This is a genomic window from Rhodanobacter sp. ANJX3 (genome assembly GCF_014200755.1).
Taxonomy (GTDB): Bacteria; Pseudomonadota; Gammaproteobacteria; order Xanthomonadales; family Rhodanobacteraceae; genus Rhodanobacter.
In genome coordinates this window covers 1-115,343 of sequence record NZ_JACHCM010000004.1, presented here as the reverse complement: position 1 = coordinate 115,343, position 115,343 = coordinate 1, and the positions used below count along the sequence as shown (strand labels likewise).

The 115,343-nt window shown below is 62.5% G+C and carries 96 protein-coding genes, 2 tRNA genes and 3 rRNA genes (1 of these 101 running past the window's edge); 62 read left to right on the top strand and 39 right to left on the bottom strand.

Translation table 11 applies throughout. The annotated features are described in order from the left end of the window. A protein-coding gene (gene polA, locus HDE76_RS12295; protein ID WP_184507957.1) for a DNA polymerase I crosses the window boundary here: on the bottom strand, positions 1-775 show its 5' end (the start). It extends 2,000 nt beyond the left edge of the window; the window shows 775 of its 2,775 coding nt (coding positions 1-775); it begins with the start codon at positions 773-775; its stop codon lies beyond the left edge, outside the window. Between the two features lie 90 nt (positions 776-865). Between polA and HDE76_RS12290 the strand changes: the two genes are divergently transcribed. Continuing rightward, positions 866-1,360: a DUF2782 domain-containing protein gene (locus HDE76_RS12290; protein WP_179480653.1), complete on the top strand. Its 495-nt coding sequence runs from the start codon at positions 866-868 to the stop codon at positions 1,358-1,360. A 50-nt stretch (positions 1,361-1,410) separates the two neighbouring features. Here HDE76_RS12290 and HDE76_RS12285 read toward each other — a convergent pair whose 3' ends face one another. After that, complete coding sequence (locus HDE76_RS12285) at positions 1,411-2,121, bottom strand: glutathione S-transferase (protein WP_184507954.1); 711 nt, start codon at positions 2,119-2,121, stop codon at positions 1,411-1,413. Positions 2,122-2,183: 62 nt separating this feature from the next. After that, complete coding sequence (locus HDE76_RS12280; protein WP_184507951.1) at positions 2,184-3,110, bottom strand: LysR family transcriptional regulator; 927 nt, start codon at positions 3,108-3,110, stop codon at positions 2,184-2,186. Positions 3,111-3,204: 94 nt separating this feature from the next. On the opposite strand from HDE76_RS12280, the gene HDE76_RS12275 reads away from it, so the two are divergent. Further along, positions 3,205-4,218, top strand: coding sequence for a bile acid:sodium symporter family protein (locus HDE76_RS12275; protein WP_179480659.1), 1,014 nt, complete (start codon positions 3,205-3,207; stop codon positions 4,216-4,218). 32 nt (positions 4,219-4,250) lie between these two features. On the opposite strand, the gene purH is transcribed toward HDE76_RS12275, so the two are convergent. From purH to HDE76_RS12230, 9 genes are all read right to left on the bottom strand, one after another. Then, positions 4,251-5,861 carry a bifunctional phosphoribosylaminoimidazolecarboxamide formyltransferase/IMP cyclohydrolase gene (purH, locus tag HDE76_RS12270; RefSeq protein ID WP_184507948.1) on the bottom strand — a complete coding sequence of 537 codons (1,611 nt, stop codon included), beginning with the start codon at positions 5,859-5,861 and terminating at the stop codon, positions 4,251-4,253. 199 nt (positions 5,862-6,060) lie between these two features. Further along, positions 6,061-6,411, bottom strand: coding sequence for a helix-turn-helix domain-containing protein (locus HDE76_RS12265; RefSeq protein ID WP_179480663.1), 351 nt, complete (start codon positions 6,409-6,411; stop codon positions 6,061-6,063). A 140-nt stretch (positions 6,412-6,551) separates the two neighbouring features. Further along, positions 6,552-7,415 carry a zinc-ribbon and DUF3426 domain-containing protein gene (locus tag HDE76_RS12260; protein ID WP_179480664.1) on the bottom strand — a complete coding sequence of 288 codons (864 nt, stop codon included), beginning with the start codon at positions 7,413-7,415 and terminating at the stop codon, positions 6,552-6,554. Between the two features lie 137 nt (positions 7,416-7,552). After that, positions 7,553-8,503, bottom strand: a complete 951-nt coding sequence (prmA, locus tag HDE76_RS12255; protein ID WP_179480666.1) for a 50S ribosomal protein L11 methyltransferase — start codon at positions 8,501-8,503, stop codon at positions 7,553-7,555. Between the two features lie 72 nt (positions 8,504-8,575). Beyond that, positions 8,576-9,949 (bottom strand): acetyl-CoA carboxylase biotin carboxylase subunit, encoded by a 1,374-nt coding sequence (gene accC, locus HDE76_RS12250; RefSeq protein WP_179480668.1) that lies wholly within the window; start codon positions 9,947-9,949, stop codon positions 8,576-8,578. 98 nt (positions 9,950-10,047) lie between these two features. Beyond that, positions 10,048-10,509 (bottom strand): acetyl-CoA carboxylase biotin carboxyl carrier protein, encoded by a 462-nt coding sequence (gene accB, locus HDE76_RS12245; protein WP_184507945.1) that lies wholly within the window; start codon positions 10,507-10,509, stop codon positions 10,048-10,050. A 99-nt stretch (positions 10,510-10,608) separates the two neighbouring features. Next, a complete protein-coding gene (aroQ, locus tag HDE76_RS12240; RefSeq protein ID WP_184507942.1) occupies positions 10,609-11,079 on the bottom strand; it encodes a type II 3-dehydroquinate dehydratase in 471 nt (156 codons plus the stop codon). Between the two features lie 142 nt (positions 11,080-11,221). Continuing rightward, positions 11,222-11,761, bottom strand: coding sequence for a TlpA disulfide reductase family protein (locus tag HDE76_RS12235; RefSeq protein WP_179480674.1), 540 nt, complete (start codon positions 11,759-11,761; stop codon positions 11,222-11,224). Positions 11,762-11,764: 3 nt separating this feature from the next. Continuing rightward, entirely contained in the window at positions 11,765-13,972 is a 2,208-nt protein-coding gene (locus HDE76_RS12230) for a protein-disulfide reductase DsbD (RefSeq protein WP_184507939.1), read from the bottom strand. Between the two features lie 425 nt (positions 13,973-14,397). On the opposite strand from HDE76_RS12230, the gene HDE76_RS12225 reads away from it, so the two are divergent. Both HDE76_RS12225 and groL read left to right on the top strand, forming a co-directional pair. Next, complete coding sequence (locus HDE76_RS12225; protein WP_179480678.1) at positions 14,398-14,691, top strand: co-chaperone GroES; 294 nt, start codon at positions 14,398-14,400, stop codon at positions 14,689-14,691. Between the two features lie 131 nt (positions 14,692-14,822). After that, complete coding sequence (gene groL, locus HDE76_RS12220) at positions 14,823-16,472, top strand: chaperonin GroEL (protein WP_184507936.1); 1,650 nt, start codon at positions 14,823-14,825, stop codon at positions 16,470-16,472. A gap of 205 nt (positions 16,473-16,677) precedes the next feature. Here the strand turns inward: groL and HDE76_RS12215 are convergent, their stop codons facing one another. Then, positions 16,678-18,459: an LTA synthase family protein gene (locus HDE76_RS12215; RefSeq protein ID WP_343205702.1), complete on the bottom strand. Its 1,782-nt coding sequence runs from the start codon at positions 18,457-18,459 to the stop codon at positions 16,678-16,680. A 322-nt stretch (positions 18,460-18,781) separates the two neighbouring features. On the opposite strand from HDE76_RS12215, the gene glnE reads away from it, so the two are divergent. Next, the gene (glnE, locus tag HDE76_RS12210; RefSeq protein ID WP_179480684.1) at positions 18,782-21,625 is read left to right on the top strand and encodes a bifunctional [glutamate--ammonia ligase]-adenylyl-L-tyrosine phosphorylase/[glutamate--ammonia-ligase] adenylyltransferase; all 2,844 of its coding nucleotides are present in this window, start codon (positions 18,782-18,784) and stop codon (positions 21,623-21,625) included. A gap of 51 nt (positions 21,626-21,676) precedes the next feature. On the opposite strand, the gene HDE76_RS12205 is transcribed toward glnE, so the two are convergent. Continuing rightward, positions 21,677-22,654 (bottom strand): mitochondrial fission ELM1 family protein, encoded by a 978-nt coding sequence (locus HDE76_RS12205; RefSeq protein ID WP_179480686.1) that lies wholly within the window; start codon positions 22,652-22,654, stop codon positions 21,677-21,679. Between the two features lie 133 nt (positions 22,655-22,787). On the opposite strand from HDE76_RS12205, the gene HDE76_RS12200 reads away from it, so the two are divergent. The 6 genes from HDE76_RS12200 (at position 22,788) to HDE76_RS12175 (ending at position 27,707) form a co-directional block, all read left to right on the top strand. Beyond that, positions 22,788-23,381 (top strand): malonic semialdehyde reductase, encoded by a 594-nt coding sequence (locus tag HDE76_RS12200; protein ID WP_179480688.1) that lies wholly within the window; start codon positions 22,788-22,790, stop codon positions 23,379-23,381. A gap of 68 nt (positions 23,382-23,449) precedes the next feature. Beyond that, positions 23,450-24,046 carry a YceI family protein gene (locus tag HDE76_RS12195; protein ID WP_184507930.1) on the top strand — a complete coding sequence of 199 codons (597 nt, stop codon included), beginning with the start codon at positions 23,450-23,452 and terminating at the stop codon, positions 24,044-24,046. Between the two features lie 139 nt (positions 24,047-24,185). Next, a complete protein-coding gene (locus HDE76_RS12190) occupies positions 24,186-24,392 on the top strand; it encodes a zinc-finger domain-containing protein (RefSeq protein WP_179480692.1) in 207 nt (68 codons plus the stop codon). A 90-nt stretch (positions 24,393-24,482) separates the two neighbouring features. Continuing rightward, positions 24,483-25,598, top strand: coding sequence for a glycosyltransferase (locus HDE76_RS12185; RefSeq protein ID WP_255457822.1), 1,116 nt, complete (start codon positions 24,483-24,485; stop codon positions 25,596-25,598). 62 nt (positions 25,599-25,660) lie between these two features. Further along, positions 25,661-26,953 carry an O-antigen ligase family protein gene (locus HDE76_RS12180; RefSeq protein WP_179480696.1) on the top strand — a complete coding sequence of 431 codons (1,293 nt, stop codon included), beginning with the start codon at positions 25,661-25,663 and terminating at the stop codon, positions 26,951-26,953. Beyond that, positions 26,943-27,707, top strand: a complete 765-nt coding sequence (locus HDE76_RS12175) for a glycosyltransferase family 2 protein (RefSeq protein ID WP_179480698.1) — start codon at positions 26,943-26,945, stop codon at positions 27,705-27,707. Before HDE76_RS12180 ends, HDE76_RS12175 begins: the two co-directional genes overlap by 11 nt. A gap of 114 nt (positions 27,708-27,821) precedes the next feature. On the opposite strand, the gene HDE76_RS12170 is transcribed toward HDE76_RS12175, so the two are convergent. The 3 genes from HDE76_RS12170 to lpxL form a co-directional block, all read right to left on the bottom strand. Continuing rightward, entirely contained in the window at positions 27,822-28,946 is a 1,125-nt protein-coding gene (locus tag HDE76_RS12170; RefSeq protein WP_184507927.1) for a glycosyltransferase family 4 protein, read from the bottom strand. Further along, the gene (locus tag HDE76_RS12165) at positions 28,943-29,689 is read right to left on the bottom strand and encodes a polysaccharide deacetylase family protein (protein WP_255457823.1); all 747 of its coding nucleotides are present in this window, start codon (positions 29,687-29,689) and stop codon (positions 28,943-28,945) included. The genes HDE76_RS12170 and HDE76_RS12165 overlap by 4 nt, the downstream gene beginning before the upstream one ends. A gap of 111 nt (positions 29,690-29,800) precedes the next feature. Next, the gene (lpxL, locus tag HDE76_RS12160) at positions 29,801-30,718 is read right to left on the bottom strand and encodes an LpxL/LpxP family Kdo(2)-lipid IV(A) lauroyl/palmitoleoyl acyltransferase (RefSeq protein WP_255457824.1); all 918 of its coding nucleotides are present in this window, start codon (positions 30,716-30,718) and stop codon (positions 29,801-29,803) included. 106 nt (positions 30,719-30,824) lie between these two features. On the opposite strand from lpxL, the gene waaA reads away from it, so the two are divergent. Further along, positions 30,825-32,090, top strand: a complete 1,266-nt coding sequence (gene waaA, locus HDE76_RS12155; RefSeq protein ID WP_255457833.1) for a lipid IV(A) 3-deoxy-D-manno-octulosonic acid transferase — start codon at positions 30,825-30,827, stop codon at positions 32,088-32,090. 76 nt (positions 32,091-32,166) lie between these two features. Here the strand turns inward: waaA and HDE76_RS12150 are convergent, their stop codons facing one another. Together HDE76_RS12150 and HDE76_RS12145 are read right to left on the bottom strand one after the other, a co-directional pair. Next, on the bottom strand, positions 32,167-33,597 hold the full coding sequence (locus HDE76_RS12150; protein ID WP_184507925.1) for a TolC family outer membrane protein: 1,431 nt from the start codon (positions 33,595-33,597) through the stop codon (positions 32,167-32,169). 35 nt (positions 33,598-33,632) lie between these two features. Beyond that, positions 33,633-34,292, bottom strand: a complete 660-nt coding sequence (locus HDE76_RS12145; protein ID WP_179480708.1) for a protein-L-isoaspartate O-methyltransferase — start codon at positions 34,290-34,292, stop codon at positions 33,633-33,635. A 273-nt stretch (positions 34,293-34,565) separates the two neighbouring features. On the opposite strand from HDE76_RS12145, the gene HDE76_RS12140 reads away from it, so the two are divergent. After that, complete coding sequence (locus HDE76_RS12140) at positions 34,566-35,216, top strand: TetR/AcrR family transcriptional regulator (protein ID WP_255457825.1); 651 nt, start codon at positions 34,566-34,568, stop codon at positions 35,214-35,216. A gap of 507 nt (positions 35,217-35,723) precedes the next feature. Beyond that, positions 35,724-36,320 carry a DUF892 family protein gene (locus HDE76_RS12135; protein ID WP_179480710.1) on the top strand — a complete coding sequence of 199 codons (597 nt, stop codon included), beginning with the start codon at positions 35,724-35,726 and terminating at the stop codon, positions 36,318-36,320. A 101-nt stretch (positions 36,321-36,421) separates the two neighbouring features. On the opposite strand, the gene HDE76_RS12130 is transcribed toward HDE76_RS12135, so the two are convergent. The 6 genes from HDE76_RS12130 to HDE76_RS12105 all read right to left on the bottom strand — a co-directional run bounded on the left by HDE76_RS12130 (position 36,422) and on the right by HDE76_RS12105 (position 45,081). Beyond that, positions 36,422-37,438: a zinc-binding alcohol dehydrogenase family protein gene (locus HDE76_RS12130; protein ID WP_179480712.1), complete on the bottom strand. Its 1,017-nt coding sequence runs from the start codon at positions 37,436-37,438 to the stop codon at positions 36,422-36,424. 134 nt (positions 37,439-37,572) lie between these two features. Beyond that, positions 37,573-38,109, bottom strand: a complete 537-nt coding sequence (gene ppa / locus HDE76_RS12125; protein ID WP_179480714.1) for an inorganic diphosphatase — start codon at positions 38,107-38,109, stop codon at positions 37,573-37,575. 90 nt (positions 38,110-38,199) lie between these two features. Beyond that, positions 38,200-39,054 carry a 2OG-Fe(II) oxygenase gene (locus HDE76_RS12120; protein WP_184507922.1) on the bottom strand — a complete coding sequence of 285 codons (855 nt, stop codon included), beginning with the start codon at positions 39,052-39,054 and terminating at the stop codon, positions 38,200-38,202. A 138-nt stretch (positions 39,055-39,192) separates the two neighbouring features. Continuing rightward, positions 39,193-41,283 (bottom strand): prolyl oligopeptidase family serine peptidase, encoded by a 2,091-nt coding sequence (locus tag HDE76_RS12115; protein ID WP_255481595.1) that lies wholly within the window; start codon positions 41,281-41,283, stop codon positions 39,193-39,195. 225 nt (positions 41,284-41,508) lie between these two features. After that, positions 41,509-43,566, bottom strand: coding sequence for a sodium-translocating pyrophosphatase (locus HDE76_RS12110; RefSeq protein WP_184507916.1), 2,058 nt, complete (start codon positions 43,564-43,566; stop codon positions 41,509-41,511). 237 nt (positions 43,567-43,803) lie between these two features. Then, the gene (locus HDE76_RS12105; protein WP_179480722.1) at positions 43,804-45,081 is read right to left on the bottom strand and encodes a 6-phosphofructokinase; all 1,278 of its coding nucleotides are present in this window, start codon (positions 45,079-45,081) and stop codon (positions 43,804-43,806) included. A 216-nt stretch (positions 45,082-45,297) separates the two neighbouring features. Between HDE76_RS12105 and HDE76_RS12100 the strand changes: the two genes are divergently transcribed. The 6 genes from HDE76_RS12100 to HDE76_RS12075 all read left to right on the top strand — a co-directional run bounded on the left by HDE76_RS12100 (position 45,298) and on the right by HDE76_RS12075 (position 50,799). Next, positions 45,298-45,882: an adenylate kinase gene (locus HDE76_RS12100; protein ID WP_179480724.1), complete on the top strand. Its 585-nt coding sequence runs from the start codon at positions 45,298-45,300 to the stop codon at positions 45,880-45,882. Between the two features lie 114 nt (positions 45,883-45,996). After that, positions 45,997-47,370, top strand: coding sequence for a UDP-N-acetylmuramate:L-alanyl-gamma-D-glutamyl-meso-diaminopimelate ligase (gene mpl, locus HDE76_RS12095; protein WP_179480726.1), 1,374 nt, complete (start codon positions 45,997-45,999; stop codon positions 47,368-47,370). A gap of 110 nt (positions 47,371-47,480) precedes the next feature. Continuing rightward, positions 47,481-48,083 (top strand): LON peptidase substrate-binding domain-containing protein, encoded by a 603-nt coding sequence (locus HDE76_RS12090; RefSeq protein ID WP_179480728.1) that lies wholly within the window; start codon positions 47,481-47,483, stop codon positions 48,081-48,083. Between the two features lie 62 nt (positions 48,084-48,145). Further along, complete coding sequence (locus HDE76_RS12085; protein WP_179480730.1) at positions 48,146-48,964, top strand: NAD(P)-dependent oxidoreductase; 819 nt, start codon at positions 48,146-48,148, stop codon at positions 48,962-48,964. 78 nt (positions 48,965-49,042) lie between these two features. Continuing rightward, positions 49,043-50,356 carry an acetylornithine transaminase gene (locus tag HDE76_RS12080; protein ID WP_184507913.1) on the top strand — a complete coding sequence of 438 codons (1,314 nt, stop codon included), beginning with the start codon at positions 49,043-49,045 and terminating at the stop codon, positions 50,354-50,356. Positions 50,357-50,379: 23 nt separating this feature from the next. Next, positions 50,380-50,799, top strand: coding sequence for a lactoylglutathione lyase (locus HDE76_RS12075; RefSeq protein ID WP_179480734.1), 420 nt, complete (start codon positions 50,380-50,382; stop codon positions 50,797-50,799). 56 nt (positions 50,800-50,855) lie between these two features. Here the strand turns inward: HDE76_RS12075 and hemL are convergent, their stop codons facing one another. Next, positions 50,856-52,139: a glutamate-1-semialdehyde 2,1-aminomutase gene (gene hemL, locus HDE76_RS12070; RefSeq protein WP_184507910.1), complete on the bottom strand. Its 1,284-nt coding sequence runs from the start codon at positions 52,137-52,139 to the stop codon at positions 50,856-50,858. Beyond that, positions 52,136-52,786 carry a thiamine phosphate synthase gene (gene thiE / locus HDE76_RS12065; RefSeq protein WP_255481578.1) on the bottom strand — a complete coding sequence of 217 codons (651 nt, stop codon included), beginning with the start codon at positions 52,784-52,786 and terminating at the stop codon, positions 52,136-52,138. The genes hemL and thiE overlap by 4 nt, the downstream gene beginning before the upstream one ends. Before the next feature lie 91 nt (positions 52,787-52,877). Between thiE and HDE76_RS12060 the strand changes: the two genes are divergently transcribed. The 11 genes from HDE76_RS12060 (at position 52,878) to glpK (ending at position 64,819) form a co-directional block, all read left to right on the top strand. Next, positions 52,878-53,108: a rubredoxin gene (locus HDE76_RS12060; RefSeq protein WP_304624655.1), complete on the top strand. Its 231-nt coding sequence runs from the start codon at positions 52,878-52,880 to the stop codon at positions 53,106-53,108. Positions 53,109-53,216: 108 nt separating this feature from the next. Further along, positions 53,217-53,405: a hypothetical protein gene (locus HDE76_RS12055; protein ID WP_179480740.1), complete on the top strand. Its 189-nt coding sequence runs from the start codon at positions 53,217-53,219 to the stop codon at positions 53,403-53,405. Between the two features lie 490 nt (positions 53,406-53,895). Further along, positions 53,896-55,440: ribosomal RNA gene (locus HDE76_RS12050) — 16S ribosomal RNA — on the top strand. A 111-nt stretch (positions 55,441-55,551) separates the two neighbouring features. Next, positions 55,552-55,628, top strand: a tRNA-Ile gene (locus tag HDE76_RS12045). A 17-nt stretch (positions 55,629-55,645) separates the two neighbouring features. After that, a tRNA-Ala gene (locus tag HDE76_RS12040) sits at positions 55,646-55,721 on the top strand. A 209-nt stretch (positions 55,722-55,930) separates the two neighbouring features. After that, positions 55,931-58,812, top strand: a 23S ribosomal RNA gene (locus HDE76_RS12035). Between the two features lie 252 nt (positions 58,813-59,064). Continuing rightward, positions 59,065-59,178, top strand: a 5S ribosomal RNA gene (rrf, locus tag HDE76_RS12030). Together the 16S, 23S and 5S rRNA genes with 2 tRNA genes alongside form the textbook arrangement of a ribosomal RNA operon. Before the next feature lie 594 nt (positions 59,179-59,772). Next, complete coding sequence (locus HDE76_RS12025) at positions 59,773-60,540, top strand: DeoR family transcriptional regulator (RefSeq protein WP_184507908.1); 768 nt, start codon at positions 59,773-59,775, stop codon at positions 60,538-60,540. 254 nt (positions 60,541-60,794) lie between these two features. Beyond that, positions 60,795-62,291: a glycerol-3-phosphate dehydrogenase gene (glpD, locus tag HDE76_RS12020; protein ID WP_184507905.1), complete on the top strand. Its 1,497-nt coding sequence runs from the start codon at positions 60,795-60,797 to the stop codon at positions 62,289-62,291. Between the two features lie 96 nt (positions 62,292-62,387). Continuing rightward, positions 62,388-63,224 (top strand): MIP/aquaporin family protein, encoded by an 837-nt coding sequence (locus HDE76_RS12015; RefSeq protein WP_179483067.1) that lies wholly within the window; start codon positions 62,388-62,390, stop codon positions 63,222-63,224. A 92-nt stretch (positions 63,225-63,316) separates the two neighbouring features. Next, positions 63,317-64,819: a glycerol kinase GlpK gene (glpK, locus tag HDE76_RS12010; RefSeq protein ID WP_179483065.1), complete on the top strand. Its 1,503-nt coding sequence runs from the start codon at positions 63,317-63,319 to the stop codon at positions 64,817-64,819. A 104-nt stretch (positions 64,820-64,923) separates the two neighbouring features. Here the strand turns inward: glpK and HDE76_RS12005 are convergent, their stop codons facing one another. Beyond that, entirely contained in the window at positions 64,924-65,859 is a 936-nt protein-coding gene (locus HDE76_RS12005; RefSeq protein WP_179483064.1) for a carbohydrate kinase family protein, read from the bottom strand. Positions 65,860-66,142: 283 nt separating this feature from the next. Here HDE76_RS12005 and HDE76_RS12000 point away from each other — a divergent pair, with 283 nt between their 5' ends. The 12 genes from HDE76_RS12000 (at position 66,143) to HDE76_RS11945 (ending at position 79,726) form a co-directional block, all read left to right on the top strand. Further along, on the top strand, positions 66,143-67,189 hold the full coding sequence (locus HDE76_RS12000) for a rod shape-determining protein (RefSeq protein ID WP_179483062.1): 1,047 nt from the start codon (positions 66,143-66,145) through the stop codon (positions 67,187-67,189). Positions 67,190-67,211: 22 nt separating this feature from the next. After that, on the top strand, positions 67,212-68,216 hold the full coding sequence (mreC, locus tag HDE76_RS11995; RefSeq protein ID WP_179483060.1) for a rod shape-determining protein MreC: 1,005 nt from the start codon (positions 67,212-67,214) through the stop codon (positions 68,214-68,216). After that, complete coding sequence (mreD, locus tag HDE76_RS11990; RefSeq protein ID WP_179483058.1) at positions 68,213-68,701, top strand: rod shape-determining protein MreD; 489 nt, start codon at positions 68,213-68,215, stop codon at positions 68,699-68,701. The genes mreC and mreD overlap by 4 nt, the downstream gene beginning before the upstream one ends. Before the next feature lie 39 nt (positions 68,702-68,740). Beyond that, a complete protein-coding gene (mrdA, locus tag HDE76_RS11985; protein ID WP_179483057.1) occupies positions 68,741-70,729 on the top strand; it encodes a penicillin-binding protein 2 in 1,989 nt (662 codons plus the stop codon). Next, on the top strand, positions 70,726-71,841 hold the full coding sequence (gene rodA, locus HDE76_RS11980) for a rod shape-determining protein RodA (RefSeq protein ID WP_179483055.1): 1,116 nt from the start codon (positions 70,726-70,728) through the stop codon (positions 71,839-71,841). The genes mrdA and rodA overlap by 4 nt, the downstream gene beginning before the upstream one ends. A gap of 94 nt (positions 71,842-71,935) precedes the next feature. Continuing rightward, the gene (gene mltB / locus HDE76_RS11975) at positions 71,936-72,955 is read left to right on the top strand and encodes a lytic murein transglycosylase B (protein WP_184507902.1); all 1,020 of its coding nucleotides are present in this window, start codon (positions 71,936-71,938) and stop codon (positions 72,953-72,955) included. Continuing rightward, positions 72,952-73,947 (top strand): septal ring lytic transglycosylase RlpA family protein, encoded by a 996-nt coding sequence (locus tag HDE76_RS11970; RefSeq protein WP_179483051.1) that lies wholly within the window; start codon positions 72,952-72,954, stop codon positions 73,945-73,947. Before mltB ends, HDE76_RS11970 begins: the two co-directional genes overlap by 4 nt. An 85-nt stretch (positions 73,948-74,032) precedes the next feature. Further along, a complete protein-coding gene (locus HDE76_RS11965) occupies positions 74,033-75,274 on the top strand; it encodes a D-alanyl-D-alanine carboxypeptidase family protein (RefSeq protein WP_184507899.1) in 1,242 nt (413 codons plus the stop codon). Next, positions 75,274-75,564, top strand: coding sequence for a DUF493 family protein (locus tag HDE76_RS11960; protein WP_184507895.1), 291 nt, complete (start codon positions 75,274-75,276; stop codon positions 75,562-75,564). Before HDE76_RS11965 ends, HDE76_RS11960 begins: the two co-directional genes overlap by 1 nt. A gap of 188 nt (positions 75,565-75,752) precedes the next feature. After that, the gene (gene lipB / locus HDE76_RS11955; RefSeq protein WP_184507892.1) at positions 75,753-76,421 is read left to right on the top strand and encodes a lipoyl(octanoyl) transferase LipB; all 669 of its coding nucleotides are present in this window, start codon (positions 75,753-75,755) and stop codon (positions 76,419-76,421) included. Positions 76,422-76,430: 9 nt separating this feature from the next. Next, a complete protein-coding gene (gene lipA, locus HDE76_RS11950; RefSeq protein WP_184507887.1) occupies positions 76,431-77,435 on the top strand; it encodes a lipoyl synthase in 1,005 nt (334 codons plus the stop codon). A gap of 8 nt (positions 77,436-77,443) precedes the next feature. Further along, a complete protein-coding gene (locus HDE76_RS11945; protein ID WP_184507884.1) occupies positions 77,444-79,726 on the top strand; it encodes a carboxy terminal-processing peptidase in 2,283 nt (760 codons plus the stop codon). A 97-nt stretch (positions 79,727-79,823) separates the two neighbouring features. On the opposite strand, the gene HDE76_RS11940 is transcribed toward HDE76_RS11945, so the two are convergent. The 7 genes from HDE76_RS11940 to HDE76_RS11910 all read right to left on the bottom strand — a co-directional run bounded on the left by HDE76_RS11940 (position 79,824) and on the right by HDE76_RS11910 (position 92,311). Continuing rightward, positions 79,824-81,563, bottom strand: a complete 1,740-nt coding sequence (locus HDE76_RS11940; protein ID WP_184507881.1) for a M1 family metallopeptidase — start codon at positions 81,561-81,563, stop codon at positions 79,824-79,826. Between the two features lie 115 nt (positions 81,564-81,678). Next, the gene (locus tag HDE76_RS11935; protein WP_184507878.1) at positions 81,679-83,541 is read right to left on the bottom strand and encodes a sulfotransferase family protein; all 1,863 of its coding nucleotides are present in this window, start codon (positions 83,539-83,541) and stop codon (positions 81,679-81,681) included. Positions 83,542-83,664: 123 nt separating this feature from the next. Then, on the bottom strand, positions 83,665-86,559 hold the full coding sequence (locus HDE76_RS11930) for a TonB-dependent receptor (protein ID WP_184507875.1): 2,895 nt from the start codon (positions 86,557-86,559) through the stop codon (positions 83,665-83,667). A 486-nt stretch (positions 86,560-87,045) separates the two neighbouring features. Beyond that, positions 87,046-88,425 (bottom strand): leucyl aminopeptidase family protein, encoded by a 1,380-nt coding sequence (locus HDE76_RS11925; RefSeq protein WP_184507872.1) that lies wholly within the window; start codon positions 88,423-88,425, stop codon positions 87,046-87,048. Between the two features lie 86 nt (positions 88,426-88,511). Continuing rightward, a complete protein-coding gene (locus tag HDE76_RS11920; RefSeq protein WP_184507870.1) occupies positions 88,512-89,213 on the bottom strand; it encodes an HAD family hydrolase in 702 nt (233 codons plus the stop codon). Between the two features lie 39 nt (positions 89,214-89,252). Continuing rightward, positions 89,253-90,674, bottom strand: coding sequence for a substrate-binding domain-containing protein (locus HDE76_RS11915; RefSeq protein ID WP_184507867.1), 1,422 nt, complete (start codon positions 90,672-90,674; stop codon positions 89,253-89,255). 236 nt (positions 90,675-90,910) lie between these two features. Beyond that, the gene (locus tag HDE76_RS11910) at positions 90,911-92,311 is read right to left on the bottom strand and encodes a Do family serine endopeptidase (protein WP_184507864.1); all 1,401 of its coding nucleotides are present in this window, start codon (positions 92,309-92,311) and stop codon (positions 90,911-90,913) included. 443 nt (positions 92,312-92,754) lie between these two features. Here HDE76_RS11910 and HDE76_RS11905 point away from each other — a divergent pair, with 443 nt between their 5' ends. The 9 genes from HDE76_RS11905 (at position 92,755) to HDE76_RS20775 (ending at position 105,218) form a co-directional block, all read left to right on the top strand. After that, the gene (locus HDE76_RS11905; protein ID WP_184507861.1) at positions 92,755-96,039 is read left to right on the top strand and encodes an LAGLIDADG family homing endonuclease; all 3,285 of its coding nucleotides are present in this window, start codon (positions 92,755-92,757) and stop codon (positions 96,037-96,039) included. Positions 96,040-96,098: 59 nt separating this feature from the next. Next, positions 96,099-96,875, top strand: coding sequence for a hypothetical protein (locus tag HDE76_RS11900; protein WP_184507858.1), 777 nt, complete (start codon positions 96,099-96,101; stop codon positions 96,873-96,875). 167 nt (positions 96,876-97,042) lie between these two features. After that, a complete protein-coding gene (locus tag HDE76_RS11895; protein ID WP_184507855.1) occupies positions 97,043-97,801 on the top strand; it encodes an NrdJb in 759 nt (252 codons plus the stop codon). Positions 97,802-98,069: 268 nt separating this feature from the next. After that, positions 98,070-102,185 carry a HigA family addiction module antitoxin gene (locus HDE76_RS11890; RefSeq protein WP_184507852.1) on the top strand — a complete coding sequence of 1,372 codons (4,116 nt, stop codon included), beginning with the start codon at positions 98,070-98,072 and terminating at the stop codon, positions 102,183-102,185. 514 nt (positions 102,186-102,699) lie between these two features. After that, positions 102,700-103,518: a hypothetical protein gene (locus tag HDE76_RS11885; RefSeq protein WP_184507849.1), complete on the top strand. Its 819-nt coding sequence runs from the start codon at positions 102,700-102,702 to the stop codon at positions 103,516-103,518. 71 nt (positions 103,519-103,589) lie between these two features. Continuing rightward, positions 103,590-103,997, top strand: a complete 408-nt coding sequence (locus tag HDE76_RS11880; protein WP_184507847.1) for a GFA family protein — start codon at positions 103,590-103,592, stop codon at positions 103,995-103,997. A gap of 52 nt (positions 103,998-104,049) precedes the next feature. After that, the gene (locus tag HDE76_RS11875) at positions 104,050-104,223 is read left to right on the top strand and encodes a hypothetical protein (protein WP_184507844.1); all 174 of its coding nucleotides are present in this window, start codon (positions 104,050-104,052) and stop codon (positions 104,221-104,223) included. Then, a complete protein-coding gene (locus tag HDE76_RS11870; RefSeq protein WP_184507841.1) occupies positions 104,199-104,504 on the top strand; it encodes a hypothetical protein in 306 nt (101 codons plus the stop codon). Before HDE76_RS11875 ends, HDE76_RS11870 begins: the two co-directional genes overlap by 25 nt. Positions 104,505-104,690: 186 nt before the next feature. Beyond that, positions 104,691-105,218, top strand: a complete 528-nt coding sequence (locus tag HDE76_RS20775) for an AAA family ATPase (RefSeq protein ID WP_184507838.1) — start codon at positions 104,691-104,693, stop codon at positions 105,216-105,218. Between the two features lie 36 nt (positions 105,219-105,254). Here HDE76_RS20775 and HDE76_RS11860 read toward each other — a convergent pair whose 3' ends face one another. The 4 genes from HDE76_RS11860 to HDE76_RS11845 form a co-directional block, all read right to left on the bottom strand. After that, positions 105,255-105,545 carry a ferredoxin family protein gene (locus HDE76_RS11860; protein WP_179482997.1) on the bottom strand — a complete coding sequence of 97 codons (291 nt, stop codon included), beginning with the start codon at positions 105,543-105,545 and terminating at the stop codon, positions 105,255-105,257. Between the two features lie 191 nt (positions 105,546-105,736). Further along, complete coding sequence (locus HDE76_RS11855) at positions 105,737-106,060, bottom strand: NIPSNAP family protein (protein WP_184507835.1); 324 nt, start codon at positions 106,058-106,060, stop codon at positions 105,737-105,739. 222 nt (positions 106,061-106,282) lie between these two features. After that, positions 106,283-106,705 carry an ester cyclase gene (locus HDE76_RS11850; RefSeq protein WP_179483033.1) on the bottom strand — a complete coding sequence of 141 codons (423 nt, stop codon included), beginning with the start codon at positions 106,703-106,705 and terminating at the stop codon, positions 106,283-106,285. 53 nt (positions 106,706-106,758) lie between these two features. Then, positions 106,759-107,142, bottom strand: coding sequence for a DUF4267 domain-containing protein (locus HDE76_RS11845; protein ID WP_184507832.1), 384 nt, complete (start codon positions 107,140-107,142; stop codon positions 106,759-106,761). Positions 107,143-107,241: 99 nt separating this feature from the next. On the opposite strand from HDE76_RS11845, the gene HDE76_RS11840 reads away from it, so the two are divergent. The 10 genes from HDE76_RS11840 to HDE76_RS11795 all read left to right on the top strand — a co-directional run. Then, positions 107,242-107,811, top strand: coding sequence for a TetR/AcrR family transcriptional regulator (locus HDE76_RS11840; RefSeq protein ID WP_179482991.1), 570 nt, complete (start codon positions 107,242-107,244; stop codon positions 107,809-107,811). 174 nt (positions 107,812-107,985) lie between these two features. After that, complete coding sequence (locus HDE76_RS11835; protein WP_343205701.1) at positions 107,986-108,417, top strand: BLUF domain-containing protein; 432 nt, start codon at positions 107,986-107,988, stop codon at positions 108,415-108,417. A 536-nt stretch (positions 108,418-108,953) separates the two neighbouring features. After that, on the top strand, positions 108,954-109,415 hold the full coding sequence (locus HDE76_RS11830) for a DUF4265 domain-containing protein (protein WP_184507829.1): 462 nt from the start codon (positions 108,954-108,956) through the stop codon (positions 109,413-109,415). Then, positions 109,405-109,761 (top strand): hypothetical protein, encoded by a 357-nt coding sequence (locus HDE76_RS11825; RefSeq protein ID WP_343205700.1) that lies wholly within the window; start codon positions 109,405-109,407, stop codon positions 109,759-109,761. Before HDE76_RS11830 ends, HDE76_RS11825 begins: the two co-directional genes overlap by 11 nt. Before the next feature lie 59 nt (positions 109,762-109,820). Beyond that, positions 109,821-110,288, top strand: a complete 468-nt coding sequence (locus tag HDE76_RS11820; RefSeq protein WP_184507826.1) for a hypothetical protein — start codon at positions 109,821-109,823, stop codon at positions 110,286-110,288. Positions 110,289-110,572: 284 nt separating this feature from the next. Then, complete coding sequence (locus HDE76_RS11815; protein WP_179482981.1) at positions 110,573-110,800, top strand: hypothetical protein; 228 nt, start codon at positions 110,573-110,575, stop codon at positions 110,798-110,800. Between the two features lie 407 nt (positions 110,801-111,207). Next, positions 111,208-111,486, top strand: a complete 279-nt coding sequence (locus HDE76_RS11810) for a hypothetical protein (protein ID WP_184507823.1) — start codon at positions 111,208-111,210, stop codon at positions 111,484-111,486. 616 nt (positions 111,487-112,102) lie between these two features. Beyond that, entirely contained in the window at positions 112,103-112,540 is a 438-nt protein-coding gene (locus HDE76_RS11805) for a YciI family protein (protein WP_184507819.1), read from the top strand. Between the two features lie 43 nt (positions 112,541-112,583). Next, positions 112,584-113,867 carry an RNA polymerase sigma factor gene (locus HDE76_RS11800; RefSeq protein WP_184507816.1) on the top strand — a complete coding sequence of 428 codons (1,284 nt, stop codon included), beginning with the start codon at positions 112,584-112,586 and terminating at the stop codon, positions 113,865-113,867. A gap of 758 nt (positions 113,868-114,625) precedes the next feature. Beyond that, positions 114,626-115,343: hypothetical protein (locus tag HDE76_RS11795; RefSeq protein WP_184507813.1), on the top strand; the 718-nt coding region annotated here is incomplete at its 3' end.

The following is a 115,343-nucleotide window of genomic DNA, read 5'->3' as shown; positions in this document are numbered from 1 at the left end:
TGTCGGCCTCGCGCTGCGCCAGATCGGTCGGGCCAACGTCCAGCGGCACATCCAGCTTGATCGTCACCAGCTCGCGCGACAGCGGCAGCTGCGGCAGCGCGGCGCGCAGGCTCTCGCCTATCTTGCCGCCGATCTTGTCGGCGTTGACGATCACGCCGTCCAGCGTGTGGTATTCGGCAAGCCACTTCGCCGCGGTTTTCGGACCGCACTTCGGCACGCCCGGCACGTTGTCGACGGTGTCGCCGGTCAGCGCCAGAAAGTCGATGATCTGCTCCGGCCGCACGCCGAATTTTTCCTTCACGCCGTCGATATCGGTGACGGTGTTGCTCATCGTGTTGACCAGGGTGACGTGGGAGCTGACCAGCTGCGCGAGATCCTTGTCACCGGTGGAAATCAGCACCTCGATGCCCAGCGCCTGTGCCTGCGTCGCCAGCGTTCCGATCACATCGTCCGCTTCCACACCCGGCTCGCGCAGAATCGGAAATCCGAGCGCACCCACGATCGCCAGCATCGGCTCGATCTGCGCGCGCAAGTCATCCGGCATCGGCGGGCGATGGGCCTTGTACTGGTCGTAGAGTTCGTCGCGGAAGGTGGGTCCGGCGGCATCGCTGACGAAAGCCAGATAGTCCGGCTTTGCCTTCAGCGTGGCGCGCAGCATGTTGACCACGCCGAACAGCGCGCCGGTTGGCTCGCCGTGGTCGTTGGTCAGCGGCGGCAGCGCATGGAACGCGCGGTAGAGGTAGGACGAACCGTCGATGAGAATGAGTTTGGCCATGCCCCATTCTCGCATGCGGGCATCGCGGCGCTTCACAGTCGATCGGCAAAGGCGCTGCTATTCTCTGACACCCGACCTGAGGTTGCCCCCATGAAATCAGCCGCCGTGCTAGCTGCCGCAAGTTTTTTCTTTGTCTCAGGTCTCGCTGCCAGCAGCGTTTACGCGCAGTCTTCCGCGCCGGCGACCAACGCGCCGCCGCCGCCCGGTATGAACGATCCCGGCGTCAAGCAGCTTCCGCCGCCGCCCAAGGTGCCCGACGCCACGGTGCAGAAATCGGCCGGTGGCCAGAATCTTCCCGCCATGCAGGACACTGGCGCGGCTGGCGACGGCAAGCATATGACCCTTCCCGACGTCAGCACGCATCAGGAAGGCGACAACCAGGTCGAGGAGTACCGCCGCAGCGGCATGCTGTACATGGTGGTGGTGACGCCGAAGAACGGCATTCCGCAGAGTTACACCGTCGACCCGGACGGCACGCGGCACATGCAGCCCGGCCAGGCGCCGGTGCATCCGGCGATGTACAAGGTGCTGGAGTGGGGCAAGAGCAAACCGGCCGAGGCGAGCTCGTCGTCCGACGGCGGCTGATGCGATTCGTTCAAGCCGCAATGACGTTGCGCTGAACTTTGAGGCGCCGCTCAGCGGGCGTCGTCGAGTTCGGGATAATGGCGAAAGATGCCGTTCTCGTTGAACGCGAGGCGCCGCGGCGATGCCAGATAGGCCGCGATGCGCGGCCGCTCCGACACCCGTTCGTTGAGGGCTCTGAGCCTGGGGAGCTTGCGCTGCATTTTTTTCATCGCGCGCGGAAAGGCGTAGTCGAGCCCGCTCATGATCTGGAACAACGAGAGATCGACATACGAATGCGCGGTCAGCGCGTGTCGCCCGTTGCCACGTTCCAGCACGTTCTCGAAGTAGCCGAGAAACTTCGGCAGGCGGTTCTGTCGGAAATCCTCGGCGCGACGCTTGGCTTCATCGCGTTGATCGTCGTAGCAGAGGCTGCTGGCGATCGGATGGTGCGTGTCGTGCACTTCGGTCACCAGATCGGCGATGGTCAGCTGCAGCTGACTCGCATAGTGCTGGGCGCTGGCTGAGGCGGGTACCAGCTTCAACTTAGGACCCAGATGCGAAAGGATGTTCGCCACCTGCGCGATGACCGCGCGGCCATCCTTCAGAAACGGCGGCGCAAAGGGCAGGGCGCCGGACTGCTTTCCCTGCAGAAACGGCATGATCGCCTCATCGCCCTTTTCGCGCGCCACGTCGACGTAGTCGGCGCCCGCGTCTTCCAGCGCCAGGCGCACGAATTCGCCGCGTCCCTGGATGCCGGTCCAGTAATAAAGCTGATAGCGCATGACGATCTCCGTTGAACAGGGTCGAAGCTAGGCGAGAACGGCTCAACGGTGCGTGAGGACTGTCACGCCGACTTGGCATCCTTCAGCGAAGCGCGAGGCGCCTGCGGCAGTTGAGCGGCCATCGCGCGAATCTGCGCCCACACCAGTTCGGCCACGGGCGACAGCGAGCGGTGGCGACGACGAATCAGCGTGATAGCGCGACTGGCGGTCGGCGTCAGCGGCCGCGTCACCAGCTGGTCGGATGCGGGTAGCGACAGCCGCGGGGTGACGCTGACGCCAAGCCCGGATTCGACCATGCGAAACGCCGTATGCGTGTGCCCGGTCTGCTGCACCACGTTGGCCTGCACGCCGTGGGCTGCCAGCTGCTGGTCGATCAGTCGCCGGCTGCCGGACGTATGATCGAGCAGCACCAGGGCTTCGCCGCGCAGCTTTTTCCACGGCACGGCGGTAAGCCTGGCCAGCGGATGCGTGCGATGGCAGACCAGCACGAAGGGATCGCGCAGGATGGTTTCGCAGTCGAAGGTCTCCTTTTCGCCGGGCTCGATGGCGAGGCCGAAATCCACCTCGCCGCCGCGCACGCTGTCCAGCACCATCACTTGTGCCTGATCGTGCAACTGCACGGTGAGCTCGGGATACGCCTGCGCGCAGGCGGCAATGCATTGCGGCATCAAACCGGCCGACAGCGTCGGCACGGCGGCGACGCGCACCTTGCCGTGGCGACGCTCGCTTTCGGAGTGGACATGAGCCAGCACGCCCTCCAGTTCTTCCAGCACCCGCTCCAGCGCCACCTGCAGGTAGCGGCCCGCTTCGGTCGGCACCACTTCGCGTGTGTTGCGATCGAACAGCCGCACGTCCAGCTCGTTTTCCAGATCGGTGATCTGCCGGCTGATCGCAGGCTGGGTCAGGTGCAGGCTCTCGGCCGCGCGCCGGAAGTGCCGCAGCTTGGCGACGGCAAGAAAGGCGCGCAGCTGGCGCAGGCTGATATTCATGCGTAAAGAGTATCAAAAGATCAAATAATACGATTTGATTTATCAATGGCGGCGCGCTGCAATAGCGGCCTGAACTTCTCAGGTCACCCGTGCCATGGCAATCACCCGTTTTCTTCCCGACCGTTTTACCTGCGCGCTGGTGCTCACGGTGCTGATCGCGAGCCTGCTGCCGTGCCAGGGCGAAACCGCCAGCGTCTTCAACCTGCTGACCGACGCGGCGATTGCCCTGCTGTTCTTTCTGCACGGCGCCAAGCTTTCGCGCGAGGCGGTGGTGGCAGGGATGACGCACTGGCGGCTGCACCTGATCGTGCTGGGCAGCACCTTCGTGATGTTTCCGCTGCTCGGGCTGCTGTTGAAGCCGCTGTTGTCGTGGCTGGTGACACCTGACCTCTATCTGGGCGTGTTGTTTCTCTGCACCCTGCCGTCGACGGTGCAGTCGTCGATCGCGTTCACCTCGATCGCGCGCGGCAATATTCCTGCGGCGATCTGCGCCGCATCGGCGTCCAGCCTGTTGGGTATTTTCATCACGCCCTTGCTGGTCGGACTGATGATGGAGTCGCACGGGCAGGGCGGCATGTCGTGGGATGCGATCGGCAAGATCGTGCTGCAGCTGCTGGTGCCCTTCGTCGCCGGCCAGATCGCACAGCGCTGGATCGGTCGGTGGGTCGAGCGCCACCGCGGTCTGCTCAGCTACGTGGACCAGGGTTCGATCCTGCTGGTGGTATACACGGCTTTCAGTGCCGCGGTTTTACAAGGGCTTTGGAAGCAGATGCCGCTGTCTGTGCTGGGTGGCCTGCTGGTGGTGAACGCGGTTCTGCTGGCGTTGGCGCTGACGGTGACGCGCTACGGTTCCCGCGCGCTGGGCTTTGGCACCGGGGACGAGATCACCATCGTGTTCTGCGGCTCGAAGAAGAGCCTGGCCAGCGGCGTGCCGATGGCCAAGGTGCTGTTCGCCGGGCATCCGCTCGGTGCGATCGTGCTGCCGATCATGCTGTTTCATCAGATCCAGCTGATGACGTGCGCCGTGCTGGCGCGAAAATATGCGCAGCGCAAAGCCGGCTCGGCGGCTTCATCGGATGCCGTGCCGAAGGGTGCCGCCGTCGATTGAGTTTGCGCCGGCGCGATGGTCGCCAGCGATGCTCAGTGGCGGAAGTGCCGCATCCCGGTGAACACCATCGCCATGTCGTGCTCGTCGGCAGCGGCGATCACCTCGCTGTCGCGCATCGAACCGCCAGGCTGGATCACCGCGCGGATGCCCGCTTCGGCCGCCGCGTCGATACCGTCGCGGAACGGGAAGAACGCGTCGGAGGCCATCACCGAACCGCGCACTTCGAGCTTCTCGTCGGCCGCCTTGAGGCCGGCAATGCGCGCGCTGTAGATACGGCTCATCTGACCGGCGCCGATGCCGATGGTCTGACGATCGCGCGCGTAAACGATGGCGTTGCTCTTGACGAACTTGGCCACCTTCCACGCGAAGATCAGGTCGTGAATCTCTGCCTCGGTCGGCGCGCGGCGGGTGACGATTTTCAGATCGTCCGCGTCGATCATGCCCAGATCGGCGGTCTGGATCAGCAGGCCCGAGCCGACGCGCTTGGAATGATTGCCCGGATGCGCGTCGATCAATGCGCCGCCCTCGGGCAGCGGAATCACCAGCACGCGCACGTTGGCCTTTTTGCCGAACACTTTCAGCGCGTCTTTCGCATAGCCCGGTGCCAGCACCACCTCGACAAACTGGCGATCGACGATGGCGCGCGCGGTGTCGGCATCCACCTCGCGATTGAACGCGATGATGCCGCCGAAGGCCGAGGTCGGATCGGTCTGGTAAGCGAGATCGTACGCGCGGCCGATGCCATCCAGACTCACCGCGACGCCGCACGGATTGGCGTGCTTGACGATGACGCAGGCCGGCTTGGTAAAGCTGCGCACGCATTCCCATGCCGCGTCGGCGTCGGCGATATTGTTGAACGACAGCTCCTTGCCCTGCACCTGCTGGAAGGTGGCGAGCGTGCCCGGCGCCGGATACAGATCGCGGTAGAACGCCGCCTGCTGGTGCGGGTTCTCACCGTAGCGCAGATCCATCAGCTTCACGAATCGGCTGTTGATCTGGCCCGGGAAAGCGTCGTGTCCCGCGATCGACTGCTGCGCGTCGTCGAGCTGCAGCGCCGACAGATAGTCGCTGATCGCGCCGTCGTAGTTGGCGACGTTGTTGAACGCGGCCACCGCCAGCTTGAATCGCGTCGCGCGCGCGAGGCCGCCGTGCGCTTCGATTTCGGCCAGCGCCTCGGCATACTGATCGGGCGAGGTGAGCACGCCGACGTCGTTCCAGTTTTTCGCGGCGGAGCGCAGCATCGCCGGGCCGCCGATGTCGATGTTTTCGATCGCCTGCTCCAGCGTGCAGTCGGGCTTTGCCACCGTGCTCTCGAACGGATACAGGTTCAGCACCAGCAGATCGATCGGCGCGATGCCCAGTTCGGCCATCACCGCGTCATCGGTGCCGCGGCGACCGAGCAAGCCGCCGTGGACCTTCGGATGCAGGGTCTTGACGCGACCGTCCATGATTTCCGGGAAGCCGGTCACGTCGCTCACGTCGCTCACCGCGACACCGGCTTCGCGCAGCGCTTTGGCGCTGCCGCCGGTCGAGAGCAGCTCAACGCCGGCGGCGACGAGCCGCTGGCCCAGCTCGATCAGGCCGGTCTTGTCCGACACGCTGAGCAGAGCGCGGCGAACGGGAGTGAGAGCTGGAGCTGACATGGCGATTCCCGAGATATGCAGCCGCTTATTATAAGCGAGCGGGGAACGGGGAATGGGGAACGATTAGAAGGGGGGATTTTTGTGCTGGCTGTGCGAGTTCGTCACTTGTAAAGAACTCAAACGCCGCCCTCAAAACGAAAAAGTCCTATTCAAGCAACGCAGACTTGTGTCGTGCGACGCTCTGTCCGTTCCCCGTTTCTTACAGCAACCCGTGTGCGGCCAGCTTCTTGCGCAACGTGGCACGATTGATGCCCAGCGCGCTGGCCGCGCGGCTCTGGTTGCCGTCGTGGAAGGCCAGCACTTCGCGCAGCAGGGGCGTTTCGACTTCGCGCAGGACCATGGCGTGCAGACCTTCGGCGCATTCGGTGTCGCCGATATCGGCCAGATAGCGGCGCACGGTACGGGTCACGCATTCGCTCAGCGCGCTGACGTTATGCGCGTGGCTGTTGCCCTGATGCACGGCGCCGTGCTCGCTATCGCTCTGCGAACCGTTACCCAGTGACGAGGTCTGTTTCGCGGCCTCGATGGCAGGCAGTCTGACGGCATTCACGGATGGAGTCCCTCACGGTACAACGGCTGCATTGGCCGCTGCATTGATTATTGGTTGGTGTCGTTCGCGGCGTGTGTCGAGCATGCTGCTCTTTTGCGCGAGGGACCGAGTCTACCCGTGCCGGCGGAGAAAATTAAGTGCTATTCGAAACCAAATTCGAAAGCGACCGCCTTGTCGCCCGGATCTTCCACCTCGAGCAGCAGCGCGGCACTGGCTCCGGGCGCCAGGCCATGCCGGAGTATCGTGGTGTCGTCCAGATATTCACGCGGCTGCAGTCGGCGCATCGCAATGCGCTGGCCTTGCGCGTCCGACAGTGTGACGGTGAGTACGGGAAAGGGCTGCGCAAAAATCGCATCGTTACGGACGCTGGCGCTGATCATCAGTGCGCCCGATACGCTCGGATGCGCCTGCACGTTGCTGGCCAGCAGACGCAGCTGTTGCGGCGCGGCGACCAGTGGAAGTTCGCAGCCGAGCTGGCTGCACGCTTCGCGCAACCAGCCGCCCACGACAGGATCACGAATCAGCAATTCGCGCTTGGCCCATGCCAGCTGTGCGCCGAGACCCAGCAACAGCAGCAGGCCGGCGACAACCCAAGGCCAGTGTCGCTCGCCTCTAGCGCGCTGCTTGTTTGCGCGACGTTGCGAGCGCCGGGATTCCTTGCCGACTTTCTGGCGAACGAAGCGGGGCGCGAACACCAGCTGGGAAAAGTCTTCCTCCGAAGTCGCCGGTTCGAGCGCAGCATCCTGGTCCGTCACCACGGCATCGATGACCGCGGGCGGCAACGGCTGCGGGCGATAAACCACCAGGTCGATGCGCGGCGGCTGATAGGCCTGGTCGTTGATCGGCAGTTCGCGAAACGGTTCGGGCGGCAGCTGTTCGGTGAGTGTGGCAATGCTGTCGAAGCTGGTGTCGCAATGTCCGCACACCACGTGCCCGTGCGCCTGCGCCAGCGTGTGCGCATCGAGCGAAAACACGGACAGGCATTCAGGGCATTGGGTATACATGCAGGCCGCTTTGAACTCAGTAGCGCGAGTTTAGCAGGCCGGTCCGTGGCAGCCTGTTAGCGTCGTCCATCAAGGCTGCGAAGTGCTGCATTGGAAGCGAATGGAACGCTGCGGTGCGATCGTTCCCCGCACTGCATTCAAGCGCGTCGACGGCCGCTGATGCGCACCCAGTCCTCGCGCGTGTCGAACGTGAGCTCGTCGAACCATTCGGCGTAGCGCTCCAACAACTCGTCCTGCTGGCCGGCGAGGATGCCGGAAATGGCGAACGGCGCGCCCGGTTTCGCGAGCGCAGCAAAGGTCGGCGCCAGCGCGGCCAGCGGGCCAGCGAGAATATTTGCGATGAACACATCGGCCGGCGATGCACATGGATGTGCGAGTGCCGCGGGCGCAGGATGCGCAGGAGCGGCGGCGGCGACAGCGTCTTCCGGAAGGAACACGTCGAGATGATCGGCCACGCCGTTGCGCTGTGCGTTGTCGGCCGAGGCGATAAGCGCCTGCGGATCGTTGTCGATACCTACCGCGCTGGCCGCGCCGAGCTTCAGCGCGGCGATGGCGAGAATGCCCGAACCGCAGCCGTAGTCGATCACGCTCTTGCCAGCGAGCGAGAGACTATCGAGCCATTCGAGACACAGCGCAGTGGTCGGATGCGTGCCGCTGCCGAAGGCGAGACCGGGATCGAGCCGCACGACGACAATATCGTTATCTGCCGGCGGTTCGATATTCCACGGATAAATCCACAGCCGCCGGCCGAAGACCATCGGCTTGAACTGATCCATCCAGGCGCGCTCCCAGTCCTGGTCGGCGACGTCGCGAAACAGGACTTGCGCCGGCTCCAGCCACGACAGCAGCTCGCCCAGCGTTTCGATCAGTCCACGACGATCGGTGCCCGCATCGAACAACGCGTTGAGCGTGATCATCGGCCACAGCGGCAGCTCGCCTACACCGGGTTCGAAGATCGCCTGCTCGTCCGGCGTTTCCGCATCCGCGTCCTGCAGCGTGATCGACAACGCGCCGAGTTCATCCAGCGCTTCTTCCGCGCTGGGCTGTTGTTCGGTGCGTACGACGAGGGAGAGTTCTAGCCAGGGCATGCGGTGTCCGTGGAGGTTGGCGATGGAGTGCGACTGTCGCTTCTTGGGAGGCGACAGTCGCGTGCTGGCAGATCAGTGCTCGGCCGGCTGCTGACCCTTCTGCTCGGCCATGCGCTTTTCCAGGTAATGAATGTTCTGGCCGCCGTGCTGAAAGCCCGCGTCGGCCATGATGCGCTGCTGCAGCGGGATATTGCACTTGACGCCTTCGATCACGGTTTCGGCCAGCGCCAGGCGCATGCGCGCGATCGCGGTTTCGCGGTCGGGGCCGTGCACGATCAGCTTGCCGATCATCGAATCGTAGTTCGGCGGAATCCGGTAGCCGTCGTATAGATGCGTGTCGACGCGCACGCCGGGGCCGCCGGGTGCCTCGAAGCGCTTCACCGTGCCGGGCGACGGCATGAAGGTGTCCGGATCTTCGGCGTTGATGCGGCACTCGATCGCGTGGCCGTGGATCACCACGTCTTCCTGCTTGATCGAGAGCTTTTCACCGCCGGCAATCAGCAGCTGCTCGCGCACCAGATCGATGCCGGTGATCAGCTCGGTCACCGGATGCTCGACCTGGATGCGGGTATTCATTTCGATGAAGTAGAAGTTGCCGTTCTCGAACAGGAACTCGAACGTGCCGGCGCCGCGATAGCCGATGCGCAGGCAGGCGTCGACGCAGACCTTGCCGATCGCCGCGCGCTGCTCCGGCGTGATGCCCGGCGCGGGCGCTTCCTCGACCACTTTCTGGTGGCGGCGCTGCATCGAGCAGTCGCGCTCGCCCAGATGGATCGCGTTGCCCTGGCCGTCGGCCATGACCTGCACCTCGACATGGCGTGGGTTTTCCAGAAATTTTTCCATGTAGACCTGTTCGTTGCCGAACGCGGCCTTGGCTTCGGCCTTGGTCATGGTCACTGCGTTACCCAGGTGCGCCTCGGTGCGGACCACTCGCATGCCTCGACCGCCGCCGCCGCCGGAAGCCTTGATGATGACCGGGTAGCCGATTTCTTTGGCGATGCGCAGGTTTTCGTCCACGTCGTCGCCCAGCGGGCCGCCGGAGCCGGGCACGCAGGGCACGCCGGCGGCTTTCATCGCGCGAATCGCTTCGACCTTGTCGCCCATCAGCCGAATCACGCCGGCCGGCGGGCCGATGAAGACGAAGCCGGATTGCTCGACCTGTTCGGCAAAATCCGCGCGCTCGGATAGAAAGCCGTAGCCGGGGTGGATCGCGCCGGCGTCGGTGATCTCGGCCGCCGCGATGATGCGTGGAATATTGAGATAACTGTCGACGGAGGGACCGGGGCCGATGCAGACCGATTCGTCGGCGAGGCCGACGTGCTTCAGGTTGCGGTCGACGGTGGAGTGCACGGCCACGGTCTTGATGCCGAGGCTGTGGCACGCGCGCAGGATGCGCAGCGCGATTTCTCCGCGGTTGGCGATGACGACTTTTTCAAGCTTGGGCATGGTTTGAAGCCTGTGCGGTAACTTCCGAGCGGCGCGCATCAAGCGCGCGGCTGCCAGGTGGCGGTGCTTGGCGCGGCGCCCACGAGGGCGCCCGTCGCTCAGGCGATCACGAACATCGGTTCGTCAAATTCCACCGGCTGACCGTTTTCGATCAGGATGGCCTTGACGGTGCCGGCCACGTCGGCCTCGATCTGGTTGAACATCTTCATCGCCTCGATGATGCCGAGCGTCTCGCCCGCGGCGACCTGCTGGCCGACCTTGACGAAAGCCGGCGTACCCGGCGTAGCCGAGGCGTAGAACGTACCGACCATCGGCGCCTTGACGATGTGTCCGGCCGGCAGCGCATCCGCTGCTGGCGTTTCGGCGGCAGCCGCCACCGGTACTGCGGCGGGCGCGGCGGCAACCGGCGCGGCGGCGGGTGCTGCCGGTGCCGGAGCGGGCGCGGTGTTTTTCGGCACGCGCGATAGACGAACGACTTCTTCGCCTTCCTTGATTTCAAGCTCGGCGAGATTGGACTCTTCGAGCAGATCGATCAGCTTTTTGATTTTGCGCAAATCCATCGGATCAGCCTTTTGTCGGTCGCGCCATCGAATGGGCGCGTGGGATGGGAAAACTGGCTTAGGGCCTGGGGTCGTACGGTCAATTGAATAGTCGAGGCGTTACTTCGGCGCGTCGGGCGCGCTGGCGGCCGACGCGTGCAACCGGTGGATCGCCGCTTCCAGCGCGAGCCGGTAGCTGTCGCCGCCGAAGCCGCAGATCACGCCCACCGCGATGTCCGACAGGTACGACTGATGCCGAAACGACTCGCGCGCGTGAACGTTGGACAGATGCACTTCGATAAACGGTATCGCCACCGCCATCAGCGCGTCGCGCAGGGCGATGCTGGTGTGGGTGAAGGCGGCGGGATTGAACAGGATCAGCGCCGTGCGATCGTCGCGACCCTGCTGGATGCGGCCGATCAGCTCGTGCTCGGCGTTGGACTGAAACCAGGCCAGCTCATGGCCCGCTTCCTGCGCCTGTTCGGCCAGCTGCTGATTGATATCGGCCAGCGTCTGACGGCCGTAGATCTCCGGCTCGCGCGCGCCCAGCAAGTTGAGGTTGGGTCCGTGCAGGACAAGGATCTTCGCCACGTTGCGCCCAGGGTCGCGCCCGGATATCCGGAGTCTGCGCAGTCTGCCCGCAGACGGGTCTATTGTCCAGTTCGCTGACGATCGGCGATGTTTGGCGGAGAAGCGAAAGTTTCCCGTGCGCCGGCGTATGCCGGTCGGGGTTTCAGGGCTGGCCGTCCGATTTCAGCCAGGCGGCCATCTCGGCGTCGGACAGCGCGCCGGTATGTGTGGCCAACACGCGGCCATCCGGTCCCAACAGCACGCTATAGGGCAGCACGGCGGTGGTATCGCCAAATTGCCGCGTGGTGCTTGGCTCGTTGAGGTCGCCGAGCAGGATCGGATAGTGCGGCGGATGCGCGGCAAGAAACGCGCGCGCCATGGCTGGGTCGTCCATCGCAATGCCGATCACGATGGCGCCTGGAACGGCGGGTGTGCTGCCGCTGAACTTGGCATGCGCGCGATCGAGCGCGGGCATTTCGTCCAGACACGGGCCGCACCAGCTGGCCCAGAAATTCAGCAGCAAGCGGTGACCGCGGTAGTCGCTCAGCGTGTGGGTCTTGCCGTTGAGATCCGGCAGGCTGTCGACCGGCGCGGGCTGGCCGATGATCGACGCCTCCGGCTGGCGCTGGCGATGCTCGATGTAGCCGCCGAAGCCCGCAGCCAGCACGGCCATGCCGAGGATGAACCAGTTCGTTCGCGTCATTTTTTACTGCGCCGCCGCGGTCAGCGCCTGCTCGACCATCGAGGGCGTGAGCACGGTCGACAGCTGGTTGCCCGGTCCGCCGTGTTTCGGGAACACCACATACAGCGGCACGCCGGGCGAGTGGTACTGCTGCAGAAAAGCGCTGATGGTCGGGTTGACGTCGGTCCAGTCGCCTTTCATATAAACCGCACCGGTGCGCTTGAGCAGCGCGCGAAACGCGTCGCTATCCAGCACGGTGTGCTCGTTGGCCTTGCAGGTGACGCACCAGTCGGCGGTCATGTCGACGAATACCGGCGTATCGGAGGCGCGCAGCGAAGCGAGTTTTTCCGGCGTGTAGGCGACCACGCCTTCCTGCGTCGTCGCCGCGGTTGCCGGCGGCACCACATGCGCCAGCAGATACAGCGGCACCAGCGTGGCAATGGCGAGCAGGGCGACAAAGACCTTGCTCAGCGCGCGTCCGTGGCGGCTGCGCTCGAACCACCACAGTGCCATCGCCAGCAGCACCATCGCCACCAGCACCAGGCCGACGGCGTCGGCACCGCGCTGGTGCGCCAGCACCCAGACCAGCCATACGGCGGTGAGGTACATCGGGAAGGCCAGCACCTCTTTCAGCGTTTCCATCCAGCGGCCGGGTCGCGGCAGCAGGCCAGCCAGCGCCGGCACGAAGCCGATCAGCAGAAACGGTAGCGCCAGGCCGATACCCAGCATCAGGAACACCAGCAGTGCGGACAGCATCGGCGCGGCGAACGCATAGGCCAGCGCGCTGCCCATGAACGGCGCGGTGCACGGGCTGGCCACCACCACGGCGAGCACGCCGGTGAAGAAGTCGCCCGCCGGCCCCGAACGCGAGGCCAGCGATGCGCCGGTATTGCCCAGCGAGGCGCCGAACTGCACCACGCCCGACATCGACAGGCCAACGGCCAGCATCACGCAGGCCAGCACACCGACCAGCAGCGGCTGCTGCAGCTGCGAGCCCCAGCCCAGCGCGTGACCGGCCGAACGCAGGGCGAGAATGCTCAGGCCCACCGCAGCAAAACTGCACAGCACGCCGGCGCTGTAATACAACGCATGGCGACGCGCGCTGGTTGCGCTCTCGCCGCTTTCGAGAATGCTCACTGCCTTGATGGACAGCACGGGCAGCACGCAAGGCATCAGGTTCAACACCAGCCCGCCGCCCAGCGCCAGCAACAGCGCGCTCAGCAGGCTGACCTGCACGGCCGTGCCAGCGATGCCGGCAGGCGGCATTTCCGGCGCTACCGCTGCAGCGCTTGGCGAAGCGTCGGCGCTGGCCAGATCGATCGTCAGCGTGCGGTGCATCACCGGATAGCACAGGCCGCCGTCCTGGCAGCCCTGAAAGCTGGCGTCCAGCGTAAGCGACTGTCGCCCGGCGAGGTCGCCGTCGACAGCCACGGGCAACTCGAGCTGATCGAAATACACGGTGACGCTGCCGTACTTTGCATCCTGGTGCATCACGCCGGCGGGCCACGTCGGCTTCAGGGTCAAGCCCGGCGCATCGTGCGGCTGCAGCGTGGTCTGGTCCTTATAAAGGTAGTAGCCCTTGGGCATGGTCCAGCGCAGCAGCAGATGGCCCGGCGAGCTGGCCAGCGCCTCCAGCCGGAACGCCTGCTCCGGCGGCAGAGGTCCGTTGCCGGTCGCGGATGATTTGCCGCCCAAGGCGTGCAGGGCATCGCCGAGTGAGCTGTTGCTTGAGGTCGCTGCTGAGTCGATGGACTTGCCCGCCCCAGCCGGCAGCGGCAGGTCGAGCTGTTCGGTATGCGGCGGGTAGCAGATCTTCGGATCGACCTCGTGGCAGCCCTGGTACTGCACGCTCAGCGCCAGCCGCGTGGTGCCCGCGGCCAAGGTGTACGGCACGGTGGCGTCGATGCTGTGGTGATAGATCTCGACGTCGCCCAAGTATTCGTCGTGATGCTTTTCGCCGTCGGGGAACTGCGGTTCACCCAGCGTGACGCCTGGGCCGGCCTTGAACTTCATGCGGCCACGGTAGAGGTAATAGTCCTGGGCCAGCGTCCAGTGCAGCTTCAGCACGCCCGGCATGGACGCGTCGCTGCTGAGCTTGTAGGCCTCGGTGACCGGCAGCAGGTCGGCCGTGCTTTGCGAAAACACCGGCGCGGCAGCGATGAGCAGGCCCAGACAGAGCAGCGTGTTTATCAGCGCACGAACAGACGTTCGGCCGGCAAGCAACGGTCTCATGACAACTCCAGCAATCGGGGCCTGCGGGGACAGGCGACTCGGCATTATGGCGTATTAGGCGCGCATGCAAGGCTGGCGTTTCCCATCCGCCGACTTGCGCTCCGGGTTCTATGCCGACCAACGACCGTGTGCAACTTTCAGCTAGTAGCACCTTCGGTTGAATCAGGCATTTCGCCAGCGCTTGGCTCGGTTTGGCGGGGGTGGGGCGGAGACTCGCGTTCAGATTCTTAATGTGATCGTTCGATGACGGCACCTTGAAAGTGGCGTCAAGGCGCCCAATCTGCTGTCCAGTCACCGGTTCAAGACGCTTGCACAGGATTTCTGCATCATTAAAATTAGCACTCATCGGTATCGAGTGCTAACAAGTCGCCGATCCGGGTCTTTGAAACCTCGTTCCATTTCACTAGCCAAGTTGGAGTCCACCCATGAGCACACTGCGTCCGTTGCATGATCGCGTCATCGTCAAGCGTCTCGAAGAAGAGCGCGTCTCGGCCGGCGGCATCGTCATCCCCGACAGCGCCACCGAAAAGCCGACCCGCGGCAAGGTCACCGCTGCCGGCACCGGCCTGATCCAGAAAGACGGCAGCGTGCGCCCGATGTCGGTAAAGGTGGGCGACACCGTCCTGTTCGGCAAGTACGCCGGTCAGGAAATCAAGATCGACGGCGAAGATCTGGTCTTCCTGAAGGAAGACGACATCGTGGCTGTGATTGAAGGTTGATTGATGGGGGCCTTTTGACGGGAGAGCGCGAAATCAAAACCCGCGCACCCCAGTCGCCTTTGGCCCCTTTCTGTTGGGCTTTCGCAAGCGACAAACCTTTCCTAATTTAATTTTTTTGAGGCAAAAAAATCATGGCAGCTAAAGAAGTACGTTTCGGCGAAGACGCCCGCGCCCGCATGCTCAAGGGCGTCAATACCCTGGCCAACGCGGTCAAGGTCACCCTCGGTCCCAAGGGCCGCAATGTCGTGCTCGAAAAGAGCTTCGGCGCCCCCACGATCACCAAGGACGGCGTGTCTGTCGCCAAAGAGATCGAGTTGGCTGACAAGTACGAGAACCTCGGCGCGCAGATCGTCAAGGAAGCCGCTTCCAAGACGTCCGACGTCGCCGGTGACGGCACCACCACCGCGACCGTGCTGGCACAGGCGTTCATCCAGGAAGGCCTGAAGGCGGTTGCCGCCGGCATCAACCCGATGGACCTGAAGCGCGGCATCGACAAGGCCGTCATCGCTGCGGTCGGCGAGCTGAAGAAGCTGTCCAACCCGACCGCCGACGACAAGGCGATCGCCCAGGTCGGCACCATCTCGGCCAACTCCGACACCAACATCGGCGACATCATCGCCACCGCGATGAAGAAAGTCGGCAAGGAAGGCGTGATCACTGTCGAAGAAGGTTCGGGTCTCGAGAACGAGCTCGACGTGGTCGAAGGCATGCAGTTCGATCGCGGCTACCTGTCGCCGTACTTCATCAACAACCAGGCGTCGCAGCAGGTTGAGCTGGACGACCCGTACATCCTGATTCACGACAAGAAAGTGTCGAACGTGCGCGAGCTGCTGCCCGTGCTGGAAGCCGTCGCCAAGGCCGGCAAGCCGCTGCTGATCGTGGCCGAGGAAGTCGAAGGCGAGGCCCTGGCCACGCTGGTCGTCAACACCATCCGCGGCATCGTCAAGGTTGCCGCCGTCAAGGCGCCGGGCTTCGGCGATCGTCGCAAGGCGATCCTGGAAGACATCGCGGTGCTGACCAACGGTCAGGTCGTGTCCGAGGAAGTGGGCCTGTCACTGGAAAAGACCACGATCGGCGATCTGGGCCGCGCCAAGCGCATCGTCATCACCAAGGAAAACACCACGATCATCGACGGTGCCGGCGAAGCGGAGAAGATCCAGTCGCGCATCAGCCAGATCAAGGCGCAGATCGAAGAGACCTCGTCCGACTATGACCGCGAGAAGCTGCAGGAGCGCGTGGCCAAGCTGGCCGGCGGTGTTGCCGTAATCAAGGTCGGTGCCGGCACCGAGATCGAAATGAAAGAGAAGAAGGCCCGCGTCGAAGACGCCCTGCACGCCACGCGCGCAGCCGTCGAAGAAGGCGTGGTCCCCGGCGGTGGCGTAGCCCTGATCCGCGCACTGAAGGCTGTCGAAGGCCTGAAGGGCGACAACACCGATCAGGACCTGGGCATTGCGATCACCCGCCGCGCGCTCGAAGCGCCGCTGCGTGCGATCGTGTCGAACGCCGGCGAAGAGCCGTCCGTGATCCTCAACAAGGTCAAGGAAGGCACCGGCAACTTTGGCTACAACGCCGCCACCGGCGAGTTCGGCGACATGGTCGAAATGGGCATCCTGGATCCGACCAAGGTCACCCGCTCGGCTCTGCAGCATGCGGCATCGGTCGCCGGTCTGGCGATCACCACCGAGGCTATCGTTGCCGAAGTACCGAAGAAAGACGACGGCCACAGCCACGGCGGCGGCGCGCCGGGTGGCATGGGCGGCATGGGCGGTATGGACTTCTAAGTCCTGTGCTCTTGCCATCGGAGACGATGGCAAGAGCACACCCCAAGCGGCCATTTATGGCCGCACTGCTCAGCAAAACATCTGCAACAAAAAACCCCGCTTCGGCGGGGTTTTTTGTTAGTGCCGCATGGGCGGCAGCAGGACCTTGGTTGGCTAGTAGATAAGCGGAAATGTCGGTCGAAAAACCTTTTTGCGAAGCTAGAAGCTAATAGAACAAAGCGGCGGGTGCCGACGGTGGCGACGGTCCGGCAGCATCGTCGCGCACGATGCCGCTGGCCTGCGGCGTATCGATTTTCGGGAGCAGGTTGTCGAGCTTGCCGCTCATGCGCAGCTGGTCGACGCTGGACATCGCCTGATCGATGCGCTGTTCGTCGCCGGCTTCGGACGGCGGTGGCGCGCCGGGTGCCTTGGTCAGCGACGCCAGCTGTGGACCGACCAGAGTGGTCAAAGCGAAGTACGGATCGTTATGGATACCGGCCTGCTCCAGCAGCTTGCCCGGTAGCAGCCAGGCGGCAGTGTCGGTGCGGGTCGGTTGGCCATGAAGATTGTGCGGATCGACCATCAGCCATGTACCTGCCTGGCTCAGCATGTCTTGGCCGTCGACAAAGCCGGTGGTGCGGTAGCTGTCGGTCAAGCCGGGCAGATGATCGCCGTAGAACAGTACCAGGCTCGGGCGATTGCGTTTGGCCAGCCACGCGACCAGCCGGCCCAGCTCGGCGTCGGCGTGGCGCATGTGGTAGATGTAATTCTGCAGCTCGCGCTTGTCGATATCGACCAGGCCGTTCGGTACGGGAATAGCGTCGCGTTCATCGGCGTGAGCGGGCTCCACGTCGTAAGGGCCGTGTGCCTCGATGCTGATGGCAAAAATGAACTGCGGCGGCCCGCTGTCCTTCATCTGCGTCATGATCTCGTCGGTCATCGCGCTGTCGGCCATGTACTTGCCGTCGTTCGCCGCGTTGGCGGGAAACGAGGACTGCGACACGAACCGATTGAAACCCAGCGCCTTGAACGCGGTGCTGCGGTTCCAGAAGGTCGGATCGTTGCCGTGCAGCGCGATTGTGTCGTAACCGTGGCCGTTGAGCGTGCGCACCAGACTCGGCACCGATTTCTTATTCATCTGCAGATACGGGAACTGCAGGTTGTCGAAGTAGCGCAGCGACAGGCCGGTTAGCACTTCGAATTCGGTGCGGATCGTACCGCCACCGAACGTCGGCACATGCAGCGGGCCGCTCATGCCATGCTCGGCCAGCCGCTTCAGGTTCGGCGTGAACTGGCTGTTCTCGTAGCCGCGCATGATGGTGGGGTCGAAAAACGATTCGCTCTGGATCACCACGATGTCGGGCATATCGTGCCCGGCTGCCGGCGCCTGCATGTACTGCTTCATCGCTGCCGCCGACTGATCGATCAGCTGACTTGCCGCGACGTGATCGGGCTTCTGTTTGTTGTGGCCGTTCTGCAGTTGAAACATGACCAGTGAGCTGATCATTCCCGAGTGGCCGCTTGTGGACGCGGCCGACCAGGGTTCCATCCAGAGCACGTGGCCGTTATAGATTCGGCCCCATGTCGACGTGCCTATAAGCAGGCTGACCAGCAAAGCCGTCAGCACGCCGCCGGCCAGCAGCCGTTTGCCACCGGTGCGACGGGCGAACAGCGGCGGCTCGAAGCGCCAGATCGCCACCGCTAGCGCGATGGCAACCAGCACGCCCAGATACGGCCATGGGCTGTGCGGCAAATAGCCGAACAGCAGGTGCGCGCCACCGCGGCGCAGCTGACCGACCATGCGGAAGTCGTCGGGCAGGAGCGGCGTGCCGAGGTTGGCCACCTTCAGCGTATTCACGGCGTAGAAGACGCCCTGCACCAGAAAGGCCAGCCCGAACGCCAGCAAAAGCCGGCGGGTCAGCACCAGTAACACGCCAGCCAGCAGCAGCCCGGCCAGAGCGTTGGCCAGGGCAAAGCGCGGTTGCTGCAGCCATTGCGATGGCGCCACTCCCGGTCCACCGTCCAGCAGGCTGGTCAAAAGGACAAAGAGGAGAGCTGCAAAAAGCACGCAGGCGGCGCGCGTGGCAAGCGATCGAGCGGGGCGGACTGGCTGGGAGGCATTCAACGGCATGACAGTCCTGCGCTTGCTGACATGGTTTAGACACGGAAATGTAATCGAGCGCAGATGAACCCAGTGTGGGTGGCGACGTGCCGATGCTGAACGGCATTTGAGCGTGAGCGTGCCTCCTGCGGGGCCGGTTTACCGATAACCGGCATGCCTGGCCCGGTCGTTGACCCGTCGACCCTGTCGCGTGCGGCACAATGCCGGGATGTCAGCTCAAGAATCTCCCGCGCTGCGCGCATTGATCGACGATCGTTACGGCGATCTGCTTGCCCGTTGCCGCAGTGCCGGCCTCCACGTTCAGCATGACGACGAGGACACCGCGCGTATCCGCCATACCCTTCTGGCCAGCGACTTCGCCTTCGACGTGTGGTCGCGCCAGCCGGAACTGCTGTCGCCGTCCGGGCTGGCGCGCTTGTATGACACAAGCGCGGCGAATGCCCGCGTCGACGATTTGAAGCTGCCGGATGACGAGGCAGGCAGTCTCAAAGTGCTGCGCCGCTTTCGTCACGCCGAGGCGCTGCGCCTGGTGTTTCGCGATGTCAATCAGCTCGATGCATTGCCCGAGACGCTGTCGGCGACCAGCGTGCTCTACGAAGTTCTGCTCGGCGTGGCGCTGGCCTGGTCCGAACGGGCGCTAGCCGCGCGCTACGGGCAAGCCCGCGATCATGACGGCGAGCGGCAGCGCATGGTCGTGGTCGGCTTCGGCAAGCTCGGCGGCAGCGAGCTGAATTTTTCCTCCGACATCGATCTGGTGCTGGCCTATCCGCAGGGCGGCCAGAGCGATGGCTCGCGGCCGCTCGACAACAGCGAATACTTCGTGCGGCTCGGGCGCCAGCTGGTGCGCCTGTTGAATGAGCCGACGATGGATGGCATCTGTGCGCGGGTCGATCTGCGTCTGCGCCCGTTCGGCAACGCCGGCCGGCTGGCGCTGTCGTTCGGCGCGATGGAGCAGTACTACCAGAGCGAAGGCCGCGACTGGGAACGCTATGCCTGGATCAAGGCCCGCCCGGTCGCCGGCGATCGCGCGGCCGGCGAACAGCTGGAGGAGCTGCTGCGGCCATTCGTTTATCGCAAATACCTCGACTACACCGCGTTCGCGGGCCTGCGTGAGATGAAGGCGTTAATCGATGCCGAGGTCGTGCGCAAGGATCTGGCCGACAACCTCAAGCTCGGCCCGGGCGGTATCCGCGAGATCGAATTCATTGTGCAGTTAACCCAGCTCATTCGCGGCGGTCGCGAACCCAGCCTGCGCGTGCGCGGCCTGCTTCCTGCGCTGGCCGAGTGCGAAGCGCGCGGGCATATTCATGCGGTGCGGGCGAGCCTGCTGCGCGATGCCTACGTGCTGCTGCGCCGCGTGGAGAATCGCGTGCAGATGCTGCGCGATGCGCAGACGCACGACATTCCCGAAGACGACCTGAGCCGCGAACGCATCGCCCTGAGCCTGGGCTATGCCGACTGGCATGCGCTCGACGCGGCGCTGGCCGAGCATCGCGCCAACACCAGCGAGGAGTTCGCCGCCGTACTGATGCCACAAGGTGGCCGCGCGGCCACGGTGCCGGTGCAGGACATGCTGCTGTGGCAAAAGGCCTGCGACGAATCCCTCGATGCGGCCGCGCTGGAGGCTTCCGGTTTCAGCGGCGGCGTCGAGCTGGCCGATGCGCTGTTGAAACTGCCGCAGGCTGCCGCCGTGCGCGCGATGTCGGTGCGCTCGCGCGAACAGCTCGATCATCTGATGCCGCAGCTGCTCGACGCGGCGCGACTCAGTGCGGCACCGGTACCGTGTCTGTTGCGCCTGTGCCGGCTGATGCAGGCGGTGGCGCGGCGCTCTTCGTATCTGGCGCTGCTGGAAGAGCAGCCCGGCGCGCGCAAGCGCCTGGTGCAGCTGTTCGCCGACAGCGCATTTCTGGCCGAGCGCGTCATCGCGCAGCCGCTGCTGCTGGATGACGTGCTCGATCCGCGCATCGATCAACTGCCGTTCAAGCGCGCCGACATCGTCGCCGAAATCACCCGCGTGCTGGCCACGCTGGACGAGCGCGAGGCCGAGGCCGAGCTCGAGCGGATCAACGAATTCAAGGCCTCGACCGCCTTCCGGCTCGGGCTGGCCTTCAATGACGGTCGCGTCGATGCGGTGGCCACCGCGCGACGGCTGGCCACGTTGGCCGAGTCGGTCGTGATCGCGGTGACCGCACTGTCCGAGCGCGAGCTGATCGTCAAGCACGGTCGGTTGCCGGGCGTGGGCTCGGGCTTTGCCGTGCTTGGCTACGGCAGCATGGGCGGCAAGGAGCTGGGCTTCGCGTCGGATCTCGATCTCGTCTTTGTTTACGACAGCCGTCGTGCGAGCGCGTTGAGCGACGGCGATCGGCCACTCGAAGGCGTGCGCTGGTATCAGCGCCTCGCGCAGCGCGTGCTGAACTGGCTTACTGTGCTGACCCGCGCCGGTCGACTCTACGAAGTCGATGCGCGTCTGCGGCCGGATGGTTCCAAGGGTCTGCTGGTGAGCAGTCTGGACACGTTTGTCGCGTATCAAAAAAGCCGCGCCTGGACCTGGGAGCATCAGGCGCTGCTGCGGGCGCGGCCGGTGGCCGGCGATGCGGCGCTCAACGACGATCTGGCGCAGGTGCGTCGCGACATTCTGTCCGTGCCACGCGATCACGCGACGGTGTTTGCCGAAGTCAGCAGCATGCGTCGGCGTTGGCGCACCGAGCGCGATCGCTCCGATGCGCGCCAGCTCGATTTGAAGCAGGGGCACGGCGCCTTGCTCGATATCGAATTCCTGCTGCAGGGGCTCGTGCTGGCGAACGCATCGCACCACCCAGAGCTGCTGGAAGTCACGGCCAACGCGGCGATGATCGAAGCTTGCCGAAGGGCACGGCTGATCGACGCCAACCAGGCGGCGATACTGACCGTCGCGCATGCCGATCTGCTGCAGCGCTCGCTCACCTGCACGATGGATCTGCGCTCGCGCCTTGCACCGCGCGATGCGGAGCTCAAGCAGGTCTGTGCCGGCGTATGGGACGTCGCCGAGGGGCTGGGTTTTCAGTTCGGCTGAAACGCGTTGGGTGTAGTCAGTCGCTCCGGTCTAGAAACTTGGCGCGCGAGGTCAGGACAGCGCCTGCCGTGCCCGTATGCGGCGACACAGTTCGTCGGCCAGGGCCTCGGTTTCCCGCAGTGGCGGTGCCGAGCTGGCGGCGTCGGAATCGATATCGAGCAGCAGGCCGGCGTCGCGCAGGGCGGCATGAAACCGTTCGATTTTTGCCGGCAGTGGCGCCATGGCAAACGTATGCACCGGGCAGCCTACCGCGCAGGCCTCGCTGAGCATGTTCACCGAGTCGGGCGTCACTACCAGGCGATCGGCCCAGCCGAGCACGCCAGGGTAGGGATTGGGGCCATCGTCGTGCCCGGCCCAGATCAGGCCCGGCACGTCTCGAAACGCCTGGCGGAAGACGTCGATCAGCGCGGTGGGCGTGCGACGTGAGGCCAGCACCAGCAAGCTGCCGCGTTCGCGCCGATGCCGATCGAGCAGGTGGCCGGCCAGACGTTGCGCGTAATCGGCGTCGAACATCATGCCCTGGCGCGGACCGCCGAGCAGGACGCCGACGCGCGGCTGCGGCAGGTCGGCCAGTGCGGGACAGGATTCGCGCCCGTCCGCCAGCCAGCCGTCGTCGACGGTGTTGAGCGAGCCCATCGGCGTCAGCACGTTGGCACCATGCAGCTCGTCGTGCAGCGGCGCGATCACCGTGTCCCAGTGCGCCGGATCGATTCGCGGATCGAGAATCTGCACCGTGTAGCAACGACCGGAAGAAAGCCGACGCAGTTGCCGCGTAAAAAGCGCGGCGGCTCGGCCACAGCCGATCGCCACGTCCGGCCACGGCGGCGCAAACAGACGCTGCTGATCCGCACTCAGTGCCAGAGCGCCGCCGATGGAAAGGCGCGGTGCCAGCCACGACCACGGCGGGCGCGGTTCGAGTATCAGATGGCGCACCGGCAGGCCCAGCCGTTCGGCCACAGCCCATGCCTGGCGCTGGTTGCCGGCGGCATTGTCGGTAATGGCCCAGCACTCACCGCGCAGTTTCAGCATGGTCGGCGGCGCGGCATTGTTTCCCCTGCGAGCACAGTACGTTCCTCAAGCCCATGATCTGTTGGTAACGCCACACCTATACACTGAACGCCTACCGCGCCGTGACGGTGCACTGTGACGATAGAGGATACCGATGAGCCAGACACTTTCCGAGGCCGCCCTCGACCAGCTCTTTCGCGAGGCCCGCACGTTCAATGCGTGGCAGCTCAAAGAGGTCAGCGACGAGCAGCTGCACCAGCTGTATGACCTGACCAAGTTTGCGCCGACCAGCGCCAACGCGTCGCCGATGCGCGTGGTATTCGTGAAGTCGAAAGAGGCCAAGGCCAAGCTGGCACCGTTTCTGTCCGAAGCCAATCGCGCCAAGACGGCGGAAGCCCCGGTCACCGCGATCATCGGCAGCGACCAGGCCTTTTACGAAAAGCTGCCGAAGCTTTTCCCGCATGCCGATGCCCGCAGCTGGTTTGTCGGCAATCAGGCGATGATCGAGGCTACCGCGTTCCGCAATTCCAGCCTGCAGGGTGCGTATCTGTTGCTGGCAGCACGTTCGCTGGGCCTGGATTGTGGGCCGATGTCCGGCTACGACCAGGCGGGCGTCGACGCGGCCTTTTTTGCCGGCACGTCGATCAAGTCCAACTTCTTGATCAACATCGGTTACGGCGACGCCAGCCGCAATATGTTCCCGCGCAGCCCACGGCTCACGTTCGACGAGGCCTGCACGATCGCCTGATGGCGCAGTGCCACTACACCGTTCTGAAATCGTCCTTTCAAGCTCTCACCTTTCCCAGGAGATACCTCATGCGCACTCTTCGTTTTCTCGCCATCGCCGGTTTGCTCGGCGCCGCCGTCTCTTCGGTCCAGGCCGCGCCGGTCACCTACCAGCTCGACCCGGGCCATACGATGGTGCTGTTCACCTGGAATCATTTCGGCTTTTCCAACCCTACCGCCAACCTGCCGCTGGGCAGCGGCACCCTGGTGTACGACGAGAAGCAGCCGTCCAAATCCAGCGTGGAAGTGACGCTGCCGCTGACCAATCTGGATACCCATGTCAGCGCGCTTGATGAGCATCTGAAAAAGCCGGATTTCTTCGACGCCGCCAAATATCCGGACGTGACCTTCAAGAGCACCAAGGTGCAGCCGCTCGGTGGCGACAAGTTCAAGGTGACCGGCGACTTGACCGTGCACGGTGTGACCAAGTCGGTCGTGCTGGATGCCAAGCTCAACAAGGTCGGCGAGCATCCGATGAAGAAGGTGCAGGCGATCGGCTTCGACGCCACCGGTACGCTGAAGCGCTCGGATTTCGGCGTGGCGGCTTATGTGCCCAACGTCAGCGACGAGATCAAGATCCACATCACTACCGAAGGCGCGGTCGCCAAGGCCGACGCGGCCAAGTAAGCCACGCGGTAACGCCAACACGATTGACCCCAGCCCGCGCCGGCAACGGCGCGGGTTTTCCATATCTGGCTATGGCCTATCCGACGTGAGCGCTCAGCCTGCTACCATTCTCCTCTTGTCAGATCGTCCGGAGTTCCTCATGTCGCGCCCCGTTTCTGCCGTGTCGCTGGTGCCGGCCAATGCCGAAAATCGTTACGAAGTGACGCGCGCCGACCTACCGCTGTCCTGCCCGATGCCCGGCATGGAGGTGTGGAATTCGCATCCGAAGGTCTATCTGCCCATCGAGGGCGACGGCGGCGAGTCCGTTTGCGCCTATTGCGGTGCCAAATACGTGCTGCGCGACTGATCGCAGGCGTTACTTCACTGCAGTCAGCGGCACTGTTTTTGCTTTACCCATCGGATGAAAGTCATTAGCCCAGAGCTCGCGCCTAGCGCCATGGCGCCAGCCAGACGGCTTACCGTCGTCCAGCTCATCCCGCGTCTGCATGCCGGCGGTGCGGAGCGTTCGACGCTGGAGATTTCCCGTGCACTGGTGCTGGCGGGCCATCGCTCGGTGGTGATCTCTGCGGGCGGCCGGATGGTCGAGCAGCTGCAGGCCGAGGGCGGCGAACACATCACGCTGGACCTGGCGCGCAAGTCGCTGCGGACGCTGGGACGGCTTGGCCAGCTTCGTCGTCTGCTGCAGCAGATACGACCCGACATCGTGCATGCGCGCTCGCGGCTGCCGGCGTGGCTGGGCTGGTGGGCCATCAAGGGGCTAACCCCGCGGCCACATTTCGTCACCACCGTGCACGGGCTCAATTCGCCCGGTCGCTACAGTGCGATTCTGCTGCGCGGCGAAAAAGTGATTGCGGTGTCGCAGACCCTGCGGGACTACGTGCTGAGCCACTACCGTTGGCTCGAGTCGAGCCGCGTGCGGGTGATTCCGCGCGGCATCGATGCCGCTGCGTTCCCCTACGGCCACCGCCCGGACGACGGGTGGACGAAGGCGTTTTTCACCGAGTACCCGGCGCTGGCTGGTGCGCCGCTGCTGACGCTTCCGGCCCGCGGCACCCGCCTCAAGGGACACCACGATGCGATCGAACTGCTGGCCGATCTCAAGCGTCGCGGTGTCGAAGCGCGCCTGCTGCTGCTGGGCGTCGTGGAGCCGGGTCGTGAGGAGTATCTGGCCGAGCTGCAGGAGCTGATCCGTGTGCGCGGCGTCACCTCGCAAGTAGTGCTGACGCCGTCGCGCAGCGACGTGCGCGATATCTATGCGATATCCACGCTGGTGCTGCAGTTGTCCAACAAGCCTGAATCGTTTGGGCGCACCGTGATCGAGGCGCTGTCGCTGTGTCGGCCGGTGCTCGGTTACGCCCACGGTGGCGTCGGCGAGCTGTTGGCCGAACTGTATCCTGCCGGTCGCGTGCCGCCGGGCGATCGCGAAAAGCTGGTGGATCGTGCGGCCGAACTGCTGCGCGTTGCCCCGCCGATCGCTCCGCTGCAAAGTTATCGACTGGTCGACATGCAGCAGGCCACGCTGGCGTTGTATGCGGAGGTCGCCGGCAGCTGAGTTCGGTCTCCCGAACACCCGCTCGCCTACAATGCGCCATTGTCTTCATCACGGCGGGTTGCATGATTCCCATTCGCTCCACGCTCAAGGCCGCGCTGCGCTCGCCGCTGCTGCCGTTCTGGCTGGTGGTGGCGCTGTTGCCGGTGGGGCGCAGTTCTGAGCTGGGTACGGTACTTTGCCTGCTTGGGGTGATCATGCTCTTTGCCAGGTATCCGCATGCGCTGCGGGAAAATACCGGCGCGCGTCTGCTGCTGTGGCTGCTGGCAGCGTATATCGGCGCGGCGCTGATATCCGCCTTCGGCTCCGTGGTTCCCGGCAAGAGCTGGGGCACGGTGGCGGCAATCCTGCGATACGTTCCTCTGGGCTTGTACGCCTGCTTCGCGATTCGTCGCACCGAAAAGCTGCAGATGCTGTTCGACGGCGTGGCGCTGGTGGTCGCGTTCTGGGCCGCCGATGCCTGGATTCAGGCATTCACCGGTTGGAGTCTGGGCGGCCATGCCGAGGCCGAACGTCTATCCGGCATTTTTGGCGCCGCCAATCTCAAGCTGGGGCCGACGTTGGCCGTGTTGTCGCCTTTCGCGCTCTGGGCCGCGTCCCGACGATGGGGTTTGCCTGGGCTGCTGCTGTCTTTCGGTTTTTTGCTCGGGCCCGTGCTGCTGGCCGGATCGCGCGCGGCGTGGATTTGCTATGCCCTGGTCGCGGTGGCTTTCGTCTGGCGTGAGGCTAGAACGCCGACCCGATTTATCGGGTTCTGCGCGGTCGTTGCCGGCGCGCTTGTGCTGGCAGGAGGTGTCGCGTGGAAAACCTCCGAGCGTTTCCACAGCCGCATGGACCGCACCTTGATTGCGCTGCGTGGAGACCCCCAATCGGTGGATACGGCGCTGAGCGGACGGCTGGATATCTGGCATGCCAGCGCCGAGATGATCGCGGCGCATCCCATCAACGGCGTCGGCGTGCGCGGTTTTCGTTATGCCTATCCGCACTTCGCGCCGGCGACGGACCATTTTGTGATGGACGAGTCGTGCGGCGAAGGCGAAGGCGCCTGTCATCCGCACCAGCTGGTGTTGGAGATACTTTGTGAAACCGGGGCGGTGGGGTTGCTGCTGTGGCTTGCGGGCGCCTGCCTGGCATTTTGCGCCTGGCGAAATGTGGGTCCAGCGGCGCGCGCGCGGGCTTTTCCTGCGACAGTGGCGATCGGCGTGATGCTGTTTCCTCTAAACACACATTTGGCCTTCTATTCGGCGTGGTGGGGCTTGCTGTTTGGCTGGCTGCTTGGACTATGGTGCGCATCGATATCTGTTGAAGTAGCCTCTGATGGAAGCGATGCGGACGGGGCGGTCGGCCATGTCGCGTGAACCGCTGTCGGTGGTCGTGATCACTTTCAACAACGCCGATACGTTGGACGAGTGCCTTCGCCAAGTCGACTGGGCCGACGAAATCGTGGTGCTCGACTCCGGCTCCACCGATGCCACGGCACGCATTGCCGAAGCGCATGGTGCACGCATGGCCGTACATCCCTTCGACGATTACGGCCCGCAGAAGCAGCGCGCTTACGACATGGCCAGTCACGACTGGATACTCAACCTGGATGCCGATGAGATCCTCTCGCCTGGAACCCGAGAGATCATTGAAGAGGCTTTAGTTGCTCCTCGTCATGCGGGCTTTCGCCTGCCGCGCCGCGAGCGCATGTTCTGGACTGTGCAGCACCGCTTGAGCTGGCGCAACGGACACCTGCGGCTTTTCGATCGACGCCGCGGCGGCATGAACGATGTCGAGGTCCATTCTGCCGTCGAGGTACGCGGACCGGTAAAGACCCTGCATCGCGCCGACTTCGTCAACAACGGCGACAGCGACATTGCCACCCGAATAGAAAAGATCAACCGTTACACCACCGGCATGGTCGCGTACAAGCTGCGCAAGCGTCAGCGTTTCACGGGGCTGCGCATGGTGTTCTATCCGCCGGTCTTTTTTCTGCGCCAGTACATCGGCAAGCGTTATTTTCTGAATGGCTGGGCGGGGTTTATCGCCAGCGTTACCGGCGCCTTCTATGCGTTCTTGAAGTACGCCAAGCTGCACGAGGCTAAGCGGCGTGGAAATATCCGGCCCTAGACGTACCGCACCGGACTCGCCGTTTCTACGATGCGATCGAAATGTCTCCCGTTGCGCCAGCGGTCGCCGCTGATTCGGCTGTGCACGGGAGTCAGGTTAAGGGCCGGGATCGGCTCATAGTGAAGCCGTCTGCCCCGCAGAGGCGTCCACGGCTGCAATCCGGCGACTTGTCAGCGTTTTTTCAAACGCTGCAGCGATGACTGACGTGCTGAAGTTTGTGGCAACAAAGGCTTGCGCGGCTTGGCCCATCGTCTCGCGCCGATGGGCGTTGCTCAGCGTGAGGATCGCGTCACGCCAAGCGGGGACGTTTCCCGGTTCAAGGAGCAGCCCCGTCGCGTTTGCCTGTAGGGTTTCCGGTACACCGCCAACGTTGCTTCCCAGTACGGGTATGCCGCAAGCCTGCGCTTCGACTGCCACTCGGCCAAAGGTTTCCGGCCGCTTGGAGGGAAAGGCCAGCATCGAGATGGCGTTGTAGAAGGGGTGTACGTCTTCCATCCAACCGGTGAAATGGTGCCGGTGCGCCGTTTCAGGATGTGCCGCGACGCGCTCGCGCAGGACCGCGGCATCGGGACCGTCGCCGACCCAGAGGCAGTGCAGCCGCGGTTCGTCGCGCATCGCCGCGCCGGCGGCTTCGAGCAGGGTGAAGATGCCTTTGCCGTCGCTCATGCGGCCGAAATAGCCCACGACGATGGCGTCTTCGGGTATGCCGATCTGGCGACGAATGCGCCGGTGCTGTTCGGCGTCGGGCCGGTAGATACCCAGATTGACCGGGTTGTACAGAATCTGCACCAGCTCGGCGGGAACGCCGCTATCGAGGTACGCCTGCCGGGCATAGTGGGACACGGCGAAAAAGCGGTCGGCCAGCCGCGGCAGGAAATAACCGGAAAGGCGACTCATCGCGGGCGTACGGTGACGGAACAGTGCCACCTTCGCGCCGAGCAGTCGACCGCAAAGAACGAGAGGCCAGTATTCCTTGCCGAAATTGCCGACCAGCCAGTCGGGCTTTTGTTCTTTCGCTGCGGCAAAGACCGCGCGATAGCCGCGCACATCGAAGATATTGCGAAACCGCGCATGGTGCAGGCGTACGTTCGATCCGGCCAAGCCGTGCGAAATCAGGCCGTCCGGATAGACCACCGCGCTGACGTCGTGCCCCGCTTCCGCCATGGCCTGCGCCAGCGCCACGAAATGGGTCGCGGCGCCGGTGTGTTCAGGGTTGGTGCCGACAAATAGAAACTTCATCGACGCCGATCCTCGTAGCCGGAAAAGACTTTCATGGCGAACTGCGGCAGCAGATGGTGGCGCGCGATCTGCATGCGCGGCAGGCGCCACAAGTCGTCGCCAGCGACAGCGCGGCCGCGGTGTGTAGTCGTGGCCGTGCGGAAGCCGGCCTCGCGGGTGACCTCGACCACACGCTCGTTTTCATCGCCATACGGGTAGCAGAACTGGGTTACCTCGCTGCCGATGCGATCCTCCAGCTCTTCCTTGCAACCGCGAATTTCGCCGTGCAGCTGCGGCTCGGTGCATTGGGTGAGGCGGGGATGGGTGCGCGTATGCGCGCCGATTTCCATGCCGCCGTCGCGCCATGCACGAAGCTGCTCGGTGGTCATCAGCTGTTTGCGAATACCCAGGCGCTGGTCGTCCCAGCTGTTGTAGCGACCGATCTGTCCGCTGACGACATAGCAGGTCGCGCTGAACCCCCATTTTTGCAGCACCGGCATGGCGGACTGCAGGTTGTCGGCGTAGCCATCATCCAAGGTGATGACCGCGACCCGCCCGCTTTTCTCGCCGCGCAGATAGGGCTCGGCCGCCGTGACGGACAGCCCGATATAGCCAAGCCGGTGCAGCAGCCACATCTGGCGGCCGAATGCGCCGGGGCTCACGTACAGGCTGCGGTAGACCGCAAGGTCGCGCGGCGCCGGCGCGATGTTGTGATACATCAGGATCGGAATCGCCGCTAGATGGGTGTTGGCGGGTGAAGTCATGGACGCAAAGTCTTCCTTGAGCTGCCCGGAATGCGCCGCCGGTCTGGCAGCGCAGCTAATTCAGGCGATGCGCGATTCTCGGGCGGGTTCCTGTCGCGAATCTGTCGCGCCTCAGTACAGCGTTGGCTGCCCTTCAGGTCGACTTTTGAAGCGCTTGTGCACCCACAGATATTGTTCGGGCGACTCGCGCACCATCTGCTCGATGCAGCCGTTCACCCTGGCCGTGTCGATCAGTGCGTCGGTACTGGGGAAGTTTTCCAGCGGCGCGCCCAGGCGAAGTGCGTAGCCTGTTCCATCGGGCAGGCGGCGATGGAAAAACGGAATCACCGCGGCGCCGGACAGCCGCGCCAGATGATGCGTCGCCGTGATGGTGGCGGCCGGCACGCCGAAAAACGGCACGAAGACACTGTCCTTGCTGCGCATGTCCTGATCGGGCGCGTACCAGAGCGTGCCGCCGCTGCGCAGATACTTCACCGTGCCGCGCAGGTCGTCCTTGTCGAACATGGTGGTGGCGTAATCCAGCCGGGCACGCAGTACGGCCCACTCGAACACGGCCGAGTCCATCTTGCGGTACATGCCGGAAATGCGAATGCGCTGCGAAACCAGCCGCGCGCAAAGTTCGAGATGCGAAAAGTGGCCGCCCACCAGCAGCACGCCCTGACCGCGGGCGCGCGCCTGCTCCAGATGCTCCAGACCCTCGATGACGATGGGGATGCTGGCGATCTTCTTTTCGCTGCCCATCCAGCCCAGCGCAAATTCCACCAGCATCAGGCCGATGTCGCGCAGATTGTCGTCGACCAGCCGTCGCCGAGCCGCGGCATCGAGCTCGGGAAAACACAGCGCGATATTGGTTTCGGCGATATGCCGGCGTGCCGACGGCACTCTCATGACCAATCCGCCGAGGCGACGGCCGAGCCAGAGCAACGCGGCGTACGGAAGTCGAGCGATCAGCCAGATCACGGCAACGCCAACCCACGCCGGCCAATGACGTGGTGCGAGCAGCGATCGGATAAAACGGGGGCGTGGCATGCCTGGCATCCGCACCATTGTAACGGGCGCTTTCGGCGGCGGCTCGCACAAATCGCTGTGGCTATACTTGAACGTTGATTTATCGGCTGATCGGCGGATTCTCTTGCTGCGTTTTCTGTACACCATTGCGATGTATCTGGTCACACCATTGCTGGTGTTGCGACTGCTGGCCCGCGGCGTGCGTTCGCGGCCCTATCACCGACGCTGGCCGGAGCGATTCGGCATTTTCGAAGCCCCCGGCTTCAACGGCAGCCTGTGGATTCATGCCGTTTCGGTCGGTGAGGTCAATGCGGCCGAGCCGCTGATCAAGGCGCTGCAACGCGATTATCCGAACGCGCCGCTGGTGATCACCACGGTAACGCCCACGGGCACGGCGCGGGTCCATCAGCTGTTCGGCGACAGCGTGTTCCACGTCTACCTGCCCTACGACCTGCCGTTCTCGGTGAACCGCTTCATGCAGCGCGTGCGGCCGCAACTCGCGCTCATCGTGGAAACCGAAATCTGGCCGAATCTCTATTTTGCCTGCCGCGATCGCGGCATTCCGCTGATGATCGTCAATGCGCGCCTGTCGGAGCGTTCGCTGCGCGGCTACAAACCGCTGCGCAGTCTGGTGCGATCCTCGCTGCGCTGTGTCCGGCAAATCGCCGCGCAGTCGCGCACCGACGCGGCGCGCTATCGATTGCTGGGTGCCGATCCCCGACAGCTCGTGGTCACCGGCAATATAAAGTTCGACATGCCGATCCCCTGCGGTGCCGTCACCGATGGCGCTGCGATGCGCGAGCACTGGGGCGCGCGGCGGCCGGTATGGATGGCGGCCAGCACGCACGAGGGCGAGGAACTGGCTGTGCTGCAGGCGCATCTTCAGGTGCTCAAGCGCTTGCCCGATGCGCTGCTGCTGCTGGCGCCACGTCATCCGGAACGATTCCGCATGGTCGAGCAATCCGTACGCAGCCTGGGTTTCACCACCGCCAGCTACAGCGTCGATGGTCTGCCGCTGCCGATGCATCAGGTCTTCGTGATCGATGCGATGGGTCGGCTGATGCCGTTTTTTGCCGCATCGGAAGTCGCTTTTGTCGGAGGCAGCCTGGTGCCGATCGGCGGACATAACGTGTTGGAACCGGCAGCGCTGTCGATACCGGTGCTGGTGGGACCGCACACGTTCAATTTCGAGGAAATCACCGTCAGTCTGATGCAGCAGGGCGGCGCCGAGCGCGTCGCCAATAGCGAGGCGCTGGGTCCAGACGTGCTGGCGCTGCTGCTGGACCCGGCCAGGCGCGAGCGTATGGGGCAGGCCGCGCAGACGGTTTTTGATCGCGAGCGTGGCGCCGTGCATCGCATCATGCGGATGATCGACAGCCTGCTGCAGGAATAGTCAGGCGTATAAAAAAACGGGCCTTATGGCCCGTTTTTACTTTCCATGCTCAAAGTTTTGAGTGCGGCCGACGCGTTTACTGCAGCAGCACGTTGGCTGCCTGGATATCCTTGTACTCGATCCGTCCGGTCGAGTAGCGCAGGTTGAGCTTGTCCAGCACCAGCTGGTGACGCGCCTGCGAGTACGTGTTCTGGGCCGACGTCAGGGTCTGGATCGCGTTGAGCACGTCGATGATGGTCTGCGTGCCGACATTGAACCCGGCGCGCGTGGCGTCGAGCGCCTTCTGTCCGGATTCCACCGCGGCCTTGCCCGATCGCACCTCCTCGATATCCGCCAGCACCGAACGGTAGTAGTTCAGCGTGGTGCGAACGACCAGACGGCGCTCGGACTCCAGCGAGTCCTTGGCCGCATCGCGCTGGTAGATCGACTGACGCACGCGCGACTGCGTTGCACCGCCGGAAAAGATCGGCACCGACAGCGTCACGCCGATCGTGTTGCCGAAGCGGCCGTTGCCGGTATATGCCGAAGCGCTGCCGTTTTGCAGCCACTCGGTGCTCTTCGCACGGCTGACGGTGGCATTGAGGGTAGGCAGGTGGCCGGCGCGTGCCGCGCTAATATCGTGTTCGTAAGCGGTGACGGTGTACTGCTGGGAAAGAATGCTGGGGTTGTACTTGATCGCATCCTGCACCCACGCGTTCGGATCGGCCGGCACGGGCGGATCGAGCGGCAGATCGTCGCGCAGCTTCTTCAGATCGCCGACCGGCTGCCCGGTGATCTGCGTCAGCGCTTCACGCGCGTCGTTGAGGGTGTTCTGCGCGGTAATGGTCTGGGCCTTGGCCGCCTCGTACGCCGCTTTCGCCTGGTACGCTCCGGTGATCGCGGCGGTGCCGGCCTTGAACTGCGCGTCGGCCTGGTCGTACTGCTTCTTGTAGGCGTCTTCGTTCGCCTTGGCGAAGGTCAGCGCATCCTCGTCGGTGAGAATGGTGAAATACGCCGTGGCAACGCGCACATACAAGTCCTGCTCGGCGGACTGGTAGGTCTGCTCGCTGGCATCGGCGGTGGCATGGGCGGCCCGCAGATCGGCAATCTTGCTGAAATCGAAGATCACCTGATCGATCTGGCCGGACAGGTTGCGCGTGCGCACGTGGCCGGTATCGGAGTTGCCGCCCGTCGTGCTGTTGGACAGCGGGCCGGTACAGGCGTACGTGCCGGTTCCGGCGGCGATGCCGTCGCACAGATAACTGTTGCTGCCGGTGCCCGTGAGGCTGCTGGAGGACGAGCTGCCGCCGCTGGTCTGGGTCAGTCCGTAACTGGCGGAAATCTGCGGCAGCAGCAGCGCACGTGCCTGCGGCACGCCTTCGCGCGTGGAAAGATTGGTCGCGTCGGCCTGCTGCAGCACGGGGTCGTTGGCGCGCGCCTGCCGGTAGGCATCGAGGAGGTCTTCGCTATGGCCGGGCAGCGAAATGGCGGCGAGAGCCAACGCCAGAGAGAGCAGCTTCAAACGCATGGGGTGCCTCGTGGGGGAATCGGTCGGGGGCGAACTTAAAAGACGAAACGCTTCAGCGGTTCGGCGTGAGTGAGATAGGGGAGATCGGTTTCAAAAAGCGTCTCTTCCCGATAGCGTCCGGCGCCTTCGTGGGTCAGCAAGGTGGCATGCTGCACGGGCGACTGGCCACGAACGACCAGCGCGCGCGCATCCGTCTTCAGCCAGCTCAGCCAGCGCGCCGGTATGCTCGACACCGCACCGGTAACCACCAGCGCATCGAATAATTCATCCGGCTGCCAGCCCTCGACGGCTTCGCCAGTGACGAGGGCGACGTTGTGGATGCCGGCCTTTTGCAGATTCTTGGTGGCGTCCATCGTGAAGTCGGCATGGATGTCCACGCTGGTGACGTGGGCCGAGAGGCTGGCCAGGCAGGCGGTAAGAAAGCCCGAGCCGGTGCCGATTTCAAGCACGCGATCGGTCGGCTTGAGATCCAGCGCCTGCAGCACGCGGCCCTCGACCACCGGCTTCATCATGACTTCGCCGTGACCAAGCGGCAGACAAAGGTCGGCAAAGGCGAGCTGACGGTGTGCAGCGGCGACGAAGTCTTCGCGACGAATTTTGCCGATGACGTCCAGTACTCGGCCATCGAGCACTTCCCAAGGGCGCACCTGGTTTTCCACCATGTTCGAGCGCGCTTGATCGAAGTTCATTGCCATTGTTTCGTGTCCCGTGTCGATCAAATAAGGTGGAAAAGAATAATTGCAGCAGCGGGAGCCCGACAACGTAGTGGACGAGGCACGATGACAGACTGCCGGTTGTCGTGCGGCCTTCGAAGTGCCGGAAGTCACCGCAACCGGCTGACTGCCGTCACCTGGCGATCCGCCGATGTCTGCATGCGCCGCGTCTGAACGCTTTGAAACAAGTGTTTGGAAAATAATTGAACCGCTGCGTATAATAAAGCTCGAATCATCATTTGTGAAGGTGCGGGCATGAGTATCAGCGCGCAAATCAGACCTCAGGGGCCAGGCCGCCCGAAGGATATGGAAAAGCGTGCGGCGATTCTCGCGGCAGCCAAGGCATTGTTCGTGCGCAATGCATTCGCCGGAACCAGCATGGATGCGATCGCAGCCGACGCCGGTGTATCCAAACTCACCGTGTACAGCCATTTTGGTGACAAGGACAATCTTTTTCGTGAAGTCATTCGATCACGGGTGCAAGACTGGCTGCCGGAAGAAATCTACGCCTACGATCCGAAGGTCGATATCGGCGAGATCCTGAAAAGGATCTCCAACGCGCATATGCTGATCGACTGTCAGACCGACAGCATCGGTACGTTTCGCGCGATTCTCAGCGATTGCCGTCAAGGCAACCCCCGCTACGGCAAGCTGCTTTGGGAGGAAGGGCCCGCCCGAAACCATCGTTTGATGGAGCGGCTGTTTCAAGATGCGGTCGATGATGGCGTGCTGGATATTCCATGCGTCAAGACGGCGGCCATCCAGTTCATGTCGTTGATCAAGGGCGATCTGCTGCTCCGTCGCCTTTGCGCTTGCGACGAATGCCCGGATACGGCGGCGGCAGAAATCGAAACCATCGCAAAGGCCGGCGTGGCCACCTTCTTGCGTGCCTATCGGGTTCGCTGAATCTGCAAGAACTTGGCACGAGCGCCAGGAAATTCGACGTTATTGGAGCAGCACACGAACAAAGCGTCTATTTGCATGTTCGCTTATTGGCCGAGATGGGCGCCAATTACGTCGTGCGGCGTGCGCGGCGATGTATCCGCAGAAGTTCCAAGTTCCAGGGATTTTCGTGTCCCGCTAACGGCGATACTGCATCATGTGTCACGCAGCGGATGCCATATCTGGCCGAATGCCCTTGTCTGCTGTCGACGTTGGCGGAAGTCTAAGGTCGAAGGCGGCCAATGAAACTCAGCGGTCAGTCCGCAGCCGTACCGACTGCTGCTCGAGCAAACCCTTCGGATTTCTGCCGCGCTACGCCATCGCGCAGCCGCCCTTGCGGCAACGAGAATCGTTCAAGATGGTCTTCACTCGGCCTTACCAAGGACATTTCTAGGCTAGTGGCAATCTAAGGCGGTGCCGGTAAATCACGTTGCGCGGGCCGGCGCCTATTACCCATCTAAGGAGCAAGCCATGGCCAAGGCCAAGCCGTTCGTTACCGACATCGAAAACATCCGCAAGCGCGCGCGCCAAGATATCGAAAAGGGCGCCATGACGGCCGGATACAGCGCCGATCGCGCCACTGTTGTGAAGCTCTTGAACCACGCGCTGGCCACCGAAATCGTGTGCGTGCTTCGTTACAAATATCACTATTACATGGCGTCCGGCATCAATTCGCAGAGCGTAAAGTCCGAGTTTCTGGAGCATGCCAACGAAGAGCAGGGCCACGCGGACCTCATTGCCGAACGCATCACCCAGCTCGATGGCAAGCCCAACCTCTCGCCCGAAGGTCTGTTGACCCGTAGTCACGCCGATTACGTCGAAGGAACCGACTTGGTCGATATGATCAAGGAAAATCTGGTGGCCGAGCGCATCGCCATCGACAGCTACCGCGAGATCATCGACTACATCGGCACCGATGACCCGACCACACGCCGTATGCTGGAAGGCATTCTGGCGATGGAAGAGGAGCACGCCGAAGACATGAATACCCTGCTGGAACAGCTGGGCAAAAAAGGCGAACCGGCCAAGCCTGCGCCCGAAAAGAAGACTTCTAGCAAGCATCACTGATCGCCGCTGCGCTCACGCGCCCAGACGGCGGATGCAGCAACGAACGAGGGACCGCATGCGGTCCCTCGTTCGTTTCCAGGTTAGTGCCTGCCGCGGTTAGCTTACCAACCGGCAAGCACCAGCTTGCCGATCGTCTTGCCGGATTCCAGCCGTCGATGCGCCTCGCGCAGCGTGGCCGCCGAAATAGGAGAGAGCGTTTCGGTACGCGTGCCGTGCAGTTCGCCAGCGTCGATCAGCGCCGCCACGCGATCGAGAATTTTGCCCTGCTCGTTCTGGTCGGCCGTCTTGTAGCGCGAGCGGGTGAACATCAGCTCCCAGTGGATGCCGATGCACTTGGACTTATAGGGATCGCCGATATGCAGCGCGCCGCTGGGTTCCACGATCAGGCCGACATGGCCCTGCGGCGCAAGAATCTCGCCGATGATCTCCCAATAATGATCGGTGTCGGCGAAATTCAACGCCGCGTCCACGTCCGCAAAGCCCAGCGCCTGCAGTTGGGCGGGCAGCGGCTGACGATGATCGATCACATGATGTGCGCCCATGGATCGACACCAGTCGGATGTCTCCGGTCGTGACGCGGTCGCGATAACGACAAAGCCCGCACGCCTAGCCAGCTGGATCGCCAAGGACCCCACGCCGCCGGCCCCCGCGATGATCAGCAGCGATCTGCCCTTGCCGCCGTGCTCGCTGTCGAAAGGCATGCGCTGGAACAGCAGCTCCCAGGCGGTGAGCGAGGTCAGCGGCAGCGCCGCGGCATCCGCCGCCTCCATCGACCTTGGCGCATGTCCGACAATGCGCGCATCCACCAGCTGATACTGCGCATTGCTGCCGGGCCGGGTGATGTCGCCGGCGTAGTAGACGCGATCGCCGACGCTGAAGCCGCTGACCGATTCGCCCATGCTTTCGATCACGCCCGCGGCGTCGTAGCCCAGCACCTTGGGCTGAGTCTCGATCTGTGCTTTGGGCGAGCGCACCTTGGTGTCGACCGGGTTCACCGAAACGGCTTCCACGCGCACCAGCAGATCGTGGCCGCTGGCGGTCGGCTGAGGTAAGTCGACATCGACAAGCGATTCGGGATCGTCGATCGGCAGATAACGTGTAAGGGCGACGGCTTTCATGCGGGCTCCATGAGCGGAAGAGTCCGAAGCATAGCGACCGCAGGGTGAGCATGCGGTCAGATAAAGTGCAAAAAAAGCGGCGCTTCTTGCGAAGCGCCGGCCTGGCGATCAGCAAAGTCGCGCTGCTGCAGCGATCAGTGCTTTTCCTGCTGGTAGCGCTGAATGCCGGCCAGAATTTCGGCCTTGGCCTCGTCGGCGCTGACCCAGCCTTCCACCTTCACCCACTTGCCTTTTTCCAGATCCTTGTAGTGCTCGAAGAAGTGGCCGATGCGCTCCAGCCAATGCCCCGACACGCCGCTCATATCCTTGATATGGGCGTAGCCTGGAAAGACCTTGGCCGTGGGAATCACCACCAGCTTCTCATCGCTACCGGCCTCGTCGGTCATCTTCAGCATGCCGACCGGATGGCAGCGGATCACCGCGCCGGGGATCAGCGGCAGCGGCAGAATGACCAGGGCATCCAGCGGATCGCCGTCGCCGCCCAGCGTGCCCGGCACGTAGCCGTAGTTGCACGGATAGCGCATCGGGGTGGACAGAATGCGGTCGACGAAAATCGCGCCGCTTTCCTTCTCCACTTCGTACTTGACCGGCTCGGCATCCTTGGGGATTTCGATGATGACGTTGATGTCGTTCGGCACGTCGCGGCCGGCGGAGACGAGATGCAGTCCCATGAATTGTCCTTGATGTTTTGAAAAAGTCGACCACTGAGGATACGCGAAACGCTGCTGCAGCGCAGCGGCGCGGGTAACGGGTGGCGACGGTTAGCCTCGTTTATAGGGCCTTTCACGCAGCCATTTGGTGGCGATCCATTTTTCGCCCTTGGTCACCGGCAGGCCGGCATGCAGCGAACTTTGATCGCCGCTGTCGTAGGCAAAGTAGACCGCCGAGCCCCGCCGTGCCGTCACGGTCAGCCCGATTTCCGGAAACGCCGTGCCGCCACCGCCCTCGGGCGTGTTCAGGTACATCACGATGCTGGCGATGCGCTGCCCACCGACCGCCGTAATGGTGCTGAAGCCCGGCTGCTGCGGATCGAACCAGTCGAAGTGCGGCTCGTATTCCTGCCCCGGCAGGTAATGCAGAATCTGCAGGCCTTCACCGTGGCTGACCGGCATGTCCAGCAAGGTGGCCAGACGCTGCTCGATGGTGCTGACCAGCGGCAGTTCGTTGAGGGCGAAAAACATGCCCTCGCTGGTGCGCCGGTTGTCGACCTGGTTTTTGCCGTCGGTATCGACGGTCATGGCGCGCTTCAGGCGCGGCCGCGCCAGCTCGATCAGCTCGGCGCATTCGTCGTCCGAAAGAATGCCGTCGAGAACCCGCAGCGCCGGCTCGTTCACGCTCATCGAAATGTCGACGCGATGGCCGTCGACGGTGACGCTGGGCGCTTCGGGGTGGCGCGTTCGCTTGGCCTGCAGCGCGCTGGCGGCCGGCGTCACGGTGGTCGCGTTGAGCGCTGCCAGTGGAATCTTCAGAACGTCGGCCAGAATGCTGCGGCTCTGGCGCGGGTCGTAACCACTCTGCTTCATCAGCTGCAGTACGTCCGGCACGCTGTGGCCGTCGCGCGTGGTGGACAGAATCCATTCGCGCAGTTCGGGGCGGATCGACGGGCGTGAGTTCATGGCGGCGTGGCTGGGTCGATGACGTTGAGAGCTTACTTTAGCCGCGCCAGCAGGTGAAAGCTGTGAGGGCGGCCCGATGCTGAAAAGCAACGAGCCGGCAAGTGCCGGCTCGTTGAAGTTCCCATCGGGCCGAGTGCTTTATTTCAGCTGATCCCACAGGAAGTCGTACGCCAGCGCATGCATCAGCGCCGCCTGCTTGTTGTCCGCGCCCGCGCCGTGGCCACCTTCGAGATTCTCGTAGAACCAAACTTCGGGGTGACCCATGGCCTGCATCTTCGCCGCCATCTTGCGGGCCTGCACCGGGCCGACGCGGTCGTCGCTGGTGGTGGTGTAGAACAGTACCGGCGGGTAATGGCCGTCCTTCTTCACGTTCTGGTAGGGCGAAAAGGTCTGGATGAAGCTCCAGTCGGCGGTATCGGGGTTGCCGTATTCGGCCATCCATGACGCGCCGGCTGACAGGTGCGTGTAGCGCTTCATGTCGAGCAGCGGCACCTCGCAGGCGATCGCGCCGAACAGCTGCGGATAAATCGTCAGCATGTTGCCCATCAGCAGGCCGCCGTTGCTGCCGCCCTCGGCGCCCAGGTGCTTGGCCGAGGTGACGCCGCGTTTGACCAGATCCTCGGCGACCGCCGCAAAATCTTCGTACGCACGCGGGCGATTGGCCTTCAGCGCCGCCTGATGCCACTGCGGACCGTACTCGCCGCCGCCGCGGATATTGGCCAGCACATACACGCCGCCGCGATCTAGCCACGCGCGGCCGATGCTGCCGCTGTAGTGCGGCGACAGCGACACTTCGAAGCCGCCATAGCCGTACAGCAGGGTGCGGTTGGAGCCATCGAGCTTGATGCCCTTCGGGGCGATTTCGAAGTACGGCACGCGGGTGCCGTCTTTCGAGGTGACGAAATGCTGGGTCACTTCGAACTTCGACGCGTCGAAGAAGGCCGGATCCTGCTTGATCGTCTCGGCTGGCACGCTGCCCAGCACACCCCGCTGCAGCGAGGACGGGGTGAGGAAGCCGGTGACGTCGAGCCAGTATTCGTCGCTGTTGTCGGGGTCGGTATCGGCCACGCTGATCGAGCTGAGCGCCGGTGCGTTTGGCACGGCCTCGCGTTTCCAGTCGGCCGTCGCGTTGGTGTGGTCCGGCGGCGTGAGCACTTCCAGGCGGCTCTTGACGTCATCGAGCACGTCGAGAATCAGGTGATGGCGGGTCCAGGCGTACGACTCCAGCGAGGTATGCGCATCGGGTTTGAACAGCACGGTGAATGCGGGCTTGCCGGCCATGAAGGCGTCGAAGTTCGCCGCCAGCAGCGCGCCGGAGGGATAGGTTTCGCCGCCCACGGTCCAGGCAGAACGCGTCTGCACCAGCAGCCATTCGCGATGGGCGTCGGCGCTGGCGTCGGTCGGTACGTCGACGCGAACGAGCTTGTCGTCCTTGCGCTGGTACAGCTCGCTATGGAAAAAGTCCTTCGCGACCGAGACGAAATCGCGCTCGAAGCCGGGCGTACGATCGTGTACCGCGCCGATCGCCAGATCGGTCGTCTTGCCTTCGTACACGGTCTTGGCCTCGGCGAGGGGCGTGCCGCGTTTCCATTCCTTGACGATGCGCGGATAGCTCGATGCGGTCATCGTGCCGGGGCCGAAATCGGTGCCGACATACAGGGTGTTTTCGTCGATCCAGCTGGCCTCGGTCTTGGCGACCGGCAAGACGAAACCGTCCTTGACGAAAGATTTGCTCGGGATGTCGAACTCGCGCACGGTCACCGCGTCGCCACCGTCGGGCGACAGCGACAGCAGGCAACGCGTGTACGCCGGTTTCAGGCACTGCGAGCCCTTGAACACCCAGCGCTTGTTCTCGTCCTTGTTCAATGCATCGATATCGAGCAGCACCTCCCACTGCGGCGCCGCCTTGCGGTATTCGGCCAGCGTGGTGCGGCGCCAGATGCCGCGCGGGTTGGCCTTGTCGCGCCAGAAGTTGTAGAGGTAGTCGCCCATGCGGCTGACCGCCGGAATGCGCGCGTCTGAATCGAGCACTTCGAGAATGCGGTCGCGGGTTTTGTCGAACTCGGCGTTGTCGATGAACTGCTTGGTGGTCTTGGCGTTTTCCGTCTTGACCCAGTCCATCGCGCGAGCGCCGTGGATGTCTTCCAGCCACAGGAACGGATCTTCGGAGGCCTGAGCGCCGGTGGAGGCGGCAGCGGGGTTATTGCCATCAGCGTGAGTCGTATTCATGCCTAACAGTGTGACGCCGAGAGCCAGCATCAGCCAGACCGATTTCATCGTATGCGCCTCGTGTGCGAAGGGTGAGGGGAAACGGACTGCTGACGCAGGCCGCCAGCGTTCGAGCCTAACGGTAGCGAGCTGGCGTCGCCTGTGACTAAAGTCAGGGTGAGTCGTTGGATGCGCGCGCAGAAAAAATCCCGCCGAAGCGGGATTTCTTTACACGCGTTGATCGCCTTACAGCAGCGGAATCAGCAGCAGAGCCACGATATTGATGATCTTGATGAGCGGGTTCACTGCCGGACCGGCCGTGTCCTTGTACGGATCGCCCACGGTATCGCCAGTCACCGCGGCCTTGTGCGCCTCCGAGCCCTTGCCACCGAAGTGGCCGTCTTCGATGTATTTCTTGGCGTTGTCCCAGGCGCCGCCGCCGGTGGTCATCGAGATCGCCACGAACAGGCCGGTGACGATAGTGCCGATCAGCACGCCGCCGAGCGCCTTCGGCCCCAGCAGCAGGCCGACCACGATCGGCACCGCCACCGGCAGCAGCGACGGCACGATCATTTCGCGGATCGCCGACTTGGTCAGCATGTCGACCGCGCGCGAGTATTCCGGCTTGGCCGTGCCCAGCATGATGCCGGGGATATCGCGGAACTGTCGGCGTACCTCTTCGACCACCGCCCCGGCGGCGCGGCCCACGGCCTCCATCGCCATCGCGCCGAACAGGTAGGGGATCAGGCCGCCGATCAGCAGGCCGATGATCACCATATGGTCGGAAAGGTCGAAGGTCATCGGCACATAGGTCGTGCCGCTAAACGCCGCCTTGGCCTGCGCGGCCACATCAAGGTTGTGCGTGTAGTCGGCAAACAGCACCAGCGCGGCCAGCGCCGCCGAGCCGATCGCGTAGCCCTTGGTGACCGCCTTGGTGGTGTTGCCCACTGCGTCGAGCGGATCGGTGACGCCGCGCACCTCCGGCGGCAGGTCGGCCATTTCGGCAATGCCGCCGGCGTTGTCGGTGATCGGACCGTACGCGTCCAGCGCCACGATCATGCCGGCCATCGACAGCATCGCCGTCGCGGCAATCGCGATACCGTAAAGACCGCCGAGCGCAAACGCACCCCAGATCGCGAAGCACACCGCGATCACCGGCAGCGCGGTCGATTTCATCGACACGCCAAGGCCGGCGATGATGTTGGTGCCGTGCCCGGTGGTCGAGGCCGCCGCAATGTGCTGCACCGGCTTGTACTGCGTGCCGGTGTAGTACTCGGTCACCCACACGATCACGCCGGTCAGCAGCAGGCCGATCAGCGAGCAGCCCCAAAGATTGATCGAGCCGTGGCTGAAGCCGGTCATCAGTTGCGTGGTGATCGGATAGAACGCCGCCGCGGCCAGTACCGCGGAAACGATCACGCCCTTGTACAGTGCGCCCATGATCGAGCCGCCTTCCTTCACCTTGACGAACAGCGTGCCGATGATCGAGGCGATGATGGATACCGCGCCCAGCAAAAGGGGATACAGCACGGCATTCGGGCCGACCTCTTCAGCCATCAGGCCGCCAAGCAGCATGGTCGCTATCACGGTCACCGCGTAGGTTTCGAACAGGTCGGCCGCCATGCCGGCGCAGTCGCCCACGTTGTCACCGACGTTGTCCGCGATTACGGCCGGATTGCGCGGGTCGTCCTCGGGAATGCCTGCTTCGACCTTGCCGACCAGATCGGCACCCACGTCCGCGCCCTTGGTGAAAATGCCGCCGCCCAGACGCGCGAAAATCGAAATCAGCGAACTGCCAAAGGCCAGGCCGACCAGCGCATGCAGCGCCACTTCGCCATGCATGCCCATCTGATTGAGCACGATCCAGTAACCGGCGACGCCCAGCAGGGCCAGACCGACCACCAGCATGCCGGTGATCGCGCCGCCGCGAAACGCTACGTCCATCGCCGGACTGAGCCCGTGACGCGCCGCTTCGGCGGTACGCACGTTGGCGCGCACCGAGACGTTCATGCCGATATAGCCGGCGGCGCCCGAAAGAATCGCGCCGAGCAAAAAGCCCACCGCCGTCGGCCAGTTGAGAAAAAAACCGATCAGTAGCAGCAGCACCACACCGACCATGCCGATGGTGCGGTACTGGCGGTTGAGGTAGGCGCTGGCGCCTTCCTGGATGGCCGCGGCAATCTCCTGCATTCGCCCGTTGCCCGGCGATTGCGCCAGGATCCATTTTGCCGAAACCGCGCCGTAACCAATTGCTATCAACGCACACGCCAGAACGACGATCCACCAGCCATATTGCAGCAGCATCGGAGCCTCCCACGAGTAGTCACCCTAGTGCCGGGTCGTCCATCGGCAAACCCGGAGATAGCCGTCCTGTACGGGCGGTTGGGTCGAGTATAGGCAGACCATGCGATGCATCGTGTTGTGCGGCGCAATGTGCGGGTAGCCGAGCGACGTATCGTCAAAGCACATGCGCAGGCATGCGTCGAAAGATCCGCCGATCGGGCTTGCGCAAGAGTTTTTAGACAGGCCGGCGCAATGAAGTCAAGGCGTAAAGTCCGGCAGCTTCTTCGCCACTGCCGCATTTTTCAATTGCACGTAGCGGGGCAGGCCGTCCTTGCCATACGGGAGCGCGGCTTCGCCCGCGATCAGCGGACTCAGATAACGACGCGCTGCGGCGGTAATGCCGAAACCGTCGCGGGTGATGAAGCTCTTCGGCATTTTCTTTTCGTGGTTGGCCACCTTGCTCAGCGGCGCCGGCTGGATGTTCCAGCGGTAGGGTGCGTCGCTGCTGCGCACGATGACCGGCATCACCGCGTTCATGCCTTTGAGCGCATAGTCCACCGCGGCCTTGCCGACCGCATAGGCCTGCTCGGCATCGACCTTCGCCGCCGCGTGGCGGGCGGAGCGCTGCAGGTAATCGGGCAGCGCCCAGTGGTATTTGTAGCCGAGCTTTTCCTTCACCAGCGCGGCCAGTACCGGTGCCACGCCGCCGAGTTGCGCGTGGCCGAACGCGTCGCGGCCGCCCGCCTCGGCGAGGAACTGGCCCGCCGCGTTGCGCACGCCTTCGGAGGCCACCACGGTGCACCAGCCCACCCGTTCGACGGTGGCTTTGACCCGGGCAAGAAACGCTGCCTCGTCGAAGACATTCTCGGGAAACAGGATGATGTGCGGCGCCGCATCGGCGCTGTCCCCGGCGAGCCCCGCGGCGGCGGCGATCCAGCCTGCGTGCCGGCCCATCACCTCGAGAATGAACACCTTGGTCGAGGTTTCGGCCATCGAGGCGACGTCGAGACTGGCCTCGCGGGTGGAGATGGCGATGTATTTGGCGACCGAGCCGAAGCCCGGGCAGCAGTCGGTCACCGCCAGATCGTTGTCCACCGTCTTCGGCACGCCGATGCAGCGGATGTCGACGTTCATCGCCTTGCCGAGCTGGGATATCTTCAGTGCGGTATCGGCCGAATCGTTGCCGCCGTTGTAGAGAAACCAGCGGATATCGTGCGCGCGAAACACCTCGATCAGTCGCTCGTACTCAGCCCGGTTGGTCTCCAGCGACTTCAGCTTGTAGCGGCACGAGCCAAAGGCGCCCCCGGGCGTGTGCCGGAGCGCGGCGATTGCGCTCTTGGATTCTTTCGAAGTATCGATCAGCTCCTCGCGCAGCGCACCCAGAATGCCATTGCGCGCGGCGTACACCTTGACGCCCTTGGCGCGCGCCGCCTCGATCACGCCGGCGGCCGAGGCGTTGATGACCGAAGTCACGCCACCGGATTGGGCGTAAAGAATATTGCCGGTAACGGCAGAAGGGCGGCGGGTCAGGCTCATGGACATCCTCGACAGGCGGGTCAGACGGGAAGCCGATTATGGATCACACGAGCGTACCAAGCGGGAAGGGCAAATCTTTTCGCAACAGGGACTTGGCCCGGCGTGACTGGCGCCTGCGTTTGACGGCACCCGGTGCAAACGCTAATTTGACGCCTCAATCTGAGAATGAAGCGGGCTGCGGCAGTGTGCGGCCGTCCGCCAAACGTGTGGAGCATTATGCGACTGGTCCTACTTGGCGCGCCCGGATCGGGCAAAGGCACGCAGGCGGCGCGCCTGAAGACGGAACTGGGCGTGCCGCACATTTCCACTGGCGACATGCTGCGCGCCGCGGTGGCGCAGGGCACCGCGATGGGACTCAAGGCCAAGGCGGTGATGGATGCCGGTCAGTTGGTGTCCGACGATATTCTGCTGGGCATGCTCGAAGAGCGCCTGGCGCAGGACGATGCCAAATCGGGTTTCATCCTGGATGGCTACCCGCGCAACCTGGCCCAGGCCGACGCGCTCGATCACCTGCTGGCCAAGATCGGTCAACCACTCGATGCCGTGATCCAGCTGGAAGTGCCCAATGTCACCATCATCGGTCGCTGCGAAATCCGCTTCAAGGCCGAAGGCCGTGCCGACGACAACCCGGATACCGTGCGCAAGCGCCTGGCCATTTACGCCGAGCAGACCGCGCCGGTGGCCGACTTCTACGCGCGCCGCGGCAAGCTGCAGGTGGTCGATGGCGTGGGCGAATTGAGCGAAGTCACGGCGCGGGTGCAAAACGCGCTGCGGGACACGTCCGCCACCGCACACGGCTGATACGAAGGGTCGCCGTCAGGCGATCCCGACGTGACCGTCAGCCCCATTTTTTCGGCTTCGTGCCTTGCGCTCGGGCCGTCATTCTTTCCTACGCGATTTATTCCTGGGCCAGCCATGCGTCTGCATATTCTCGGCATCTGCGGCACCTTCATGGGCGGCGTTGCCGCGCTGGCGCGCGAGCTCGGGCTCGAGGTGGAAGGCTCGGATACCAACGTCTACCCGCCGATGAGTACCCAACTGGAAGCCCTCGGCATCGAGCTGATGCAGGGTTACAAGGCTGAGCATTTGCAGCCATCGCCGGGGCACGCGGCGCCCGACATGGTGATCGTCGGCAATGCGATGACACGCGGCAACCCGGCCGTGGAATACATGCTCGACCAACAGCTGCGTTATATCTCCGGCCCGCAGTGGCTGGGCGAAACGCTGCTGGTCGATCGCGAAGTGCTTGCCGTCGCCGGCACGCACGGCAAGACCACCACCACCAGCCTGCTGGCGCATCTGCTGGACAGCGTCGGCTTGGCGCCGGGCTTCCTGATAGGCGGCGTACCGGGCAATTTCGGCGTCTCGGCGCGGCTGGGCAGCGGCCGGCCGTTCGTGATCGAGGCCGACGAATACGACACGGCGTTTTTCGACAAGCGCTCCAAGTTCGTGCACTACCGGCCGCGTATCGCGATTCTCAACAACCTCGAATACGACCACGCCGATATTTTCCCCGACGTGGCGGCGATCCAGCGCCAGTTTCACCATCTGGTGCGCACCGTGCCCGGCAACGGCCGGCTGATCGTCAACGCACACGACGAGCGTCTGGCCGAGGTGTTGGCCATGGGCTGTTGGACGCCGGTGGAAACCTTCGGCATCGGTCGCGGCGACTGGCGAGCGACGTTGATCGAAACGGATGGCTCGGCGTTTACCGTGCATCGCGCCGGCGAGCCGATTGGCGAAGTGCATTGGTCGCTGCTCGGCCATCACAGCGTGATGAATGGGCTGGCCGCGCTCGCCGCTGCCACGGCTGCCGGTGCCGATCCGCGCGCGCTGCTGCCGGCGTTCACCACCTTCGAAAGCGTCAAGCGACGGATGGAGCTGGTCGGCGAGGTCGACGGCGTGCGCGTCTATGACGACTTCGCCCACCACCCGACGGCGATTGCCACGACGCTGGCTGGCCTGCGCGCCAAGGTTGGCGACGCGCGCATCCTGGTGGCGCTGGAGCCGCGCTCCAACTCGATGCGCCAGGGCGCTCACGCTGATGCACTGGCGCCATCGTTGGTCGATGCCGATGCGGTGGTTTTTTTGCATCGCGCGGAACTGGCCTGGGATGCCGGCCAGGTCACGGCGGCACTGAATGGTCGCGGCAGCACGGTGCCTACGGTGGAAGCGTTGATCGACGCGCTGGCCGGGCAGGCCCGATCGGGCGACCAAGTGATTTTCATGTCCAACGGCGGCTTCGAAGCCGCGCCGCGTCGGTTCGTCGAAAAGCTGCGCCAACGCTAACGCTCGTTCACTACCTCGATGTCTCTCCTGCGCCATACCCAACGCCACCCGCGGAGCGTGCGGCGACATGCATCGTGGTTCGTCACGTTGCCTCTGGTTAGACTTATCCCATGGCCGCCCAGTCTCCGCTGATCGAGATGCCCCTGTTTCCGCTGAACACGGTGCTGTTTCCCGGTGGCCAGCTGCAGCTGCGCATTTTCGAGCCGCGCTATCTCGATATGGTGCGCGAATGCACTCGCCATGACTCCGGCTTTGGCGTGTGCCTGATTCTCGAGGGCTATGAGGTCGGTGAACCCAGCACGCCGGCCGCTGTCGGTACGGTGGCGCATATTCAGGATTTCGACCGCGACGATGACGGACTGCTCGGCATCGTCGCCAAGGGCGGTTCGCGCTTCAGGGTTAATCGCAGCCGCGTGCGCAGTGACGGACTATTGCGCGGCGATATCGAGATCTGGGCGGCGGAGCCGGAGGTGCCGGTGCCGGTGGAATTCGCGCTGCTGCAGAGCATTCTCGAGCGGCTGATCGAGACCATGGCACCGCATTGGCGCGATGCCCCGCGCAGCGCCTATGAGGATTCCAGCTGGCTCGGCTACCGGCTGACCGAGCTGTTGCCGCTGGATACGTCCGAGCAGCAGCATATGCTCGAATTGACCGATCCACTGCTGCGACTGGCGGAGCTGCGCGATATTCTGCCGCGATTCCAGAAAGCCTGAGCCTTAGCGCTTAAACTAGGCCGCTCTGCTCGATAGCAGCCTATTTTTACGGAATCCTGTGCATGGGCACTCTCGCCGGCAAAACCCTGTTCATCACCGGCGCGTCGCGCGGCATCGGTCTGGCGATTGCGCTGCGCGCGGCGCGGGACGGCGCGAATATCGTGATCGCGGCCAAGAGTTCGGTGGCCAATCCGAAACTTCCCGGAACGATTCACAGCGCGGCGGCGGCGGTCGAGGAGGCCGGCGGTCGCGCACTGGCGCTCAAAGTGGATATTCGCGAAGAGGATCAGGTGCGTGCCGCGGCCGCACAGGCGGCCGAACATTTTGGCGGCATCGATATCGTGGTCAATAACGCCAGCGCGATCTGGCTGGCCGGCACTGCCGAGACGCCGATGAAGCGTTTCGATCTGATGCAGCAGGTCAATGCACGCGGCACGTTTCTGGTCACGCAGAGTTGCCTGCCGTATCTCAAACAGGCCGACAATCCGCATGTGCTGATGCTGTCGCCGCCGCTCAATCTCGATCCAAAGTGGTTTGCTCAGCATACCGCCTACACGATCGCCAAATATGGCATGAGCCTGTGCGTGCTGGGCATGAGTGCGGAGTTCGCACCGCTCGGCATTGCGGTCAACGCATTGTGGCCACGCACGGTGGTGGCTACGGCGGCGATCGGCATGATCGATGGCGTCAAACCCGAACAGTGCCGTACGCCTGACATCGTGGCGGACGCGGCGCACGCGATCCTCACCCGGCTATCGCGCGACTACACCGGCCATTTCGCGATCGACGACGAAGTGCTGCGCGACGAGGGCGTCACCGATTTCGATCACTATGCGGTGAAGCCGGGCACAGCGCTATTGCCGGATTTTTTCCTGGACTGATTTCTAACTGGCTGATCGAACCAACGATCGATCGGCGTTACCGATGTGGCCGCGTTCGCAGCGAGGCCGGAGCCCACCATGCAAGCACCGAACGACCCCATTCCCGCCGACCACCTACTGCAAGACGTCGCGCCGTCGGATCACGCCGTGCGCGAAAGCGCACACGCTTCCAACACTACGGCGTCTCTGCTCGATCTGGGCAAGCGCTACTGGCTGCCTGTGTACAAGCCGCGCGAGCTGCTGCTCGATCATGGCAAGGGTTCGCGCGTGTGGGACAGCGAAGGCCGCGACTACGTCGACTTCGGTGCCGGCATTGCGGTGAATGCGCTGGGTCATCAGGATCCCGACCTGCTCGACGCGCTCACCACGCAGGCGCACAAGCTCTGGCACAGCAGCAACGTGTTCTACAGCGAGCCGCCGCTGCATCTGGCCGAGGAACTGGTGCGCGCGTCGGGTTTTGCCGAGCGCGTGTTTCTGTGCAACTCCGGCGCCGAGGCGAACGAGGCGGCGATCAAGCTGGTGCGCAAGTGGGCCACGGCGCAGGGGCGGCCGCCGGAGCGGCGGGTCATTCTTACCTTTCAGGGATCGTTCCACGGTCGCACGCTGGCGACGGTCACGGCGACCGCGCAGCCGAAATACCAGGAGGGCTACGAACCGCTGCCGGTCGGCTTCCGCTATCTGCCGTTCAATGATGTTGCCGCGCTGGAGGCCGCGTTCGGCGCAGGCGACATCGCCGCGGTGATGCTGGAGCCGGTGCAGGGCGAGGGCGGCGTTCTGCCGGCGGCACCGGGTTTTCTGAAGCGTGCGCGCGAGCTGTGCGACCAGCACGATGCGCTGCTGGTGCTGGACGAAATTCAATGCGGCATGGGCCGCACCGGCACGCTGTTCGCGCATGTGCAGGACGGCGTGGTGCCGGATATCGTGACGCTCGCCAAGGCGCTCGGCTGCGGCTTCCCGATCGGCGCCATGCTGGCCGGGGCCAAGGTCGCGCAGATCATGCAATACGGTGCGCATGGCACCACGTTCGGTGGCAACCCGATGGCGGCGGCCGTGGCGCGCGTGGCCTTGCGCAAGCTGTCCTCACCGCCGGTGCTGGAGAACGTGCACCGACAGGCCGCTGCATTGCGCGCAGGGTTGAAGGCGATCAACGACGAGTTGGCGCTGTTCGCCGAAGTGCGCGGACGCGGCCTGATGATCGGCGCCGTGCTGGCCGATGCCTACAAGGGCAGGGCGGGCGACATTCTGGATCACGCGGCGGCGCACGGTTTGCTCGTGCTGCAGGCTGGGCCCGACGTGCTGCGCTTTGTGCCGCCGCTGATCATTTCCGATGCCGATCTGGCGGAAGGGCTCAAGCGTCTGCATGCCGCTCTGCGCGATTTCGTATCCCACTGACAAACACTCTTCTGGAGCCGTCGATGAAATATCTTCACAGCATGGTGCGCGTGCGCGACCTCGATGCGTCCCTACGCTTTTACTGCGAGGGTCTGGGTCTGAAGGAGGTTCGCCGCAGGGACGTTCCCGAAGGCAAGTTCACCCTGGTCTTTCTCGCGGCGCCAGATAGTCCGGAAGCCGAGATCGAACTGACCCATAACTGGGGTTCCGAGGAAGACTACGGTTCCGCGCGCAACTTCGGCCATCTTGCCTTTCAGGTCGACGACATCTATGCCACCTGCGAGCGGCTGCAGGCCATGGGCTATACGATCAACCGGCCGCCGCGCGATGGGCATATGGCGTTCGTCCGCTCGCCGGACCTGGTTTCGGTAGAGCTGCTTCAGCATGGAAAACTGGCTCCGCAGGAGCCATGGGCATCGATGGCGAATACCGGCGTCTGGTAACCCGTCACGAATGGCGTGCAACCGCGGCACGAGTCGGGTCGTGCCGCGAGTTGGCATCAGCCTCGTGCGTCGCGCATGGATGCGCGCGCAGCGTCCAACGTATCGGCAATGTCCTGCTCGCCGTGCGCGCTGGAGATGAAGCCCGCTTCAAACGCCGACGGCGCCAGATACACACCGCGTTTCAGCATGCCGTGGAAGAAGCGGTTGAACAGCCCACTGTCGGCGGCGGTGGCCTGCGCATAGCTGGTTACTTTCTCGGCGGTGAAGAACAGGCCGAACATGCCGCCGACGCCATTCGTACTGAAGGGAATGCCCTCCTCGTCGGCTACGCGCTGCAGTCCATCGGTGAGTAGCTTCGTCTTTGCCGAAAGCGCGTCATGGAAGCCGGGCGCCTGGATCTGTTCGAGCACCGCCAGACCTGCGGCCATCGCGACCGGATTCCCGCTGAGTGTGCCGGCCTGATAGATCGGGCCTGCGGGAGCGATTCGTTCCATCAGGTCGCGTCGGCCACCGTACGCACCGACCGGCATGCCGCCGCCGATGATTTTGCCGAAACAGGTGAGGTCGGGCGTCACGCCGTAATGCGCCTGTGCGCCACCGAGCGCCACGCGGAAGCCGGTCATCACTTCATCAAAAATCAGCAGTACGCCGTGCCGCGTGCACAGTTCGCGCAGTGCCGCTAAATAGCCGTCCAAAGGCAGGATGCAGTTCATGTTGCCAGCGACGGGCTCGATGATCAGCCCGGCGATTTCGTCGCCGCATTCGGCGAACAGTGTCTTGGCCGCTTCGATATCGTTGTACGGCAAGGTCAGGGTGAGATCGGCATTGGCTTTCGGTACGCCGGGCGAGGTCGGTACGCCGAACGTGAGTGCGCCCGAACCGGCCTTCACCAGAAAGCTGTCGCCGTGGCCGTGATAGCAGCCCTCGAACTTTACGATCTTGCTGCGCCCGGTGGCGCCGCGCGCCAGCCGGATGGCCGACATCGTCGCTTCGGTGCCGGAGTTGACCATGCGCACCATCTCGAGCGATGGAATGAGCCGCGTGATCGTCTCGGCCATGGTCACTTCGGCTGGGCAGGGCGTACCGAACGAGAGGCCGTTCTTCACCGCACGTTCTACCGCGTCGCGCACGGCGGGATGGTTGTGGCCGAGAATCATCGGGCCCCACGAACCGATATAGTCGATATAGCGCGTGCCCTCGACGTCCCACAGATAAGCGCCATCGGCGCGCGCGGTGAAAAATGGCTCACCGCCGACCGACTTGAATGCGCGTACCGGCGAATTGACGCCGCCAGGCATCAGGCCCTGTGCGCGCTGAAAAAGTTCTTGATTGGTTGTCATGCAGGCGTTCCGTGATCGCGATCGATGGAGTACAGGTCAGTAAAGCGTTGCGCGGCAGCGCGAACGTCGGCAGCACCGAAGATGGCCGATACCGCGGCAATGAAATTCGCGCCGGCATCGACGAGCAATCTGCCATTGTCCGGCGTGATGCCGCCAATCGCTACCCGCGGCAGGCCCAGCGCAGCGGTTTTTCTCAGCAGATCGATGGGTGCGTGCCCGGCCAGTGGTTTGGTCGGCGATTTGAAAAACGCGCCGAAGGATACGTAACTGGCTCCGGCCGCTGCCGCCGCGTTTGCGCGCTCCAGCGATGCTAGGCAGGACACGCCAATGATCGCGTCGGCGCCCAGTTCATGCCGCGCGGAGCCTGGATCGGCATTGTCAGGCCCCAGATGCACGCCGTCGGCGGCAACGTCTTTGGCCAGCGCCACATCGGCGTCGATGATGAACAATGCGCCGTGCCGATGGCAAAGCCGCTTCAAGTCAGCGGCCTCGGCGCGGCGCCGAAGGTGATCGTCAGTGTCGTCGCGGTATTGCACGACGCGCCCGCCGCCGGCCAGCGCCTGGGCGACAACGTCAAGCAAATCAGGCCGGGGCCCGTCGGTAACGGCGTACAGGCCGCGACCGGGCAACAGTGCTATCGATTTCAAATCAGCATCCTAAGTGTAAGCAAACCCACTTCCGTCAATCCCGGCGATACATTGTCACGTACGCTTTCGTAATGCCGGACGAGTTGCGAGAATGCACTATTACCTCGTCAACAAAGAAGCCAGACCCATGAGCCAGAGTTCCTCCGAAGCAGCAAACCGCAAGTGGATGTGCGTAGTGTGCGGCTACATTTACGACGAGAGCATCGGTGTGCCCGATGAAGGCATTCCGGCCGGCACGCGCTGGGAAGACGTACCCGAAACCTGGACCTGCCCGGATTGCGGCACGACCAAGGACGATTTCGAGATGATCGAAATCGTCTGACGCGAATTCGTGCCCCGGAATGGCCCGAATTCGCCACGCTATCGGCACGATCATCTGTTGTGATGCCTCTGCGCACTGTCGCGCGTTGCATCACACAGGCGGCTAACCATGCAGCAATTCATTCCTTTCGACGATGATTGGGACGCGCTGGCGAAATTGCGCCCCGAAGATCTGGTGCCTTATCGCGTGGGCATGCTGAGAGATGTCAGGGTTGCTGCGGCAGCGGTTTTCCCGACGGCCGGCCATACGTCAACATGCGAGCGTGTGATGACAGAAGTGTCCTCAAGCAATGGCTGAAAGCGAAATTTGTATGTGCATTGGGTTATTTCTACGAATCAGCTAACCCGGTTGTAGTTGAAGTGCTGCCGCAAGGGCGGCGCGAGTGCCGTTCTGACTTGTTTCTGTAAAAATATGCACACGCCCTCTTCACAGATTTGCCTCGCGGCGCTATAGTTCGTCCCCCTTCGACGAAACGCCTTCGTCAAAGGGTTGCGGCACCAGCGACGATGAAAAAAAATTCAACGCCACTGTTGACGGCCACAAAAAACGATATAGAATGGGCGGCTCACCTAGGACGAAACGTCTTAGACGCAACACGAGAAATCGGTTGCAAGTGGTTGATCTTTGACAGTGTGCGCAGGTGAATTGTGTGGACGTCTTGCGATGGAGGGTTACGACCTGTCCAAGAAATGCAAGCGTCCAATGAAAGAAAAAGTCAGTAATGAGTTTTGATTTTGTTGGGACTAACGCTTCAGAAAGATAGATTGTCTTCGGACAGTCGAAAACTTAAGTGAAGAGTTTGATCCTGGCTCAGATTGAACGCTGGCGGCATGCCTAACACATGCAAGTCGAACGGCAGCACAGCAGAGCTTGCTCTGTGGGTGGCGAGTGGCGGACGGGTGAGTAATGCATCGGGATCTACCTCAACGTGGGGGATAACGTAGGGAAACTTACGCTAATACCGCATACGTCCTACGGGAGAAAGCAGGGGACCTTCGGGCCTTGCGCGGTGAGACGAACCGATGTTCGATTAGCTAGTTGGTGAGGTAATGGCTCACCAAGGCGACGATCGATAGCTGGTCTGAGAGGATGATCAGCCACACTGGAACTGAGACACGGTCCAGACTCCTACGGGAGGCAGCAGTGGGGAATATTGGACAATGGGCGCAAGCCTGATCCAGCAATGCCGCGTGTGTGAAGAAGGCCTTCGGGTTGTAAAGCACTTTTATCAGGAACGAAATACCACGGGTTAATACCCTATGGGGCTGACGGTACCTGAGGAATAAGCACCGGCTAACTTCGTGCCAGCAGCCGCGGTAATACGAAGGGTGCAAGCGTTAATCGGAATTACTGGGCGTAAAGGGTGCGTAGGCGGTTAGTTAAGTCTGTCGTGAAATCCCCGGGCTCAACCTGGGAATGGCGATGGATACTGGCTGGCTAGAGTGTGTCAGAGGATGGTGGAATTTCCGGTGTAGCGGTGAAATGCGTAGAGATCGGAAGGAACATCAGTGGCGAAGGCGGCCATCTGGGACAACACTGACGCTGAAGCACGAAAGCGTGGGGAGCAAACAGGATTAGATACCCTGGTAGTCCACGCCCTAAACGATGCGAACTGGATGTTGGTCTCAACTCGGAGATCAGTGTCGAAGCTAACGCGTTAAGTTCGCCGCCTGGGGAGTACGGTCGCAAGACTGAAACTCAAAGGAATTGACGGGGGCCCGCACAAGCGGTGGAGTATGTGGTTTAATTCGATGCAACGCGAAGAACCTTACCTGGCCTTGACATGTCTGGAATCCTGCAGAGATGCGGGAGTGCCTTCGGGAATCAGAACACAGGTGCTGCATGGCTGTCGTCAGCTCGTGTCGTGAGATGTTGGGTTAAGTCCCGCAACGAGCGCAACCCTTGTCCTTAGTTGCCAGCACGTAATGGTGGGAACTCTAAGGAGACTGCCGGTGACAAACCGGAGGAAGGTGGGGATGACGTCAAGTCATCATGGCCCTTACGGCCAGGGCTACACACGTACTACAATGGTCGGTACAGAGGGTTGCGATACCGCGAGGTGGAGCCAATCCCAGAAAGCCGATCCCAGTCCGGATCGAAGTCTGCAACTCGACTTCGTGAAGTCGGAATCGCTAGTAATCGCGGATCAGCTATGCCGCGGTGAATACGTTCCCGGGCCTTGTACACACCGCCCGTCACACCATGGGAGTGAGTTGCTCCAGAAGCCGTTAGTCTAACCGCAAGGGGGACGACGACCACGGAGTGGTTCATGACTGGGGTGAAGTCGTAACAAGGTAGCCGTATCGGAAGGTGCGGCTGGATCACCTCCTTTCAAGAAATGACGGTCGCGAGCTCTCTCGCGCAAGACGTCCACACAAGGCACCTGTATTTTACGAAGTTGTTCCAGGTCGCCTGGTCTAGGTTCTGGGGTTCAGTCATCACTGGGTCTGTAGCTCAGGTGGTTAGAGCGCACCCCTGATAAGGGTGAGGCCGGTGGTTCGAGTCCACCCAGACCCACCATATTCCAAGGGTTCCTTGGGGCCTTAGCTCAGCTGGGAGAGCACCTGCTTTGCAAGCAGGGGGTCATCGGTTCGATCCCGATAGGCTCCACCATGGAATGACCGGTTCGTAAAATATAAGCACACCTCAAGATTTTGAAGTCATCCGGCGTTGAGGCCGGCGTGACGTTCTTTGAAAAACTGTAAACGAGTGACAAGCGTCTTGGTTCGAAACCGAACCGAGATAAGTGTTAAGGCAACGAAACGAAGTAACTTGGCTGCACCTGATGAGGGTGCATGCCCCGAGGCGACTTGGGGTTATATGGTCAAGCGACTAAGCGTATACGGTGGATGCCTTGGCAGTCAGAGGCGATGAAGGACGTGGCAGCCTGCGAAAAGTGTCGGGGAGCTGGCAACAAGCTTTGATCCGGCAATGTCCGAATGGGGAAACCCACTGCGCAAGCAGTACTGCATAGTGAATACATAGCTATGCAGGGCGAACCCGGGGAACTGAAATATCTAAGTACCCGGAGGAAAAGAAATCAACCGAGATTCCCTGAGTAGCGACGAGCGAACGGGGACTAGCCCAAAAGCACATTATGTTTTAGTCAAACGGTTTGGAAAAGCCGGCCATAGATGGTGATAGCCCAGTCGACGAAAAGACATTTTGTGTGAAATTGAGTAAGGCGGGGCACGTGAAACCTTGTCTGAACATGGGGGGACCATCCTCCAAGGCTAAATACTACTGACTGACCGATAGCGAACTAGTACCGTGAGGGAAAGGCGAAAAGAACCCCGGAGAGGGGAGTGAAATAGACCCTGAAACCGTATACGTACAAGCAGTGGAAGCCCGCAAGGGTGACTGCGTACCTTTTGTATAATGGGTCAGCGACTTACTGTCTGTGGCAAGCTTAACCGTATAGGGGAGGCGAAGAGAAATCGAGTCTGAATAGGGCGCATAGTCTCAGGCAGTAGACCCGAAACCGAGTGATCTATCCTTGGCCAGGTTGAAGGTGCGGTAACACGCACTGGAGGACCGAACCCACATCTGTTGCAATAGATGGGGATGAGCTGAGGATAGGAGTGAAAGGCTAAACAAACTCGGAGATAGCTGGTTCTCCTCGAAAGCTATTTAGGTAGCGCCTCGTGCGAATACTGTTGGGGGTAGAGCACTGTTATGGCTAGGGGGTCATCGCGACTTACCAAACCATGGCAAACTCCGAATACCAACACGTACTACACGGGAGACACACGGCGGGTGCTAACGTCCGTCGTGAAAAGGGAAACAACCCAGACCCGCAGCTAAGGTCCCAAAGTCATGGCTAAGTGGAAAACGATGTGGAAAGGCATAGACAGCCAGGAGGTTGGCTTAGAAGCAGCCATCCTTTAAAGAAAGCGTAATAGCTCACTGGTCGAGTCGGTCTGCGCGGAAGATTTAACGGGGCTAAGCCATGCACCGAAGCTCGGGGTGTGCACATTTATGTGTACGCGGTAGAGGAGCGTTCTGTAAGCCTGTGAAGGTGGATTGTAAAGTCTGCTGGAGGTATCAGAAGTGCGAATGCTGACATGAGTAACGATAATGGGGGTGAAAAGCCCCCACGCCGAAAGCCCAAGGTTTCCTCGCGCAACGTTCATCGGCGCAGGGTGAGTCGGCCCCTAAGGCGAGGCAGAAATGCGTAGTCGATGGGAAGCAGGTTAATATTCCTGCACTTTTCTATAGTGCGATGTGGGGACGGAGAAGGTTAGGTCTACCGGGCGTTGGTTGTCCCGGGGAAAGGCGGTAGGCATGGGTCTTAGGCAAATCCGGGACCCTTTATGCCGAGCACCGAGACGAGCCCTATTGGGCGAAGTGACTGACACCACGCTTCCAGGAAAAGCCACTAAGCTTCAGCTATAGAAGAACCGTACCGCAAACCGACACTGGTAGGCAGGGTGAGAATCCCAAGGCGCTTGAGAGAACTCGGGTGAAGGAACTAGGCAAAATGGCACCGTAACTTCGGGAGAAGGTGCGCCCTTTAGCGTGGTCACATGCGTGACTGAGCGTTGAAGGGTCGCAGTAACCTGGCCGCTGCGACTGTTTATCAAAAACACAGCACTCTGCAAACACGAAAGTGGACGTATAGGGTGTGACGCCTGCCCGGTGCTGGAAGGTTAATTGATGGGGTCAGCCGCAAGGCGAAGCTCTTGATCGAAGCCCCAGTAAACGGCGGCCGTAACTATAACGGTCCTAAGGTAGCGAAATTCCTTGTCGGGTAAGTTCCGACCTGCACGAATGGCGTAACGACAGCGGCGCTGTCTCCACCCGAGACTCAGTGAAATTGAATTCGCTGTGAAGATGCAGCGTTCCCGCGGCAAGACGGAAAGACCCCGTGAACCTTTACTATAGCTTTACACTGAACGTTGAGTTCTTCTGTGTAGGATAGGTGGGAGGCTTTGAAGCGCAGACGCCAGTTTGCGTGGAGCCAACCTTGAAATACCACCCTGAAGTGCTTGACGTTCTAACCTAGGCCCGTAATCCGGGTCAGGGACCGTGTATGGTGGGTAGTTTGACTGGGGCGGTCTCCTCCCAAAGAGTAACGGAGGAGCACGAAGGTACGCTCAGCGCGGTCGGACATCGCGCACTGTGTGCAATGGCATAAGCGTGCTTGACTGCGAGATCGACGGATCAAGCAGGTACGAAAGTAGGTCATAGTGATCCGGTGGTTCTGTATGGAAGGGCCATCGCTCAACGGATAAAAGGTACTCCGGGGATAACAGGCTGATACCGCCCAAGAGTTCATATCGACGGCGGTGTTTGGCACCTCGATGTCGGCTCATCACATCCTGGGGCTGTAGCCGGTCCCAAGGGTATGGCTGTTCGCCATTTAAAGTGGTACGCGAGCTGGGTTCAGAACGTCGTGAGACAGTTCGGTCCCTATCTGTCGTGGGCGTTGGAGATTTGAGGGGGGCTGCTCCTAGTACGAGAGGACCGGAGTGGACGTTCCGCTGGTGTTCGGGTTGTCATGCCAATGGCATTGCCCGGTAGCTATGAACGGAAGTGATAACCGCTGAAAGCATCTAAGCGGGAAGCACGCCCCAAGATGAGATCTCCCGAGAGCTTGACTCTCCTTAAGGCACCATCAAGACTAGGTGGTTGATAGGTCAGGTGTGGAAGTGCAGCAATGCATGGAGCTAACTGATACTAATGAGCCGTGAGGCTTGGCCATATAACCCCAAGTGGCTTTAGTTCGTGTGCTTTCCCTGCACGAGAAAGCGGCCATACCATGGCCGCACTCTTCAGAAGAGCATGCCTTGAAGCTTGTCCCGTCCGATTTCACCTCGACGCTTGTCACTCGTTTACACCTCTATTTGACGCGAGTCCTTTTCGCGAAGAGCCAAGCCCGCCATCCGTGGCGGACTCTTCAAAAGGGCTCGACCCAGATTGAAGCCGGCGCGTCATGCGCTGCTTCAACCCCTTCCCTGGCGGCCATAGCGGCGTGGTACCACCTGATCCCATCCCGAACTCAGAAGTGAAACGCGCATGCGCCGATGGTAGTGTGGCTTTGCCATGCAAGAGTAGGTCACCGCCAGGGGCCTTATACTGATCAACCCTCACCGGACACGGTGGGGGTTTTTCTTTTTAGCGATGTCGGCGCGCGCAGCGCCCGGGCCTGTAACCGCTCTACGCCAGCGCCCTTATACCCAAACCCTCGCCGGTGACGGTGGGGGGTTTTGCTTGGGCGACTCCTCGGTACTCGCACAGTCCAAACGGCAACGGCATGCACGGCGCCGAATACCTCGGACCGACCGGACCGCCTTGATCGAATGCGTTTGTGATACTGGAAAAGCAGTATCGCCCGCCGCGACGCACGGCGCCGGCGCGCACCCGCTGCACATATGCTTGCTTGTAGCTAATCATGTTCACGCCGTTGAGCGAGATACCGCACACTCGATTCGGTATTTCGCAAGAGTGCTCGGGCGCTGCCAAAATCAAGTCGGCATCAGCGCAAGTTGCGCAGAATTTTACTTCGCCGTGAGCAGTGCTTTGCTGTAGATCCACGACCAGAAAAGGGCGGTAAGAGATGCCGCAATCGGCTCGTGCGACCGGCTGGAGGGTCTCGATGGAATGACACGGCTCACCTCAGCAGTCATCATATCGGTAACGTTCGCAGGTGCTTCCGATAACAATGGATCCCCGACTTAATCGCCGCCAGGAAGAACTGATTGCACTCGTGCAGCGTGAGAGCTTTGTAGCAGTCGAGCAGGCGGCGTCGCATTTCAATGTCACTCAGCAGACTATCCGGCGGGACTTGGGCATACTTTGCGATGCCGGTTTGCTGCGGCGCTATCATGGCGGCGTAAGCCTGCCATCGAGCGTGGAAAATCTTGCATATACCGCGCGCCAGGGGCTGCTGCAGGCGGAAAAGCAGCGTATCGCCAGCCTGCTAGCCAAACATATTCCCGACGATGCATCGCTGTTCATCAATCTTGGGACGACCAACGAAGACGTGGCGCGCGCATTGCAGTCGCATAAAAATCTTCGCATCATCACCAACAATCTCAACGTTGCCATCATGTTGAGCAACAATCCGTCGTTCGAAGTGATAGCCGCCGGCGGTGTGGTGCGGGGGCGCGATCACGGCGTTACGGGCGAAGCGACGATCGAGTTGATCCGTCAATTCAAAGTGGATTTCGGTATCGTCGGTATTTCGGGCATCGATCTGGACGGCACGCTGCTCGATTTCGATTTTCAGGAAGTGCGCGTGGCGCAAGCCATTATCGAACATTCGCGACAGGTCTATTTGGCCGCCGATCACAGCAAGATTGGGCGCAACGCCATGGTTCGCCTGGGACCGATCTCCCGAGTCGACGCCTGGTTTACCGATAGAGCCCCGCCGGCGCCGTTGATAGCCGTCTTGGAACGATCCGAAACGCAGCTGCATATCGCCAGCTAGATCCGTCATCGGATAGCCGATTCGTTAAGTCCTACTGTAGCGAAGCTCTTCGTCGCTTCGCTGCATCGCAGCGTGCATAGTTCGCAATTGTTCGAATATGATCGTTATTGATGATTTAACGCGGAATAGGTTTTCCTTATTTTGCGAAAATAGTAAGTCAGCTTTCGCTTTTCGTAATTCCGGTGCCTCATCGATTGATCGCGCTGACCGCCTGGGGCGCCTCCGGTACGTGAGCCCCGTTCTTGGAGTGCCATATGTTGAAGCAGGTCGATGTACTGGTGATTGGCGGCGGCATCAACGGCGTCGGTATTGCCCGTGACGCCGTTGGCCGAGGCCTTTCGGTGGTTCTGTGCGAGCGCGATGACCTCGCCTCGCATACTTCCAGTGCCAGCACCAAATTGATTCACGGTGGGCTGCGCTATTTGGAGCAGTTCGAGTTCGCTCTGGTCGGCAAGGCGTTGGCCGAACGCGAAGTGCTGCTGAAGGCGGCGCCGCACATCATCTGGCCGCTGCGCTTTGTTCTGCCGCATCAGCCGCATTTGCGTCCCGCCTGGATGATTCGTATCGGGCTGTTTCTATACGATCACCTCGGCCGTGGTCGGCGTACTTTGCCCGGGTCACGCCGCATTCGTTTCAGCAAGCATGTGGTCGGCGGCCCTTTGCGCGATGAATTTCATGTGGGCTTCGTTTATTCCGATGCATGGGTGCAGGACGCTCGTCTGGTCGTGCTCAACGCGATGGACGCCGCACAGCGCGGTGCCGAAATAAACACTCATACCCGTTGCATCAGCGCTAAGCGTGATGGTGAATACTGGATCGCCGAACTCGAATCCGAGGCCGGTGCTCGCCGCACAGTGCGTGCACGTGCGCTCGTCAATGCGGCCGGTCCTTGGGCAGCGAGTTTTCTCGACGATATCGCCAAGGTCAAACACAATCACGCGCTTCGCCTGATCAAGGGCAGCCACATCGTAGTGCCCAAGCTGTTCGACCATCGCTATGCCTATATTTTCCAGCAGCCCGATCGCCGCATCGTTTTCGCCATTCCGTACGAGCGCGATTTCACGCTGATCGGCACTACCGATATCGAGTACAAGACCGATCCTTCGCATCCGACCATCGACAAAGAAGAGACGGCCTATCTGTGCGAGGCCACCAATCGCTACTTCAAGCGCAACCTGACTCCGGCCGATGTGGTGTGGAGCTACAGCGGCGTGCGCCCGCTGCTGGAAGACAAGAGCGGCAACGCCTCGGAAGTGACGCGCGACTATCACATCGAACTGGATGGCAGCGCCGGCCCCCCACTGTTGAATGTCTTCGGCGGCAAGCTCACCACCTATCGCAAGCTATCCGAAGAAGCGCTCGATTTGCTCGGCGCAGCCTTGGGCAACGCCAAGCCCGCCTGGACCGCCGATGCACGCCCATTGCCTGGCGGTGGCGAGTCCGACATCGATGCATTGTTCGACGACGTTCGGGCTAGTCGCCCATGGTTGCCCGAAACCATGGCTTGGCGACTGGTGCACAACTACGGTACGCGAACGCGTGATTTGCTCGGCGATGCCAACGGACTGGATGCGCTCGGCGAACACTTCGGTGCCGACCTTTATCAGATCGAAGTCGATTACCTCGTGCGGCACGAGTGGGCCACACAGGCAGAGGACATTCTCTGGCGACGAAGCAAGCTTGGCCTGCGCGTTGGTCCGGATGATGTGGCGCGATTGACAGCGTATCTGACCAAAATTCCCGCCCGATAAAACAAGCGATAAAACGCGAAGTTTGCCGGGCGAATGTAGGCGGCGCGCCAGTCGCGTCAGCAACCATGCAGCATGAAAATCAAAGGGTGAAGACAGATGCGCAAACTCACGGGCGAATTGATTTCAGAAGCAGTAGCCATGTTCATCATCATCGCCTTCGGCGATTCGGTGGCGGCGATGTACACGCTTTACACTCCCAGCCCTTACCAAAACGCCTACTGGGGCGTGTGCATATCCTGGGGTATGGCCGTAACGCTGGCGATCTACGTCACCGGCTCGGTGTCGGGTACGCACGCCAATCCCGCGGTCACGCTGGCGCTCGCCCTATTCCGCGATTTCGAATGGAAGAAAGTAGTGCCGTATTGGTTGGCGCAGATCGTCGGTGCGTTCGCCGGTGCGGCGATCGTGTATCTCTTGTTCGGGCCGGTGATCGATCATTTCAACGCTGCCCAAAATCTGACGCGTGAAGCCGGCGGTGCTGCCGGCGTGTTCTTCACGCATCCAGGCCTGGCGGTTACACCGATGCATGCGCTGCTGGATCAGATCATCCTCACTGCCTTCCTGTTGTTCGGTATCTTCGCGATCACCGAGCAGTACAACGAGATGGCGCCGATGGCCAATTCCGGCGCCGTGATGATCGGCATTCTGGTGGCCATCATTGGCTCGTGCATGGGCTATCTGGAAGCGTGGGCGCTGAATCCGGCGCGTGATTTCGGCCCGCGCCTGTTCGCCTACTTCGCGGGCTGGAACACTGCCGCGTTCCCATCACCCGACAACTATTGGTGGGTGCCAATCGTCGGACCGCTGATCGGCGGCGTGATCGGCGGCGGCGCGTATCAATGTCTGATTCGTCCTTTTCTCCCCGCGCGCGTGCGTGCCGCCGAAGCAGAGCGTGCCGCTCTGGCCGCATCCGGTGGCGCCGTTCGGAAATAGATTTTCGCGACTATCTCCGGCCCTCTCGCCCATCCCTTGGCGAGACGGCTCGGTGACGCTCTTCAACATTCTGACCATGTGAGGCGAATTCCATGAGCAAGCAATACATCCTGGCGATCGACCAGGGCACGACCAGTTCGCGTTCGATGCTTTTCGATCATGACGGCCAGGTCGTCGGCACCGCACAGCGCGAGTTCACTCAGATCTTTCCGCAGCCGGGCTGGGTCGAGCACAACCCGCGGGAAATTCTGACCAGCGTGCTGGTGACCTTGACCGAAGTGATCAACAACGCCCAGGTCAGCGCCGAGTCCATTGTCGGCATCGGCATCACCAATCAGCGCGAAACCGCTGTGGTGTGGGACAAAGCCACGGGCCAGCCGATCTACAACGCGATCGTGTGGCAATCGCGGCAGACGCGCGAAATCTGCGATCAGCTTCAGGCCGATGGCTACGAAGACATGGTCCGCGAAAAAACCGGCTTACTGATCGATGCCTATTTCTCAGGCACCAAGGTGAAGTGGATTCTCGATAAGGTCGAAGGCGCGCGGGAAAAAGCCGAGAAGGGCGAGCTGCTGTTCGGCACCATCGACACTTGGCTGATCTGGAACCTTACCGGCGGCAAGGCGCACGTTACCGATTACACCAACGCCTCGCGTACGCTGATGTTCAACATCCACACGAAGCAGTGGGACGACGAGCTGCTGAAGATGCTCGATGTGCCGCGCTCGATGATGCCCGAAGTGCGCTCGTCCAGCGAGGTGTACGGCACAACGCTGCCGCAGTATCTGCTCGGTCGCGAGGTGCCGATTGCCGGCGTCGCCGGCGATCAGCAGGCCGCGCTTTTTGGACAGGCCTGCTTCGAGCCGGGCATGGCCAAGAACACCTACGGCACCGGTTGCTTCATGCTGATGAACACCGGCGAGAAGGCGGTGGCGTCCAAGAACGGTTTGCTCACGACCATCGCCTGGGGTATCGACGGCAAGGTCGAATATGCGCTGGAAGGCAGCGTCTTCGTCGCCGGCTCGGTGGTGCAGTGGCTACGTGATGGTTTGCGCATGCTCGGTAAAGCCGCCGACTCGCAGTCCTACGCCGAGCGGGCGAAAGATAACGATGGTGTGTACTTTGTGCCGGCGTTCGTCGGTCTGGGTGCACCGTACTGGCGCAGCGACGTGCGTGGCGCCGTGTTCGGCCTGTCGCGCGGTACGACCAAGGAGCAGTTCATTCGCGCGGCGCTGGAGTCGATGGCCTATCAGACGCGCGACGTGCTGGCCGCGATGGAAACCGATTCCGGCATTCCGCTGAAAGAGCTGCGCGCCGACGGCGGTGCGATATCGAACGATTTCATGGCGCAGTTTCAGGCGGATATTCTCAACATCCCGGTACTGCGTCCGGAAGTGCAGGAAACCACGGCGCAAGGCGCGGCGTACCTCGCGGGCCTGGCCACCGGCTTCTGGTCCAGCCGCGAAGAGATTGCCAAGATCTGGAAAGTGGACCGGCGTTTCGAGCCGGCCATGCAGGAAGATCATCGCGAAAAACTCTACGCCGGCTGGAAGCAGGCGGTCGAGGCGACGATGGGCTTCAAGGTCAAAGCGTAAGGTGAATTGAAGCGCGTCAGCCTCTAAAATAATGCGGTAGAAAAAAGATGGGCGGCGTATCACTACGCCGCCCATCTTTTTATTGATCGCGCTACACGAAGAGATCAGGCGAACGCATAACCGAACTGATCGGCAAACTCCGCGGCGAATTCGTCGTAGGTAAAGCGCTGATTCTGCGTGCCGGGATGCTCTACTTTCAGCGCGCCCATCAGCGATGCGATGCGGCCGGTGGTCGGCCAGTCCAGGCCGCGCATGATGCCGAAGATCAGCCCGGCGCGATACGCGTCGCCGCAGCCGGTCGGATCGACGATCTTGTGCTCGCGCGCCGGCGGAATCTGGTGCGACTCGCCGCCGACATGAATCACCGAACCGCGCGGCCCATGCGTCACGATGTAGGCGGTGACATGCGACGCGATCTCAGCGGCGCTCCAGCCGGTGCGCGTCTGCAGCAACTGGGATTCGTAATCGTTGACGATGACGTAGGTCGCCTTCTCGATCATCGCGCGAAATTCGTCGCCGTTGAACAGCGGCATCGCCTGACCCGGATCGAAGATGAAAGGCACGCCACGCGCCGCGAATTCGTCCACGTGCTGCAGCATGGCGTCGCGCCCATCGGGAGCCACGATACCGAAGTCGATATCCTCGATGTCGCGGACGTGGTTTTCCTGCGCGCTGGACATGGCGCCGGGATGGAAAGCCGTGATCTGGTTGTTGTCCAGATCGGTGGTGATGAAGCATTGCGGCGTGAACTGGTCCTCGAACACGCGAACGCCGGCCAGATTGATGCCGTGTTGCTCCATGTGCTCGCGGTATGGAGCAAAGTCCTGACCGACCGCCGCCACCGGCAGCGGATCGCCGCCGAGCAGTTTCAGGTTGTAGGCGATATTGCCGGCACAGCCGCCGAATTCCCGACGCATGCGCGGCACCAGAAACGACACATTCAGGATGTGCACCTGATCGGGCAGGATGTGGTTCTTGAACTGGTCCTGGAACACCATGATGGTGTCGTAGGCCAGCGATCCGCAGATAACAGCAGACATGATGTGCGGGTGCCCCTCGGATGGGTCGAACGCTTGGAAACGACGCCGCAGCGGCGGACGACGGGAACCGGGCCATCAGGCGCCGGCCAAAGTTCGAATCGTACCGGCATCTGCTTCCGATGGCGACACTTGAAGAGTGACAAAAACTCATTTCGAGGCACAGGAATCGCGCTTATCGCCGTGTTGTACAAGGATTTCTTAACGTTAATGTTCTTGCGCATGGGGGACGCGCTAACTAGACTGGCGAGCTTACTTTTTAGCCAAGCCGACCTACGGCGGACCCATGTTCAAGAAGTTTCGCGGGATCTTTTCCAACGACATCTCCATCGATCTCGGCACGGCCAACACGCTCATTTATGTGCGCGGTCAGGGCATCGTGTTGAACGAACCTTCGGTGGTGGCGATTCGTCAGGACCGCGGCCCGGGCGGTCCCCGCACCATTGCGGCGGTTGGTACCGAGGCCAAGCGCATGCTCGGCCGCACGCCAGGCAATATCGCCACGGTGCGTCCGATGAAGGACGGCGTCATCGCCGACTTCACCATGACCGAAGCGATGCTGCAGCACTTCATCAAGCAGGTGCACAAGTCGCGTTTGCTGCGTCCCAGCCCGCGCGTGCTGGTGTGCGTGCCCTGCGGCTCGACCCAGGTCGAGCGCCGCGCGATCAAGGAATCGGCCGAGGGCGCCGGTGCGCGCGACGTGTTTTTGATCGAAGAGCCGATGGCTGCGGCGATCGGTGCCGGCATTCCGGTGCACGAGGCGCGCGGCGCCATGGTGCTGGATATCGGTGGCGGTACCTCCGAAGTGGCGGTGATCTCGCTCAACGGCATCGTCTACTCGCAGTCGGTGCGCGTGGGCGGCGATCGCTTCGACGAGTCCATCATCAATTACGTGCGGCGCAATCACGGCACGCTGATCGGCGAGTCGACCGCCGAGCGTATCAAGATGGAAATCGGCTGCGCGTTTCCGCAGGCCGACGTCAAGGAGATCCAGATATCCGGCCGCAACCTCGCCGAGGGCGTGCCGCGGATGTTCACGATCAACTCCAACGAGATCCTGGAAGCGCTGCACGAGCCGCTGGCCGGCATCGTGGCCGCAGTGAAGTCGGCGCTGGAGCAGACCCCGCCCGAGCTCTGCTCCGACGTGGCCGAGCGTGGCATCGTGCTGACCGGTGGTGGCGCCCTGCTGCGCGATCTGGATCGCTTGATCTCCGAAGAAACCGGTCTGCATGTGCAGGTGGCGGACGATCCGCTGACCTGTGTGGCGCGTGGTGGCGGCAAGGCGCTGGAGCTGATCGATCAGCACGGCAGCGATTTCTTCGCACCCGAATAAGACGCGGTAGTCAGAGGCGGCCATGGCGCGCGCGCGCGACGAATCCTCGCCTCTGTTCGCTGGCAATGCGGCCGGCACGCTGCGCCTGATTTTCTATCTTGCGCTGACCATGGTGCTGATGGTGCTCGATCATCGCAACAGCTGGCTGTGGCGCATCCGTTACACCGCCTCCGCGGTCATCGAGCCGGTTTACCGGCTGGCCGGGCTGCCGGCGGTGGGCATCCGCACCGCCAGCGTGGCCTTCGCCGATCGCCAGCGGCTGACCGAGCAGAACCAGCGCCTGCGCGAAGACCTGCTGCTGGCCAATGCCAAATTGAATCGAATGAGCGCCGTCGCCGTGCAGAACGAGCGTCTCAAGCAGCTGCTCGATACCCAGCACAGCCTCGAGCTGAACGTGCAGCTGGCGCACGTCATCGGTGTGGACATGGGCGCGTACCGCTATCAGATCACCTTGAACCTGGGCGCCCGCGACGGCGTCAAGCCCGGTCAGCCGGTGATCGACGCGCATGGCGTGATGGGGCAGATCAAGGAAGTGTTGCCGACCACCTCGGTGGTCATGCTGATCACCGATCCGTCTCACGCCATTCCCGTCACGATCGAGCGCTCCGGCCTGCGCACGGTCGCCTACGGGTCGGCGGACGGCGGCCAGCTCAGCTTGCCGAACATCCCGCTGGCGGCCGACGTGCGCGTCGGCGATCACCTGCTCACATCCGGTCTCGGTGGCCGGTTTCCGCCCGGTTTTCCGGTCGGCGAGGTGCGCTCGGTGGCGCCATCGCCCACGGGCATGTTCCAGATGGCGCAGGCGGATCCGGCGGCGGATATCGACCGCAGCGAGGACGTGCTGCTGCTGCACGATCAGGCCGAGCCGGACGGTCCGCCCGCACCGGCCACGCCCATGGGGCCGCCCGCCGATCTTGCGCCACCCGTTCAGGCGGCTCCCGCCCCGGCGGCATCCAGCCAGTCGAGCGCCTTCGTCAAAAAGTCGGCCACGCCTGCGCCGGCCGACAGCAGCGGAGCGCCGCCGTGAGCCGGCAGCAGCGGCTGAGCCGCTGGTGGTTCCTCGGCACGCTCGCGCTCGCGCTGCTGCTGATGCTGGTGCCGCTGCCCAGCGTGCTGGAGCCGTTCAAGCCGTATTGGCCCGCGCTGATTCTGCTGTACTGGTGCCTGGAGTCGGAGGACCGCGTCACCCTGGGCATGGCCTTTGCGCTCGGCCTGGTCGCGGATCTGCTCAACGGTGTGGTGCTGGGCGAGCAGGCGATGCGCCTGTGCGCGTTGGTGTTCATCGCGCTGCGCTTTCGCTCGCGCCTGCGCTTTTTCCCGATGTGGCAGCAGACGTTGGCCGTGCTGGCCCTGTTGTTGAACGACCGCATCCTGCTGCTGGTGGTGCGCGTGCTGTCCGGCGCGTCGCTGCCGCCGGCGGACTGGTGGATTTCACCGTTCGTGGGCGCGCTGCTGTGGCCGTTCCTGTTTCTGCTGCTCGACGATCTGCGCGCACGCCTGCGGATTCAGTGAGATGCGCTGCGATCTGGCCGCCACCGTGATGCCGCGCCGATGAAGCTCAGGCGATCGTTCAAGGACACCCGTGGGGAAAGCGCGCTGTTCCAGCGCCGTGCGGTGGCGGGGTTTTTGCTGATTCTGTTGAGCTTTGGCCTGCTGGTGGCGCGCTTCCACTTTTTGCAGGTCACCCATCACGACGAATTCGCCCTGCGCTCGACCAACAACAGCGTCAAGCCGCGCGCGATTCCCCCCGCGCGAGGGCTGATCTACGACCGCAATGGCGTGCTGCTTGCCGACAACGTGCCCGCATTCCGGCTTGAGGTGATTCCGGAAAAAGTGCCGAACATGCAAGCCATGCTCAGTGAGCTGGGCACCGTGGTACCGCTGGGTCAGGACGATATCGATGCCTTCAAGAAGCAGCTCGCGCAGAGTCGGCGCTTCGACAGCGTGCCGCTGAAGCTGCATCTGACCGAAGACGAAATCGACCGGTTCGCAGTCAACCGCTGGCGCTTCCCCAGTGTCGCCGTGGTGCCGTATCTGACGCGGCATTATCCGCTGGGTCCGCTGTTCGCGCACGTGATCGGCTACGTCAGTCGCATCGATGCCGATGACATGGATCGGCTCGATGCGGACGACTACAAGGGCACCAGTCACGTCGGCCGCACGGGGCTGGAGCGCTATTACGAAGACGTGCTGCACGGCAAGCCCGGTTACGAGTTGGTCGAAGTGAACGCCGACGGCCAGACTCAGCGGGTGCTGAAAACCATCCCCCCGACGCCCGGCCAGAACCTGTATCTCAGCATCGACGTGCGCATGCAGAAGGCCGCCGTCGCTGCTTTTGAAGGCCGACCCGGTGCCGCCGTGGCGATCGATCCCCGCAACGGTCAGGTGCTGGCGATGGTCAGCGTGCCGAGCTTCGATCCCAACCTGTTCGTCAACGGCATCGGGCAGGCCGACTACAACGCGCTGACTTATGCGCCGGATAAACCGCTGTTCGACCGCGCATTGAAGGGCGCCTATCCGCCGGGTTCCACCGTGAAGCCGTTCCTGGCCCTGGGCGGTCTCGAATACGGCGTGCGTCGCCCGCAGGATACCGTGCTGTCGACCGGCGAATTCTGTCTGCCTGGACAGAAGCGCTGCTATCGCGATGACGATCGCGGCGGCAACGGTACGGTCAACATGGTGCGTGCGATCGAGCTGTCGACCAACACGTATTTCTACAAACTCGCGCTGGACCTCGGCATCGACCGGCTCAGCGCATGGATGAGCCAGTTCAGTTTTGGCAGCAAGACCGGCATCGACCTGACAGGGGAGGGTGAGGGCGTGCTGCCGTCACGCGAATGGAAGGCCAAACACATCAGCAAGCAGGGCTGGTTTCCCGGTGAGACGGTGATTACTGGCATTGGCCAGGGCTACTGGGCCGTGACGCCGCTGCAGCTCGGCCATGCCGTGGCTACCCTGGCTGGGCACGGCACGCCCTATCTGCCGCGGCTGGTCATGGCCACACGCGCCAGCGGTGAAGCGCGGCCACAAATGCTGCCCAATCCGCCCAGCGGTCCTTCGCTGATTCAGAAGCCGTCGGACTGGAACGTGATCAACGAAGGCATGCGCGCAGTGATTACAGGTGGCACCGGCAAGGGCATCAACGACGGTTTTCCGTTCCTGATCGCCGGTAAGAGCGGTACCGCCGAGCGCTTCTCGCGCACCTCGGATGCATACGACACCAACAAGAGTACCGCCCATCTGGCCGCACGCCATCGCGCTTGGTTCGAGGCCTACACGCCGGCGGATGATCCCAAGATTGCCGCCGCCGCCTTGCTGGAGGCCGGCGCCTGGGGTGCCAAGGATGCCGGCCCGATCGTGCGCAAGATTTTCGATAGCTGGGCGGCGACGCAGGTCAATCCGACCCCCTCCGACACGCCGCTGCCGTACGAGTCGCTGCCTGCGCCGGCCGGCAGCGTGCCGGTGGAGGATCAGCCCGTGGAAGATCGTTCAGTAGAAGCGCAACCGGCGGAAAGCTCCAGCAGCGGAGACGGCCCATGATCGACACGATGGCGATACGCATGCAGCGATTTCTTCGCCGCATTCTCACCCGGCCGCGCATCGATCTGCCGCTGGCGGCGGCGCTGTTTCTTCTGGCCGGCGTGGGCCTGGTCACACTGTACAGCGCCAGCGACAGCAGCATGGCGATGGTCGGCGGGCAGGCGGCGCGCTTTGTGCTCGGCGCCGCGCTGCTGCTGCTGATCTCGCGTATACCGCCGTCCATGCTGCGCAACTGGACGCCGTGGCTGTACTTGGCCAGCACCGCGTTTCTGGTGGTGGTGGCGGTGCTCGGCGAAGGCCGCGGTGCCAACCGCTGGCTCAACCTGGGTGTGATGCGCTTTCAGCCGTCCGAACTGCTGAAGCTGACGATGCCGATGATGGTCGCGTGGTATCTGCATCCGCGCCAGCTGCCGCCGAGCTGGAAAGACAGCGCGGTGGTCGGCCTGCTGATTGCGATTCCGGTGGCGTTGATCGCCAAGCAGCCCGATCTGGGCACTGCGCTGCTGGTGGCGGCCGCCGGTGCGTTCGCGCTGTTTTTGTCGGGCATGGCGTGGTGGCGCATCGGCCTGATCGTGGCCGCGGTCGGCGGCATGATTCCGGTGGCCTGGCATTTTCTGCATCAGTACCAGCGCGATCGCGTGCTGACCCTGCTCAATCCCGAATCCGATCCGCTGGGCAACGGCTGGCACATCATCCAGTCGCAGATCGCGGTGGGCTCCGGCGGCATGTTCGGCAAGGGTTTCCAGCAGAGCACCCAGTCGCGGCTGGATTTTCTGCCCGAGCACACGACGGACTTTATTTTTGCGGTGTTCTCCGAGGAGTTCGGGCTGGTCGGCGTGATCGCGCTGATCGTGCTGTACGCCTTCATCATCGGCCGCTGCCTGTGGATCGCGATGGAAGCGCGCGATACCTATTCGCGGCTGCTGGCCGGTGCGCTGGGTATGAGCTTTTTCGTCTACGTTTTCGTCAACGGCGGCATGGTGGCCGGCATGCTGCCGGTGGTCGGCGTACCGATGCCGATGATCAGCTACGGCGGCACGTCGGCCGTGTCGCTACTGGTGGGCTTCGGCGTGCTGATGTCGATCCACGCCAATCGCAAGATGCATGAGTGAATGCACGCGTAGCTACGGCTTTCAGTGCGCCGGACACTGCGCGGACGCGTGTTAGGCTTTCCACGATGTTGCTTCAACACCAAAGAGTTTTCGCATGATTGCCACGCTTGCGCCGCGTTTCATCTCGTTCCCGATGCGAATCGCCGCTGCGCTGACGCTGCTGGGCATCACTGCATTGTCGCCTGCGCTGGCCGAAACGCATCCTGGACAAGATGCGCTCGTTCGTGAAGTCTCGCGCGACACGGGCAAGAACCCGCAGGCGCTCAATGCGCTGCTCGACGGTGCGCAGCGCAAGCAAAGTATTCTCGATGCGATGGGCCGCCCGGCCGAGGCCAAGCCGTGGAGCGAATACCGGCCGATCTTTCTGACCGACCAGCGCATCGACGACGGCATCGCGTTCTACCGCGAGCACCGTGCGCTGGTCGAGCAGATCGGCCGCCAGTACGGCGTGGCGCCGCAATACATCGTCGCGATCGTTGGCGTGGAAACGTTCTACGGCCGCATTACCGGCAAGTACAAGGTGCTCGATGCGCTGGTCACGCTAGGCCTGTATTACCCGCCGCGCGCGCCGTTTTTTCGCGGCGAGCTGAAGACGCTGCTGGAGCTGCCGGACAGCCATCTGGCCGGTCCGATCGACACGCTCACGGGCTCTTATGCCGCCGCTCAGGGCTGGGGCCAGTTCATGCCCTCGAGCATTCGCGATTACGCGGTGGATGAGGACGGCGACGGCCGCATCGACCTGAAGAATTCGCTGCCCGATATTCTTGCCAGCGTGGCCAATTATTTCGCCAAGCACGGCTGGGTCAGCGGCGGCGAGGTCGCCATGCGCGCCCAGCCGGATGCCGCGCCCAAGCCGATCACGGTCAAGGATGCCCAACCGCAGTGGCCGCTGGAACAGCTCGAAGCGTGGGGCTATGCGCCGCTGCAGCCGCTCAATCCGGGGCAGCCGGTCAGCCTGCAGACGCTGCAGGGCGACAATGGCACGGAGTACTGGTTTACTTTCCCGAATTTCTACGTGATCACGCGCTACAACCGCAGCCCGCTCTACGCGATGGCAGTCGATCAGCTGGCCAAGGCGATCGCCGCCGGTGTGCAGGCGGACGCGGCACAATGACCGAAAGGGGCGTGGCTCCGGCACGGCGTGCAGCGACAGCGCTGTTGGCCACGATTCTGCTGATGCCGCTGCTGCTGACCGGCTGCAGCGGATCGAAGGCCCGGCCAAGCCGCAGTGCGCCGCGCAGCGTCGGCGCTGGTTCGCCGTCATCGTCGACCTCTTCTACGGGCTATGCCTACGGCAGCGCCGACAGTCAACGCGGCAGCGGCAGCACCTTCACCGACGACACCAGCAAATCGCAAAGCAGCCGCTACCGCGACAATGCCGACAGCATCCCCGACGGGCCGCCGCCGGACATCAGCAAGCTGGTCGAGCCGGTGCCCAAGGTCGAGCCGCTGGCACTGTATGGCAACAAGTCGCCTTATTCGGTGCTTGGCCGCACCTACACCGTGCTGCCCTCGGCGCGCGGCTACGTGGAGCGCGGCATCGCCTCGTTCTACGGCAGCAAATTCCACGGCTACAAGACCTCGAGCCTGGAAAACTACGACATGTACAGCTTCACCGCGGCCAGCAAGACGCTGCCGCTGCCGAGCTACGCGCGCGTCACCAATCTGGCGAACGGCAAGAGCGTGATTGTGCGAGTGAATGATCGCGGCCCGTTTCACGAGGATCGGGTGATCGATCTTTCCTATGTGGCGGCGGTGAAAATCGGTGTCTGGCCCAAGGGCACCGGGCTGGTCGAGGTGCGCGGCATCGATCCGGGCGAACCACTGCGCGACCTGCCACCGCCGCCGCCCGCGGCGCCTCCCGGCAAGCTGCCGGGCATCTATCTGCAGGTCGGTGCGTTTTCCGATCCGACCAATGCCGAGCAGGTGGCGCAGCGACTGCGCGCGGCCAATTTTGCTCCGGTGCAGGTAATGGATGCTGAAATCAACGGCCACACGGTGCATCGTGTGCGGCTCGGGCCGCTGCCGGACGTGGACAGCTCCGATCAGGTCAGCGACCGGATCACCCATATGGGTCTGCCGCGGCCGCGTGTCGCGGTAGACTGAGCGAATATTTTCAACCCCTTTTAGCTTGCAATGCGTGCCGACGCCCGCGTGGCCTCGCCATCCAAAGACTGGACAACCTACAACGATGAATTTTCTGCGCCGCACCCTGGTTTCTTTTGCTGCCCTGACTTTGCTGATCGGCGTCGCCGTGGCGCAGACGCCGCCGCGTCCGTCGCCGGTGCCGCGCCCGGTGGTGCCCGAAGCGCCGGTGCCGCCGCCGCCGGATGTGGATGGCAAGAGCTGGGTGCTGATGGATTACGCCACCGGCCAGATTCTCGCCTCGAAAGAGCCCGATCTGCGGGTAGAGCCGGCCTCGATCACCAAGATCATGACCGACTACGTGGTCTCGGCCGAAGTGGCCAACGGCAAGGTACACATGACCGACCCGGTGACCATCAGCGAGCGCGCCTGGCGCGGCGGCGGTGCCGGCACCGACGGTTCCACCAGTTTCCTCAAGCTCAACAGCCAGGTGCCGCTGAAGGACCTGCTGTACGGCCTGATCATCCAGTCCGGCAACGACGCCGCCATCGCGCTGGCCGAGCACACCGCCGGGTCCGAAGATGCGTTTGCCGGCCTGATGAACGCGTACGCCAAGCAGCTGGGCATGGTCAACTCGAACTTCGAGAACGCCTCCGGCTACCCGATCGCCAACCACTACACCACGGCGCACGACATCGCGATTCTGTCGCGCGCGCTGATCCACGACTTCCCGGACGACTACGCCATTTCGGCGATCAAGCAGTTCGAGTGGAACGGCATCAAGCAAGGCAATCGCAACACGCTGCTGTGGCGCGATCCGAGCGTGGACGGCATCAAGACCGGCCACACCGCGGCCGCCGGTTTCTGCCTCGCCGCGTCGGCCAAGCAGGGCGATTCGCGCATGATCGCCATCGTGATGGGCGCCAGCAGCGAAAAGGCGCGTGCCGACTCGGCGATGGCCCTGCTCAGCTACGGCTTCCGCTTCTACGAAACGCACAAGCTTTACGACGCCAGCAAGCCGCTGGCCACGCCCAAGCTCTGGAAGGGCGAGCAGAACCAGCTGCCGATCGGCGTGGCCGAAGACGTACAGGTCACCGTCAAGCGCGGCGATTACGACAAGCTCAAGGCGACGATGGACATTCCCTCCACCCTGATCGCGCCGTTCAAGAAAGGCCAGCAGGTCGGTACGCTGCGCGTTACGCTGGCCGATCAGCCGGTGCAGACGATCCCGCTGATCGCCCTCAACGACGCGCCGCAGTGCGGCTTTTTCGGTCGCCTGTGGGACAGCATCCTGCTCTGGTTCCACAGCAGCAAGACCACCAGTGAACCCGCCCCAGGTAGCAAGTGATGGAACCGATCGACTTCAGCAAGGCCAAGCAGGAAGGCAAGGGCTTCCAGTTTCCCGGGGAGTTCGAGATCACCGCGGTAGGCAAGGCCAGCGCCAACTTGCCCACCCACGTGCCGCAGCTGCTCGAGCGCGCCGGCCTGCACGTGTTCCACGAAACCGTGCGGCACCGGCAGTCCGGCGAAGGCAACTTCGTTTCCGTCACCGTCAGCATCCGCTGCGAAAGCCGCGAGCAATACGAGGCGGCCCACACGGCGCTGCGCGAGAATCCGGATATTCGGTACTCGATGTAGCTGGGGATCCGGGAGCGTTAAAAGCCGTTGCCACACCGCTCCCGATTTTGTCTTGTTCAATGAAAAGCGCGTTTTCTTCGAGCAAGGCGCCTTGATTCGCAGCTTTTGTCCCTGATCTTTGCGACTCTGCTTGCCCCTCGCCCCTCGCCCCTCGCCCCTCGCCCCTCGCCCCTCGAACAAGGCCCCCCATGTCGTTGCCGCTGAAAGTTCGTCGTCTTGGTCGCCAGCCATATGAGCCGGTGTGGCGGGCGATGAGTGCGTTCACCGACAAACGCGTGGCCGACACCGTCGACGAGCTGTGGGTGCTGGAACACGACCCGGTGTTCACCCTGGGCCAGGCCGGCAAGATGGAGCACGTGCTGGTGCCGGGCGATATTCCGGTCGTGCCGGTCGATCGCGGCGGCCAGGTCACCTATCACGGCCCCGGGCAAATCGTCGCGTATCCGCTGATCGACCTGCGCCGCGTCGGCGTGAGCGTGCGCGAGCTGGTCAACAAGATCGAGCAGTCGATCATCGACACCTTGGCCCACTGGAATATCACGGCCGCGCGGCTTGATGGTGCTCCGGGCGTCTACGTGGGCCCGGCCAAAATCGCCGCGCTGGGTCTGCGCGTCCGCCGCGGCTGCAGCTTCCACGGCCTGGCGCTGGACGTGAACATGGATCTGGAGCCGTTTCAGCGCATCAACCCCTGCGGCTACAAGGGTTTGGAAGTGACGCAGATGGTAGACTGGGGGGGTCCAACGCGTCTGGCGGACGTCGAAGAGGTGCTGATCGGTGAATTCTGCCGCCAGTTCGGTTTCGATGCCGAGCCGGCCGCTCCTGTCTTACCTGAACTCCCCGCCCGCGTGGCGGTCTAGGTACCGCCGATGAGCGACACGTCCACTACACCTATTCGCAGCATTCCGATCAGCGTCGTCGCTGGCGCTCCCGAGAAAAAGCTGGGCAACGACAAGATCGCGCTGAACCGCGCGGGCTTCGACACGGCCGTGCCGACGCTGCGCAAGCCGAGCTGGATTCGCGTGCGCCTGCCGCAGGGCAACGCCGTGCAGCAGCTGAAGGCGCGCCTGCGCGAAAATTCGCTGGTCACCGTGTGCGAAGAGGCCTCGTGCCCGAACATCCACGAGTGCTTCAGCAAGGGCACCGCGACTTTCATGATCCTCGGTGAAGTCTGCACGCGGCGCTGCTCGTTCTGCGACGTGGCGCATGGCCGCCCGGTCGCGCCCGATCCGCTGGAGCCAGCGCGCCTGGCCGACACCATCGCCGATATGCGCCTGCGTTACGTGGTGATCACCTCGGTCGATCGCGACGACCTGCGCGATGGCGGTGCCGAGCACTTCGCCAGCTGCATCCGCGCGGTGCGTCACGCCAGCCCGAACATCAAGATCGAAATCCTCACGCCCGACTTCCGCGGCAAGGGCCGCATGGAGCGCGCGCTGGAAGTGCTGAAGGATTTCCCGCCGGACGTGTTCAACCACAACCTGGAAACCGTGCCGCACCTGTATCGCGAAGTGCGTCCGGGCGCCGACTACCAGTGGTCGCTGGACCTGCTCAAGCGCTTCAAGGCGCAGCATCCGGATGTGCCGACCAAGTCCGGCATCATGCTCGGCCTGGGCGAGACCTGGGATCAGGTCATCGAAACCATGGGTGATTTACGCGCCCATGACGTCGAAATGATCACGATCGGCCAATATCTGCAGCCCACGCCGCACCACCATCCGGTGGTGCGCTATTGGACTCCCGAGGAATTCGAGGCTTTGCGCGAAGCCGGTGAGGCGATGGGCTTCCACCACGTCGCGTCCGGTCCGCTGGTACGTTCGTCCTATCACGCCGATCTGCAGGCCCATGCAGCCGGTGTCACCGAGTCAGCCTGAGAGAATTCATGAAATTTCGTCCCCTGCTGGTCCTGCTGCTCGCGTTCACCGTTACCTGCGTCGCCGCCCAATCCGCGGCCGACATGGGTGCCGGCACGCAGAACCGCAAAGCGTCCGTCTGGCCGCTCAAGGCCACCACCGATGAAGCCCAGGCAGCGCAGCTCTCCGCGCGCTTCCTGACCCGCTTTCATTACGACGCCAAGCCGCTCGACGATGCCATGTCGGCGCGCATCTACGACGCCTACTTCAAGCTGCTCGACAGCGAAAAGGTCTTCTTCACCCAGGCCGACATGGACAAGTTCGCGCCGATGCGGACCAAGTTCGACGATGCGATCTGGAACCAGGACCTGTCGGCGCCGTTCGAGGTGTTCAACGATTACCTGCAGAGCGCGGTCAAGCAGATGGCCTACGCGCGCAGCCTGCTCAAGCAGGGTTTCGATTTCAACACCAACGACAGCTACACCTTCGATCGCAAAAACGCGGCTTGGCCGAAGGATCAGACCGAGCTGGACAACATCTGGCGCATGCGCACGATGAACGACTGGCTGCGCCTGAAGCTGGCCGGAAAGAACGACGACGACATCCGCAAGACGCTGGACAAGCGCTACTCGGGCTATATCGATCGGGTCAAGCAGCTCGACGCGGAGGACGCGTTCCAGACCTTCATGACGGCGTACGCCCACTCGACCGATCCGCACACCGACTACCTCAGCCCGCGCGATGCCGAGAACTTCGACATCACCATGCGGCTGTCGCTGGAAGGCATCGGCGCGGTGCTGCAGGCGCGCGACGACTACACCGAAATCCATGAGCTGGTGCCCGGCGGCCCCGCCGCCAAGTCCGGCAAGATCAAGGTCGGCGATCGCATTGTGGCGATCGGCGAAGGCGCGACCGGCCCGGTCACCGAGGTGATCGGCTGGCGCCTGGACGACGTGGTCAACCGCATCCGCGGCAAGAAAGACACGACCGTGCGCATCGAGATCCTGCCGGCCGACGCCGGCCTCGATGGCAAGCCCGAAACGATCACCCTGGTGCGCAAGAAAGTCAGCATCGAGGAATCGGCGGCCAAGAAGAAAGTCATCGACATCACCGACGGTGGGGTTACCCGCAAGATCGGCGTGATCGACCTGCCGGCGTTCTATTCCGACTTCGGTGCACGCAGCGAAGGCGACAAGGATTTCAAGAGCGCCACCCGCGACGTCACCAAGCTGCTGAACGAGTTGAAGGCCGAAGGCGTCGAAGGCGTGGTCGTCGATCTGCGCAACGACGGCGGCGGTTCGCTGGCCGAAGCCGATTCGCTGACCGGCCTGTTTATCGACAAGGGTCCGGTGGTGCAGGTGCGCGATGCCAAGGGCCAGGTCGAAGTGCAGGGCGACGAAGATCCCGGCATGGTCTGGAAGGGTCCGCTGGCCGTGCTGGTCAATCGCGGCTCGGCCTCCGCGTCGGAGATCTTTGCGGCAGCGATCCAGGATTACCACCGCGGCCTGATCATCGGCGAGCCGACCTTCGGCAAGGGCACCGTGCAGAACCTGGTGGACCTCGATCACTTCAGCCAGAACCCGGATGGCAAGCCGCAGTACGGCGAGCTGAAGATGACGATTGCCGAGTTCTTCCGCATCAACGGCGGTTCGACCCAGCTCAAGGGCGTCACGCCGGACATCCAGTTCCCGAAGAACGGCGACGAAAAAGACTACGGCGAGTCGACCTACGACAACGCGCTGAAGTGGACGCAAATCTCGCCGGCCGGCTATCAGCCCGTTGCCAACCTGCAGGCCTATCTGCCGCAGCTGCAGCAGATGCACGACGCGCGTGCGGCGAAGTCGCCGGCGTGGCAGCTGATGCTGGACGAGCTGGCGCAGTACAAGATGATGCGGGCCAAGACCTCGGTATCGATCAACTTCGCCACCCGCGAAGCCGAACGCAAGCAGCAGGATGCCGTACAGGCCGCCTTCCGCGTCCGGCACAAGGCCATCGATGGCACGGACGCGGCGCAGAGCGACGACGACAACTCGCTGGACGACGGCCTCGACGCGAACGAGCGCAGCCTCAAGAGCGAGCTGAAGGAAGAGAAGGACGCCAAGAAAGCCAAGGACGTCGAGCTCAACGAAACCGCGCACATCGTGTCGGACGCGGTGGGCCTGATCAAGGCCGATCCGAAACTGGCCGCGCAGGTGCTGCCTTACGGCGGCAAGGGCACGGACTCGGTGCTGTCCACGTCGGTGCCGGCGCCGACTGCCACCTCGGCCAGCCCGGCGGCGCCCGCCTCGACGCCGGCGCCAACGAAGCACTGAGCGAGCCGTCTTCGCGTCCGGCGAATCTCGGACAACGAGCACCGCCAACAAAAAGCCCGGCATTTGCCGGGCTTTTTGTTGGCGGTGCGGCCAGCGTTTACGTCGATGGCTTGTGCTTCGCCTTCTGCTGCTTCATCCACTCCTGATACGCCTCGATATGCGGCATCTCGCGCAGCAGTTTGGAATGCGGGTCGACGATCAGCAGGCTGTCGGCCGGCACGGCCAGATGTCCGGCGCCGTGCGCGTCCATCGGCACGGTCTGGAATGTTTCGCCGACCTGGACTTCGACCGGCATGGGAAAATCCTCGTTGTGCTCGGTGACCCAGCGCAGATCGAGCATATTGCCATGGCGATCGACCTCCAGCCGCGGCAGCGCCGCGTCGTAGAGATAGACCTTGAAGAACCAGCTTAGGTCGCGGCCGGTGACCTTGTTGACGATGTCGATATAGTCCTTGGTGCTGGCATAGCGCGGGCTGAAGTTGCCGGGTTTCGGATCGGTACGCCCGTACACCAGCAGGCGGATGCTGGCGAAAAAATCGCGGTCGCCGATCAGCTGGCGCAGCGAGTGCAGCATCAGCGAACCCTTGAAGTAGATGTCGTTGCCGGGCCCGTGCGCGTCGTCATAGACCTGGTCCTCGGTCTGGCTGTGGCCGGCCACGATCGGGTACGTGTTCTTCAGCGCCTGGCGCTCGGTCTGCAGCATGGCGAAGTACGGCATGTCGCCGTAGAGGTAGTGGCCGTACAGCGGCTGCATGTAAGTGCCGAAACCCTCGTGCAGCCACATGTCGTCCCAGTCGGCGTTGGTTACCTGGTTGCCGAACCACTCGTGCGAAAACTCGTGCTGCAGCAGCCAGTCGAAGCCGTAGCCGTCCTTCGCAAAGCCGTTGCCGTAGGCGTTGATGGTCTGATGCTCCATGCCCAGATGCGGCGTTTCCACCACGCCCATTTTTTCATCGCCGAAGGGGTAGGGTCCGATCTGCTGCTCGAAGAAATCCAGCATGTGCGGAAATTCCTCGAACAGCGTCTGTGCCTGCTTTTCCTGGCCGGGCAGATACCAGAACTGCATCGCAATGGTGTTGCCGTAGCGGCTGGCGTAATTGGCCTGCAGCAGCTTGAACGGGCCGACGTTTATCGAGATGGCATAGGTGTTGGGATGCTTGGCGCGCCAGTGATAGGTGTGCTTGTCGCCCTCGTCGGTGATGCCGATCAGCCTGCCGTTGCCGGGCGCAGCCAGATCCTTCGACACGGTGATGTAGGTATCCACCAGATCGGGTTCGCCTTCGGTCTGATCGATGCACGGCCAGAACAGGTCGCAGCCTTCGCCTTCCACCGCGCTGGCCACCCACGGCTTGCCGTCGGGCGTGTGACTCCACACGAAGCCGCCGTCCCACGGCGCCTTCTTCGCCACGTGCGGTTTACCGCCATAGGCAATCGCCACGTGCACGCGGCCGCCGGCAGCAACGGTGGCCGGCAGGTGGATGCGCAACCGCCCGTCCGGATTGCTCCAGTCGGCTGCAGCGACCGCGCGGCCGTCCAGCGTGATGCGGCTGATCGGCAGATTGCGGTCCAGATCCAGCAGCAGCGTGTCGATGTTCGACTTCGCGGTGAACGTCAGTACGGCATTCGCATCGATGCTCTGCTGCGCCGGGTTCACCGTAAAGTGCAGCTGCGCGTGATCGAAGTTCACGCGCGACTGCTCGACCGGCATGATGCCGCCGGAGCTCAGGGTTTGCGGCGTCAATGCCGGCGCTGGCGTCGGTTTGGCAGGCGGCAGGCTGCTGCAGCCTGCCAGCCCCAGCAGTAGACCGAAGGCCAGCGGTGTCAGGCGATGCGCCATGGTGGTTTTCTCCGTCAGGTCGAAACGGCAGCATGCAAGATCGAAACGCTTTGGGAAAACGCCGGAAGTCATGCCACATGTCTGTGCCGATATCTCCGAAAGCGGAGGCGACGCGCTAATCGTCGTAGCCGAGTTTTTCCATCATCGGTCGCAGCATGGGCAGCACGGGCGCGAAAGCCTCCCGGTAGGCGTGCCAGCGGTCGACTGCCTTGCGGTGGATGCCCTGGGTTACCTGCGCGTAGCTCGGCGTGCTGATGTAGCGCTTGGCGCGCGCGTGCTCGGCGAAGCGCGCCATCGACGACGCGTCGACGACGTCGAGAAACCGACCCAGCCGCGCGACGTGATCGTCGAACTGGCTGACCACGGATTCGTAGCGCCATTCCAGCACGCGCGGCGAGAACGTCTCGACGTGCCGGTGCCACTGCTCGAACGCCTGCACGTAGCCGTGTGCCAGTCGCTGCAGCGACGAGCACAGCAGCATAAAAGCCGGTGAGCGGAACGGCTGCATGCTGCAGCTCAGCAGCACATCGCACGGGTGGCGCAGGCAGAGAATGATGCGCGCCTCGGGAAACAGCCGCATGATCATCGGCAGGCACAGCATGTTCAGCGGATTCTTGTCGACCAGCCGACGCGTGCCGAGATCGGGCAACACGTCGGCGACCATGCGGAAATACGCCGCGCGCAGATGGTCCGCGTCCGTCTGGTCAAGACGGGCCAGATCCTCCGGATAGCGCTGGCCGACCAGCGCCATACCTTCGGTCAGCTCGTGAATAAACGCGCGCTCGTCCATCGAACGAAAGTCCGCATGCGCGTCGATCATCTGCTCCAGCAGCGTAGTGCCCGAACGCGGAAAGCCGACCACGAAAATCGGGCTGCGTTCGGCGGGCGGCGCGGCCAGCGGCGTCCATGCCTCGTACGTGGCGCGGCTGACAACGTGGCCGCTCATCGCCAGCGGCTGGCTGTCCGGCGCCAGCAGTTCCGGTACGACGTCGCGCGCGATGCTCAGCTGCGCGGCGTGTGCCGCAGACGCCGCCGCCCATGATTCGCGCGACATGCCGAGCTTGTCGTACGCCGCGGCCAGGCCGAAGTTCGCCGCGGCCACGCTTTCGTCGTCGACGCGAAGCGCAGCGATGCGCCGATAAAAATCGGCGGCCTCGGCGTAGTCGTCCGCGCGCAAGGCCAATGCAGCGTGCGCCGCCCAGCCTTCCGCGCGCGTGCGCGCATCGTCGGGCGGCAAGGCATCGAGTGTGGCCAGCGGCAACTGCTGCAGTTCGCGCAGCGCGACGGGCATCTGATTGCTGCGTTCGAGCAGCGCGATCCGTCGCGCGACAATACGCAGCCGCATCGCATGACCGTCGAGTCCGTCCGGCAGCTGCGCGCGTGCCAGTGCGTCGAACGCGGCCGGCAGATCGCCCTGCACCGACAGCATCGCCGCCAGCATCAGAGCCTGTTCGGCCGGCTGCGCCGGCCAGTGCGCCGCTCCGGCCAGCATCGCTTCCTGGCCCGTGTTGTCGCCGCACACGTAGCACGCGTGCGCGGCCTGCAGTCGGGCTTCGATAAACGCCGGCGCCAGCGCCACCGCATCCATCAGGCTCTGGCGTGCGAACGGCCAGCGTCGCTGCTGGGTGTAGAGCAGGCCGAGGTTGTAGCGCACGTCGGCATCGTCCGGCGCCAGCGATTGTGCCGTCAGAAAAGCCTGTTCGGCCGCGTCCAGATCGCCGCGCTGCCGGCGGACCACCGCCAGATTGTTCCAGTACGCCGACACGGCAGGGTGCTGCTGCGATAGCCGGCTAAACGTCTCGATGGCCTCATCCATACGGCCCGTCGCCTGCTGTGCGGAACCCAGCAGCAGTGCGATGAATTCGCCGGTCGAATCGCCCGCCGCGGCCTGTTCGCCGAGCGCGACGACCTGCGCCATCTCGCCGGCGTTGTAGGCCGCGGCCATGCGTGCGGCCAGTTCATCGCTTGGGTTGGACATGCGTGCTCGATCGATGGCTCTCGTGGGCCCATTATGCAGAGGGCCGCGATGGTCTTCGCGGCCCTCTGCAAGTCAGGATGGAAAGTCAGGCCCGAGCCTGCGGTCCGATAAACGGCATCCGCATCAGAACTTGACCGTAGCGCGCGCCCAGTAATAGCGGCCGAGCGTGTCGTAGGTCGCGGTGTCGACGTTGTAGTTGGCGCCGTTCTGATAGACCAGCGGGGGAATCTTGTCGAACAGGTTGTCCACGCCCACGTCGAACTTGGTGTGGATCGACGGTATCTCGTAACCGAGCTGCAGCGACTGGTAGATGATCGAGGCGAGTGGCGCATCGGCGCCGGTCACCGCGTCCGCGTTCCGGTTGGTCGCCTTGCCGATATAGCGCGCCTGCCACTGCGCGCTCCAGTCGCCCTTCGCCCAGTTGGCCGTCAGCGTGCCGCGCCAGTGCGAAATATTGCCGAACTGCAGCGTGTAGGTTCCGGCGTAGTTGACCGTCTGCGCGCCCGGCTGCCCCGGCGTGGCGTTGTTGTTGTAAGTGGACACGTAGGTGGTGTTGAGGCCGAGCTTGAAGTTGCCGGGGTTGTAGCTGCCCAGATCGAAGTGCGGGACTTTGTAGTTCAGCGTGAAGTCGATGCCGCTGGTGCTGAGGTTGCCCAGGTTGACCACCGGCGTGCTGATGTAGAGCACCTGGCCCGGCTGCTGGCTGGTGTTGTCGTAGCGATGGATGTACGAGCAGTACGGGCTGCTCGCGTTGTCGAAGCACGAGTTCACCACCGTCTGCGCAGTAATCGCGGTGAGCAGGTTGCTCAGGTAGATATGCCAGAAGTCGACGCTGGTCGACAGGCCCGGTGCCCAGCTGGGATCGTAGACCAGGCCGAAGTCGATCGACTTGCCCTGCTCGGGTTTCAGCGAGGAGCCGATCGCCGCCGCGCCGGAGGAGTACGACGTCACCTGCGCATTCGAGTTGCCGGCCCACTGCACCGGCACGTTCTGACAGGCCGATGGATGCGACGCCAGCTCGGTCGCATTGAGATGCACGCAGGGATCGTTCAACACCGGACCGCCGATGGTCTGGCCGTCGTACAGTTCGTCCAGGTTGGGCGCACGGAACACCTGCGAAATCGTGCCGCGCAACAGCAGGTCGGGGATCGGCTTGTACTCGATCGCGATCTTCTTGTTGGTGGTGGTGCCGGTGGTGCTGTAGTCGGACGAGCGGATGCCCAGATCGAGGTTCAACGAGTACGCCCACGGCTGCTGCGAGAGCAGCGGAATCAGCGATTCGGCGTACAGCTCCTTCACGTTGAAGCTGCCGCGGCCTGGCGAACCGCAGGCCTCGGCCAGCACCTGGCAGGTGCCGGTGGCCGGGTCGAGCACGGCGTCGCTGGTCACCGTGTAGTTCAGCGATTGCTGGCGATACAGCGCGCCGGCCGATAGCTGCATGGTGCCGGCGGGCAGATCCCACAGGTCGCCGCTGGTGTCGAACTGCGCCTGCTTCAGCGTACTGACGTAGGTGTAGGTCGGCGAATCCACGCCGGACTTCAACGCTGCCGTCACCGTGGGATCGTCCTGCTGAAAAATGTTCACGCCGTTGTTGATGGCCGTCTGGAAGTCCGCCACATTGACCTCGTTGACGTCGACCTGCTGACGGTTGACGTGGCCGTAGTCGAGCGTGGCGTCCCAGGTCCAGCTGCTGCCGCCGAAGGCACCGCGCAGGCCGGTGTTGATCTGTTCGTTATCGGTGGTGAAGGTGTGCACGCGTGCGCCCAGGCCGGTGAGTCGCGTGTTGAAACCGTAGCCGCTGGTGGCCGGGTCGCCGATGGTGCCGGAGCTGAAGGTCACGCCGAACGGATTGATCGGATTGCTCGCCAGCACATACCAGCCGTCGCCCACGCCGGTCGGCGCCGGTGCATCCTGGCCGCTGGAGTGGGTGTGGTTGTAGAACGCGTTGACGAAACCGGTGAGGTTGTCGGTGAACTTGTAGCTGCCCAGCACGAAGGCGTCGGTGCGCTCCTGTGCCGTGGAAATTTCATTGAAGGCGTTGTAATTGTACGAATCGGGGGCGCCGCGGTAACAACGGTAGTCGCCTGCGCTCGAGCCGTTGCCCTGATCGCGCGTGACCAGGGCGGTGCCGGAGGAATTGATCGCACAGCCGTAGCCGTTGGCCGCAATGACCGACGCCGGCAGTTGGATCTTGCCGGTCGGCACGCTGCTGGAGCCGGCGGCCGACACGGCGCCGCTGGACAGATACAGCTGCTGCGCCGAGAACCCGCGTCGGGTGGTGAGCACGGCGTCGTACTTGTTGTAGTCGATGCCGCCGGAGAGCGAGTAGTTGTCGCCGGTCAGGCCGCCGGTGAGGTTGAAACCGTGCCGCTGGCCGTCGCCGTGGCTGGAAATGCCATCGTTGACGCTGACCTCGGCGCCCTTGTAGTCCTTGCGCAGAATAAAGTTGACCACGCCGCCGATCGCATCGGAGCCGTAGACGGTCGACGCGCCCTCGGCCAGCACATCGACGCGCTCGATCATGCTCTGCGGGATCATGTTGAGATCCTGGTTGGCCATGCGCTGGCCGTCGATCAATACCAGCGTGCGGTTCACCCCGAGGCCGCGCAGCGACACGCGCGCCGCGCCGTCGCCGCCTTCCAGCGTGGGGCTGGCGCCGCCGCCGCCGTTGCTGTTGTTCTGGGTGTTGGTGGCGTTGCCCGAAATGCTCGGCAGCTGCTGCAGCACGTCGCCCAGGGTGAGCTTGCCGGAGGCCGCGATATTGGTCCGATCGATCGTCACCACCGGGCTGGCGGTTTCGCTATCGACGCGGCGAATCAGCGAGCCGGTCACCGACACCGCCTGCAGGTTTTTCGCCTTGTCCTTGGATGCCGCCTCGGGCGGCGTCTGGCTGCTGCTGGTCGACGTAGCGGTGCTGGCGGCGGCATCCTGCGCATTGACCGCACCGGCCACCGAGAAAACACCCACGGTCAAAGCCAGACGCACTGCCATGGACAGATGATTCAAGTCGTTCTTCATGTGTTTTCCCCTTTGAAGTAGAGCGCTGCGTCGCTACCTCCCGATCCTCAGCGCTTGATGCGAAAAAGCATCCGTTTACCCAGCGCAGACACCCCCGTGCCTGCTACTGCCGTTGTTGCCCAGCCATTCGTGTGGGCTCCCTGCGCCCCCTGCGAAAACGGCGTCGGCCGTCGCTGCCCGATAGGGAGCCTCGCCAGCTCAGCGTCGCAAGACCTTGCCTACGCCCCGACTGTTACAGAAAGATGATCGTAAGAAAAGACCATCCGCCAAATTAATTTTGCGTCGCAGCATCCGTGGACCAAAAAAGAAACGCTGTATGACTAATAGGCTTGACCCGATAGGTGCGGAAAATTGCCGCGAAGCGACAATGTGGGTCGGCGCGATCGGCGCCGGGGCGGCGGTCTAAAAACGCATGATATTGCAGGCGTCAGCCGCCACAAAAAACGGCGCCGAAAGGCGCCGTTCTGTTATTGCATCAAGGTTCGTTTAGCGGGGATAGCGTTGTTGCAATACCTCGAACACGGCGCGCAGCCCCATCGCCTCGCCGCCGCGCGGACGACCCGGGCGGTCCGCGTCGTTCCACGCGTAGGTATCCAGATGCATCCAGGGAATGGCGCTGGGTACGAAGCGCTCCAGATACAGCGCGGCGGTAATCGCGCCGGCATGTCGCGACGGCGCGGAGTTGACCAGATCGGCCACGTGCGAATCGAGCAGCTTGCGGTACGGCGCCCACAGCGGCATCGGCCACACCGGATCGTTCACTGCGCGGCTGGCTTTCACCATGTCGGCCGACAGTGCGTCGTCGTTGGCAAACAGCGCCGGCAGATCGGGGCCCAGCGCGACGCGCGCGGCACCCGTGAGCGTGGCGAAATTCAGCATCAGGTCGGGCTTCTGTTCCGCACCGTAGGTGAGTGCGTCGCACAGCACGAGCCGGCCTTCGGCATCGGTATTGTCGATCTCCACGGTGATGCCGGAGCGCGTGGTAATCACGTCGCCCGGGCGAATCGCGTTGCCGGATACCGCATTCTCCACCGCCGACACCAGCAGGGTCAGACGCACCGGCAGTTTCGCCTGCATGATCAGGCCGGCCAGCGCGATCGCGTGCGCGGCGCCGCCCATGTCTTTTTTCATCCAGCGCATGCCGTCGCCGGTCTTGATGTTCAGCCCGCCAGTGTCGAAACACACGCCCTTGCCGACCACCACGATTTTCGGATGCGATGCCTTGCCCCACGACAGTTCGATCAGCCTTGGCTCGCGATAGCTGGCGCGACCGGCCGCGTGCAGGGTGGGGAAGTTGGCCTTCAGCAGCTCGTCGCCGACCCACTCGCGCACGCTGGCCTTGTGCGTCTTGCCGAGCTGCTTGATCGCCGCGGCGAGATGCGGCGGGCCCATGTCCTCGGTCGGCGTGTTGACCAGGTCGCGCACCAGCGCGGTGGCATCGATCAGCGGCTGCAGTTTTTTCAGATCGTCCGCCGCCACCGCGAGCGTCGCCGGCGCGCGTTTGGCCTGGCGATAGCGGGTGAACTGATAAGCGCCGAAGGCCCAGCCCAGCGCCGCCTGCCGCGGATCGGCCAGCACGCTTTCGTCGGCCAGGTGATAGGTTGCTTCAGGCAGGGTGACCGGCAGTCCGCTCAGCGCGTCGAAGGAATCGCCGGCCGACACGCCGGCCAGTACGCGCACCAGCTTGCCGCTGGCGTCGTTGATCAAGGCGAACGTGCCGGGGGCGGCGATGAATCCGCTGTCGTCCAGCGCGCGGCGCTGCGGCGTGGTCAGGCGTTTGCGCACGGCGGCCAGATGTGTCGCGTCGACGGTTTCAAGGGCGATGCTGTGGCGTGCGCTGGCGTTGCGTTCGATCAGGGCTGGCATGCGATTTCCTCTGTCTCTCGTGGGAGCGGACCGCGCCGTTTCCACCTCAGTCCACCGCCCATCATGCCCGCTTTGCGCCGCGCTGACTATGCGGTGGGATGGCGTGTTTCCAGCCAGTGCGCCAGCGCCGTCATGTCAGGCAAATCCAGGTCGGGTGCGTCGCCCAGATTCGCTGGCCACGGCAGGCGATGGCGATTGATCCAGGCGATGCGCATGCCGGCCTCGCGTGCGCCGACCACGTCGAGCTGCGCGTCGTCGCCGATGTGCAGAATGTTTTCCGGCGCCACGCCCAACAGCTCGGCGGCGGCGAGAAAAATGCGCGCATCGGGTTTGGCGGCACCGGTGTTGCGCGCGCTGACGTGGTGGTCGAAATGCTTATGGATGCCGACGCGTTCCAGGTCGGCATTGCCGTTGGTCAGGCTGGCGATCGGCCAGCGCGCGTTGAGTCGCGCGAGCGCCGCCAGGCTGTCCGGATAAAGTTCCACGCTGTTGCGCGCGGCGAAATAGATTTCCCACAGCGTGTCGACCGGTGCGCTGGCGATACCGCAGCTGGCGAACGCGTGTTCCAGCGTGAGCTGACGCTGTGTGCTGAAATCGTGCGCCAGGTCGGGTCGATCGACCGCGACCTTGGCCCGCAGCTCGCGCATCGCCGGTACCGGCCATGCGCGAGCGACGTCGGGGTGATGCTGCTGCAGCCACGCGTCGACGGCGTGGTCGGCGCGCTCCAGTGCGGGCAGCACCGGCCACAGCGTGTCGTCGAGATCCAGCGTGAGGGCGAGTATCCGCACGTTGCTGGATTCAGGGCGATGCCATCAGGCGCGAGACGATCAGCGGCTGCCGACGCGCAGCGTCTGGCCGAGCTTGACGTTGTTGTCTTTCAGATGATTCCAGTCGCGCAGCTGCGCCACTTCGACCGAATGCTTCCTGGCGATCGAGAACAGCGTGTCGCCCTTGGCCACGGTATAGGTCTTGCCGGTTTCGCCCGCGCTCTTCGTGCTCTTGGCCTGCGCCACGCTTTCTTTCTTCGCACTGCTCTTGGCCGGTGCGGCTTCGTCGGCGGTCTTGGTGGCGTGCTTTTCGGCCTTCGATTTCTTCGATGCCAGCACCGAACCCTTGACGTGCGCAAAACTGGTGACGGCCACCGCGGCGACGCTGCCCTTGACGCCGGTGATCTGGCTCTTGTCGCTGGCGGCGGCAACTTCCTTGCCCTTGCCGGCAACGAGCGTTCCCGCAACGGCCGAGGCCACGGCTACGCGCGAGGCTTCGCTGGCGGCCGGCGTCGAGCTCGGCACGGTAACCGGCGCAATGTGGCTGGCGTGACCGCCGGTCTCGGCGAGAATCGCGCTGCGGCGGCTCACGTCCACCGCGGCGAGTGCGGACCCATCGCTGAAGGGCACCACGCCGTGGCGACGCATCGCGGCCTTGGCCGCATCGGTCGAAAGAAAGTCGATGAACGCGGTGACGTCGGCGGCTTTCGGATTGCGTGGGTTGGTCACCAGGTACAGCGGAGTGAACAGCACGTAGCTGCCGTTGCCCACGGTGGATGCCGTCGGCGCGATGCCGTTGATCGGAATCATCTTCAGCTTGGGGTTCGATGCCGCATCGGCCATCGTCGCTACGCCGAGGCCGTTCGGGTTCAGGCCCACGCCTTCTTCCAGCTTGTGCGTGTTGACGTACAGGCGCGGCGCGGCCACCGGCTGGTTGCCGCGACCGAACAGCAGCGTGCGCAGGCTGTATTCCACGCCGTCGCCGGGGCTGGCCACCGCGTACAGATCGATCGGCGCGTTGCTGCCGCCCACGTCGCTCCAGTTGGTGATCTTGCCGAAGTAGATATCGTGCAGCTGCTTCAGCGTGAGGCTGTGCACCGGGTTGGCCGGGTTGGTCACCATCACCAGCGCGTCCCAGGCGACCGGGGTAAAGACCAGGTCGGTGTTCTGCGAGCTGCCGTCGCTGGGGCGCGCGCTGCCGGCGAGATCCGCCGTGCCGGTCGCCACCGCATCGATGCCCGAGGCCGTATTGAACGGCTGCAGCTCGATCGTGCCGTGGCCGGCTTTCTCCCATGCCTGCGCCACTTCATCGACCACGCCCTGCGCCGTGGCGACGTCGCCGCGCCAGATCAGGCTCGGGCCTTTCGCGGCGGCGGCTTTGGCATGCGACTTCGTATGCGTGGTCTTGGCGGCAAAGGCGGAGGTGGCTAGGCAGGCCCCGATCAGGGTGACCGACAGCAGGCGGGCAAGACGAAATGACATGTGGTGGACAACCCCGATAGATAAGTGGCGAGAGTATGGCGCCTTGCCGGCGCGTATAGGTGTACAGCTGACAGGGTATTTCATCGGCCTGAACGCTAAACATCAAGCGCTTTCATGAGTTTATGTTCAGATAAGGCATCCAGCACCCGTTCGATAGGTGAAGAGCCCGGCGCGACGCGCGCGATCGTCGATGCGGTACGGCCGTGTGTCGGCGGTACCGCATCGGGCCGATCGTCTTAATCGATGACCACATAGCGATTGCTGCCGTCGGCGTGCGCTACGATCAGCACCAGCTGGCGCAGCCGCACCTTCGCCAGCCCGCGCAGCACGCTCACGCTGGGAATGCGCTGATTGCCGATACCGACCACGATATCGTCGGTGGTCAATCCGGCGCGCGCGGCGCGGCTGCCTGGCTGCACCGCGGCCACTGCGGCGCCGAACATGCCTTGCTCGCGCTGACTGTCGGTGAGGTCGCTGAAGCTGACGCCGGCCAGCCGCGCATCGAGCTGGCCGCCTTCGACGCTGCTGAGTTTTTCGGCGCGCAGCGTGGCGGTGACGACGCTGCTCTGGCCGTCGCGCACTACGCCGAGCCGCACGCTGCTGCCCAGCGGCAGCAGGCCTTCGGTATTGCGCAGCTCTTCCACGCTGCGCAGCGGCTTGCCGTCGAGCGTGGTCAGCACGTCGCCCGGCTGCAGACCGGCCTGCTCGGCGGCCGAGCCGGCGCTGACGCCGGTCACCACCACGCCGTTGGTGTCCTTGAGCGAAAGCAGCTTGGCGATGCGCGGCGTGATCGCCTGCGTCTGCAGGCCGAGGTTGCCGCGCTCCACCTTGCCGTGCGCCAGCAACTGCGCCATCACCTCGCTGGTGATCGCCGTGGGCACCGCAAAGCCGATGCCGACGTTGCCGCCCGACGGCGAAAAAATCATCGTGTTGATGCCGACCAGCTCGCCGCGCAGGTTTACCAGTGCGCCGCCGGAGTTGCCCGGGTTGATCGAGGCGTCGGTCTGGATGAAATTCTGAAAGCCCGAGCCGCCCGAACTGCTGCTGCCCAGGCCCGAGCGGCCCAGTGCCGAGACGATGCCCGAGGTCACCGTCTGCCCCAGGCCGAACGGGTTGCCCACCGCCACCACATAGTCGCCCACGCGCAGCTGGTTGGAATCGGCCAGCGGCAGCGCCTGCAGATGGTCGGCCGGAATCTGCACCACCGCCACGTCGGTATCCGGATCGGTGCCGACGCGCCTGCCCTTGAACGTGCGTCCGTCCTGCAGCGTCACGCTGATGTCGTCGGCGCCGCCGACGACATGGTTGTTGGTCAGCACGTAACCCTTGGCCGCATCCACGATCACGCCCGAGCCCAGGCTCTGCTCCACGCGCTCGTCAGAGCCGCCGGGCAGACCGAACAGCTGGCGCACCACCGGGTCGTCGAAATACGGGCTCTGCACGCGCACGCGCTTTTTGGTGGAGATGTTCACCACCGCCGGTGTCACCCGCTGCAGCATCGGCGCCAGCGAAGGCATCGCCTGGCCGTCGACTGCCGGCGGCATCGCGGCGCGCGCGGCGGCGGGTACGCCGCCCAGGGCAGCGGCGGCAAATGTCGCGGTCAGCAGAAACAGAAAGCGGGACGGGCGCAGCGACATGGTTCCTCCTCAAAGTAGCGTGGCAGGGCAGCGATAAAAATCAGCGAAAACGTGAAACACCGCGCGGAGCGCAGCCCAGCTTCGACCTGCGCTGGCGGCGGCGGTTCCTTGCGGCGACGGAGTTGTGAAATTACGTGCACAAAGACTTTACATCGACCGGCGTCGGGGGTAACTTCACTCGACGATGGCGACCACAACATCTTGTGTTCCGCCTCCAAGGTTAAAACAAGTTGTGGTGTCGAACGTCAAACGGTTTGGGGGAGTCGTTGTCGTGGAACGCTAGCGTCGGGCGGGTTGCAGTGCAATCCTTCCGACGCTGCCGCCGTCGTAGAACCGCAGCCATACGCTGTGGCTGGCGCCCGGATATTCGCCGCCGCAGCACGACAAATCATTCGAATAAAAGTCACCGCGCCGCCAAGGCCATGACCGGAGTAAGCAAGCCGATGAGCACAGTGCGTGCCCCAGCCACAAACCCATCCAGCGGCCGCGATGCCGTGGAGATTCCGCTGCAGCCAGCCTCGCTGGACATCTGGGACAAAAAGTATCGCCTCAAGGCCAAGTCCGGCGAGCCGGTCGATGGCACCATCGACGAGACCTACCAGCGCGTCGCCCGCGCGCTGTCCGACGTCGAGGTCAGCGACGAGCTGCGCGGCCTCTGGTACGAAAAATTTTTGTGGGCCCTGCGCCGCGGAGCGATTCCCGCCGGCCGCATCACCTCCAACGCCGGCGCGCTCGCGCACAAGCCGGCCACCAGCACGATCAACTGCACCGTCTCGGGCACCATCCGCGATTCGATGGACGACATCCTGGAGAAGGTCCACGAAGCCGGCCTCACGCTGAAGGCCGGCTGCGGCATCGGCTATGAATTCTCCACGCTGCGTCCGCGCGGTGCGTATGTGTCGGGCGCCGGTGCATACACCAGCGGCCCGCTGTCGTTCATGGATATCTACGACAAGATGTGTTTCACCGTGTCCTCCGCCGGCGGCCGTCGCGGCGCGCAGATGGGCACGTTCGACATCAGCCATCCGGACGCGAAAGAGTTCATCCGCGCCAAGCGCGAGGACGGCCGCCTGCGCCAGTTCAACCTGTCGCTGCTGATCACCGACGGCTTCATGGACGCGGTAGAAAAAGACCAGGACTGGCCGCTGGTCTATCCGGTCCACGTCAAGGAAAAGAACGAGATCGATCTCGACGACCCGAGCAAGGTCGTCTGGCGCGAGTGGCCCACGCACGAAAACTACATCGATCGCGAAGACGGCCTGGTCGCCTGCAAGATTTACAGCACCATGCGCGCGCGGCACCTGTGGGACATGATCATGGTGTCCACCTACGACTTCGCCGAGCCGGGTTTCATCCTGATCGACAAGGTCAACGAGATGAACAACAACTGGTGGTGCGAGCACATCCGCGCGACCAATCCTTGCGTCACGGCCGACACGCGACTAGCCACCCAGTTCGGCATGGTGCCGATCGGCGAGCTTTATGCCAATCGCGCGCCGCTTGAAGTGTCGGTCGATCGCCGTTCGCTGGAACTCGAAGGCCGCGGCGTTGAGACGCGACCGGCCAAACCCGCCTTCATGACGGCACCGCGCGCGCCGGTATATCGCGTGGTGACGGAAGACGGCTACGAAATCAAGGCCACCGAGTGGCACGATTTCTACACCGAGCGCGGCAAGATCAAGCTGCGCGAACTCGCCGTTGGCGATCGTTTGCTGGTGCAATCCGGCAAGGGTCAGTTCGGCAATCAGGGTAGTGAAGATCTCGGTTTGTTATTGGGCCTGATTGCCGGAGACGGCCACTTCACCAATCGCGGCAAAGATCAGCAGGCCGCCATCATCAGCCTGTGGGGTGAGGAGCGTGCGCTGGCCGACCGAGTCGCGACTGTCATCAACGGCTTGATTGCGCACACCGCACAGGGCGATCTGCGCCAGTACAAGGTGTCGCCAGTGGCGGTTCCCGAGCGCAACCAGGTCTTTATCCGTTCCGTGCTGCTGGCACGGCAGCTTGAGCATTACGGTTTCAGCGCAGCCACCAAGCTGCGTGTGCCGGAAGTGATTTGGCGTGGCAGCGAGCAGTGCGTCAAAACCTATCTGCGCGCCCTGTTCCAGTGCGATGGCACGGTCAATGTGTCCGGCGCCAGCTTGAGCTGCTCGGTGCGCTTGGCGTCCAGCCAGCCCGATCTGCTCAAGGACGTGCAGATGCTGCTGGCCAACCTCGGCGTGTTCTGTCGCATCAAGAAGCGTCGTGCCGCGGGAATGCGCAAGCTGCCCGATGGTCATGGTGGTCTGCGCAATTACGAATGCGCCGCCGACCACGAGCTGATCATCGACGGCGAATCGCGCGAGCACTTCATGGATGAAGTAGGCTTTTTGTTACCTACCAAGAATCAGCGCTACCTCGATTGGCGCGAAGGCAAGGCACTGCTCAAGACGCAGCGGTTTACTTCGCGCATTGCCAGCATCGAGTTCGTCGGTGAAGAAGCCGTCTATGACACCACTCAGCCCGACCATAACGCAGTCATCTTCAATGGTCTGGTCACCGGGCAGTGTGGTGAGCAACCGTTACCGCCGTACGGCTCGTGCCTGCTCGGCTCGATCAACCTCACCACCTTCGTGCGCGATCCGTTCGGCCCCAAGGCGCGCTTCGACTGGGACGAGTATCGCGAGGTGGTGAAGGTGTTCACCCGCATGCTCGACAACGTGGTCGAGATCAACGGCCTGCCGCTGCCGCAGCAGCGCAACGAAATCGAATCCAAGCGCCGCCACGGCATGGGTTTCCTCGGCCTGGGCTCCACGCTGACCATGCTCAAGCATCGCTACGGCACCGCCGAAGCGGTTGCCTTCACCGAAGACGTTTCACGCGAAATGGCCGTGGCCGGCTGGGAAGTCGCGCTGGAACTCGCCAAGGAAAAAGGCCCCGCGCCGATCCTCGCCAGGGACTTCACCGTCACCGGCGAGATGCTGCGCAAGCGCCCCGAGATGGCCGCCGACGGCTACAAGGTCGGCGACAGCATCCCCGGCCGCGTGCTGCACGCCAGGTACAGCCGCTACATGCAGCGCATTGCAGAAGTGGCGCCGCACCTGGTCGCCGAGCTGGCCGACACCGGCGCGCGCTTCACCCACCACAGCTCCATCGCGCCCACCGGCACCATCTCGCTGTCGCTGGCCAACAACGCCAGCAACGGCATCGAGCCGAGCTTTGCGCACCACTACTCGCGCAACGTGATCCGCGAAGGCAAAAAGTCGAAAGAGAAGGTCGAGGTGTACAGCTACGAGCTGCTCGCCTATCGCGCGCTCATCAACGCCGACGCGCTGCCGTTCACCGACGAGCCGGCCAACAAGCTGCCCGAGTACTTCGTTGCCGCCGACGACATCAGCCCGAAAGAGCACGTCGACATCCAGGCCGCGTCGCAAAAGTGGATCGACTCGTCGATCTCCAAAACCGCCAACGTGCCCACCGATTATCCCTACGAAGATTTCAAGGACATCTATTTCTACGCCTATAAACAAGGCCTGAAAGGATGCACCACCTTCCGCTTCAATCCCGCCGCTTTCCAGGGCGTGCTGGTCAAGGAAGCCGATCTGGAAAACACCCTCTACCGCTTCGAGTTGGAAGACGGTAGCGTTGTCGAACTGAAAGGCAACGAGCAAGTGGAGTACGACGGCGAAATGCATTCCGCCGCCAACCTCTTCGATGCCTTGAAGGAAGGTTATTACGGCAAGTTCTGACACATCGCACGCGTCCTGCGTGCGATAAATCAACGTCGTTTATCGGAGGGGAACCCACCATGTCCATCGACACCGAAGTAGAAACCAACACAGTCACACCGCCCGTCACGGAAGCACCGGTTGTCGTCGAGATGCCAGCACCGGCGCCCGCACCCGAGCCCACACCGGCTCCGGCGGTCGCTGTCGAAAAGCCGAAAGCCAAAAAGGCGCCGGCCAAGAAAGCGGCCAAGGCCGCCGTGAAAGAAGCCGCGCCTGCAAAGCCTGCGGCCAAGAAAGCCGCCCCGCAAAAGGCGGCTGCCAAAAAGGTTGCGCCGAAGAAAGCCGCTGCCAAAAAAGCGGTAAAGAAAGTCGCCAAGAAGGCTGCGGCCAAAAAAGTCGCCACCAAGAAAGCGGTGAAGAAGGCCGTAAAGAAAGTGGCCAAGAAAGTCGCAGTGAAAAAGGTCGCCAAGAAAGCCGCGGCCAAAAAGGCCCCGGCGAAAAAATCCGCCGCGAAAAAGTCGTCGGTCAAGAAAACCCTCGCCAAGGTCGTCAAGAAAGTCACGGCCGCGGAAAAGAAAGCAGCCAAGGCGGTCAAGAAGTTCGCCGCCAAGGTCGTAAAGAAGGTCAGCAGCAAAAAGTCGGCTCCCACCAAGAAAGGTGTAAATAAAAAAGCCGCGTCCAAAAAGGTGGCCGTCAAGAAAGCCGCCAGCACCAAGAAAGGTGCAAGCACCAAAAAAGGTGCCAGTAAGAAAGCCGTCGCCAAGACGGTGAAAAGGTCCACTGCCAGCAAGAAAGTGGCCGTCAAGGCAGCTCCGAAAAAGTCCGCTGCCAAGAAAGCTGCTGCAAAAAAGAAGTAAGCCGTACCGCGTCCGGTCCGGCCACGCGCCGGGCCGGGTGCTTTTTTATCCAGCCACACCCTCCGCGCCATCGCGCTGCGTGAGCCAGCGACACCGCCAGGCAGCTTTCATTCGCTGCCCGCAAGCACCATATCTACCTCTATAACGCCCCAACACAGAAGAACATCATGGCGACCAAAATCGACAAAAAGATCACCGGCTACAACGTGGTCAAACCCGAAGACAAGGTTGCCGCAGTTGCTGCACCGGCTACGGCCAAAGAGCCGCCGATGGCCGAAGTGATCCAGATGCACGAAAGCGTGGAGCGCCCCGACACGCTGGTCGGCTCCACCTTCAAGATCAAGTCGCCGCTGTTCGAGCACGCGCTCTACGTCACCATCAACGACATCGTGCTCAACGCCGGCACGCCGCACGAGCAGCGCCGCCCGTTCGAGATCTTCATCAACTCGAAAAACATGGACCATTTCCAGTGGATCGTGGCGCTCACCCGCATCATGTCCGCCGTGTTCCGCAAGGGCGGCGACGTCACCTTCCTGGTCGAGGAGATGAAGGCCGTCTTCGACCCGCGCGGCGGCTACTTCAAGTCCGGCGGCGTCTACATGCCCAGCATCGTCGCCGAGATCGGCTCGGTGGTGGAGCAGCACATGAAAAACATCGGCATGATCCACGACCCCGAGATGGACGAATCCACCCGCCAGCTCATCGCCGACAAGCGCGCCGCCTACGAGGCCGCCACCGCAAAAAAAAACTCTGAGGTAACTGCAGCGCCGGTCGCGGCAGCGCCAGCCAGCGACAGCAAACCCAAGCTCAACGCTGCCGGCTTCCCTCCGGGTGCCACGCTCTGCGCCAAGTGCAATACGCAGGCGCTGGTGCTGATGGACGGGTGTCAGACGTGTTTGAATTGTGGGTATTCGAAGTGCGGTTAAGTAAATGACTGGCGTAATGGTGGGCGTTGTTGTGGGGATACCCAAAAGGCGCTAGTCGGGGGGGGGGCATAACTAGTTGGGGGTCCATAAGTCGCTAGCGCTTACTTCATAAAGTGCTACTGGATATACCGAGCACCTAGAGGGCCCAAGCGGGCCCTTTTTCATTGAACAGCCACCTTCGACAACCTGTAGTCGGTTCGGTGATGCTATTTGTGCTGTGTAGCGCAACACACTACATTTTCCGTGTCGGCTTTTCAAGGAGGCAGCCATGGCACCCCAAGATGACGCAGCCCATCCCGGAAGCCGGATTCGGGCCGAGGTAATTCCGCGTGGCATGTCGGTTACTAAGGCAGCCAAGCTCATGGGGGTGGGGCGCCCGGCGCTTTCAAACCTCCTCAACGGCAATGCCTCCCTCTCACCAGAGATGGCCTCGCGCCTGGAGAAAGCTTTCCAAGTGCCTAGGGCCGATTTGATGGAAATGCAGACGCGCTTTGACGCGGCCCAAGCACGAAGTCGCACCGCTCCCGCCAATATTGCAGCGTACGTGCCTCCCTTCCTGCAGATCAAAGCCAACGACATTGAGGCCTGGGCAACAAACAACCTCCAGGCACGCGCTCGATTGGCCGTGCTACTTCGGACACTGGTGCATTCCACCGGAAGGGGCCTTACGAAGGTCGATTTTCCGGGCAATGACGATTCCCAGCGAAAAGGCTGTGATGGTCAGGTGGAAGCAAATGAAGGTAGCCCGTGGGTTCCAAGCGGACGGTCTGCGTGGGAATTCGGAACTGACGAAAACGCGAAACGCAAGGCAGACCACGATTTCGACAAGAGTGTCGGTGGGATGGATGCAGGCGAGCGCGCCGAGATGACCTTCGTGTTCGTTTCTCCACGTCGCTGGACGGCAAAGGATGCGTGGAGCAAGGAAAAGAAGCAGCTTGGCCATTGGAAAGACGTTCTGGTTTACGACGCCAGTGATCTGGAGCAGTGGCTCGAACAGTCCCTGCAAGGTCAAGCTTGGTTTGCCAACGAAACTAATCGTCCGTCGCGCGATGTCCGTACGCTCGACAATTGCTGGGCCGATTGGGCGAATGTGTCATCGCCACCTTTGTCCGGAATGCTGTTCAAGTCCGCGATCGAGGCGAGCAATCGAACAATCAGGTCGCGACTCTCCAAGCCAAGCGACGGTCTGATTTTGCTGGCGGCAGACTCGCACGAAGAGGCTACAGCCTTCCTTGCGCAGCTGCTGACTGGCGACGAGGAGCTTCAAGCCTTTCGCGATCGTGTCTTGGTTTTTGACAAGCCGGGAGTTTTTCCTGGTTTGGCTGCTTCCGCGCAAGGGTTTATTGCGGTTACTCACTCGCGTGATGTGGAGCGAGAGTTCGCCCCCTATGCCAAGAACCTGCACACGATCGCGATCTACCCCCGTAATGCAGCCCCGGGAAAGCCTGATGTGGTTCTCGAACCTGCAAGCCACGAAGTTTTCGAAGCTGCATTGGAAGCGATGGGCAAGCAGCGCGACGAAATCGGTAGGCTTTCATCCGATTCAGGTCGTTCGCTGACGGTGCTGCGACGTCAGCTTTCAACGGTGCCTGCCATTAAAGTGCCGCAATGGGCAGGCGATCTTCCATTGGCAAGGAAGCTGGTTCCCTTCCTGTTCGTCGGTGCGTGGGATAGCACCAATGAAGCGGATAGGAGCGCCCTGTCTCTTGTTGCTGGTGGTAAGAGCTACGTGGAACTAGAAAAAGATTGTCAGGGTCTGATCTTGCTGGACGATGCGCCGACTTGGTCAATCGGTACGTTTCGCGGCGTTGTGTCCAAGCTTGACCTTCTGCACGCGATTGCCGGTGTCGTAACCCAAGACGACCTACATGCCTTTTTCCAAGTGGCGCGGCAAGTTTTGGGGGAAGACGATCCTTCACTTGACCTCGAAGAGAGCGAGCGTTGGGCGGCTTCTATACACGGGAAAACACGCCAGTTCTCCAGCGCCTTCCGTGAAGGCATCTCGGAGACGCTGGTCTTGCTCGCAGTGCAAGGCCCCCAACTCTTCAAGGCTCGACTTGGGGTGGATACTGAGTTGGAAGCGGTAAGGGTGGTGCGCGAGCTACTCCCTGACCCGCTGACGACTCGCGCCCTCGAAGCGAATGATCGCGACTTGCCCCTTTACGCAGAAGCGGCGCCCGAGGAATTCCTAGAGATCATCGAACGCGATCTCCGAACCTACTCACCGGCATCGCTGGGGTTGATGAGGCCAGTAAGTGGGGACTTCTTCAGCAGCCCAGTCCGCACCGGATTGCTGTGGGCCTTGGAAGGGCTGGCATGGAATCCGGATCTACTGCCGCGAACTGCCTTGGTGCTTGCACTGCTCGCTAGTGTCGAAATCAGCGACAACTGGATCAATAAGCCGATCAATTCGTTGCAGTCGATCTTTCGTGCATGGATGCCACAAACCGCGGCCGACCACAAGACTCGTGTCAACGTGGTGAAGATGCTGGCGCAGAAATTTCCTCGCATTGGCTGGGAGATCTGTATGGGCCAGTTAGTGCATCACGGATCCGGGCACTACAGCCACAAACCTCGATGGCGCCCAGATGGTTATGGATTTGGAGAGCCGTTTCCGACGTGGGGCCCTGTCCACGCTTTTCAGCGCGACATGGTGGAACTCGCACTTTCGCGGGCGGAGCACTCGCTTGAGACACTTTCTGATCTGGTGGAGCGTATGCAGCTCTTGTCGCCTGAGCACCAAGTCAGGGTGTGGGACTTGGTTGTTGTTTGGGGAGTCGGCTCAGCGAGTGACTCAGACAAAGCCTTATTGCGCGAAAAAATTCGCACGTCTGCGTTATCAAGACGCGCAGCTTTGCAAGAAAAGAGGAAAGGGGGCGACAAGGCGCTGGTGACCGCAGCTAAGGCAGCGTTCCAGGCGCTCGAGCCCACAGGGATCGTCAACAAGCATCTGTGGCTGTTCAAGGATCACTGGGTCGATGAATCTGCCGATGAATTAGAAGATGTCGAAAAGATCGACTATCAGGAGCGCGAGAAGAGGCTTCGCGCTCTGCGCATCAGCGCGCTGCGAGAGGTTTATGGGTCTGTGGGGGCTACGGGGTTGCTGGAGCTGGCGAGTCGCGGCCGTGCGTCGTGGGTTGTCGGAGTGCTGGCTCCCGAAGCGATAGGGATGGAGAGTGACCTGAAATCGCTCCTGACGGCAGCATTTGATGCAGTGGTGCAAGGTGTGTCGGAGATAACATCGTATGCCAACGTAATTGAAGGGGCGCTGCATGCAATTGCGGACGATGCGAGACGCCAGGCTGTGATTGAGGCTGTTTCTGCCACCCGCTCAGAATTTGAAAGGGCACGGTTGTTGATGCTAGCGCCATTTGTAAGAAGCACATGGAAGCTAGTTGACGGCCTCGGAAAGGAAGCTGCGAGTAAGTATTGGGAAGAGGTCAGGCCGAACTTTAAGCGGGGAGAGGCAGACGAAGAGCAAGAGGGAGTGATGAGGCTGATCAACGCTCGTCGTCCGCGTGCAGGGTTTTACAGTGTCAAGTACGACCTGGAGATTCTCGATGTGGAGTTGCTCTTTAGCCTGATGTCGGCGATCGCCAAAGATGGAAACGATAAGGCGGGTGAGTACCAGCTCGACACATACCATATTGCAGAGGCCTTTAAACGCCTTGATTCAAGCGGGCGATTTACCATCGACAAGATGGCGTCCTTGGAGTTCGCCTACATGGAAGGCCTCAGAGAACTTGGAGGTGGGGGTGGTGGCTATGGCATTCCCAATCTAGAGCGGCATATCGATGCCAATCCGGAAATGTACGTGCATGCTCTTGTTTGGGCTTACCCGCGAAGAGACAAGCAAACTGACCCTGAGCCGTTCCGAATCGCGCCCGATCGAGTAATAGAGATGGCGAAACGCGGCCATCATCTGTTGGAGGCAATCCGTCGTATCCCTGGCCATGATGATCTAGGCAACTTAGACGCATCCCGGCTTTCAAGGTGGATCGCGACGGTTCGAAAAATGGCAGCTGAACTCGATCGGACGGAAATTGCCGATGTATCGATTGGCAAGCTCTTGGCACACGCTCCAGCCGGAGAGGACGGGGTGTGGCCTTGCAAGCCTGTCCGCGATGTCATGGAAGAACTGCAACTTGAGGACATGATGCATGGCGCACATACGGGCTTGTACAACTTGCGGGGTGTCCACTGGCGGGGTGAAGGTGGTGACCAGGAACGGGGCTTGGCGGAGAAGTACCGGGGTTGGGCCAAGGCGTTGCAGATCTCACATCCGTTTGTATCCTCAAAGTTGCTCATGGGCATTGTCAGAACTTACGAGCGAGAAGCCAGTGACGAAGACACCGAGTCGACTCTGCGTAGGCGCCTGCGCTGAGGTCAGATTTTCGCTGGCGATGTATTTGTTATCTGCAGAAACGCGATAGATAGGTGTCACAAGTTATCTCAAGCGCTGCCGAGAGCAGTTCGTTTAATCCGTTAGGTATCTCGGCAGCGGCATCGTGTGGACGATCGCATGGGGGTTCAATGAGGCACGCCACACTGAAAGGTTGTATAGGCAACTTTTCCGAAGTTAACGTTTGCTCTGCGATAGAACTCACTGAAGCCTCTGCGCATATATCAAGCCACGCTTATGGTATGTCGACAACATAACCCAGCTGCACCGCTTAACCTTGGAGGTTCCCCTTGAGCTTTTTGAAGTCACTCTCGATTGCCGGGTACCGCGGTTTCAACGAGCTCTGGAGAAACAAGGGTCAGAATAGACTTTCCGCCTCGTGAAAAGGTATCAGGAACAAGCTAGAAGAAGACTTTGAGAAGCGGTCGTGATATCTCTTTTATAAACTTGAATATGCTCCAGGCTAAAACGCATCGCTTTGACGTTCGGGGGTTCCATGTTCGGATGGTTTCGCAAGGAAGCGCTGCTCGATGCCGAGTTGACGGCATGGCAGTTTGACTGCTTCGACTGGTTGGTGCGGCATACGGGTGGACTGGAAGCTTTGCGTTCGCGCAGGCTCATTCTGCCGACGCGGGAGTTCTTTCCCCAGCGAGGAAGGCACGACGCGGCTTTTGCCGAAGCGGTCTTCGAGCAGGTCAAGGCGCATGCGGGCATGGCCGACTGGCCGTGCGCGTTACAGCTGCAGGAGGGCGATCCTGACCCGAGGGTCTCTACGTATGCGTTCGTGCAGGGTGCACCGCAGTCACCCGCGGGGACGTATCGCGCATTGGGCGACGAGGGTGCGTTGATCACTTACCATCCGGACCAGTTGGCCGACCCGGTCGCGCTAGTGGCGACCTTCGCTCACGAGTTGGCGCACTACCGCACGGCACGTTTTCCGGAGCCGCCGCCGGGCGGTTGGGACGTGTGGGAAATCGCCACCGACCTCGCGGCCGTCTATCTGGGCTTCGGCGTATTTCTTGCCAATACGCGCTTCCATTTCAGTCACTTCTCCGATGGCCGCACCAGCGGCTGGCGTTGGCGCCAGCAAGGCTATGTCTCCGAGCCGGAAGTGCTGCATATGCAGGCCATCGTTTCCATTGCGATGGGCGCGCCCCAGGAGCAGACGCTGGCGCATCTCAAGCCGGCACTCAAGGGCATCTTCAAGAGAGTGTGGAAAGAAGCAGCGTTCGCTTCGCAAGAGCGGCAGCCTCCGGGTACCCTTGCGGTTAAGGACAACCTGGCAGAGGCGGATAAAGTGTCAGGGACAAATTGAGTGCGTCACTGACTGAGTCGAGTTTTTCCTGATATCTTTTTTGAAGCGTCAGGCAGCAAGGAAACTTCGGTATGACGGCTCCCTTTTCCGGCGGGTGCGCCTGTGGGGCGATTCGTTACGTGTGTTCACGTGCGCCCATCGCCATGCTCAATTGCCACTGTCTGGATTGTCAGCGTGCCAGCGGTGCGCCGTTCGCGTCGGGTTTTATCGTGGCGGCCGCGGATATGGAGATCACCGGCACGCCGAAAACGTATTCGGTGCGCGCGGGCAGCGGCGCGCTCGCGACGCGCAGCTTCTGCCCTGAGTGCGGCTCGCCGTTGTTCACGCGCGGCGATGCCAACCCGGGATTCCAGTCTGTGCGCTTTGCTAGCCTGGATGACGCGTCGGCGTTTCAGCCGATGCTGGACATCTGGACGGCCAGTGCACAGCCGTGGGTTTGCCTGAGTCAGGCCATTCCGCACTATCCTCGCGTTCCCTGATGTCGGTCGCTGGCAGTTACCGCATGGTGATTCGCGCGGGGTGGACATTGCCTTGCACAGCTATTTCGGCATCAAGCCATCTCAGGAGCTCGGCATGGGTTCGGTCTTCGAGAAGCTAAACCTTAAAGACCACGGGGAGATCGTGGTGGTCAACGCGCCGGCGTCTTTCGGGCCGAGCTGGCCGCGCTTAACGGTGTTGCCGTGCTGCGCGATCTTCAGAAGGTAGAGGCCGTTTCTTTTGCGCTCGTGTTCGCCAAGCGGCAGAGCGAGGTCGACGCTATTTCCCCGGCCCTTGCCGACAAACTCAAGGGTGACGCGTTGCTGTGGTTCGCCTATCCGAAGGGCACGTCCAAAAAGTACACGTGCGATTTCAACCGGGATACGGTGTGGCGCGTCATTCGTCGTTTGGGATTCGATACGGTTCGCGCGTTGGCCATCGATGACGATTGGTCGGCGCTGCGTTTCAGGCGCGTCGAGTTCATCAAGTCGGCAGCGACATCGAAGTAATATCCGATCCGGAAGTGGGGGCAGAGTTGGGGTTTCCTTACGTTTTCACGCGAACCCACCGAGCGGGTCCATGCGCGATGGTGAGGGATGTCCTGGCTGTTCCATCAGGTGATTCGATGGAACAGTGGCCATCGTCGCGGCATGCCTTTCGTCCCCAATGTATGACCGAGTATCGAGCCCGTACTTATGATTCTTGATTCTCTCGGACCGCGTATCTGCGTGATGGGGCCGTCGAACAGCGGCAAGTCGACTTTGGCGGCCGCCATCGGGCGGGCGCGCGGGCTGACACCCATCCACCTGGACCAGCTTTACCATTTCCCGCAAACGAATTGGCAGCCTCGGCCGCCCGAAGAGTTCATCGCCCGGCACGATGAGGCGATTGTGGGCGCGAGCTGGGTCATGGAGGGCAACTATTCTCGCTGCCTGCCGCAGCGGCTGGCACGGGCAACCGGATTCATCCTGCTGGACGCCGCAACCGCAACCAGCCTTTTACGCTACCTCCGCCGATCGTGGTTCGAGCGCGATCGGCCCGGCGATCTCGAGGGGAGCCGGAACAGCGTCCGATGGGCGATGATCCGCCATATCGCGATCGTTACCCGAGAGAACCGCCGGCGCTACAAAGAACTATTCGACCGTATCAGCTTGCCGAAGATCAGGCTGGCAACGACGCGCGAACTCGAGCGTTTCTATCGGTCCGAACGGCTCGGCCGCTAACCGCCTTACGCACTCGCGGCAGCGCGCACGCAAAAATCAGGCAATTGCTTTGACGAGCTTGATGGCGTGCTCCGGACACGCCTTGACGCACAGGCCGCACGCGCGGCATTGATCCGCGTTGGGCGTGTAGGCGACTCTTCCGCCGTGAACGCGATTTTTAAGCTTCGATAAAAATCCCAGCTTGGCGTAGTCGGCGGGTTCGATGCTGCGAATGGCGAACACGTCGTAAGGGCATACCTCCACGCAAGGCCCTTTGGCTTCGCAGCGAGAAAAATCGACGACGGGGATAAATTTGCCCGAAGGCTGTTTGCAGACTTCATCGTGCATATCGCATCTCCAGCGGAAGGCGGCCACGAGTAGCTCGCCCGAAATTCGCCATGGTGAGTGTTGGCTCTGCCGCTCGATCCGCGATGGTTCGCCAGGCGTTCTTTATCCAGACCAGCGTTGCCTTCGGCGAGCCTGCCAGCTGGCGAGTCAGACGACGATAACGCGTGTGCTTTTCCGCCACACCATTGCGATTATCCGAATGGCGACCCCGCCGCCGGCATCAAGACCGTCGATTCGACACCCAGGATGTCGGCGACATCGAAGCCGCGCGCGTCGTTCGCCGCCTCCGGGCTTTGTATGTAGCGCTGCGCGACCTCGCCAGGATCGTCGCCCTCTGCGTAGGAAACCAGCACGAAGGCTCGGGGCGTGACATCGGCCTTGGCCGTCCATACGCCGTGAGCCTCGACGCCGAACGAGGGAAAATTGTGAAGGTGGCGGGGAAAGACGGTCCCGACGTAAAAATCGAGCGCCTCTTTCGTGCGCATCGTGTAGACCCGAAGTTCAAAGGTTCGCATGATGGATTCCTGTGGCGGATAGAAGAGGGCGAGGGTGCCGTCGGCAACCACGGGTACGTGCAGGTCGCGGCAGGCATCGCGTGTGCGACAGCGGACGAACCGATACGGCGCCGATAAAACTGATCTGCCGGCCCGATCGTCACGACGCTGCGCGGCACTGGACGTCCGACAACGATGCGCTTCGCTACCGTCCCGGCATCGCCTCGCTGCGGACGTATAGAGTTACGGCTGGCGAGGCGGCTGCACGGCGCCCATCTGAATGAAGACGTCGAGGGTGTTGAGCTCGTCCCAATGCTCGACAAAACGGCCGTTCTCGACCCGCCAGATATCGATCGAGCGCATGACGAAGGGGTTGCCCGTGGCGGGGTAGCCGAGGAGGTTTCCGGTATGCGTGCCCTCGTACCGGTAACGGCCGACGACGCGCGAGCCATCCGCCGACGCGAAGACGTCTTCCGCCGTGACTTTGAGGTCGGGCACGCCCGCGATGATGGCTCCCAACACTTTCTTCGAACCCTCCAGTCCCGGTTCGGCGAAGGCGTTGTGGTTTACGTAGTCGGGTGCCTTGATCTCGTCGAGGCGCGACAGATCGTGGCTGGTCATGATGTCGGCAAAGAGATGTCCGAGCTTGACCAGATCCGTTGTCATTGCGTTTGTCATTGTTTTGGTCCTTTTCAGTTGTCAGTGAGGGGATGAGTTTTTTACTTCGCGCCGAAGATCAGGCATGCGCCGGTGGCGACGATGACCAAGCCTGTAAAGCCATGCATGCCCAGAGCTAAGCCTTTGCTTCCGCCCGATCGAAGCACGGTCACCATGTCGCCAAAGGCGATGAGGCTCGCCACCAGCATGAATTCGCCGAGCAGCCGCGGCGATCCATTCGTCATGAGCAGCACGACAAAAAGTCCGGCAGCGATATCCCGCGTGCCCTTGACGGACAGCCACGCGGTCAGCCCGGTCGACGGCGGTGGCGAATGGGCGATGCCGAACTCTGCCGACGCGGCGGCAGGGCTCCACCAAAAGCGCGATCCGAGAAAAAGAATGCCGGCCGCGATGAGGCCGCAGAGCACGTACCCGATATGTAGCATTGGAATCTCCTGTCAGTTGCAGAAATACTAGCACTGACAGAAAACATGTCAACACTAATCTAGCGTTGACAATTATTCTTCTGCCGATAGGCTGGGCGAATGACCATCGCCGAACGCAGAAAAAACCAGCGCATGGAGCGCTACGAACTCATTCTGGCGGCAGCGCGCCAATTGGCCGAAGCCGAAGGGTGGGACGCCGTGACCACACGGCGGCTTGCCGCGCTGATCGACTACAGCCAGCCGGTTCTCTACAGCCACTTCAAAGGCAAGGCCGACATCATGGCCGCCGTGGCGACGAAAGGGTTCGAGGAGCTCGCGGCGCGCTTGCAGAAGGAAACGGCGAAAAAGAAAGGCAAGCCGGATGTCCTGCGCAATGTGTGTGCCGCCTACCTCGATTTCGCTCGCTCCAACGCGGTCGTTTACGAGGCCATGTTCGTCTTGCCGACCCAGATCCAATTCGCCAGCGAGCACACGCCGCCCGCTCTGCGTGCGTCCTTTGCCGAGCTGGTCGCTGCGCTGGGGCCCGATCGACAGCAGCCGGTATTTTTAGCCGAAGTGCTTTGGAGCGCGCTGCACGGCCTGGTCGTTTTTGCAAAATCCGAGCGCATCCCGGCGGCCGGCGCAGAGGCTCGACTCGACATTCTCGTGCAAAAATTCCGTCGCGATTAGCGTGGGTCGCACCGTTGTGCGGCCATGCCCGGCAGGGTTTCGATAATCGATGCCCTCAAGATCTGCCGAGCGTGGCATGCCATGTTTCGGGGATGGCCGGACACGCTGTGAATTTGCAGCCGCCCCAGGCACCGGTCAATATAGGCGGCTACCGATCTTCAAGAGCCGCAGTCGATGGACATGATTGGCGTTGTATACATGAGCCGCTCGGCCCGGCCGATGCAGCCGGCCGATCTCGACCGGCTGCTGATGGACGCGCGCACTCACAATGCGGAGAAAGACGTGACTGGCGTGCTGCTGTATGGCGACAGCCAGTTTTTCCAATACTTCGAAGGCCACCCGGCCGATGTGGAAGACGTTTACGAGCGCATCCGCCGTTCCACCCTTCACCACGAGCTGGTCGAACTGGAGCGCCGTCGGGTGCCGCAACGGTTCTTCCGCAAGTGGTTCATGGGTTTTCGAGACGCGCCCGCCAGCGTCATCCAGAAGCTGAGCCAGGAGCAGTGGAAGCGTGAGATGCCGTGGGCCCAGGATCACTCGGCCGCCTCCCCGGGGATGCAACAGCTTATGGCGTTTCTCGACTCCGCCTCGACCGACGAGGCGTAAAGCGAAAGCGGTCAGGCGCCTTGGCACTCGCCTTGCCGCCGTATCGGCGTCAATGGTTTCTGTCGGTTGGAGTGTTCGGCGCCTGCGTGGTCATTCCTCTTCCGCTCGCCGTGGTTACAAGGCAACTCGAGTAGGCATAAATCGCCAGCCATCATGAAGACCTATCCCCTACGCAGAGAGGAGGGTTCTTTTCGTGGTTTCGAGATTGCGAGCACGTGGCTTACGCTTGGTCCACTCGTGCGGCTTCTGCGCGCAACGCCGGGAGTTGCCGATGTGTCGCCAATGGTTCAACGACGACCGTGTCGTGTTCGAGTTTCATGGAAAGCGCGCCGTCGTCAATGAGTCGTGGGGCGAATGAGCTGTGGGGTGACAACCGCCGCTACTGGTGGGTCTTCAAACCTGGATTCATCGTCAGAACTCGATACCGGCCCCTGCATGACGCTTTCAGAAGATATCGTGGTTTTCTTGTCGTCACTCTTTGGCTGGTGCAGCATGATGATTGACCAAGCGAAAAGTCGCCGAGTCGGCTTCACTCGATGAGCGGCGAACCGACAGCGAAAGTGGTGTTTCGTGTCCCAGACCATGAGGGAGCAGCCAACGTCGAGACGCTTTGGGCAACGCCGATCGGCAACGACCATTACAAACTGGACAACTCCCCGTTCTACGCCTACGGCCTCTCCTGGCAGGACACGGTATGGGCGCCGTTCGACGCACGCGAAGGCATGGCGACGTTCCAATCCGTGGTGACGCGGTCTGGCCATCGAACCATCCGCATCATCGTCGATCCGCCGGTTTCCTACGGCAACGCTTCAGAGCTGTTGCTGCAACGTCTCGTCGCAATGGGATGCAGCTACGAGGGCGCCACTGGCGGCTACATATCGGTCGACATTCCGCCTTCCGTAGATCTGCAGTATGTCCATGCGTACCTCATCGACGTGGATGCGCAATGGGAGCAAGCCGATCCACCGTACGAATCACGTTTCCCGCGTGAGGCGTGACCACTTCTTCAAAGCCGACGGCTTGGCCGCCGCTCCATTCGCGCGTTGTCACTCAATGGCCACTTCGTCCAAGATTATTCTTCACTCACTGCACGGCTATCGCTCGGAACTCGATGCGATCGTGGCGCAATGGATCCAAGAGCGGGTCAGTTATGTCGGGGTGGTCGGCATCGATGCCTCGAGGATCGAGGACATCATTGATGAGCTGTGCATCGGGGACGGATCGAAACCCTATGCCATGCTCACGGCATCCCACGGCTCAGACGAGACGCTTCAAGACGCTATCCTTCTTGCAGAGCAACTTTCACGTGAGCTCGCCGGCGATGTACGTGTCGTTGAGTTCTGATATTTCGTTCAAAGCGGACGGCTTGGCCGCCGCTCCATTTCCGCGATAGAGCGCCCATCATGCAACTCATCTTTACCAAGGGATCGGGAAAACACGACACGATGGACGTGATCCGGGATGGCGCTGTCGTCGAAAGCATGGCTTGCCCCAAGCAAGGCATCGTTCCGCATGACATGGTCCACTACGCGGTTGAGCACACATTGCACAAGCGGGGCTTTGTCGGTCGCGTGCTCGATGGTGAGGCGGCCTCGTTCCAGATGCAGGCCGATGCCGAGAGCGATGGGGTGGAGCGTCTGGTCGAAGTATTTCAGGCGGACGGCTGGTCGGGGTGGAGCAGCTCCCCGACCGACATGCTCGACTTGTATCGGGTCACTTGCCGCGCTCGCCAATGCGCGCCTTTGGCCTTGGACGCGGATGACGTCGATGCTGTGCGCCAGCGAATCCTGGCGCTGACGGAGCAGTGGCAATCCCTTGCGGTCGGCCAGTCGCTGGCTTTAGCTGTCGAGCATAGTCAGCCTGCGTCATAGCAAGTCTTTGGTCACTCAGGCGGACGACTTCAGCTGAAAGGCAACCTGTCCCTCATGACCGCCGACATGGAGGGTTTTGCCGCGATCTCGAGGCTGTGCGGAAACGACGCCGGCATCGCCGAAGGCTATGAAACCTACTGCGTGCCGCACACCCCGATGAGGATGCTAACGCGTGGCAGCACATGGCAGAGCGCTGGCCCGAAGACACCCGTTACGTGTCTCTCTGCACAGGCTATTCACCGTAGCGAGCCTAGCGTGGAAGGTACTTGCCGGAGGAACGACCGATGGAGATTTTCGACATTCCCTTCAATCCGGATGCCGCGCATGGTTGGACTGTGCCCATTCCGCGAGACGGAGAAAAGCGGTTCGTGTCGCGCACAGATGCCCTCGCTTTCGCTCAAATGCTCGCTAAAGACGAATCCATAAGCCAACGCACAAACAACTATCTCTGCGTTGAAGGTGGCGATAAGCACTGGCGGCTGTTTACGGCCGATTTGATGCCGGTCGGCTGATCAGTACCTTTATCGCTCGTTGACGGGGCGCTGCGACGGAGTTTGCCGGGTCCAAGTTTCTTGCTCCCCAATAAGCGGGTCCGCTCGAATGCACGTTTTCGGCGGCTGGAAAGTGCACCCCACGCCTTGCCGCCGTCCCTGATGGGATGCGCACGCTTTGGCGAATGACACACGCCATCGATGCGCGTCCATCGCCTTGAACTTATCGCCGCGTAGGTTGCACACGGCGTCGATCGGTCGGTAACGAAGACGAAAAGGCCAAGGCGACGCGCGCCGGGTCTTCTGGTTCGGTCTCTTCGGTTTTGCCATGTCAGCCGGCGAGAAGAATGAAGTGAGCCTATGCAATTGTTTCTCGGCGCATTCACCGCCCGAAAGCCAACGTAAGGACACATTCGGGAGACCCTCCAATGATCCAGCTCAATCCGCCCCTGCCCATGAACACACCCAAAGGCGAGGGTTTTGCACACGTGATGCTGGACTACGGCCCGGAATCCGACCTTTACTGGGTGGTGCTGATCACCGAAACGGGCGAGATCTGGACGTTCGCCAACCGTTACGTGCGAGCCGGGAAAAACATCACGCTGGGTCGAACCCATCCGACCCAGCCCACGGCCCCGGCGGCATTGGCGCCCGGGGAACGCGTGCCAATGCGACCGCGTGCCATCGAGACGCTCGAGCCGGTCTAGTCGTCACCCGCCATGGAACAACGGCTGGCGAAATCGGCTATAGGGCTGAGCTACAGCGGTTGGGGCTTGGCGGGTTCGTGACGTTCATGGCGTACTGATTCGGGCGTTGTGCGCTGTTTGTGAGGCGGTTGTGCCGTCCGCTGGACAAGGGTCTGCCGCCGCGGCCACGCCGTTGGCGGCTGTCGGCCTGTTCGCGTTGGGGCTGGGCATACGCGACTGTTTGCCTGATTCTCGCGCCACGACGCCGCGTGGCTTTCGCAGGTAATCCGCACGGCGCTGCATGTGCCGTGCCGGTATCGCCAGAGGCCGCTTTGACATGGCTCGCATCGCGGCCGATCAAAATCGAGGCCGATCAAAGGGGACGAAGTGCCATCCTGGGTTAAGCCAGCCTCCATCGACGCCGAAATGGGGCCATGCTCCGCCTTGCCGAAAAATAATCGATTTACATTCGGATGTCGTGTCGATTAGCCCCTGCGTCGTTCGACGTATCAACAGTGAGCCCGTTCGAAAGCGAGCGACAGCCAGTCCATGCCGCTATCCATCTGAGTTCACCGTTGTAAACAAATGGCCAACGCCTAGAGCGCCCCTATCACGAACAACCACAGGAGATTTCCCCATGCGATTCATGGTTATCGTCAAAGCAACCGCCGAGTCCGAAAAAGAAGGCGCACTTCCCGATCCGCAGCTCATGGCCGACATGAGCAAGTTCAACGAAGAGCTGATCAAGGCCGGCGTCGTGCTGGCCATGGATGGACTCCAACCCAGCTGCAAAGGGGCGCGCGTCAAATTTTCCGGCAAATCGCGGACCGTCGTCGACGGCCCGTTCGCGGAGACCAAGGAGCTCGTCGCCGGCTTCTGGATCTGGCAGCTGAAGTCTCTGGCGGAGGCTATCGAGTGGGTCAAGCGCTGCCCCAACCCTCACTACGGGGACTCGGAAATCGAGATCCGCCAAATCTTCGAGATGGAAGATTTCGCTCCGCTGCTTTCCGAAGAAGAGATTCAGTACAAAGTAGGTCGTCGCGCCGAGCTGCCGGATCAGACATCGAACACGTAGCTGCTATTGCACGCCCTGTTGAAAGCTGATGTGATCGGTAGCCGTGGCTGCTACCGATCACCACCGCATTGTCGAAGCCGTCTGGCGCATCGAGTCCGCCCGAGTCATCGCGGGCCTGACTCGCTTTACCCGCGACGTCGGTCTGGCCGAAGACCTGGCGCAGGAGGCGCTTCTCGCCGCCCTCGTACAGTGGCCGCAATCCGGCGTCCCCGACAATCCCGGCGCTTGGCTCACCGCCACCGCCAAACGCCGCGCCATCGATCTCTTCCGCCATAACGCCGTCGCCAGATGCAAGCACGAAGCGCTTGCGCGCGAACTCGACGTGCTCGAGCAAACCTCGCCCGATCTCGACGGCGCGCTCGACAACACCATCGGCGACGATCTCCTGCGCCTCGTCTTCATCGCCTGTCATCCCGTGCTGCCCGCCGAGTCGCGTGCAGCACTCACACTGCGTCTCCTTGGCGGTCTCACCACCGAGGAAATCGCGCGTGCCTTCCTGACACCCGAACCCACCATCGCTCAGCGCATCGTGCGCGCCAAGCGCACCCTCGCCGACAAGCACATCCCGTTCGAGTTGCCCCACGGCCCGGAGCTCGCTACCCGACTTTCCTCCGTGCTCGAAGTCATCTACCTGATCTTCAACGAGGGCTACTCGGCCACCAGCGGCGACGACCTCATGCGCCCCTCGCTCTGCGAGGACGCGCTTCGCCTCGGTCGCATCCTCGCTGAACTCATGCCCGCCGAATCCGAAGTCCACGGACTAGTTGCCCTGATGGAGATCCAGGCCTCGCGGACGCGCGCCCGCGTCACGGCGACCGGCGAGGCGGTGCTGCTGCTGGAGCAAAACCGCAGCCAGTGGGATCAGTTGCTCATCCGTCGGGGACTGACAGCCATCCAGCGCGCTCGCCGAATCGACGCCAACCGCGGCACCTATCTGCTTCAAGCCGAGATAGCCGCCTGCCACGCCCGCGCGCACACGCCAGCGGAAACCGACTGGCGTCGCATTGTCGTCCTCTACACCGAGCTCGCTCAGGTCCATCCCTCTCCCGTCATCGAACTCAATCGTGCCGTCGCCGTTTCCATGGCCGACGGCCCCGAGGCGGGCCTCGCGCTCGTCGATGCCTTGGCAGGCGAGCCCGCACTGGCGCGCTACCATCTTTTGCCCAGCGTCCGCGCCGACCTGCTCTATAAATTAGGCCGCCGCTCCGAAGCCCGCGTCGAGTTTGAACGCGCCGCCGCCCTTACCCGCAACACACGCGAAAGCAGCCTTCTGCTCGCCCGCGCCGCATCCTGCGAGAGGGAGCCAACCGACCCTCAGGAAAAATAGCCAACCGTTCATTCCTCCTGCCTCCCGGCCGTTTTCGTCGCAACGATGCCATTGCTGTCCCTCTCGGGGAGCGCTTTGCGGCATGCAATGGCTGCTTGCAACCGGCTGTCGCTGGCCGATGGCCCCGCGCTGGACGGGATGCCGACGTGCTGATCTTGATCGGTGGCTTCTACTGATCGAATATCTCGGTGTGCGCCATGTGCCGGAGGAGATCGCTGCGGGTCACTGCAGAGATATGGAACATAGCTAGCGGAGCGGATCAGCTAGCTAACCTGGTCGCGGCACTAACAAGAAGGCGTGTGGGGCGTCATGTTTCGGTGGATTAGAGTCTCTGGGTCGGTTCGGCGCACGAACCATGGTCCGCAACGATAAGCCGATAAAACCCTGTGCCGGGATCTTCGATTCGGACGAGGGGCGGCGGCATCGAATAAATGTTGTTGACAACGACCTGCCTGGCGGGAGCAAAATTGGGCGATGACTCATTGCGGCAGCAGCGAGTCGTCCAAAGGGGATCAAAGGGAATCGTAATGATAGGGACGTTGTCATTGGGGCACGTAACTCGACAGGCCGAATTTGCCCTGCTGCGTTGCTTCGACAGCGGCGACCGATCTGGGCGCCCATGCGAAATACCGTTTGTTCTTAACTTGCCGTTGGCCGGGGAATTGTTCGTGGCCGAAGGATCAGTTCGCCTTTAATTACGCCGCCGCGTGACCACGCAGCGCTTTTTTATGCTCAAAGCTACGGATGGAAGGGACCCCGTGTTTAAACCTCGCTTCAAAGCAATCTTGATAACAGTTTGCGTTTTCATTGGCGTGTCGCAAATAGCGATAGCTCAAGTGGATGGCCCGCACCGTTCCGAGCAAATTAATGGGGCGGACGTTTTTGAAAACGACCCAACGACGCAAGTGACTGCGCATGCCCTCCCGCCTCAACCCTTTGACGCAGCATCCCATTACGGGCAGGGTTTTTCGCTGACGCCATCAAGTTCCGGCAGCGTACCCTGGGGCCTCGGTAACGGTGCTCACCTGTTTTCCTTCAATAATCCCGCCTCTTCCACCGACCCCAGCAAAGACAAGAGCGGTGGTCCTTGTAGCGGAAATTATCAGGGACAGCCCATTGACGTAAGCAAAGGCACCAAACTCGAGACATATCCCCTCTTTTCATTGCCTGGTGAGATGGGGTTGAAATACGAGCTTTATTATCATAATCGGGGGATCAATCTTTGGTCGGACGATTCCTACTATTCACTGGACACGGCCTGCGCCTATGACCCCAATTACAACGGCGGTCCTTGCCCAGGCGTCAAGTTTTATCGTGCCGATGGCTCGACCATCCTTTTCAATGGGACGGCAGGCAAGGGCCCGTTTACCGAAAGCGGCGGCGGTAATCTGGCGACGCTAACCTACAACAGCGCCTCGGCTACCTACACACTGCAGGACGAGGATGCTACCACCAAGGTTTTTAGCAGCAACGGCG

Excerpts from the sequence above, each read along its gene's own strand:
- HDE76_RS12290 (WP_179480653.1), top strand. The coding sequence starts at position 866 with ATGAAATCAGCCGCCGTGCTAGCTGCCGCAAGTTTTTTCTTTGTCTCA.
- HDE76_RS12285 (WP_184507954.1), bottom strand. The coding sequence starts at position 2,121 with ATGCGCTATCAGCTTTATTACTGGACCGGCATCCAGGGACGCGGCGAA.
- HDE76_RS12280 (WP_184507951.1), bottom strand. The coding sequence starts at position 3,110 with ATGAATATCAGCCTGCGCCAGCTGCGCGCCTTTCTTGCCGTCGCCAAG.
- HDE76_RS12275 (WP_179480659.1), top strand. The coding sequence starts at position 3,205 with ATGGCAATCACCCGTTTTCTTCCCGACCGTTTTACCTGCGCGCTGGTG.
- purH (WP_184507948.1), bottom strand. The coding sequence starts at position 5,861 with ATGTCAGCTCCAGCTCTCACTCCCGTTCGCCGCGCTCTGCTCAGCGTG.
- HDE76_RS12260 (WP_179480664.1), bottom strand. The coding sequence starts at position 7,415 with ATGTATACCCAATGCCCTGAATGCCTGTCCGTGTTTTCGCTCGATGCG.
- prmA (WP_179480666.1), bottom strand. The coding sequence starts at position 8,503 with ATGCCCTGGCTAGAACTCTCCCTCGTCGTACGCACCGAACAACAGCCC.
- accC (WP_179480668.1), bottom strand. The coding sequence starts at position 9,949 with ATGCCCAAGCTTGAAAAAGTCGTCATCGCCAACCGCGGAGAAATCGCG.
- accB (WP_184507945.1), bottom strand. The coding sequence starts at position 10,509 with ATGGATTTGCGCAAAATCAAAAAGCTGATCGATCTGCTCGAAGAGTCC.
- HDE76_RS12235 (WP_179480674.1), bottom strand. The coding sequence starts at position 11,761 with ATGACGCGAACGAACTGGTTCATCCTCGGCATGGCCGTGCTGGCTGCG.
- HDE76_RS12230 (WP_184507939.1), bottom strand. The coding sequence starts at position 13,972 with ATGAGACCGTTGCTTGCCGGCCGAACGTCTGTTCGTGCGCTGATAAAC.
- HDE76_RS12225 (WP_179480678.1), top strand. The coding sequence starts at position 14,398 with ATGAGCACACTGCGTCCGTTGCATGATCGCGTCATCGTCAAGCGTCTC.
- groL (WP_184507936.1), top strand. The coding sequence starts at position 14,823 with ATGGCAGCTAAAGAAGTACGTTTCGGCGAAGACGCCCGCGCCCGCATG.
- glnE (WP_179480684.1), top strand. The coding sequence starts at position 18,782 with ATGTCAGCTCAAGAATCTCCCGCGCTGCGCGCATTGATCGACGATCGT.
- HDE76_RS12205 (WP_179480686.1), bottom strand. The coding sequence starts at position 22,654 with ATGCTGAAACTGCGCGGTGAGTGCTGGGCCATTACCGACAATGCCGCC.
- HDE76_RS12200 (WP_179480688.1), top strand. The coding sequence starts at position 22,788 with ATGAGCCAGACACTTTCCGAGGCCGCCCTCGACCAGCTCTTTCGCGAG.
- HDE76_RS12195 (WP_184507930.1), top strand. The coding sequence starts at position 23,450 with ATGCGCACTCTTCGTTTTCTCGCCATCGCCGGTTTGCTCGGCGCCGCC.
- HDE76_RS12190 (WP_179480692.1), top strand. The coding sequence starts at position 24,186 with ATGTCGCGCCCCGTTTCTGCCGTGTCGCTGGTGCCGGCCAATGCCGAA.
- HDE76_RS12185 (WP_255457822.1), top strand. The coding sequence starts at position 24,483 with ATGGCGCCAGCCAGACGGCTTACCGTCGTCCAGCTCATCCCGCGTCTG.
- HDE76_RS12180 (WP_179480696.1), top strand. The coding sequence starts at position 25,661 with ATGATTCCCATTCGCTCCACGCTCAAGGCCGCGCTGCGCTCGCCGCTG.
- HDE76_RS12175 (WP_179480698.1), top strand. The coding sequence starts at position 26,943 with ATGTCGCGTGAACCGCTGTCGGTGGTCGTGATCACTTTCAACAACGCC.
- HDE76_RS12170 (WP_184507927.1), bottom strand. The coding sequence starts at position 28,946 with ATGAAGTTTCTATTTGTCGGCACCAACCCTGAACACACCGGCGCCGCG.
- HDE76_RS12165 (WP_255457823.1), bottom strand. The coding sequence starts at position 29,689 with ATGACTTCACCCGCCAACACCCATCTAGCGGCGATTCCGATCCTGATG.
- lpxL (WP_255457824.1), bottom strand. The coding sequence starts at position 30,718 with ATGCCACGCCCCCGTTTTATCCGATCGCTGCTCGCACCACGTCATTGG.
- HDE76_RS12150 (WP_184507925.1), bottom strand. The coding sequence starts at position 33,597 with ATGCGTTTGAAGCTGCTCTCTCTGGCGTTGGCTCTCGCCGCCATTTCG.
- HDE76_RS12145 (WP_179480708.1), bottom strand. The coding sequence starts at position 34,292 with ATGGCAATGAACTTCGATCAAGCGCGCTCGAACATGGTGGAAAACCAG.
- HDE76_RS12140 (WP_255457825.1), top strand. The coding sequence starts at position 34,566 with ATGAGTATCAGCGCGCAAATCAGACCTCAGGGGCCAGGCCGCCCGAAG.
- HDE76_RS12135 (WP_179480710.1), top strand. The coding sequence starts at position 35,724 with ATGGCCAAGGCCAAGCCGTTCGTTACCGACATCGAAAACATCCGCAAG.
- HDE76_RS12130 (WP_179480712.1), bottom strand. The coding sequence starts at position 37,438 with ATGAAAGCCGTCGCCCTTACACGTTATCTGCCGATCGACGATCCCGAA.
- ppa (WP_179480714.1), bottom strand. The coding sequence starts at position 38,109 with ATGGGACTGCATCTCGTCTCCGCCGGCCGCGACGTGCCGAACGACATC.
- HDE76_RS12120 (WP_184507922.1), bottom strand. The coding sequence starts at position 39,054 with ATGAACTCACGCCCGTCGATCCGCCCCGAACTGCGCGAATGGATTCTG.
- HDE76_RS12115 (WP_255481595.1), bottom strand. The coding sequence starts at position 41,283 with ATGAATACGACTCACGCTGATGGCAATAACCCCGCTGCCGCCTCCACC.
- HDE76_RS12110 (WP_184507916.1), bottom strand. The coding sequence starts at position 43,566 with ATGCTGCTGCAATATGGCTGGTGGATCGTCGTTCTGGCGTGTGCGTTG.
- HDE76_RS12105 (WP_179480722.1), bottom strand. The coding sequence starts at position 45,081 with ATGAGCCTGACCCGCCGCCCTTCTGCCGTTACCGGCAATATTCTTTAC.
- HDE76_RS12100 (WP_179480724.1), top strand. The coding sequence starts at position 45,298 with ATGCGACTGGTCCTACTTGGCGCGCCCGGATCGGGCAAAGGCACGCAG.
- mpl (WP_179480726.1), top strand. The coding sequence starts at position 45,997 with ATGCGTCTGCATATTCTCGGCATCTGCGGCACCTTCATGGGCGGCGTT.
- HDE76_RS12090 (WP_179480728.1), top strand. The coding sequence starts at position 47,481 with ATGGCCGCCCAGTCTCCGCTGATCGAGATGCCCCTGTTTCCGCTGAAC.
- HDE76_RS12085 (WP_179480730.1), top strand. The coding sequence starts at position 48,146 with ATGGGCACTCTCGCCGGCAAAACCCTGTTCATCACCGGCGCGTCGCGC.
- HDE76_RS12080 (WP_184507913.1), top strand. The coding sequence starts at position 49,043 with ATGCAAGCACCGAACGACCCCATTCCCGCCGACCACCTACTGCAAGAC.
- HDE76_RS12075 (WP_179480734.1), top strand. The coding sequence starts at position 50,380 with ATGAAATATCTTCACAGCATGGTGCGCGTGCGCGACCTCGATGCGTCC.
- hemL (WP_184507910.1), bottom strand. The coding sequence starts at position 52,139 with ATGACAACCAATCAAGAACTTTTTCAGCGCGCACAGGGCCTGATGCCT.
- HDE76_RS12060 (WP_304624655.1), top strand. The coding sequence starts at position 52,878 with ATGCACTATTACCTCGTCAACAAAGAAGCCAGACCCATGAGCCAGAGT.
- HDE76_RS12055 (WP_179480740.1), top strand. The coding sequence starts at position 53,217 with ATGCAGCAATTCATTCCTTTCGACGATGATTGGGACGCGCTGGCGAAA.
- HDE76_RS12025 (WP_184507908.1), top strand. The coding sequence starts at position 59,773 with ATGGATCCCCGACTTAATCGCCGCCAGGAAGAACTGATTGCACTCGTG.
- glpD (WP_184507905.1), top strand. The coding sequence starts at position 60,795 with ATGTTGAAGCAGGTCGATGTACTGGTGATTGGCGGCGGCATCAACGGC.
- HDE76_RS12015 (WP_179483067.1), top strand. The coding sequence starts at position 62,388 with ATGCGCAAACTCACGGGCGAATTGATTTCAGAAGCAGTAGCCATGTTC.
- glpK (WP_179483065.1), top strand. The coding sequence starts at position 63,317 with ATGAGCAAGCAATACATCCTGGCGATCGACCAGGGCACGACCAGTTCG.
- HDE76_RS12005 (WP_179483064.1), bottom strand. The coding sequence starts at position 65,859 with ATGTCTGCTGTTATCTGCGGATCGCTGGCCTACGACACCATCATGGTG.
- HDE76_RS12000 (WP_179483062.1), top strand. The coding sequence starts at position 66,143 with ATGTTCAAGAAGTTTCGCGGGATCTTTTCCAACGACATCTCCATCGAT.
- mreC (WP_179483060.1), top strand. The coding sequence starts at position 67,212 with ATGGCGCGCGCGCGCGACGAATCCTCGCCTCTGTTCGCTGGCAATGCG.
- mrdA (WP_179483057.1), top strand. The coding sequence starts at position 68,741 with ATGAAGCTCAGGCGATCGTTCAAGGACACCCGTGGGGAAAGCGCGCTG.
- rodA (WP_179483055.1), top strand. The coding sequence starts at position 70,726 with ATGATCGACACGATGGCGATACGCATGCAGCGATTTCTTCGCCGCATT.
- mltB (WP_184507902.1), top strand. The coding sequence starts at position 71,936 with ATGATTGCCACGCTTGCGCCGCGTTTCATCTCGTTCCCGATGCGAATC.
- HDE76_RS11970 (WP_179483051.1), top strand. The coding sequence starts at position 72,952 with ATGACCGAAAGGGGCGTGGCTCCGGCACGGCGTGCAGCGACAGCGCTG.
- HDE76_RS11965 (WP_184507899.1), top strand. The coding sequence starts at position 74,033 with ATGAATTTTCTGCGCCGCACCCTGGTTTCTTTTGCTGCCCTGACTTTG.
- HDE76_RS11960 (WP_184507895.1), top strand. The coding sequence starts at position 75,274 with ATGGAACCGATCGACTTCAGCAAGGCCAAGCAGGAAGGCAAGGGCTTC.
- lipB (WP_184507892.1), top strand. The coding sequence starts at position 75,753 with ATGTCGTTGCCGCTGAAAGTTCGTCGTCTTGGTCGCCAGCCATATGAG.
- lipA (WP_184507887.1), top strand. The coding sequence starts at position 76,431 with ATGAGCGACACGTCCACTACACCTATTCGCAGCATTCCGATCAGCGTC.
- HDE76_RS11945 (WP_184507884.1), top strand. The coding sequence starts at position 77,444 with ATGAAATTTCGTCCCCTGCTGGTCCTGCTGCTCGCGTTCACCGTTACC.
- HDE76_RS11940 (WP_184507881.1), bottom strand. The coding sequence starts at position 81,563 with ATGGCGCATCGCCTGACACCGCTGGCCTTCGGTCTACTGCTGGGGCTG.
- HDE76_RS11935 (WP_184507878.1), bottom strand. The coding sequence starts at position 83,541 with ATGTCCAACCCAAGCGATGAACTGGCCGCACGCATGGCCGCGGCCTAC.
- HDE76_RS11930 (WP_184507875.1), bottom strand. The coding sequence starts at position 86,559 with ATGAAGAACGACTTGAATCATCTGTCCATGGCAGTGCGTCTGGCTTTG.
- HDE76_RS11925 (WP_184507872.1), bottom strand. The coding sequence starts at position 88,425 with ATGCCAGCCCTGATCGAACGCAACGCCAGCGCACGCCACAGCATCGCC.
- HDE76_RS11915 (WP_184507867.1), bottom strand. The coding sequence starts at position 90,674 with ATGTCATTTCGTCTTGCCCGCCTGCTGTCGGTCACCCTGATCGGGGCC.
- HDE76_RS11910 (WP_184507864.1), bottom strand. The coding sequence starts at position 92,311 with ATGTCGCTGCGCCCGTCCCGCTTTCTGTTTCTGCTGACCGCGACATTT.
- HDE76_RS11905 (WP_184507861.1), top strand. The coding sequence starts at position 92,755 with ATGAGCACAGTGCGTGCCCCAGCCACAAACCCATCCAGCGGCCGCGAT.
- HDE76_RS11900 (WP_184507858.1), top strand. The coding sequence starts at position 96,099 with ATGTCCATCGACACCGAAGTAGAAACCAACACAGTCACACCGCCCGTC.
- HDE76_RS11895 (WP_184507855.1), top strand. The coding sequence starts at position 97,043 with ATGGCGACCAAAATCGACAAAAAGATCACCGGCTACAACGTGGTCAAA.
- HDE76_RS11890 (WP_184507852.1), top strand. The coding sequence starts at position 98,070 with ATGGCACCCCAAGATGACGCAGCCCATCCCGGAAGCCGGATTCGGGCC.
- HDE76_RS11885 (WP_184507849.1), top strand. The coding sequence starts at position 102,700 with ATGTTCGGATGGTTTCGCAAGGAAGCGCTGCTCGATGCCGAGTTGACG.
- HDE76_RS11880 (WP_184507847.1), top strand. The coding sequence starts at position 103,590 with ATGACGGCTCCCTTTTCCGGCGGGTGCGCCTGTGGGGCGATTCGTTAC.
- HDE76_RS20775 (WP_184507838.1), top strand. The coding sequence starts at position 104,691 with ATGATTCTTGATTCTCTCGGACCGCGTATCTGCGTGATGGGGCCGTCG.
- HDE76_RS11860 (WP_179482997.1), bottom strand. The coding sequence starts at position 105,545 with ATGCACGATGAAGTCTGCAAACAGCCTTCGGGCAAATTTATCCCCGTC.
- HDE76_RS11855 (WP_184507835.1), bottom strand. The coding sequence starts at position 106,060 with ATGCGAACCTTTGAACTTCGGGTCTACACGATGCGCACGAAAGAGGCG.
- HDE76_RS11850 (WP_179483033.1), bottom strand. The coding sequence starts at position 106,705 with ATGACAACGGATCTGGTCAAGCTCGGACATCTCTTTGCCGACATCATG.
- HDE76_RS11845 (WP_184507832.1), bottom strand. The coding sequence starts at position 107,142 with ATGCTACATATCGGGTACGTGCTCTGCGGCCTCATCGCGGCCGGCATT.
- HDE76_RS11840 (WP_179482991.1), top strand. The coding sequence starts at position 107,242 with ATGACCATCGCCGAACGCAGAAAAAACCAGCGCATGGAGCGCTACGAA.
- HDE76_RS11835 (WP_343205701.1), top strand. The coding sequence starts at position 107,986 with ATGGACATGATTGGCGTTGTATACATGAGCCGCTCGGCCCGGCCGATG.
- HDE76_RS11830 (WP_184507829.1), top strand. The coding sequence starts at position 108,954 with ATGAGCGGCGAACCGACAGCGAAAGTGGTGTTTCGTGTCCCAGACCAT.
- HDE76_RS11820 (WP_184507826.1), top strand. The coding sequence starts at position 109,821 with ATGCAACTCATCTTTACCAAGGGATCGGGAAAACACGACACGATGGAC.
- HDE76_RS11815 (WP_179482981.1), top strand. The coding sequence starts at position 110,573 with ATGGAGATTTTCGACATTCCCTTCAATCCGGATGCCGCGCATGGTTGG.
- HDE76_RS11810 (WP_184507823.1), top strand. The coding sequence starts at position 111,208 with ATGATCCAGCTCAATCCGCCCCTGCCCATGAACACACCCAAAGGCGAG.
- HDE76_RS11805 (WP_184507819.1), top strand. The coding sequence starts at position 112,103 with ATGCGATTCATGGTTATCGTCAAAGCAACCGCCGAGTCCGAAAAAGAA.